At 40.1% G+C, this 87,810-nt stretch carries 80 protein-coding genes and 4 pseudogenes (1 of these 84 cut by a window edge); 53 read left to right on the top strand and 31 right to left on the bottom strand.

The genetic code is table 11. The features are described 5' to 3' along the window. Positions 1 to 89 precede the first annotated feature (89 nt). The 9 genes and pseudogenes from mutY (at position 90) to HT721_RS02690 (ending at position 11,065) form a co-directional block, all read left to right on the top strand. Positions 90 to 1,265 carry an A/G-specific adenine glycosylase gene (gene mutY, locus HT721_RS02730; RefSeq protein ID WP_173212552.1) on the top strand — a complete coding sequence of 392 codons (1,176 nt, stop codon included), beginning with the start codon at positions 90 to 92 and terminating at the stop codon, positions 1,263 to 1,265. A gap of 55 nt (positions 1,266 to 1,320) precedes the next feature. Then, on the top strand, positions 1,321 to 2,025 hold the full coding sequence (yycF, locus tag HT721_RS02725) for a response regulator YycF (protein WP_050223087.1): 705 nt from the start codon (positions 1,321 to 1,323) through the stop codon (positions 2,023 to 2,025). Beyond that, a complete protein-coding gene (gene vicK / locus HT721_RS02720) occupies positions 2,018 to 3,367 on the top strand; it encodes a cell wall metabolism sensor histidine kinase VicK (protein WP_173212554.1) in 1,350 nt (449 codons plus the stop codon). The genes yycF and vicK overlap by 8 nt, the downstream gene beginning before the upstream one ends. A gap of 1 nt (position 3,368) precedes the next feature. Next, on the top strand, positions 3,369 to 4,178 hold the full coding sequence (locus HT721_RS02715) for an MBL fold metallo-hydrolase (protein WP_054384038.1): 810 nt from the start codon (positions 3,369 to 3,371) through the stop codon (positions 4,176 to 4,178). Positions 4,179 to 4,268: 90 nt separating this feature from the next. Further along, positions 4,269 to 4,511: a DUF6290 family protein gene (locus HT721_RS02710; RefSeq protein ID WP_049521138.1), complete on the top strand. Its 243-nt coding sequence runs from the start codon at positions 4,269 to 4,271 to the stop codon at positions 4,509 to 4,511. Position 4,512: 1 nt separating this feature from the next. Next, positions 4,513 to 4,767, top strand: a complete 255-nt coding sequence (locus tag HT721_RS02705; protein ID WP_001809704.1) for a type II toxin-antitoxin system RelE/ParE family toxin — start codon at positions 4,513 to 4,515, stop codon at positions 4,765 to 4,767. Between the two features lie 75 nt (positions 4,768 to 4,842). Further along, positions 4,843 to 6,729: an Eco57I restriction-modification methylase domain-containing protein gene (locus HT721_RS02700; protein WP_173228854.1), complete on the top strand. Its 1,887-nt coding sequence runs from the start codon at positions 4,843 to 4,845 to the stop codon at positions 6,727 to 6,729. Positions 6,730 to 6,838: 109 nt separating this feature from the next. Beyond that, positions 6,839 to 7,789 (top strand): annotated as a pseudogene (locus HT721_RS02695) (Abi family protein). Between the two features lie 21 nt (positions 7,790 to 7,810). Further along, on the top strand, positions 7,811 to 11,065 hold the full coding sequence (locus tag HT721_RS02690; RefSeq protein WP_173228852.1) for a DEAD/DEAH box helicase family protein: 3,255 nt from the start codon (positions 7,811 to 7,813) through the stop codon (positions 11,063 to 11,065). Positions 11,066 to 11,317: 252 nt separating this feature from the next. Here HT721_RS02690 and HT721_RS02685 read toward each other — a convergent pair whose 3' ends face one another. Further along, complete coding sequence (locus HT721_RS02685; RefSeq protein WP_023942623.1) at positions 11,318 to 12,304, bottom strand: L-lactate dehydrogenase; 987 nt, start codon at positions 12,302 to 12,304, stop codon at positions 11,318 to 11,320. Between the two features lie 194 nt (positions 12,305 to 12,498). On the opposite strand from HT721_RS02685, the gene gyrA reads away from it, so the two are divergent. The 15 genes from gyrA to lepA all read left to right on the top strand — a co-directional run bounded on the left by gyrA (position 12,499) and on the right by lepA (position 29,150). After that, positions 12,499 to 14,967: a DNA gyrase subunit A gene (gene gyrA / locus HT721_RS02680; RefSeq protein ID WP_101781992.1), complete on the top strand. Its 2,469-nt coding sequence runs from the start codon at positions 12,499 to 12,501 to the stop codon at positions 14,965 to 14,967. Next, positions 14,967 to 15,710, top strand: a complete 744-nt coding sequence (gene srtA / locus HT721_RS02675) for a sortase SrtA (protein ID WP_164226230.1) — start codon at positions 14,967 to 14,969, stop codon at positions 15,708 to 15,710. The genes gyrA and srtA overlap by 1 nt, the downstream gene beginning before the upstream one ends. Positions 15,711 to 15,849: 139 nt before the next feature. After that, entirely contained in the window at positions 15,850 to 16,647 is a 798-nt protein-coding gene (locus HT721_RS02670; protein WP_173228850.1) for a formate/nitrite transporter family protein, read from the top strand. Positions 16,648 to 16,794: 147 nt separating this feature from the next. Next, positions 16,795 to 18,075, top strand: a complete 1,281-nt coding sequence (locus tag HT721_RS02665) for an O-acetylhomoserine aminocarboxypropyltransferase/cysteine synthase family protein (protein ID WP_173228848.1) — start codon at positions 16,795 to 16,797, stop codon at positions 18,073 to 18,075. Positions 18,076 to 18,169: 94 nt separating this feature from the next. Then, the gene (locus tag HT721_RS02660; protein WP_173228846.1) at positions 18,170 to 19,444 is read left to right on the top strand and encodes a DUF2130 domain-containing protein; all 1,275 of its coding nucleotides are present in this window, start codon (positions 18,170 to 18,172) and stop codon (positions 19,442 to 19,444) included. Positions 19,445 to 19,455: 11 nt separating this feature from the next. After that, entirely contained in the window at positions 19,456 to 20,334 is an 879-nt protein-coding gene (gene truB / locus HT721_RS02655; RefSeq protein WP_173228858.1) for a tRNA pseudouridine(55) synthase TruB, read from the top strand. A 109-nt stretch (positions 20,335 to 20,443) separates the two neighbouring features. Next, the gene (udk, locus tag HT721_RS02650) at positions 20,444 to 21,082 is read left to right on the top strand and encodes a uridine kinase (RefSeq protein ID WP_001181376.1); all 639 of its coding nucleotides are present in this window, start codon (positions 20,444 to 20,446) and stop codon (positions 21,080 to 21,082) included. 127 nt (positions 21,083 to 21,209) lie between these two features. Beyond that, positions 21,210 to 22,550, top strand: coding sequence for an exodeoxyribonuclease VII large subunit (gene xseA / locus HT721_RS02645; protein ID WP_000417481.1), 1,341 nt, complete (start codon positions 21,210 to 21,212; stop codon positions 22,548 to 22,550). Next, positions 22,528 to 22,740 (top strand): exodeoxyribonuclease VII small subunit, encoded by a 213-nt coding sequence (locus HT721_RS02640; RefSeq protein WP_000043223.1) that lies wholly within the window; start codon positions 22,528 to 22,530, stop codon positions 22,738 to 22,740. The genes xseA and HT721_RS02640 overlap by 23 nt, the downstream gene beginning before the upstream one ends. Further along, positions 22,737 to 23,612: a polyprenyl synthetase family protein gene (locus HT721_RS02635; RefSeq protein ID WP_173228844.1), complete on the top strand. Its 876-nt coding sequence runs from the start codon at positions 22,737 to 22,739 to the stop codon at positions 23,610 to 23,612. The genes HT721_RS02640 and HT721_RS02635 overlap by 4 nt, the downstream gene beginning before the upstream one ends. Beyond that, positions 23,605 to 24,420: a TlyA family RNA methyltransferase gene (locus HT721_RS02630; protein WP_173228842.1), complete on the top strand. Its 816-nt coding sequence runs from the start codon at positions 23,605 to 23,607 to the stop codon at positions 24,418 to 24,420. The genes HT721_RS02635 and HT721_RS02630 overlap by 8 nt, the downstream gene beginning before the upstream one ends. After that, the gene (locus HT721_RS02625; protein WP_173228840.1) at positions 24,413 to 24,844 is read left to right on the top strand and encodes an arginine repressor; all 432 of its coding nucleotides are present in this window, start codon (positions 24,413 to 24,415) and stop codon (positions 24,842 to 24,844) included. The genes HT721_RS02630 and HT721_RS02625 overlap by 8 nt, the downstream gene beginning before the upstream one ends. A 6-nt stretch (positions 24,845 to 24,850) precedes the next feature. Then, positions 24,851 to 26,518, top strand: a complete 1,668-nt coding sequence (recN, locus tag HT721_RS02620; protein ID WP_173228838.1) for a DNA repair protein RecN — start codon at positions 24,851 to 24,853, stop codon at positions 26,516 to 26,518. Between the two features lies 1 nt (position 26,519). Continuing rightward, positions 26,520 to 27,248 (top strand): metallophosphoesterase family protein, encoded by a 729-nt coding sequence (locus HT721_RS02615; RefSeq protein WP_173228836.1) that lies wholly within the window; start codon positions 26,520 to 26,522, stop codon positions 27,246 to 27,248. Positions 27,249 to 27,326: 78 nt separating this feature from the next. Further along, the gene (lepA, locus tag HT721_RS02610) at positions 27,327 to 29,150 is read left to right on the top strand and encodes a translation elongation factor 4 (RefSeq protein WP_001047207.1); all 1,824 of its coding nucleotides are present in this window, start codon (positions 27,327 to 27,329) and stop codon (positions 29,148 to 29,150) included. A gap of 80 nt (positions 29,151 to 29,230) precedes the next feature. Here lepA and HT721_RS11100 read toward each other — a convergent pair whose 3' ends face one another. Then, positions 29,231 to 29,428: a hypothetical protein gene (locus HT721_RS11100; RefSeq protein ID WP_240149949.1), complete on the bottom strand. Its 198-nt coding sequence runs from the start codon at positions 29,426 to 29,428 to the stop codon at positions 29,231 to 29,233. Between the two features lie 180 nt (positions 29,429 to 29,608). On the opposite strand from HT721_RS11100, the gene HT721_RS02600 reads away from it, so the two are divergent. The 14 genes from HT721_RS02600 (at position 29,609) to HT721_RS02535 (ending at position 41,425) form a co-directional block, all read left to right on the top strand. Continuing rightward, positions 29,609 to 30,085 carry a PTS sugar transporter subunit IIA gene (locus HT721_RS02600; RefSeq protein ID WP_000522067.1) on the top strand — a complete coding sequence of 159 codons (477 nt, stop codon included), beginning with the start codon at positions 29,609 to 29,611 and terminating at the stop codon, positions 30,083 to 30,085. Positions 30,086 to 30,123: 38 nt separating this feature from the next. Next, positions 30,124 to 30,429, top strand: coding sequence for a PTS sugar transporter subunit IIB (locus HT721_RS02595; protein WP_000590550.1), 306 nt, complete (start codon positions 30,124 to 30,126; stop codon positions 30,427 to 30,429). A 45-nt stretch (positions 30,430 to 30,474) separates the two neighbouring features. Next, positions 30,475 to 31,950, top strand: a complete 1,476-nt coding sequence (locus tag HT721_RS02590; RefSeq protein ID WP_173228834.1) for a PTS galactitol transporter subunit IIC — start codon at positions 30,475 to 30,477, stop codon at positions 31,948 to 31,950. Between the two features lie 25 nt (positions 31,951 to 31,975). Further along, a complete protein-coding gene (locus HT721_RS02585) occupies positions 31,976 to 32,122 on the top strand; it encodes a chlorohydrolase (protein ID WP_082242418.1) in 147 nt (48 codons plus the stop codon). A gap of 78 nt (positions 32,123 to 32,200) precedes the next feature. After that, positions 32,201 to 33,097, top strand: coding sequence for an aldose 1-epimerase family protein (locus HT721_RS02580; protein ID WP_173228832.1), 897 nt, complete (start codon positions 32,201 to 32,203; stop codon positions 33,095 to 33,097). Positions 33,098 to 33,253: 156 nt separating this feature from the next. Next, positions 33,254 to 33,679, top strand: a complete 426-nt coding sequence (gene lacA, locus HT721_RS02575; RefSeq protein WP_000029277.1) for a galactose-6-phosphate isomerase subunit LacA — start codon at positions 33,254 to 33,256, stop codon at positions 33,677 to 33,679. A gap of 148 nt (positions 33,680 to 33,827) precedes the next feature. Continuing rightward, on the top strand, positions 33,828 to 34,343 hold the full coding sequence (gene lacB, locus HT721_RS02570; protein WP_001216910.1) for a galactose-6-phosphate isomerase subunit LacB: 516 nt from the start codon (positions 33,828 to 33,830) through the stop codon (positions 34,341 to 34,343). Between the two features lie 10 nt (positions 34,344 to 34,353). Next, a complete protein-coding gene (locus HT721_RS02565) occupies positions 34,354 to 35,283 on the top strand; it encodes a tagatose-6-phosphate kinase (protein ID WP_173228830.1) in 930 nt (309 codons plus the stop codon). A gap of 1 nt (position 35,284) precedes the next feature. Beyond that, a complete protein-coding gene (gene lacD / locus HT721_RS02560; RefSeq protein WP_001229114.1) occupies positions 35,285 to 36,265 on the top strand; it encodes a tagatose-bisphosphate aldolase in 981 nt (326 codons plus the stop codon). A gap of 233 nt (positions 36,266 to 36,498) precedes the next feature. After that, complete coding sequence (locus HT721_RS02555) at positions 36,499 to 37,335, top strand: transcription antiterminator (protein ID WP_173228828.1); 837 nt, start codon at positions 36,499 to 36,501, stop codon at positions 37,333 to 37,335. A gap of 35 nt (positions 37,336 to 37,370) precedes the next feature. Further along, complete coding sequence (locus HT721_RS02550; protein ID WP_173228826.1) at positions 37,371 to 37,688, top strand: PTS lactose/cellobiose transporter subunit IIA; 318 nt, start codon at positions 37,371 to 37,373, stop codon at positions 37,686 to 37,688. After that, on the top strand, positions 37,688 to 39,379 hold the full coding sequence (locus HT721_RS02545; protein WP_173228823.1) for a lactose-specific PTS transporter subunit EIIC: 1,692 nt from the start codon (positions 37,688 to 37,690) through the stop codon (positions 39,377 to 39,379). The genes HT721_RS02550 and HT721_RS02545 overlap by 1 nt, the downstream gene beginning before the upstream one ends. Positions 39,380 to 39,718: 339 nt before the next feature. Next, complete coding sequence (gene lacG, locus HT721_RS02540) at positions 39,719 to 41,125, top strand: 6-phospho-beta-galactosidase (RefSeq protein ID WP_173228821.1); 1,407 nt, start codon at positions 39,719 to 39,721, stop codon at positions 41,123 to 41,125. Between the two features lie 42 nt (positions 41,126 to 41,167). Continuing rightward, positions 41,168 to 41,425, top strand: coding sequence for a DUF3884 family protein (locus HT721_RS02535; RefSeq protein WP_000475754.1), 258 nt, complete (start codon positions 41,168 to 41,170; stop codon positions 41,423 to 41,425). A 283-nt stretch (positions 41,426 to 41,708) separates the two neighbouring features. Here the strand turns inward: HT721_RS02535 and HT721_RS02530 are convergent, their stop codons facing one another. From HT721_RS02530 to nrdH, 4 genes are all read right to left on the bottom strand, one after another. Beyond that, on the bottom strand, positions 41,709 to 42,470 hold the full coding sequence (locus HT721_RS02530) for a DeoR/GlpR family DNA-binding transcription regulator (RefSeq protein ID WP_000917605.1): 762 nt from the start codon (positions 42,468 to 42,470) through the stop codon (positions 41,709 to 41,711). Between the two features lie 179 nt (positions 42,471 to 42,649). Then, a complete protein-coding gene (gene nrdF / locus HT721_RS02525) occupies positions 42,650 to 43,612 on the bottom strand; it encodes a class 1b ribonucleoside-diphosphate reductase subunit beta (RefSeq protein WP_023939068.1) in 963 nt (320 codons plus the stop codon). A 187-nt stretch (positions 43,613 to 43,799) separates the two neighbouring features. Then, the gene (nrdE, locus tag HT721_RS02520) at positions 43,800 to 45,959 is read right to left on the bottom strand and encodes a class 1b ribonucleoside-diphosphate reductase subunit alpha (RefSeq protein WP_173228819.1); all 2,160 of its coding nucleotides are present in this window, start codon (positions 45,957 to 45,959) and stop codon (positions 43,800 to 43,802) included. An 80-nt stretch (positions 45,960 to 46,039) separates the two neighbouring features. Further along, positions 46,040 to 46,258 (bottom strand): glutaredoxin-like protein NrdH, encoded by a 219-nt coding sequence (gene nrdH / locus HT721_RS02515; protein WP_000259242.1) that lies wholly within the window; start codon positions 46,256 to 46,258, stop codon positions 46,040 to 46,042. Positions 46,259 to 46,607: 349 nt separating this feature from the next. Between nrdH and HT721_RS02510 the strand changes: the two genes are divergently transcribed. The 4 genes and pseudogenes from HT721_RS02510 (at position 46,608) to HT721_RS02495 (ending at position 49,835) form a co-directional block, all read left to right on the top strand. Beyond that, entirely contained in the window at positions 46,608 to 46,871 is a 264-nt protein-coding gene (locus HT721_RS02510; protein WP_000146947.1) for a phosphocarrier protein HPr, read from the top strand. Between the two features lie 5 nt (positions 46,872 to 46,876). Beyond that, on the top strand, positions 46,877 to 48,610 hold the full coding sequence (ptsP, locus tag HT721_RS02505; protein ID WP_033680190.1) for a phosphoenolpyruvate--protein phosphotransferase: 1,734 nt from the start codon (positions 46,877 to 46,879) through the stop codon (positions 48,608 to 48,610). Positions 48,611 to 48,744: 134 nt separating this feature from the next. Continuing rightward, positions 48,745 to 49,239, top strand: a pseudogene (locus HT721_RS02500) (YkgJ family cysteine cluster protein). A 56-nt stretch (positions 49,240 to 49,295) separates the two neighbouring features. Beyond that, positions 49,296 to 49,835: a ClbS/DfsB family four-helix bundle protein gene (locus HT721_RS02495; protein WP_173228817.1), complete on the top strand. Its 540-nt coding sequence runs from the start codon at positions 49,296 to 49,298 to the stop codon at positions 49,833 to 49,835. A gap of 758 nt (positions 49,836 to 50,593) precedes the next feature. On the opposite strand, the gene HT721_RS02490 is transcribed toward HT721_RS02495, so the two are convergent. From HT721_RS02490 to nrdR, 19 genes are all read right to left on the bottom strand, one after another. Beyond that, a complete protein-coding gene (locus HT721_RS02490) occupies positions 50,594 to 51,493 on the bottom strand; it encodes an Rpn family recombination-promoting nuclease/putative transposase (RefSeq protein WP_173228815.1) in 900 nt (299 codons plus the stop codon). Positions 51,494 to 52,529: 1,036 nt separating this feature from the next. Continuing rightward, positions 52,530 to 55,706: a sialidase family protein gene (locus HT721_RS02485; RefSeq protein ID WP_173228813.1), complete on the bottom strand. Its 3,177-nt coding sequence runs from the start codon at positions 55,704 to 55,706 to the stop codon at positions 52,530 to 52,532. Further along, positions 55,663 to 55,851 carry a YSIRK-type signal peptide-containing protein gene (locus HT721_RS02480; RefSeq protein WP_079016435.1) on the bottom strand — a complete coding sequence of 63 codons (189 nt, stop codon included), beginning with the start codon at positions 55,849 to 55,851 and terminating at the stop codon, positions 55,663 to 55,665. Before HT721_RS02480 ends, HT721_RS02485 begins: the two co-directional genes overlap by 44 nt. A 288-nt stretch (positions 55,852 to 56,139) precedes the next feature. After that, on the bottom strand, positions 56,140 to 56,367 hold the full coding sequence (locus HT721_RS02475) for a hypothetical protein (RefSeq protein ID WP_000576348.1): 228 nt from the start codon (positions 56,365 to 56,367) through the stop codon (positions 56,140 to 56,142). Between the two features lie 556 nt (positions 56,368 to 56,923). Further along, the gene (locus HT721_RS02470) at positions 56,924 to 57,904 is read right to left on the bottom strand and encodes an acetylxylan esterase (protein WP_173228811.1); all 981 of its coding nucleotides are present in this window, start codon (positions 57,902 to 57,904) and stop codon (positions 56,924 to 56,926) included. Between the two features lie 579 nt (positions 57,905 to 58,483). Continuing rightward, the gene (gene recG, locus HT721_RS02465) at positions 58,484 to 60,499 is read right to left on the bottom strand and encodes an ATP-dependent DNA helicase RecG (RefSeq protein ID WP_173228810.1); all 2,016 of its coding nucleotides are present in this window, start codon (positions 60,497 to 60,499) and stop codon (positions 58,484 to 58,486) included. Positions 60,500 to 60,517: 18 nt separating this feature from the next. After that, the gene (gene alr, locus HT721_RS02460) at positions 60,518 to 61,621 is read right to left on the bottom strand and encodes an alanine racemase (RefSeq protein WP_173228808.1); all 1,104 of its coding nucleotides are present in this window, start codon (positions 61,619 to 61,621) and stop codon (positions 60,518 to 60,520) included. Next, positions 61,611 to 61,973 carry a holo-ACP synthase gene (gene acpS / locus HT721_RS02455; protein ID WP_240149951.1) on the bottom strand — a complete coding sequence of 121 codons (363 nt, stop codon included), beginning with the start codon at positions 61,971 to 61,973 and terminating at the stop codon, positions 61,611 to 61,613. Before acpS ends, alr begins: the two co-directional genes overlap by 11 nt. A 44-nt stretch (positions 61,974 to 62,017) precedes the next feature. Then, on the bottom strand, positions 62,018 to 63,049 hold the full coding sequence (locus tag HT721_RS02450) for a 3-deoxy-7-phosphoheptulonate synthase (RefSeq protein ID WP_050091698.1): 1,032 nt from the start codon (positions 63,047 to 63,049) through the stop codon (positions 62,018 to 62,020). Between the two features lies 1 nt (position 63,050). Further along, complete coding sequence (locus HT721_RS02445; protein ID WP_173228804.1) at positions 63,051 to 64,082, bottom strand: 3-deoxy-7-phosphoheptulonate synthase; 1,032 nt, start codon at positions 64,080 to 64,082, stop codon at positions 63,051 to 63,053. A gap of 80 nt (positions 64,083 to 64,162) precedes the next feature. Continuing rightward, the gene (gene secA, locus HT721_RS02440; protein ID WP_173228802.1) at positions 64,163 to 66,676 is read right to left on the bottom strand and encodes a preprotein translocase subunit SecA; all 2,514 of its coding nucleotides are present in this window, start codon (positions 66,674 to 66,676) and stop codon (positions 64,163 to 64,165) included. 145 nt (positions 66,677 to 66,821) lie between these two features. Further along, positions 66,822 to 67,112: a hypothetical protein gene (locus HT721_RS02435; protein ID WP_173228800.1), complete on the bottom strand. Its 291-nt coding sequence runs from the start codon at positions 67,110 to 67,112 to the stop codon at positions 66,822 to 66,824. 33 nt (positions 67,113 to 67,145) lie between these two features. Continuing rightward, entirely contained in the window at positions 67,146 to 67,490 is a 345-nt protein-coding gene (locus HT721_RS11095) for a hypothetical protein (protein WP_240149948.1), read from the bottom strand. A 68-nt stretch (positions 67,491 to 67,558) separates the two neighbouring features. Then, the gene (locus HT721_RS02430; RefSeq protein WP_173228798.1) at positions 67,559 to 67,894 is read right to left on the bottom strand and encodes a hypothetical protein; all 336 of its coding nucleotides are present in this window, start codon (positions 67,892 to 67,894) and stop codon (positions 67,559 to 67,561) included. 81 nt (positions 67,895 to 67,975) lie between these two features. Then, positions 67,976 to 69,286, bottom strand: a complete 1,311-nt coding sequence (der, locus tag HT721_RS02425; protein ID WP_001207696.1) for a ribosome biogenesis GTPase Der — start codon at positions 69,284 to 69,286, stop codon at positions 67,976 to 67,978. Between the two features lie 13 nt (positions 69,287 to 69,299). Beyond that, positions 69,300 to 70,013, bottom strand: coding sequence for an NADPH-dependent oxidoreductase (locus HT721_RS02420; RefSeq protein WP_173228797.1), 714 nt, complete (start codon positions 70,011 to 70,013; stop codon positions 69,300 to 69,302). Next, the gene (dnaI, locus tag HT721_RS02415; protein WP_173213021.1) at positions 70,010 to 70,906 is read right to left on the bottom strand and encodes a primosomal protein DnaI; all 897 of its coding nucleotides are present in this window, start codon (positions 70,904 to 70,906) and stop codon (positions 70,010 to 70,012) included. The genes HT721_RS02420 and dnaI overlap by 4 nt, the downstream gene beginning before the upstream one ends. Continuing rightward, the gene (locus tag HT721_RS02410; protein ID WP_112443881.1) at positions 70,907 to 72,076 is read right to left on the bottom strand and encodes a replication initiation and membrane attachment family protein; all 1,170 of its coding nucleotides are present in this window, start codon (positions 72,074 to 72,076) and stop codon (positions 70,907 to 70,909) included. Continuing rightward, positions 72,077 to 72,550 (bottom strand): transcriptional regulator NrdR, encoded by a 474-nt coding sequence (nrdR, locus tag HT721_RS02405; protein WP_001203672.1) that lies wholly within the window; start codon positions 72,548 to 72,550, stop codon positions 72,077 to 72,079. A gap of 140 nt (positions 72,551 to 72,690) precedes the next feature. Between nrdR and HT721_RS02400 the strand changes: the two genes are divergently transcribed. Genes HT721_RS02400 through HT721_RS02390 form a run of 3 tightly spaced genes read left to right on the top strand, consistent with a single transcriptional unit; the run spans position 72,691 to position 74,540 of the window. After that, complete coding sequence (locus HT721_RS02400) at positions 72,691 to 73,056, top strand: GntR family transcriptional regulator (RefSeq protein ID WP_000119149.1); 366 nt, start codon at positions 72,691 to 72,693, stop codon at positions 73,054 to 73,056. A 4-nt stretch (positions 73,057 to 73,060) separates the two neighbouring features. Continuing rightward, positions 73,061 to 73,756 carry an ABC transporter ATP-binding protein gene (locus HT721_RS02395; protein WP_173213023.1) on the top strand — a complete coding sequence of 232 codons (696 nt, stop codon included), beginning with the start codon at positions 73,061 to 73,063 and terminating at the stop codon, positions 73,754 to 73,756. A 16-nt stretch (positions 73,757 to 73,772) separates the two neighbouring features. Next, positions 73,773 to 74,540: a hypothetical protein gene (locus tag HT721_RS02390; protein ID WP_173213025.1), complete on the top strand. Its 768-nt coding sequence runs from the start codon at positions 73,773 to 73,775 to the stop codon at positions 74,538 to 74,540. Between the two features lie 75 nt (positions 74,541 to 74,615). Here HT721_RS02390 and HT721_RS02385 read toward each other — a convergent pair whose 3' ends face one another. Beyond that, entirely contained in the window at positions 74,616 to 75,482 is an 867-nt protein-coding gene (locus tag HT721_RS02385) for an Rgg/GadR/MutR family transcriptional regulator (protein WP_173213027.1), read from the bottom strand. Positions 75,483 to 75,808: 326 nt separating this feature from the next. Between HT721_RS02385 and HT721_RS11090 the strand changes: the two genes are divergently transcribed. The 6 genes from HT721_RS11090 to HT721_RS02360 all read left to right on the top strand — a co-directional run bounded on the left by HT721_RS11090 (position 75,809) and on the right by HT721_RS02360 (position 80,353). Beyond that, positions 75,809 to 75,976, top strand: a complete 168-nt coding sequence (locus HT721_RS11090) for a hypothetical protein (RefSeq protein ID WP_240149573.1) — start codon at positions 75,809 to 75,811, stop codon at positions 75,974 to 75,976. 58 nt (positions 75,977 to 76,034) lie between these two features. Next, a complete protein-coding gene (locus HT721_RS11085) occupies positions 76,035 to 76,187 on the top strand; it encodes a hypothetical protein (protein ID WP_240149781.1) in 153 nt (50 codons plus the stop codon). Positions 76,188 to 76,199: 12 nt separating this feature from the next. Next, positions 76,200 to 77,282, top strand: a complete 1,083-nt coding sequence (locus HT721_RS02375) for an N-acetylmuramoyl-L-alanine amidase family protein (RefSeq protein ID WP_173213029.1) — start codon at positions 76,200 to 76,202, stop codon at positions 77,280 to 77,282. Between the two features lie 273 nt (positions 77,283 to 77,555). Then, positions 77,556 to 79,103 carry an ABC transporter ATP-binding protein gene (locus tag HT721_RS02370; protein ID WP_173213031.1) on the top strand — a complete coding sequence of 516 codons (1,548 nt, stop codon included), beginning with the start codon at positions 77,556 to 77,558 and terminating at the stop codon, positions 79,101 to 79,103. A 183-nt stretch (positions 79,104 to 79,286) separates the two neighbouring features. Then, positions 79,287 to 79,661 (top strand): CidA/LrgA family protein, encoded by a 375-nt coding sequence (locus HT721_RS02365; protein WP_000781325.1) that lies wholly within the window; start codon positions 79,287 to 79,289, stop codon positions 79,659 to 79,661. Further along, positions 79,658 to 80,353 (top strand): LrgB family protein, encoded by a 696-nt coding sequence (locus HT721_RS02360; protein ID WP_173213033.1) that lies wholly within the window; start codon positions 79,658 to 79,660, stop codon positions 80,351 to 80,353. Before HT721_RS02365 ends, HT721_RS02360 begins: the two co-directional genes overlap by 4 nt. Before the next feature lie 63 nt (positions 80,354 to 80,416). Here the strand turns inward: HT721_RS02360 and HT721_RS11365 are convergent. From HT721_RS11365 to HT721_RS02350, 3 genes and pseudogenes are all read right to left on the bottom strand, one after another. After that, a pseudogene (locus tag HT721_RS11365) lies at positions 80,417 to 80,566 on the bottom strand (IS630 family transposase); the annotation flags it as partial. A 566-nt stretch (positions 80,567 to 81,132) separates the two neighbouring features. After that, positions 81,133 to 82,332 carry an ABC transporter permease gene (locus tag HT721_RS02355; RefSeq protein ID WP_173213035.1) on the bottom strand — a complete coding sequence of 400 codons (1,200 nt, stop codon included), beginning with the start codon at positions 82,330 to 82,332 and terminating at the stop codon, positions 81,133 to 81,135. Beyond that, positions 82,329 to 83,222, bottom strand: coding sequence for an ABC transporter ATP-binding protein (locus HT721_RS02350; RefSeq protein WP_000895303.1), 894 nt, complete (start codon positions 83,220 to 83,222; stop codon positions 82,329 to 82,331). The genes HT721_RS02355 and HT721_RS02350 overlap by 4 nt, the downstream gene beginning before the upstream one ends. Before the next feature lie 339 nt (positions 83,223 to 83,561). On the opposite strand from HT721_RS02350, the pseudogene HT721_RS02345 reads away from it, so the two are divergent. Beyond that, positions 83,562 to 83,794, top strand: a pseudogene (locus HT721_RS02345) (IS30 family transposase); the annotation flags it as partial. Between the two features lie 429 nt (positions 83,795 to 84,223). After that, complete coding sequence (locus HT721_RS02340) at positions 84,224 to 84,841, top strand: TVP38/TMEM64 family protein (protein WP_164226650.1); 618 nt, start codon at positions 84,224 to 84,226, stop codon at positions 84,839 to 84,841. Between the two features lie 319 nt (positions 84,842 to 85,160). Here HT721_RS02340 and scrK read toward each other — a convergent pair whose 3' ends face one another. Beyond that, a complete protein-coding gene (gene scrK, locus HT721_RS02335) occupies positions 85,161 to 86,048 on the bottom strand; it encodes a fructokinase ScrK (RefSeq protein WP_000164310.1) in 888 nt (295 codons plus the stop codon). Positions 86,049 to 86,197: 149 nt separating this feature from the next. After that, positions 86,198 to 87,810: the 3' portion of a sucrose-specific PTS transporter subunit IIBC gene (locus HT721_RS02330; RefSeq protein ID WP_173228795.1), read on the bottom strand. 274 nt of this gene lie beyond the right edge of the window; the window shows 1,613 of its 1,887 coding nt (coding positions 275-1,887); the start codon falls outside the window, past its right edge — the gene reads right to left on this strand; it ends in the stop codon at positions 86,198 to 86,200.

Genomic DNA, 87,810 nt, shown 5'->3' with positions numbered 1-87,810 from the left:
CTCTTTGATTTTCATTGAGTTTCCCTTGGGAAGAGGTTTTTTAATATTAGGAAAAGGACAGTTAGAGTCTTCTGTGTTATACTAGAGATATGTTAGATTTGAAAGAATACGGTATCGTTATGTGGTCAGAGGAGAAGATTATTTCTTTCCGTCAGAAACTTCTCGCTTGGTATGATGAAAATAAAAGAGATTTACCATGGCGTAGGAGTAAGAATCCTTATCATATCTGGGTCTCTGAAATTATGCTCCAGCAGACCAGGGTGGATACGGTTATCCCTTATTACGAACGATTCTTGGACTGGTTTCCAACAGTGGAAAGTTTGGCAGCTGCGCCTGAAGAGCGTTTGTTGAAGGCTTGGGAAGGTTTGGGTTATTATTCTAGAGTTCGTAATATGCAGGCTGCAGCCCAGCAGATTATGACTGATTTTGGTGGCCAATTTCCAAACACCTATGAAGGAATTTCCAGCTTGAAAGGGATTGGACCTTACACTGCAGGAGCCATTTCCAGTATTGCTTTTAACTTGCCTGAGCCAGCTGTAGATGGTAATGTCATGCGGGTTTTGGCGCGTCTGTTCGAAGTCAACCATGATATTGGGATTCCAAGTAATCGCAAAATTTTTCAGGCAATGATGGAAATCTTGATTGACCCAAAACGGCCAGGTGACTTTAATCAAGCTTTGATGGACTTGGGGTCTGATATTGAGGCGCCTGTAAATCCCAGACCAGAAGAAAGTCCGGTTAAGGACTTTAGTGCGGCATATCAGAATGGCACAATGGACCGTTATCCAATCAAGGCTCCCAAGAAAAAGCCAGTTCCTATTTATCTCAAAGCCTTGGTGGTAAAGAATAGTCAGGGACAATTTTTGCTTGAAAAAAATGAAAGCGAAAAGCTATTGGCAGGTTTTTGGCATTTCCCACTGGTAGAAGTTGATGATTTTTCGCAAGAAGAGCAGTTTGACCTCTTTCATCAGGTTGCGGAAGAAAGTGTAAACTTTGGCCCCAGTCCAGAGGAGAGTTTCCAGCAGGACTATGACCTAGATGTTGCTTGGTTTGATGTTTATTTTGAGACTGTCAAGCATGTCTTTAGTCATCGTAAATGGCATGTTCAAATTGTAACAGGTCAGGTGACTGACTACCATGACTTTTCCGATAGAGAAGTTCGCTGGCTTTCACCAGAAGAGTTCAAGAATTACCCACTTGCCAAACCCCAACAAAAAATCTGGCAGGCTTATGCAAAAGCCAATATAGACACTAACAAAGACTAGCTATTGTGTCTTCTTGTTATTTTTTTGGTATAATAGTAGAGAAAAAGGTGAACATATGAAAAAAATACTAATTGTAGATGATGAGAAACCAATCTCGGATATTATCAAGTTTAATATGACCAAGGAAGGTTACGAAGTTGTAACTGCTTTTAACGGTCGTGAAGCGCTAGAGCAATTTGAAGCAGAGCAACCAGATATTATTATTCTGGATTTGATGCTTCCGGAAATTGATGGTTTGGAAGTTGCTAAGACCATTCGCAAGACCAGTAGTGTACCTATTATCATGCTGTCGGCTAAAGACAGCGAATTTGATAAGGTCATCGGTTTGGAGCTTGGGGCAGATGACTATGTGACAAAACCCTTCTCCAATCGTGAGTTGCAGGCGCGTGTTAAAGCTTTGCTGCGTCGTTCTCAACCTATGCCAGTAGATGGGCAGGAAGCAGAAAGTAAACCTCAACCTATCCAAATTGGGGATTTAGAAATTGTTCCAGACGCCTACGTGGCTAAAAAATATGGCGAAGAACTAGACTTAACCCATCGTGAGTTTGAGCTTTTGTATCATTTGGCATCGCATACAGGTCAAGTCATTACGCGCGAACACTTACTTGAGACTGTCTGGGGTTATGACTATTTTGGTGATGTCCGTACAGTTGATGTGACTGTCCGACGTCTGCGTGAGAAGATTGAAGATACGCCCAGCCGACCAGAGTATATCTTGACGCGCCGTGGTGTAGGGTATTACATGAGAAATAATGCTTGATTTACTGAAACAAACGATTTTTACCAGAGATTTTATCTTTATCCTGATTTTGTTAGGTTTCATCCTTGTTGTGACCCTCTTATTACTAGAGAATAGACGTGATAATATTCGGTTGAAGCAAATCAATCAAAAGGTTAAAGATTTGATTGCAGGAGATTATTCCAAGGTTCTTGATATGCAAGGTGGGTCTGAAATCACCAATATTACCAATAATTTGAATGACTTGTCGGAGGTTATTCGTCTCACTCAGGAAAATCTAGAACAAGAGAGTAAGAGACTAAATAGTATCCTGTTTTATATGACAGATGGGGTTCTTGCGACCAATCGTCGGGGGCAGATTATCATGATTAACGATACAGCCAAGAAGCAACTGGGGCTGGTTAAAGAAGATGTTCTGAATAGAAGCATTTTGGAATTACTCAAGATAGAAGAAGACTATGAATTGCGTGATTTGATTACCCAAAGTCCAGAATTGTTGCTAGATTCCCAAGACATCAATGGGGAATATCTGAGCCTTCGAGTTCGCTTTGCCTTGATTCGTCGAGAGTCTGGCTTTATTTCAGGTTTGGTGGCTGTTTTGCATGATACGACGGAGCAGGAGAAGGAAGAGCGAGAACGGAGACTCTTCGTTTCCAACGTTAGTCATGAGTTACGGACTCCTTTAACCAGCGTGAAATCCTATCTTGAAGCCTTGGATGAGGGAGCTTTGTGTGAAACTGTAGCACCAGACTTCATCAAGGTGTCTCTGGACGAAACCAACCGTATGATGCGCATGGTGACGGATCTCCTCCATCTCTCACGGATTGATAATGCGACCAGTCACCTAGATGTAGAATTGATAAACTTCACTGCCTTTATTACCTTTATCCTCAATCGTTTTGACAAGATGAAAGGACAGGAAAAAGAAAAGAAATATGAGCTGGTGAGAGATTATCCTATCAATTCTATCTGGATGGAAATTGATACAGACAAGATGACACAGGTGATTGATAATATTTTAAATAATGCTATTAAGTATTCGCCAGATGGGGGTAAAATCACTGTCAGAATGAAGACAACTGAAGACCAGATGATTTTATCCATTTCTGACCACGGTTTGGGGATTCCTAAGCAGGATTTACCACGTATCTTTGACCGTTTCTATCGTGTGGATCGTGCTAGAAGTCGTGCCCAAGGTGGAACAGGTCTGGGACTGTCTATTGCCAAAGAAATTATCAAACAACATAATGGCTTTATTTGGGCCAAGAGTGAATACGGTAAGGGTTCAACCTTTACCATTGTGCTCCCTTATGATAAGGATGCAGTGAAAGAAGAAGTATGGGAGGACGAAGTAGAAGACTAGAATGAGTGAAATAGGCTTTAAATATAGTATTTTAGCGTCGGGTTCCAGTGGAAATTCCTTTTATCTGGAAACACCAAAAAAGAAGCTTTTAGTGGATGCTGGCTTGTCTGGTAAGAAAATTACTAGCCTACTTGCTGAAATTAACCGCAAACCAGAAGACCTGGATGCCATCTTGATTACCCATGAGCATTCAGATCATATCCATGGAGTGGGTGTGTTAGCTCGCAAGTATGGTATGGATTTGTATGCCAATGAAAAGACCTGGCAAGCTATGGAAAACAGCAAGTATCTTGGGAAAGTAGACTCGTCGCAAAAGCATATCTTTGAGATGGGAAAAACCAAAACCTTTGGAGATATTGACATCGAGAGTTTTGGTGTAAGCCATGATGCAGTCGCACCGCAGTTCTATCGCTTTATGAAAGATGATAAAAGTTTTGTCCTTTTGACAGATACAGGTTATGTCAGTGACCGCATGGCAGGGATTGTCGAAAATGCGGACGGCTATCTTATCGAGTCCAACCATGATGTAGAGATTTTGCGAGCAGGTTCTTACGCTTGGCGACTCAAACAACGAATCCTATCGGATCTGGGTCACCTTTCTAACGAAGATGGTGCTGAAGCCATGATTCGGACGCTAGGAAATCGCACTAAGAAAATCTACCTAGGACATTTGTCTAAAGAGAACAATATCAAGGAGCTGGCTCACATGACTATGGTCAATCAGCTGGCTCAAGCTGATCTGGGAGTCGGAGTAGACTTTAAGGTTTATGATACCTCACCAGATACTGCCACACCCTTGACAGATATATAGAAAGAACGCTGAGAAGGTGTTCTTTTTATATTGACTGAACACCTAAAAAGTAATACAATGGTGTTACCATTAAAAAAGGGAGTGCAAAAGATGACTACTATTACATTAAAAGTTTCTGAAGCTGATAAAACATTTATGAAAGCAATGGCTAAGTTTGAAGGAGTTTCCCTGTCGGAACTTATCCGCACCAAAACTCTTGAAGCTCTAGAAGATGAATACGATGCTCGTGTGGCAGATTTAGCCTATCAAGAGTATTTAGACGACTTGGAAAAAGGAGTTGAACCCATTACTTGGGAAGAAATGATTCATGATTTAGGCTTGGAGGATGAATAATTTGTATAAATTAGTTCCAACAAGACGTTTCATCAAGCAATTGAAAAAATTGGACCGTTATACGCAGAAGCTAATTACAAACTATTTACAAACCAATGTTTTGGAAGACCCGAGACGACACGGAAAGGCTTTGGTTGGTAATCGCGTTGGTCAATGGCGCTATAGAATTGGTAATTATCGAGTTATCGTACAAATTGTAGATGATGAATTAGTCGTTGCTACTCTAGAAGTTGGTCATCGGAGAGATATTTATTGAATTACTTTTTTCCAAGTAAATTTTCATTCTTTAAAATATGATATAATAGGGCTTACAATATAAGAGAGGTTGCTTATGACAATAGATATTAGTGAAGAGCAGTTGGATATGGAGTCTGCTGATTTATTAAAAATACTTTTAAAAGATCGAACGACCAAGAAAAATATTGTTTGGGCAACGCATTCTTATGAATTGTTAGGAAAGGGATTTGCTCCAAGTGATCGCATCAATCCAAGTAAGGTTACTGGAAACTATGCAAACTTGATTCAACCCCGATCAGAAAAGTCTAAGTATGAGCAAAAAGACCGAACCAAGATTAGAGCCGAAGTTTTTACGCCAACTTGGTTAGTTGAAAAGCAAAATGGTTACGTTGAAGTTGAACTTGAAACTCTGAATCTTGAAGATTATATCCAAGTGCGCTGGCTAGAAATTACCTGTGGTGAAGCACCTTATATGGTAACGAGATATGATACGGTAACTGGTGAGGAAATTCCATTATCTGAGCGAGTTGGTTTTGTAGATAGAAAATTGCAGCGTATTAGTCGTGAAGTTTCTGATGAAGCAACCTTCTATGAACTTGTAAAAAAAGCTTATCTAGCTTCTTATGGCTATGAGTATCAAGGAGATTCTCTCCTTTTGGCGCGTGAAAATCTTCTAGCTACCTTTGAGGACTATTATCTAGCTAAGACTGGAAATCAACCGACCTTAGAGCAAAAGAAAGAAATTGCGACTATTATATCCTACAATGTCTTTCAGATGGATGGATTGAAAAAAAACAGTCCCTACTCAGCTACACAAGGACAATCTCAACAGTTAAGCTTGTTTTCCGATGAGCTGGAAGTAGAACAAGCAGAAGAATCTAAAACCCAAATCAAAGACTGGAAAAAGAATAAAATGATAGGTTTTGAGCGCCTATCTAGTGAGGAAAGTGAAATGAAATTTGATGTCGTGATAGGAAATCCGCCATATCAGGAAACAGGAGAAGCTAGGGATGAACCAGTTTATCACTTTTTTATTGATGAAGCTATTAAAATCGCAGATAAATCGATACTAATCACTCCAGCAAGATTTTTATTTAAAGCTGGTCAAACTCCTAAAAATTGGATGGAAAAGATGCTTGAAGACAAGCATTTAAAAGTTCAATTCTATGAACTTAAAAGCGGTAAAGTATTTACAGGAACGGATATAAAGGGTGGAGTAGCAATAACTTATCGTGATGCTGATAAAGATTTGGGACCAATCGGAGTATTTACTATTTTTGAATCTTTGAATAGTATTGTAAAAAAAATCGAAAAACATCCAGACTTTAAAACTTTTTCTGATTTAGTTTATCCTCAAGGTATTTATAGATTTTCAAATCAACTTTTTTCTGATTATCCAAATGCTGAAAATCTGCAAGGAAAAGGGACAAAAAATAAAATTGTTTCGAAATCACTAACTCAGTTAGATTTTGTTTTCAAAAACAAAGAAGAAAAAGACCATGTTGCTCTACTTGGAAGAATTGGTTCCGAACGTGTTTATCGATATATTAATAAAAAATATTTAGATTTACCGGAAACATTCGAAAATTATAATGTTTTTGTACCAGAAGCTAATGGAAGTGGTGCCTTAGGTGAAGTCTTATCAACACCCCTAATCGGGGAACCCCTAATCGGGGAACCCCTAATCGGGCATACAGATACTTTTTTATCTATTGGTAATTTTAAAACAAAATTTGAAGCCGATGCTTGTATTAAATTTATTAAAACTAAATTCGCTAGAGTATTATTAGGTGTTTTGAAAGTTACTCAGCATAACTCACGCAAAACTTGGTATTACGTTCCTCTCCAAGACTTTACTAAGGATTCGGACATTGATTGGACAAAATCAGTGGCTGATATTGACCGTCAGCTCTATCAAAAATATGACCTTTCTCCTGAGGAAATTGCCTTTATTGAGACATATGTAAGGGAGATGGATTAGAAAAGTATTTTTATTTGACAAATAGCGCTCAGTGATCTATAATAGACACATAGGATTAGGTCAGGAAGCATACGATGCCCTGACCCTTTTTATTTTATAGGAGATAAGTTTGAAGGAACATAAAACATTTAATCAACAGTTAACAATCTTAAGAAATAGGGGTGTTGTAGTACCAACGAATGGGAAGCCAAAGAGATTTTTAGAAAAAGAGAACTATTACAATGTTATAAACGGTTATAAAGATTTATTTTTAGTAAAGGACAGCAATAATCGACCTGTTGAACCTGAAATTTATCAAAAAGGAACTCACTTTAACGAACTAAAGGCCTTGTTTTTATTTGATAGATAACTAAGGATATTATTATTGAAATATTTATTGATATTCGAAAATTCAATAAAGACCACAGTTGCATATGAATTCTCTAAAAAACACCCTCGTAAGAATGCCTATTTAGATATTGCAAATTTTGTAGACAATGATCCTAAAAAAGTTCTTCAACAAATCTCTATCTTAACCAAGACGATTCATGATAAGGTAGATAGAACTGGCGCTATTAAACATTACATTGAGGAACATGGGGAAGTACCACTTTGGGTTTTAGTTAATTTTCTTACAATGGGAAACATTGCTAATTTTTACAATATTTTAACGGATAGTACAAAGAATATCATTGCAAAATTTTATACAGATAAATATAGAACACAAAATAAAGACAATACATTTAGACTATCTAGTGCAGATTTAAGTGCATGTTTGAAAGTGGCAAACCTAGTTAGAAATATCTGTGCACATGATGAACGACTGTATAATGTTAATTTAAGAAATGTCAGAATATCTCAAATAGCAAATCATTTTGGGATAAGGAGATATGATAATAAACGTTTCATAGTGGTTATTCTATTTTTAAAAATTGTACTTGATAAGAAAGATTTTCAAAGATTATATAAAGCTTTAATGAATTTATTCAATCAGTATGCTGATGAATTTAAAACTGTAGTATTTGATGATATTTTAAACACGATGGGAATCGATTTAACAGAGTTAGAAAAATTATCTTAGTTTTTTAAAAAAGGAATACTTATGCCAGTAGAAATTAAAACCTCGAAAGAAATTCATCCTAAAATCTATGCTTACACCACCCCTACGGTAACTAGCAATGAGGGCTGGATTAAGATTGGTTATACGGAGCGTGATGTCACACAACGGATTAAAGAACAAACGCATACTGCTCATATAGATACAGATGTTTTATGGACTGGAGATGCAGCTTATACGGAAGAACCTGATAAGGGAAAGACTTTTAAGGACCATGATTTCCACCATTTCCTTTCTTTCCATGATGTGGAACGTCGTCCTAAGACGGAATGGTTCTATTTTAATGGAACTCCTGAAAAATCTAAAAATCTCTTCGATAAGTTTGTTCAGCATGATTTGTCAGGTTATCAGCCTGGCCAAGGACAGGACTATACTCTGCGACAAGAGCAAGAAGAAGCAGTTTCTAAGACATTAGCTTATTTCAAGAATCATCTAGGAGGTAAGTTCCTTTGGAATGCCAAGCCACGCTTTGGTAAAACCTTGTCTACCTATGATCTAGTTCGTCGAATGGAAGCTGTTAATGTCCTGATTGTAACAAACCGCCCTGCCATTGCTAACTCATGGTATGATGATTTTGAAAAATTCATAGCAGGTCAAACGACTTACAAGTTTGTTTCAGAATCAGACAGTCTTAAAAATCGTCCAACCTTGTCACGTAAAGAATTTGTTGGTATTTTAGATGACGATGTAAGACAACTTGCTTTTATCAGTCTCCAAGATTTGAAAGGATCTGCTTATCTAGGTGGAGAGCATAATAAACTCAAATGGGTTACAGATATCCATTGGGATTTATTGGTTATAGATGAGGCTCACGAAGGAGTAGATACCTTTAAGACAGACCAGGCTTTTAACAAGATTCGACGGAATTTTACTCTGCATTTGTCAGGTACACCATTTAAAGCATTGGCTAAAGGAGATTTTACAGAGGAGCAGATTTACAACTGGTCTTATGCGGATGAACAGTCTGCCAAATCTACTTGGTCTCCTGAGCAAGAAGAGGAAAACCCTTATGAAAGCTTGCCTCAGTTGAATCTCTTTACCTATCAAATGTCTCAGATGATTGGTGAGGAGTTAGAAAAAGGTGCTCAACTTGATGGAGAGAATATAGACTATGCTTTTGACTTGAGTGAATTTTTCGCTACAGATGATAAAGGGAAATTTATCCATGAGCAAGATGTCAGAAATTGGCTAAATACTCTATCAAGCAATGAAAAGTATCCATTTTCAACCAAAGAACTTCGTAATGAACTCAAGCATACTTTTTGGCTGTTAGAACGTGTAGCCTCAGCTAAAGCTTTAAAAGCTCTACTAGAAGAACATCCCTTCTATGAAAATTATGAGATTGTGTTAGCTGCTGGCGACGGGCGTATGTCTGAGGATGACGATAAAGTCAAACTCAAATCCTTGGACTTGGTTAGAAAAGCGATAGCAGAGAATGACAAAACCATTACCCTCTCCGTTGGTCAGTTGACGACAGGGGTCACCATACCTGAATGGACAGGTGTATTGATGTTATCAAATTTGAAATCACCAGCTCTTTATATGCAAGCTGCATTTCGTGCTCAGAACCCATATTCATGGACCGATAGCAAAGGAAATCATTTCCGCAAAGAAAAATCCTATGTATTTGACTTTGCGCCGGAAAGAACCTTGATTCTCTTTGATGAGTTTGCCAACAACTTATCGCTTGCAACTGCAGGAGGAGGTGGGACTTCGACAACTCGTGAAGAAAACATCAGAGAGTTACTAAATTTCTTCCCTGTCATAGCTGAAGATCGTGCTGGTAAGATGGTTGAAATTGATGCCAAGGCGGTTCTAACTATCCCTCGCCAGATTAAAGCTAGAGAAGTTCTTAAACGAGGCTTTATGTCCAATCTATTATTTGATAATATCAGCGGTATTTTCCAAGCTAGTCAAACAGTTCTAGACATTTTAAATGAACTCCCAGTTGAAAAGGAAGGCAAGTTACAAACATCTTCTGAACTATTAGACTTTTCAGATGTTACAGTAGATGATGAGGGCAATGCAGTAGTTGACCATGAAATTGTAGTTAATCAGCAAATGCGACTTTTTGGTGAAAAAGTCTATGGACTTAGTCAATCCGTTTCAGATTTGTTCACTAAGGATGAGGACAGAACTCAAAAACAGCTGGTTAATGATTTGAGTAAGACAGTTTCTCCAGTGATTGTAGAAGAATTGGAAGCAGGCTATGACCTTAAAACGAGGGAAAAAGAACAAATCAAGAAAGAAATTTCCAAAACATTTGAGAATGAAATTCGAAAAAATGAGATAGAACGTAAAATTTCTGAGGCTCATATCAAGGAAGAGTTGAAAGAACAACTCAAGGAAGCAAATGATAAGGAGCAAAAAGATAAGATTCAAGAAGATTTGGATAAACGTTTAGAAGAAAATAATCTCATTCACAAAGAAAAACTAGAGCAAACACTCAAAAAAGAAGTGGAAAAAATGCCTGAGAAGTTTATCGAACAGGTTGAGATAAAACGGGTTGAACAGTTAAAACAATCAGCTCAAGATGAGATTCGTGACCATCTTCGTGGATTTGCAAGAACCATTCCAAGTTTTATTATGGCCTATGGTAATCAATCTCTAATACTTGATAATTTTGATACCTTTGTTCCTGAGCAAGTCTTCTTTGAGGTGACTGGTATTACGATTGACCAATTTCGTTATTTGAGAGATGGTGGACAAGATTTTGCAGGGCATCTCTTTGATAAAGCAACATTTGACGAAGCTATTCAAGAATTTCTCCGCAAGAAAAAGGAGTTGGCAGATTATTTTAAAGATCAAAAAGAAGATATTTTTGATTATATTCCACCGCAGAAGACCAACCAGATTTTCACGCCTAAACGTGTGGTAAAAAGGATGGTAGATGATTTAGAAAAGGAAAATCCAGGGATATTTGAAGATTCATCTAAAACTTTTATTGATTTATATATGAAGTCAGGTCTCTATATTGCAGAATTGGTTAAACGCCTCTATAATAGTGATGGTTTGAAACAATTATTTCCAGATTCTGAAAAACGTTTGAAGCATATTTTAGAGAATCAGGTTTATGGATTTGCTCCGTCTGAGATTATCTATAATATCTCGACTAATTTTATTTTTGGAAATCTTTCTAAAGATATTAGTAGGAAGAATTTTGTTTTAGAAGATACTATTCCAGCGGCTAAAGAAGGAAGAGTTCAGGAGTTGGTTGATTCCTATTTTGAAGATAATTAAAAAGAAGGCCGAGTCAAAATTCTTTGAAATCAGAAAAAACGCATAAGATAAGGTATTGACAATCCTTGGTATTATGCGTTTTATTGTGGGAAGATGTATAATGAATTGAAATAAGATATGAACAAATTGATTAGGGATTTAAAGCATTTTATAACAACGTTTTAGAGTAATGGGGTGCTATTTCAACTTCAACCTACTATAATACAGAAAAAAACAACTCCCTGATGATTCAAGGAGTTGTCTATGGCTAAATTAGTTTTTAGAAGCTTCTTGGAATTCTGGGTTTTTCCATGCTTCGTCAATGATAGCTTGCAATTCTTTAGCAGATGCTTGCATTTTTTGAGTTTCTGCGTCGTTCAATGGGATATTTACTGGACGAACGATACCATGTGCACCAACAACAGCTGGTTGACCGATAAAGACATTCTTAACTCCGTATTGACCTTCTTGGAATACTGAAAGTGGAAGTACTGCGTTTTCGTCGTCCAGGATTGCTTTAGTGATACGAGCAAGGGCTACTGCGATACCGTAGTATGTTGCACCTTTTTTGTTGATGATTGTGTAGGCTGCATCACGAACACCTTCGAACAATTCAATCAATTCAGCTTCTTGAACATTTTGAGTGTCTTTAAGGAATTCTTCAAGGTTTACACCAGCGATGTTAGCATGTGACCAAACAGCGAACTCAGAGTCACCGTGTTCACCCATGATGTAGGCGTGAACTGAACGAGCATCTACATCCAATTTTTCAGCAAGTGCTTGACGGAAACGAGCTGAGTCAAGTGAAGTACCTGAACCGATAACGCGTTCTTTAGGGAAACCAGAGAATTTCCAAGTTGAGTAAGTCAAAACGTCAACTGGGTTAGCAGCAACAAGGAAGATACCTTTGAAACCTGATTCAACAACTTGAGTTACGATTGATTTGTTGATAGCAAGGTTTTTACCTACAAGGTCAAGACGAGTTTCACCTGGTTTTTGAGGAGCACCTGCAGTGATTACAACAAGGTCAGCGTCTGCACAGTCAGAGTATTGAGCTGCATAGATTTTTTTAGGTGAAGTGAAGGCAAGGGCGTGACTAAGGTCAAGCGCGTCACCAACAGCTTTTTCATGCAATTGTGGAATTTCGATAATTCCAAGCTCTTGTGCAATTCCTTGGTTAACAAGTGCAAAAGCGTAAGATGAACCTACAGCACCATCTCCGACAAGGATAACTTTTTTGTGTTGTTTAGTTGAAGTCATTGTTCTAAACATCTCCTTAATTTTATTCAGGGATTTCCCCAGTTATTTTAATTCTATCACTTTTAAAAAGCTTTGTCACGAATATGCCTTTCAGTTCTTGATGTAAACGTTTTAGCTGATTTGGATACCTGAAATATGGCGAACATTATGGTATAATATTATTAATTACTAATAGTGAAATGAGGCATTTATTAATGCAGGATAGAAATTTAGTGAATGTCAATCTGACAAAGGAGATGAAGACGAGTTTTATCGATTACGCCATGAGTGTTATCGTAGCGCGGGCTCTTCCTGATGTTCGAGATGGCTTGAAACCTGTTCACCGTCGGATTCTCTATGGAATGAATGAATTGGGTGTGACTCCAGACAAACCCCATAAAAAATCTGCTCGTATTACAGGGGACGTCATGGGTAAATACCACCCACACGGGGATTCCTCTATCTATGAAGCAATGGTCCGCATGGCTCAATGGTGGAGTTACCGTTACATGCTTGTAGATGGGCATGGAAACTTTGGTTCCATGGATGGAGATGGTGCTGCCGCCCAGCGTTATACTGAGGCACGCATGAGCAAGATTGCTCTGGAGATGCTTCGTGATATTAACAAAAATACGGTTGATTTCGTTGATAACTATGATGCTAATGAACGCGAACCCTTGGTCTTGCCAGCTCGTTTTCCAAATCTTTTAGTTAATGGAGCAACTGGTATTGCTGTTGGGATGGCTACCAACATTCCTCCTCATAACTTGGGTGAAACCATTGATGCAGTGAAGTTGGTCATGGACAATCCTGAAGTGACTACCAAGGACTTGATGGAAGTCTTGCCTGGTCCAGATTTTCCAACAGGTGCCCTTGTCATGGGGAAATCAGGCATTCATAAGGCTTATGAAACAGGTAAAGGTTCTATTGTCCTTCGTTCTCGTACTGAAATTGAAGAAACTAAGACTGGCCGTGAGCGCATCGTTGTAACGGAATTTCCTTACATGGTCAATAAAACCAAGGTGCATGAGCATATTGTTCGTTTGGTTCAGGAAAAACGTATTGAGGGCATCACAGCAGTTCGTGATGAATCAAACCGTGAAGGTGTTCGATTTGTTATCGAAGTTAAGCGCGATGCCTCAGCCAATGTTATCCTCAATAACCTCTTCAAGATGACCCAGATGCAAACCAACTTTGGTTTCAATATGCTTGCTATCCAAAATGGTGTACCGAAGATTTTGTCCCTTCGTCAGATTTTGGATGCTTATATCGAGCACCAAAAAGAAGTGGTCGTTCGTCGTACTCGTTTTGATAAGGAAAAAGCGGAAGCGCGTGCGCATATCTTAGAAGGTCTCTTGATTGCGCTAGACCATATCGACGAAGTGATTCGTATCATCCGTGCTAGTGAAACAGATGCGGAAGCACAAGCTGAGTTGATGAGTAAGTTTAAGCTTTCTGAACGTCAAAGTCAGGCTATTCTAGATATGCGTCTTCGTCGTTTGACAGGTTTGGAACGCGATAAGATTCAGTCTGAGTATGATGACCTCTTGGCTCTGATTGCGGATTTAGCAGATATTCTTGCTAAACCAGAACGTGTTTCTCAAATCATCAAAGAAGAATTGGATGAAGTTAAGCGTAAGTTTGGCGACCAACGTCGTACAGAGTTGATGGTCGGTGAAGTATTGAGTCTTGAAGATGAGGATTTGATTGAAGAATCGGATGTCTTGATTACGCTTTCTAATAAGGGATACATCAAACGTCTGGACCAAGCTGAATTTACTGCTCAAAAACGTGGTGGCCGCGGTGTTCAAGGTACAGGTGTTAAGGATGACGATTTTGTTCGTGAGTTAGTGTCGACTAGCACCCATGATCACCTGCTCTTCTTCACAAATAAAGGACGCGTCTATCGCCTGAAAGGATATGAAATTCCTGAGTATGGTCGGACGGCCAAAGGACTACCAGTAGTTAATCTCTTGAAATTGGATGAAGGCGAAAGTATTCAGACGATTATCAATGTTGAGTCTGAACGCAGTGATGATGCTTATCTCTTCTTTACAACCCGTCATGGTATTGTGAAGAGAACAAGCGTTAAGGAATTTGCTAACATTCGTCAGAATGGTCTCAAGGCTTTGACCCTCAAGGATGAAGATGAGTTGATTAATGTCTTGTTGACGGAAGAAGATACGGATATTATCATTGGTACCAAGTTTGGGTATGCAGTTCGCTTTAATCAATCAGCCGTTCGCGGCATGAGTCGTATCGCCACAGGTGTGAAAGGTGTTAATCTCCGTGAGGGAGACACAGTAGTTGGTGCTAGCGTAATTACTGATCAAGACGAGGTTCTTATCATCACAGAAAAAGGATATGGTAAGCGTACAGTCGCGACTGAATATCCAACAAAAGGTCGTGGTGGTAAAGGGATGAAGACGGCTAATGTGGCTGAAAAAAATGGTCCTCTATCAGGTCTCTTGACTGTGAAAGGTGATGAAGACTTGATGATTATCACTGATACTGGTGTCATGATTCGAACCAATGTTGCCAATATTTCACAAACAGGACGCTCAACTATGGGAGTTAAAGTAATGCGTCTGGATCAAGATGCTAAAATTGTGACCTTTACAACGGTTGCAGCGGCAGAAAAAGAAGAAGTTGGGACAGAAAACGAAACAGAAGGTGAAGCATAATGTCTCAAAAAAATAATAAAAAGAAAAACAAGCGAAAAAATCTGCTGACAAATATCCTAGCAGGATTTCTGATAGTACTGTCACTGGTTTTGATTTTTAATGCGCAAATTCGAAATATTTTCATGGTCTGGAATACCAATAAGTATCAAGTTAGCCAGGTATCAAAAGAAAAAATAGAAGAAAATCAGGATACAGAAGGAAATTTTGATTTTGATTCGGTCAAAGCGATCTCTTCGGAAGCTGTTCTAGCTTCTCAATGGGATGCTCAAAAATTACCAGTTATTGGGGGAATTGCAATTCCTGAATTGGAAATGAATTTGCCGATTTTTAAAGGACTTGATAATGTTAATCTCTTCTACGGCGCTGGTACAATGAAACGCGAGCAAGTAATGGGAGAAGGAAATTATAGTCTAGCTAGTCACCATATCTTTGGTGTTGATAATGCTAATAAAATGTTATTTTCTCCTTTAGATAACGCTAAAAATGGTATGAAGATTTATCTAACCGATAAAAATAAAGTTTATACCTATGAAATCCGTGAAGTCAAACGTGTGACACCGGATCGTGTTGATGAAGTTGATGATAGAGATGGGGTCAATGAAATCACATTAGTAACCTGTGAAGACCTTGCTGCTACAGAACGTATTATTGTAAAAGGTGATTTGAAAGAAACAAAAGATTATTCACAAACATCTGATGAAATCCTAACAGCTTTCAATCAACCATATAAACAATTTTATTAGTACAAATCAGTGAAATCTAGAATTTCACTGATTTTTTTTAGATTTTCATAAAAATAAACTTTTATGAAATACAGAAAACGCTTCCTAAAATCTAAAGTTTGTGATATAATTATCAAGAAAAAAGATTTAGGAGTTTATTATGGTTTCTTCAGAATTTATCTCAAAGATTGAATTTGCTTGCAAGAAGAAAGAAAGTCTTTATAGTCAAAGCAAATTTAAGTATGCGATTCGTTCTATGTTCGCAGGTGCATTTTTAACCTTCAGTACTGCTGCAGGTGCAGTTGGGGCTGACTTGATTAATAAAATCGCACCAGGTAGTGGACGCTTCCTCTTCCCATTTGTCTTTGCTTGGGGCTTGGCCTACATTGTTTTTTTGAATGCCGAGTTGGTAACATCAAACATGATGTTCTTGACTGCAGGTAGTTTCTTGAAAAAAATCTCTTGGAGAAAAACAGCTGAGATTTTACTATACTGTACCTTGTTCAACCTTATCGGAGCCTTGATAGCAGGGTGGGGCTTTGCTCATTCAGCAGCCTATGCACATCTGACTCACGATAGTTTCATCTCAGGGGTTGTTGAGATGAAGTTAGGCCGCTCAAATGAATTGATCTTGCTTGAGGCGATTTTGGCAAATATTTTCGTAAATATTGCGATTCTTTCATTTGTTTTGGTCAAAGATGGTGGTGCCAAACTTTGGCTTGTTTTGTCAGCTATTTACATGTTTGTATTCTTAACAAACGAGCACATTGCTGCAAACTTTGCTTCTTTCGCGATTGTGAAATTCAGTGTTGCTGCGGATTCAATTGCTAACTTCGGTGTTGGAAATATGCTTCGCCACTGGGGTGTAACCTTCATCGGAAACTTTATCGGAGGAGGCTTCTTGATGGGTCTTCCATATGCCTTCCTCAATAAAAATGAAGATACTTATGTAGATTAAGAAAATGAGCACGATTGATTCGTGCTTTTTTCATTTTAAAAATAGAGTAATAGCTATTTCTTATATCAAAATATAGAAAACTAATATTGGTCAACTATACCTTAAGGTGCTACAATATCTTTAATCAAACTATTGGGAGGTCGTTTTATGACTCGTGATTTTAAATTTGAAACCTTACAACTACATGCTGGGCAAGTAGTGGATCCAGCAACTAAGTCTCGTGCAGTGCCGATTTATCAAACAACATCCTTTGTTTTTGATGACACGCAGGAAGGTGCCGATTTGTTTGCCTTGAGAAAGCCAGGTAATATCTATACTCGTATTACAAATCCTACAACGGCTGCTTTTGAAGAAAGAATTGCTGCTCTTGAAGGCGGTGTTGGAGCGCTAGCAACAGCATCAGGTATGGCTGCAGTGACTTATACAATTTTGGCGCTTGCCCATGCTGGTGACCATCTAGTGGCAGCATCAACTATTTACGGTGGAACCTTCAATCTCTTGAAAGAAACCCTTCCTCGTTATGGGATCACAACAACCTTTGTAGATGTGGATAATTTGGAGGAAGTGGAAGCAGCGATCAATGACAATACCAAGCTTGTCTTGATTGAAACCCTGGGCAACCCCTTGATTAACATTCCTGACTTGGAAAAATTGGCTGAGATTGCTCATAAACACCAGATTCCACTCGTTTCGGACAACACTTTTGCTACACCATATTTGATTAACGTCTTTTCTCACGGTGTTGATATTGCCATTCACTCTGCGACTAAGTTTATCGGTGGGCATGGTACGACTATTGGTGGCGTTATTGTCGATAGTGGTCGTTTTGACTGGGCGGCTTCAGGGAAATTCCCTCAATTTGTTGAGGAAGATCCGAGCTACCACAATTTGAGCTATACTCGTGATGTGGGTGCAGCAGCCTTTATTATCGCTGTTCGTGTCCAATTGCTCCGTGATACAGGTGCAGCCTTGTCGCCATTTAATGCCTTCTTGTTACTCCAAGGACTTGAAACCCTTTCACTTCGTGTGGAACGGCATGTGCAAAATGCAGAGAAAATTGTTAATTTCCTTGTCAACCATCCTAAGGTAGAAAAAGTAAATTATCCAAAACTTGCAGACAGTCCTTATCATGCCTTGGCTGAGAAATATTTGCCTAAAGGTGTGGGTTCAATCTTTACCTTCCATGTCAAAGGTGGGGAGGCAGAAGCTCGCAAGGTAATTGATCATTTGGAAATCTTTTCTGACCTTGCAAATGTGGCAGATGCTAAATCGCTTGTGGTCCATCCAGCCACAACCACTCACGGTCAATTGTCAGAAAAAGACCTGGAAGCCGCAGGTATTACACCAAACCAAATCCGCTTGTCGATCGGACTGGAAAATGTAGAGGATTTGATTGAAGACTTGCGCTTGGCCTTGGAAAAAATTTAAAGTAAAATAGATAAACAGTGGGTTTCGACTCGCTGTTTTTGATTTTCCCTCAGGCATGATATAATGGTTACAGAAGTCTAGAAAGAGGAAGGTTATGAACGAAATCAAATGCCCCAATTGTGGGGAAGTATTTACAGTAAATGAAAGTCAGTATGCTGAACTTTTGTCCCAAGTGAGAACGGCAGAGTTTGATAAGGAATTGCACGATCGGATGAAGCAGGAACTGGCCTTGGCTGAGCAAAAGGCCATGAATGAGCAACAGACTAAACTGGCTCAAAAAGACCAAGAAATTGCGCAATTGCAGAGTCAAATTCAAAACTTTGATACAGAGAAAGAATTGGCCAAGAAAGAAGTTGAACAGACAAGCCATGAGGCTTTATTGGCTAAGGACAAGGAAGTACAAGCCTTGGAAAACCAACTGGCTACCTTGCGTTTGGAGCATGAAAATCAACTACAAAAGACTCTTTCTGACCTAGAAAAAGAACGAGATCAGGTTAAAAATCAACTTCTTTTACAAGAAAAAGAAAATGAACTTTCTCTTGCATCAGTTAAACAAAACTACGAAGCACAGCTCAAGGCAGCCAGTGAGCAGGTCGAATTTTACAAGAATTTCAAAGCCCAACAATCTACAAAAGCTATCGGGGAAAGTCTGGAACAGTATGCAGAGAGTGAGTTTAACAAGGTACGTAGTTTTGCCTTTCCAAATGCTTACTTTGAAAAGGATAACAAGGTTTCTTCGCGTGGGTCTAAGGGGGACTTTATCTTCCGTGAGTGTGATGAAAATGGGGTAGAGATTATCTCCATTATGTTTGAGATGAAGAATGAAGCTGACGGAACAGAGAAAAAGCACAAGAATGCAGATTTTTACAAGGAATTGGACAAGGATCGTCGTGAAAAGAACTGTGAATATGCCGTTTTGGTGACCATGCTTGAGGCGGATAATGATTACTTTAACACAGGGATTGTTGACGTCAGCCACGAGTATGAAAAGATGTATGTGGTCCGTCCTCAATTCTTTATCCAATTGATTGGGCTCTTGCGTAATGCGGCTCTTAGTTCACTAAAATACAAGCAAGAGTTGGCTTTGGTGCGTGAGCAAAATATTGACATCACACATTTTGAAGAAGACTTGGATGCCTTTAAACAGGCCTTTGCCAAGAACTACAACTCAGCTTCGACCAACTTTGGTAAAGCTATCGATGAAATCGACAAGGCTATCAAACGTATGGAAGAGGTTAAGAAATTCCTAACCACATCTGAAAACCAACTCCGTCTCGCAAACAATAAATTGGAAGACGTTTCAGTAAAAAAACTAACTCGAAAAAATCCAACCATGAAAGCGAAGTTTGAAGCGCTGAAGGGGGAGTGAGAAAACAAGATATGAACGGTATTATCAACTTAAAAAAAGAAGCGGGGATGACCTCGCATGATGCGGTTTTTAAACTGCGTAAGATTTTGGGAACCAAGAAAATTGGTCATGGTGGGACCTTGGATCCGGATGTAGTGGGCGTTTTGCCTATTGCGGTTGGCAAGGCGACACGCATGGTCGAGTTCATGCAGGATGAGGGCAAGGTCTATGAGGGGGAAATCACTCTTGGCTATTCAACGACGACAGAGGATGCTAGTGGGGAAGTGGTCGCAGAGACACCTGTTTTATCGCCCTTGGATGAAAAGCTTGTTGATGAAGCGATTGCGAGCTTGACTGGGCCTATTACTCAGATTCCGCCTATGTACTCTGCGGTCAAGGTCAATGGTCGCAAGCTCTATGAGTATGCGCGTGCTGGTCAGGAAGTGGAGCGCCCAGAACGTCAGGTGACCATTTATAGCTTTGAGCGGACAAGTCCGATTTCTTATGATGGCCAACTTGCAAGATTCACTTTTCGTGTGAAATGTAGCAAGGGAACTTACATCCGTACCTTATCGGTTGACTTGGGAGAAAAATTGGGCTATGCGGCTCATATGTCTCATCTGACTCGAACTAGTGCAGCTGGTTTACAGCTAGAAGATGCTCTTACCTTGGAAGAAATTGCTGCAAAAGTGGGGGCTGGCCAATTGGACTTTCTTCATCCTCTAGAGATTGGGACAGGCGACCTTGTCAAAGTTTTCCTAAGTCCAGAACAGGCTGCAGAAGTACGCTTTGGTCGTTTTATAGAGCTCGAACAAACAGAACAAGAATTGGCTGCTTTTGAAGGAGATAAATTGTTAGCCATTCTAGAAAAACGGGACAATCTCTACAAGCCAAGGAAGGTTTTTAGCTAGTCTAACTGAGGTGTAGGGAGTGTTGTTTCCCCTAGACTATCCAAATCAGACTATAAATTTTGCAAAAAATGTGATAGAATAGACGACGGATAAAAAAACGGAGGATAGCATGCAAAATAGACCAATCATTATCGGAGTGACAGGTGGTTCTGGTGGTGGTAAGACCAGTGTTTCAAGAGCCATTTTATCGCATTTTCCTGATGAAAAGATTTCCATGATTGAGCATGATTCGTACTACAAGGATCAGTCTCATTTGACCTTTGAAGAGCGTGTCAAAACCAACTACGACCATCCTTTTGCCTTTGATACAGACTTGATGATCGAGCAGATTAAGGAATTGTTGGCAGGGCGTCCGGTGGACATCCCGACTTATGACTATACAGAACATACACGGAGTAGCAAGACCTATCGTCAGGAGCCTCAAGATGTCTTTATCGTTGAGGGGATTTTGGTCTTGGAGGACAAGCGCCTGCGCGATTTGATGGATATCAAGATTTTTGTGGATACGGATGATGATGTGCGCATTATTCGTCGGATCAAGCGTGATATGGAGGAGCGTGGTCGTAGCCTTGATAGCGTTATTGACCAGTACTTAGGTGTGGTTAAACCAATGTATCACCAGTTTATCGAGCCAACCAAACGTTATGCTGATATCGTCATTCCTGAAGGGGTCAGCAATACAGTGGCTATCGACCTGTTGACAACCAAGATTGCAAAGATTTTGGAAGAAGCTCGAAACAGCAAATAATCAGATGTGGAGGCCTTGCCTCCTTTTTCTATTTTTCCCTCATAATGGTACATAAATGAAGATTTTTAGGCATATTTTTGGTATAATAATACCCATGAAAGAGCAAGAAAATGAATAGTAGGTGGAGATGGAAAAGTATTTATCGGTAACAACTTTGACCAAGTATCTGAAAATGAAATTCGATAAAGACCCTTACTTGGAACGGGTCTATTTAACTGGTCAAGTTTCCAACTTTCGTAAACGACCTACTCACCAATATTTCTCCCTAAAAGATGACCATGCAGTTATTCAAGCGACCATCTGGTCTGGGATTTATCAGAAATTAGGTTTCGACCTTGAAGAAGGGATGAAGATCAATGTAATTGGGCGTGTACAGGTCTATGAACCAAGTGGTAGCTACTCCATCATCATTGAAAAGGCTGAGCCTGATGGGGTTGGGGCGCTTGCGATTCAGTTTGAACAACTCAAGAAAAAATTGACGGAAGAAGGTCTGTTTCAAGAACGCTTCAAGCAACCTCTTCCCCAATTTTCTAAGAGAATTGGTGTAGTGACTAGCCGTAGTGGAGCCGTTATTCGAGATATTATCACGACCGTCAGCAGACGATTCCCAGGTGTCGACATTCTTCTCTATCCGACCAAGGTACAAGGTGAGGGTTCTGCGGAGGAAATTGCTCGAAATATTGCTCGTGCTAATCAACGGGACGATTTGGATTTGCTCATTATTGGTCGTGGTGGTGGTTCCATTGAGGATCTCTGGGCCTTTAACGAAGAAATTGTGGTACGGGCTATTTTTGAATCTCGCTTGCCAATCATTTCTAGTGTTGGTCATGAGACGGATGTGACCTTGGCAGATTTTGTGGCAGATCGCCGCGCTGCGACACCAACGGCGGCAGCTGAACTGGCAACACCTGTGACCAAGTTGGATTTATTAGCTCATTTACAAAATCAAGAAAAACGGATGGCAACGGCAGTTCGAAATGTGCTATCTAAGAAACAAGAAGCTTTGAAAAAATGCAGTCAGTCTGTTATCTTTAGACAACCTGAACGTTTGTATGATGGCTATTTGCAACGCTTGGATCAACTGCAACTGCGCTTAAAACAGAGTTTACGTACACGGATTTCTGATAACAAACAGATACTACAAGCAAGAATGCATCAACTGGTGCAATTATCACCTGTTACCAAAATCCAACGCTATCAAGACCGTCTAGGCCAGTTGGATAAGCTCCTCCGTAGCCAAATGGCTCTGGTTTATGATGCCAAGGTTGCTGAAGTTAAGCGACTTTCAGAAGCCTTGCTCATGTTGGATACCAGTCGAATCGTGGCGCGTGGTTATGCTATTGTCAAAAAAGAAGAGTCCGTTGTAGATTCGGTTGAGAGTTTGAAGAAAAAAGACCAAGTGACGCTTTTGATGCGAGATGGTCGAGTAGAATTAGAGGTTAAAGATGTCAAAACAAAAGAAATTTGAGGAAAATCTAGCAGAACTGGAAAGCATTGTCCAAAGTTTGGAAAATGGTGAAATTGCTCTGGAAGATGCGATTGCTGCCTTTCAAAAGGGCATGATCCTGTCAAAAGAGCTCCAAGCGACGCTGGATAAGGCTGAAAAGACCCTAGTCAAGGTCATGCAAGAAGACGGAACAGAAAGTGATTTTGAATGAAGAAGCAAGAAAAATTAGCTCTTGTTGAGTCGGTTTTGGAAGACTTTTATGGAGACCAGCAGTTTGCCTCTAGTTTGCGAGAGTCTGTTCTCTATTCTATTCATGCTGGTGGCAAGCGTATTCGGCCTTTTCTCTTGTTGGAAGTTTTGGAAGCCTTGCATATTGCGATCCAACCTGCTCATGCGCAGGTGGCTGCGGCCTTGGAAATGATTCATACAGGGAGCTTGATTCACGATGATCTTCCAGCTATGGATGATGATGATTACCGTCGGGGACGATTGACCAATCACAAGAAATTTGGTGAAGCTATGGCGATTTTGGCTGGAGATGCTTTATTCCTAGATCCTTACGCCTTGATAGCGCAGGCAGATTTGCCAAGTCAGATCAAGGTGGACTTGATTGCTAACTTATCGCTTGCGTCAGGAAGTCTGGGCATGGTAGCAGGCCAGGTTTTGGACATGGAGGGTGAACACCAGCATTTGTCTTTGGAAGAACTTCAGACCATTCATGCTAATAAGACTGGAAAACTACTAGCTTATCCCTTCCAAGCAGCTGCTATTATAGCCGAATTGGCACCTGAAATACAAGAAAAACTGAAAATTGTTGGTGAATTGATTGGTCTTGCTTTTCAAGTTCGAGATGATGTGTTAGATGTGACAGCTAGTTTTGAGGAAATCGGCAAGACACCTCAAAAGGATCTACAGGCAGAAAAGTCAACCTATCCAGCCTTGTTGGGCTTGGAAGAGGCCATTGCCTTTTGTAACCAAACTCTGGATCAAGCTAATGCCAAATTAGAAGAAATTGCCCAGCAGGTTCCCTTTGAAACAGAATCAATTGTAAGTGTAGTAGAAAGTTTGAGAATCAATGGCTAAGGAAAGAGTGGATGTACTAGCTTATAAACAGGGCTTGTTTGAAACGCGAGAACAAGCCAAGCGTGGTGTCATGGCTGGTCTAGTCGTAGCAGTTCTGAATGGAGAACGGTTTGATAAACCAGGAGAGAAAATCCCGGACGACACCGAGCTAAAACTTAAGGGTGAAAAACTCAAGTATGTCAGCCGTGGTGGCTTGAAATTAGAAAAGGCCTTGCAGGTATTTGATTTGTCAGTTGATGGAGCGACCACGATTGATATCGGTGCTTCTACTGGAGGCTTTACCGATGTCATGTTGCAGAATGGTGCTGAGTTAGTCTTTGCAGTTGATGTCGGCACCAATCAGTTGGCTTGGAAACTACGCCAAGACCCACGAGTGGTCAGCATGGAGCAGTTCAATTTTCGTTATGCAGAAAAGACTGATTTTGAAAAGGAACCGAGCTTTGCCAGTATTGACGTGAGTTTCATTTCCCTCAGTCTGATTCTTCCGGCCTTGCACCGTGTCTTGACAGATCAAGGGCAGGTCGTGACTTTAGTTAAGCCTCAGTTTGAGGCAGGTCGTGAGCAGATTGGGAAAAATGGAATCATTCGCGATGCCAAGGTGCACCAGAATGTCCTTGAATCTGTCACAGCTATGGCAGTAGAGGAAGGCTTTTCAGTCCTTGGATTGGACTTTTCTCCCATCCAAGGTGGACATGGAAATATTGAGTTTTTAGCGTATTTGAAAAAAGAAGAGTCAGCAAGCAATCAGGTTCTTGCTGAAATTGAAGAAGTAGTAGAGAGGGCGCATAGTCAATTTAAAAATGAATAAAAAAGAGAGACTTGAAAAAATTAGACGATTTGTGACAGATTATCAAATCGGTACGCAAGAAGAAATCGTAGAACATTTGAAAGAGGCGGGCATCACTGCCACTCAGGCAACGGTATCACGGGATATCAAAGAACTGGGTATTGTCAAGATTCCTTTGAGAGACAACACCTATGTCTATGAATTGCCAAAATCAATCGTAAAAAGTTTGCAACTGGCTGAAGACAATATTGAGTCAGCTGAATTGATGGACAAGATGATTAATCTCCAAGTTATTCCAGGAAATACAGCATTTGTAAAAGCTCAGTTAATCGAGACTTTTGCGGATAAGATTTTTAGCTGTTTGGCTGATGATAGTTCGATTTTAGTCATTGCCAGAACTGAAAATCTAGCTGAGGAAATCTTTGAACAAGTAAAAAATTGGTAGGTCTATATGTTACTTGAAATTTCAATAAAAAACTTTGCCATTATTGAGGCTATTTCCCTCCATTTTGAAAAGGGAATGACAGTCCTGACTGGTGAAACGGGTGCAGGGAAGTCGATTATCATTGATGCCATGAATATGATGTTGGGAGCTCGTGCGACGACAGATGTTATTCGTCATGGTGCGCCAAAGGCAGAGATAGAGGGGCTTTTCTCAGTTGAGAATAGTCGCCTTTTACAGGAAATTCTTGATGAGCAAGGTTTGGAAATGGGGGATGAAATTATCATCCGTCGAGAAATCTTGCAAAATGGTCGGAGTATCAGCCGTGTGAATGGCCAGATGGTCAATCTGTCTGTCTTGCGTGCTATTGGGCAACATCTGGTCGATATTCATGGTCAGCATGACCAAGAAGAGTTAATGCGCCCTCAACTGCATATCCAGATGTTGGATGAATTTGGTGATACGGCCTTTTGGGCCTTGAAAGAAACCTATCAAACGAGTTTTGATGCCTACCGTAAAATGCGTAAGCAGGTTCTGGAAGTCAAGAAAAACCAACAGGAACACAAGGCTCGTATTGAAATGTTGGAATTTCAAATGGCAGAGATTGAGGCAGCAAACTTGCAGGCTGGAGAAGATCTGGCTCTCAATCAAGAGCGTGATAAACTTCTCAATCATAAAAATATTGCGGATATGCTGACCAATGCCTATAGTATGTTGGACAATGAAGATTTTTCAAGTCTAGCCAATGTTCGTTCAGCCATGAATGATATGGAAAGTGTCGAAGAGTATGACCCTGAATACCGTGAAATTTCAAGCTCTTTGTCTGAGACCTACTATGTCTTAGAAGATATTAGCAAGCGTTTAGAAGCTATCATTGAGGACCTTGATTTTGATGGCAATCGTCTCATGCAGGTTGAGAATCGTTTGGACCTCCTTCATACCATTACCCGTAAGTATGGTGGGACTGTAGACGATGTCTTGCTTTATTTTGCCAAGATTACGGAAGAATACAATCTCTTGACAGGAAATAACCTTTCGTCTGAGGACACGGAAGCAGAGCTCAAGAAATTAGAAGTCAATCTTGTCGCCTTGGCAGGTCAGCTTGCATCTGCTCGTCATGACTTGGCTCAGCAGCTAGAAGCAGAGATTAAACAAGAGCTTCAAGACCTTTATATGGAAAAAGCCCAGTTTCAAGTTCGTTTTAGCAAGGGCAAATTCAGTCGTGAGGGAAATGAAATGGTTGAGTTTTACATTTCAACCAACCCTGGTGAAGACTTTAAACCTTTGGTCAAGGTTGCATCTGGCGGAGAATTGTCTCGCCTCATGCTAGCCATTAAGTCTGCCTTTTCACGTAAAGAAGGCAAGACCAGCATTGTTTTTGATGAAGTGGATACGGGAGTTTCAGGTCGTGTAGCTCAGTCCATTGCACAGAAGATTCATAAGATTGGCCAGCATGGTCAGGTTCTGGCTATTTCCCATTTGCCACAAGTGATTGCGATTGCGGATTATCAATTCTTTATTGAGAAAATTAGCAATGACCATTCAACAGTTTCGACTGTTCGTCTCTTGACGGTCGAAGAGCGAGTGGAGGAAGTTGCCAAGATGTTGGCAGGTAATGATGTGACAGAAGCAGCCCTGACGCAAGCCAGAGAATTGTTGAGAAACAGGGAGAAATAAGATGACAGACTATTATGTAATTGGAGATGTTCACGGAAAAGCTGGGATGCTGGAAGACCTTCTCAAAACATGGGACGGTCAAACCCAGTTGCTCTTTCTAGGAGATTTGATTGACCGCGGTGAGGATAGTCGCCGTGTTCTTGAAATGGTTAAGGATTTAGTGGACAATCAAGGGGCAATCTGTTTGTCAGGAAATCACGAGTATATGTTTTTGACTTGGCTTGATAACCCAGAAGAAAGCTATGACCACTATCGTCGCAATGGTGGAGATACAACCGTTAACTCTATCCTAGGTCGTCCCTTGGATGCCCCAGTTGACGGAGTAGAAGATGCCAAGCGTGTTGCCACTGAAGCAGCAGATTTGGTAGAATTTATTCGTCAAATGCCATTTGTGGTAGAGACAGACAAATATATCTTTGTTCACGCAGGTATTGATTTGACTTTGGATGATTGGCATGAAACTACAGATTACAAGAAAGTCTGGCTCAGAAAACCATTCCACGAAGCCGAAAATCATACTGGGAAAATCATTGTCTTTGGGCATACACCGGTTTATGGTTTGTTAAAGCAAGAGCGTGGTACTGCTGAGCTTTGGACTACAGAAGATGGCAAGATTGGGATGGACGGAGGAGCTGTCTATGGTGGTGTCCTTCATGGGATTGTCTTTACAGACCAAGAAATGGCAGAACACCACTTTATTGAGAATGACGGCTTTGTCGCTGAAGATTAGTACTCCTAGCAGGGTATGGTCTTGTCAAAATGTCAAAAACAATTTATAATAAATAGATACCCTGAAAGGAAGAGAATCATGAACTTAGAAGAATTGAAAAAACGACAGGAGAAGATCCGTAACTTCTCTATTATCGCCCATATTGACCACGGGAAATCGACTCTAGCAGACCGCATTTTGGAAAAGACAGAGACAGTATCCAGTCGTGAAATGCAAGCTCAACTTTTGGACAGCATGGATTTAGAGCGAGAACGTGGGATTACCATTAAACTCAATGCCATCGAGCTCAATTATACTGCAAAAGATGGGGAAACTTATATTTTCCACTTGATTGACACGCCGGGGCACGTTGACTTTACCTATGAAGTTTCGCGTTCGCTAGCTGCTTGTGAAGGAGCGATTTTGGTGGTTGATGCTGCCCAAGGGATTGAGGCTCAAACCCTTGCCAACGTTTATCTGGCTTTGGATAATGATTTGGAAATCATGCCAGTCATTAACAAGATTGACCTGCCTGCTGCAGACCCTGAGCGCGTGCGTACAGAGATTGAAGATGTCATTGGTTTGGATGCCAGTGAAGCAGTTTTGGCTTCTGCCAAGGCCGGTATTGGGATTGAAGAAATCCTTGAGCAAATCGTAGAAAAAGTACCAGCACCAACGGGTGATGTGACGGCGCCTCTTAAGGCCTTGATTTTCGACTCTGTTTATGATGCCTACCGTGGGGTTATCCTCCAAGTGCGTGTCATGGATGGAGTGGTCAAACCTGGCGATAAGATTCAGCTTATGAGCAATGGTAAGACCTTTGATGTGACAGAAGTTGGTATTTTTACTCCGAAAGCAGTTGGTCGTGATTTTCTTGCGACTGGTGACGTTGGTTATATTGCGGCTTCTATCAAGACGGTTCAGGACACTCGTGTAGGTGATACCGTTACCTTGGCAACCAATCCTGCGGCAGAGCCATTACATGGTTACAAGCAGATGAATCCTATGGTCTTTGCGGGTCTCTATCCTATCGAGTCAAACAAGTACAATGACCTTCGTGAAGCCCTTGAAAAATTGCAACTGAATGATGCTAGTCTCCAATTTGAACCAGAAACATCTCAGGCACTTGGATTTGGTTTTCGTTGTGGTTTCCTTGGACTTCTCCATATGGATGTTATCCAAGAACGTTTGGAACGTGAGTTCAACATCGACCTCATCATGACAGCTCCGTCTGTTATTTATAAGGTTAATTTGACCGACGGGGAGTCAATGGATGTGTCTAACCCATCTGAGTTCCCAGACCCAACCAAGATTGCAACCATTGAAGAGCCTTATGTCAAGGCGCAAATCATGGTACCGCAAGAGTTTGTTGGAGCAGTGATGGAGCTAGCTCAGCGTAAGCGTGGGGACTTTGTGACTATGGATTATATTGATGACAATCGTGTCAATGTTATCTATCAAATTCCGCTGGCTGAAATCGTCTTTGACTTCTTTGATAAGCTTAAGTCTTCAACTCGTGGTTATGCAAGTTTTGACTACGAATTGTCAGAGTATCGCCCTTCTAAGCTGGTCAAAATGGATATCCTTCTCAATGGAGACAAGGTGGATGCCCTTAGCTTTATCGTTCACAAGGACTTTGCTTATGAACGTGGGAAACTCATCGTTGATAAGCTCAAGAAAATTATTCCTCGCCAACAATTTGAAGTTCCAATCCAAGCAGCTATTGGACACAAGATTGTCGCTCGTACTGACATCAAGGCCCTTCGTAAAAACGTACTTGCCAAGTGTTATGGTGGTGACGTTTCTCGTAAACGTAAACTCCTTGAAAAACAAAAAGCTGGTAAGAAACGTATGAAAGCTATCGGATCGGTAGAAGTCCCACAAGAAGCCTTCCTCAGCGTCTTGAGTATGGATGAAGAATAAGTTGTCATAATTGCCTTTCCTTGTTCACAGGAAATTTATATAAGAATCAATCGTAAAGCAGGCTTAGATGGTCTGCTTTTTTAGTTTTTATACTCTTCGAAACTCTCTTCAAACCACGTCAGCGTCTCCTTGCCGTAGATATGATCACTGACTTCGTCAGTCTTATCTACAACCTCAAAACTATGTTTTGAGCTGACTTCGTCAGTTTCATCTACAACCTCAAAACAATGTTTTGAGCAACCTGCGGCTAGCTTCCTAGTTTGCTCTTTGATTTTCATTGAGTATTAGAACAGAAAAAATGCTGGTAGTATTTGTTTGTGTGTTTATTTTTATATAACAAACTATAAACACAACAAAAATATAAAAAAAGAGACAAAAATCAACAGAAAACTATTGACAACGATTTCATATAGTGTTATACTTATGGCATAAAGTTAATGGAAAGAAGGGAAAACCTTATGGGATTAGATTATTTCTTTGACAAAAACCTTGTGTTTTGCTTAGAAGCGGATAATCAAGAACATCTCTTTGATCAGGTTGCAACTTTATTGGAAGAACGAGAAATCGTGACCCCAACCTATCGTGAAGCCTTGATCACGCGTGAAAAGTCATTTCCAACTGGCTTAGATATGGAATTTTTGGGTAAGGATTTGCCGAATGTAGCTATTCCTCACACAGATATTGTTCATAATCTAGCCGAAAAAGTTGTGGTCGTTCGATTAGAGAAACCTGTGACTTTCCACAACATGATTGCGCCAGATAAGGAAGTAGAAGTATCCTTGCTCTTCTTTATCATCAATAACTCGAGTTCAAGTCAAACGAATATTCTTGCTCAGTTGATGGACTTCTTCACAGGAAATGGTCATCTTGAAGACCTATCAAAAATTTCTGAACCAGAAGCCCTCTATGCTTATATCGCTGAAGCAATCGCTTAATCTTGTCTATTAAAAATATTAAATCGGAGGAGATCCATATGATTAAAATTCTTGCTGCCTGCGGTGCAGGTGTTAACTCAAGCCACCAAATTAAAAGTGCTCTTGAAGAAGAACTTTCAAACCGCGGTTACGATGTGCACTGTGATGCAGTCATGGTCAAAGATGTTAACGAAGATCTTATCAAAGGTTATGACATCTTCACACCAATTGCTGCTACAGATCTTGGTTTTGACCCAGGTATTCCAGTTATCGAAGCTGGACCAATCTTATTCCGTATCCCAGCTATGAGTGCTCCAGTATATGATAATATTGAAGCAGCTATCAAAGAACACGGATTAAGCTAATTATCAATTTGTTAACATTCATAAATAAAAAAGGGAGGAACTGTTATGGATGCAATCTTTGACCTAATCAAAAAGGTCTTTACACCCGTCTTAGATATGGGTGGTCCTGTCATCATGTTGATCATTTTGACAATATTGGCTCTACTTTTTGGAGTGAAATTCTCCAAAGCGCTTGAAGGTGGTATCAAACTTGCCATCGCTCTTACTGGTATCGGTGCCATCATCGGTATGCTCAACACTGCTTTCTCAGCGTCGCTTGCAAAATTCGTTGAAAATACTGGTATTCAATTGAGTATTACCGACGTTGGTTGGGCACCACTTGCTACAATAACTTGGGGTTCTGCTTGGACACTATACTTCTTGCTCATCATGTTGATTGTCAACATAGTGATGCTTGCTATGAAGAAAACAGATACACTTGACGTTGATATCTTTGATATCTGGCACTTGTCTATCACAGGTCTCTTGATTAAATGGTATGCAGATAACAACGGTGTGAGCCAAGGGGTTTCACTCTTGATTGCTACAGCAGCTATCGTACTTGTTGGTGTGTTGAAAATTATCAACTCTGACTTGATGAAACCTACATTTGATGACCTTCTTAACGCACCAAGTTCATCACCAATGACATCAACTCACATGAACTACATGATGAACCCAGTTATCATGGTTTTGGATAAGATTTTTGAAAAATTCTTCCCAGGCCTTGATAAATATGACTTTGATGCTGCTAAATTGAACAAGAAAATCGGTTTCTGGGGTTCTAAATTCTTTATCGGTTTCATTCTTGGTATCGTTATCGGTATTATGGGAACTCCACATCCAATTGCAGGGGTTGCAGATGCAGATAAATGGCGTCTTGTTATCAGAGGATGGTTGTCTCTTGGTTTGACTGCCGGTGTATCTTTGGAACTCTTCTCACTTATCGGTTCATGGTTCATCGCAGCCGTAGAACCACTATCACAAGGTATTACAAACGTTGCTACTAAACGTCTTCAAGGACGTAAATTCAACATCGGTCTTGACTGGCCATTCATCGCTGGTCGTGCTGAAATCTGGGCTTGTGCTAACGTACTTGCACCAATCATGTTGATTGAAGCAGTGCTTCTTTCAAAAGTCGGAAATGGTATCTTGCCACTTGCAGGTATCATCGCTATGGGTGTTACTCCAGCTCTCTTGGTTGTAACTCGTGGTAAATTGCTCCGTATGATCATCTTCGGAACACTCTTGTTGCCACTCTTCCTTCTTTCAGGTACACTTATTGCACCATTTGCAACAGAACTTGCTAAAGGTGTAGGTGCCTTCCCAGCAGGTGTAAGCGAAACTCAATTGATCACTCACTCAACTCTTGAAGGACCAATCGAAAAACTTCTTGGTTGGACAATTGGTAACACTACAACAGGTGATATCAAAGCAATCCTTGGTGCTGTAGTCTTCCTTGTATTCTATATCGGTATCTTTGCTTGGTACAGAAAACAAATGATCAAACGTAACGAAGAGTACGCAGCAAAAGCAAAATAATGCGCTCCTATAAAATGTAAGCTCAATGAAAATCAAAGAGCAAACTAGAAAGCGAGTCGCAGGTTGCTCAAAATACAGTTTTGAGGTTGTAGATAAGACTGACGAAGTCAGTGACCATATCTACGGCAAGGCGACGCTGACGAAGTTTGAATTGGATTTTCGCAGAGTGTAAATTGTTGAAACTAGGTTGTCATACCATTAGGAGTGACAGCCTAGTTTTTTATAAACTATCAAGAAATTGGAGAAAATAATGGTAATTGAATTAAAATCAGAACAATTAAGAGTTGAATTTAACAGTTTTGGTGGGGCTCTTTCTTCTATAAAAGATGCTGAGGGACTTGAGTATTTGTGGCAAGGGGATGCTACTTATTGGAGTGGACAAGCTCCTGTTCTCTTTCCTATTTGTGGTTCATTGAGAGAGGATACAGCCGTCTATATAGATGAGAAGGGTCAGGAAAGCAAAGGAAAGATTCCTCGTCATGGTCTGGTCCGCAAGAAAGAATTTGAATTAGTTGAACAGACAGATAAGAGTGTAACTTTTGCAATTGAAGACGATGAGAATAGCTATCAAAACTATCCTTATCATTTCCGCCTAGAAATCACTTATAGCCTTACTGGCAAGACAGTACGAACTCAATACAAAATAATTAATAAAGAAACTAGCAAGGTCATGCCTTACTTTATTGGTGGACATCCAGGATTTAATTGTCCTCTGCTTGATGATGAGGTCTATGAAGATTACTATTTAGAGTTTGAGAAAGAAGAGACTTGCTCTGTTCCACGTCCTTTCCCAGAAACAGGGATGCTTGACTTTCAAGATAGAAGTCCATGGTTAGAGAATCAAAAAGAATTAGACCTAAGCCATGATCTTTTCAGCACAGATGCAGTGACTTTGGATGAATTGCAATCTCGAACAATTGCCCTTCGTTCTCGTAAACATGATAAGGGATTGAAAGTGCACTTTGCAGAGTTTCCAAACCTCATCATCTGGTCAACTTTGAACAAGGGACCTTTCATTGCCTTTGAACCATGGTCTGGCTTGTCAACATCCCTTGAAGAAGGAGATCATTTAGAAGATAAGAAGAATGTTCGTCTCTTAGAAGCCAATCAGGTTGAAGAATTAGGTTTTGAGATAGAAGTTTTATAAAAAAGTAAAAAATAAATAACAAAAACAAACACAAACTGTTGACTTTTTCAAACAATAGTAGTATATTATGTTTGTGAGGACTAATTGACTGTTTTTTAAAGACAGCCAATACACTGCTGGAATCCAGCATAGAAAAAATAAAAAGGAGTATACAATATGTCTATTGTTATCGGTGCAGATGCTGCAGGTTTGAGATTGAAAGAAGTTGTGAAAGACTTCTTAGAAAAAGAAAATTTCCACGTTGTGGATGTTACAGCTGAAGGTCAAGACTTTGTTGATGTGACTCTCGCTGTTGCTGCAGAAGTAAACAAAGAAGAACAGAACCTTGGTATCGTGATTGATGCTTACGGTGCTGGTCCATTTATGGTTGCAACTAAGATCAAAGGAATGGTTGCTGCAGAAGTATCTGACGAACGTTCAGCTTATATGACTCGTGGCCACAACAACTCACGTATGATCACTATGGGTGCACAACTTGTTGGTGATGAATTGGCTAAAAACATCGCTAAAGGATTTGTTAACGGTAAATACGACGGTGGTCGTCACCAAATTCGTGTCGACATGTTGAACAAAATGTGCTAATACTCTTCAAAAATCAAGATAATCTGTTGTCAGCTCACTTTAGCTAACCTCAGTTATGCTTGCAGCTCGCTTCCTAAGCTAATCTTGATTTTTTTTGAGTAGGGATAAATGATATTAGATTTATATAATTAATCGGAGGGAATAACTAATGAGAATTGCAATTGGATGTGACCACATCGTAACAGATGAAAAAATGGCGGTTTCAGAATTTTTGAAATCAAAAGGATATGAAGTTATTGACTTTGGTACATATGACCATACACGTACTCACTACCCAATCTTTGGTAAAAAAGTAGGTGAAGCTGTAACTAGCGGTCAAGCTGATCTTGGAGTATGTATCTGTGGTACTGGTGTTGGTATCAACAACGCTGTAAATAAAGTTCCAGGTGTTCGTTCTGCCTTGGTTCGTGATATGACAACAGCCCTTTATGCTAAAGAACAATTGAACGCCAACGTTATCGGTTTTGGTGGTAAGATTACTGGTGAATTGCTTATGTGTGATATCATCGAAGCTTTCATTCATGCTGAATACAAACCATCTGAAGAAAACAAGAAATTGATTGCGAAAATTGAACACCTTGAAAGCCACAATGCTCAACAAACAGACGCAAACTTCTTCACTGAATTCCTTGAAAAATGGGATCGCGGAGAATACCACGACTAAGAGGTGACCTATGATTTTAACAGTCACAATGAACCCATCCATTGATATTTCCTATCCCTTGGATGAGTTAAAGATTGATACTGTCAATCGTGTGGTTGATGTAACCAAAACGGCTGGTGGTAAGGGACTCAATGTTACCCGAGTACTTTCAGAATTTGGGGATTCTGTTCTTGCTACTGGTTTAGTTGGTGGTAAACTTGGTGAGTTTTTGGTTGAACATATCGATGATCAAGTAAAGAAAGATTTCTTCTCAATTCAGGGGGAAACTCGGAACTGTATCGCTATTCTTCACGGAGACAACCAAACAGAAGTTCTTGAAAAAGGTCCTGAAGTATTGGAACAGGAAGGTCAAGACTTTTTGGAACATTTCAAAAATCTTCTGGAGTCTGTTGAAGTAGTAGCTATCTCAGGTAGTTTACCCGCTGGTCTTCCAGTTGATTACTATGCGAGCTTGGTAGAACTTGCTAATCAAGCTGGCAAGCCTGTTGTCTTGGACTGCTCTGGTGCAGCACTTCAGGCGGTTCTTGAATCACCACATAAACCAACAGTCATCAAACCAAATAATGAGGAATTGTCTCAACTTCTAGGAAGAGAAGTTTCTGAGGATTTGGATGAATTAAAAGAAGTCCTTCAAGAACCTTTGTTTGCAGGGATTGAATGGATTATCGTTTCACTTGGTGCCAACGGTGCCTTTGCCAAACATGGTGACACTTTCTACAAGGTAGATATTCCTAGAATTCAGGTAGTCAACCCTGTTGGATCTGGAGATTCTACTGTAGCAGGAATTTCTTCAGGACTTCTTCACAAAGAATCGGATGCAGAATTACTCATCAAGGCAAATGTCCTTGGTATGCTCAATGCTCAAGAAAAAATGACTGGTCATGTCAACATGGCCAACTATCAAGCTCTATATGATCAATTAATAGTAAAAGAGGTATAAAATGGCTTTAACAGAACAAAAACGTGCACGCTTAGAAAAACTTTCTGATGAAAATGGTATCATCTCAGCTCTTGCATTTGACCAACGCGGTGCTTTGAAACGCCTCATGGCTCAACACCAAACAGAAGAACCAACAGTGGCTCAAATGGAAGAATTAAAAGTCTTGGTAGCAGATGAATTGACTAAATACGCTTCATCTATGCTTCTTGACCCTGAGTATGGACTTCCAGCAACTAAAGCTCTTGATGAAAAAGCTGGTCTTCTCCTTGCTTATGAAAAAACAGGTTATGACACAACAAGCACAAAACGCTTGCCAGACTGCTTGGATGTTTGGTCTGCAAAACGTATTAAAGAAGAAGGTGCAGATGCAGTTAAATTCTTGCTTTACTATGATGTAGATAGCTCAGACGAACTTAACCAAGAAAAACAAGCTTACATCGAACGTATCGGTTCTGAGTGTGTGGCTGAAGATATCCCATTCTTCCTTGAAATCCTTGCTTACGATGAAAAAATTGCTGATGCTGGTTCTGTAGAATACGCTAAAGTAAAACCACACAAAGTTATCGGTGCTATGAAAGTCTTCTCAGACCCACGTTTTAACATTGATGTCTTGAAAGTAGAAGTTCCTGTTAACATTAAATATGTTGAAGGCTTCGCTGAAGGTGAAGTAGTTTATACACGTGAAGAAGCAGCAGCCTTCTTTAAAGCCCAAGATGAAGCAACTAACTTGCCATACATCTACTTGAGTGCTGGTGTATCAGCTAAACTCTTCCAAGATACTCTTGTATTTGCCCATGAATCAGGTGCAAACTTTAACGGAGTTCTTTGTGGCCGTGCTACATGGGCTGGATCAGTTGAAGCTTACATCAAAGATGGTGAAGCAGCAGCTCGCGAATGGCTACGTACAACTGGATTTGAAAACATTGACGAACTCAACAAAGTTCTTCAAACAACAGCAACTTCATGGAAAGAACGCGTGTAAGAAAGTCCTTCTAGTTTAGGAACATGAATCTAAAAAAATTTAAAAAAAGTTGTATGTAAAGGTTTACAAAATAACTTACTTGTGCTATACTTAAATCACAAGTTAATACAAGGTGAGTGTTACTAAGTAATATTAGGCATGATCACAGGTGAATTAGAAATCGGCTGATTTTCTAGTTCATTTGTGGTCATTTTTTGTACTCATATACCTTTAAGATATAAAAGGAGGATGACATGTATCGAATTCTAAATCCAATGAATCATAATGTCTCGCTTGTCAGAAATGATAAAGGAGAAGAAGTGATTGTGATTGGTAAGGGGATTGCATTTGGAAAGAAGAAGGGAGATTTGATTGCTGAACAGCAGGTTGAGAAAATCTTTCGGATGAAGACCGAAGAGTCAAGAGAAAACTTTATGGCTCTCCTCAAAGATGTTCCGCTTGATTTTATCACAGTGACCTATGAGATCATTGATAAGCTATCAAAGAAATATCATTATCCGATTCAAGAGTATCTCTACGTAACCTTGACAGATCATATTTACTGTTCTTACCAAGCTCTAGCACAAGGAAGGTACAAGGATAGTAATCTGCCAGATATTTCTGCTAAGTATCCTGTAGCTTTTCAAATCGCAAATGAAGCTTTTGAAATTTACCGTCAGAAGCTAGCGGATCATTTTCCTAAGGACGAAATTATTCGGATTGCTTATCATTTCATTAATGCCGAAGGTGAAAATGAAGTGGAACTTGTGGAGTCGATTGATAAGAGGAAAGAAATTCTCAGGAATGTTGAAGAAGTTCTAAAGGAATATGCAATTCAACGAACTAAAGAGAATAACCATTTCTATGATCGCTTTATGATCCATTTGAATTATTTCTTGGATTATTTAGATCGCTCCAGAGATGATAACCAATCACTTCTGGACATGGAAGACCATATCAAGCAATCCTATCCAAAAGCGTTCGAGATTGGCTCCAAGATCTATGATGTGATTACGCAACATACGGGTCTTGATTTGTATAAAAGTGAACGAGTTTATCTAGTTCTACATATCCAACGTTTATTGTCATAAAAATTTATTTAAAATTATATAAGGAGAATTCTATCATGAATAGAGAAGAAGTAACATTGTTAGGTTTTGAAATCGTAGCCTATGCTGGCGACGCTCGTTCAAAACTATTGGAAGCCTTGAAGGCTGCTGAAGCTGGTGATTTTGCAAAAGCAGACGTTCTTGTAGAGGAAGCTGGTTCTTGCATTGCTGAAGCTCACCACGCTCAAACAAGTCTATTGACTAAGGAAGCTTCTGGTGAGGACTTAGCGTATAGTGTGACCATGATGCACGGTCAAGACCACTTGATGACAACTATTTTGTTAAAAGATTTGATGCACCACTTAATCGAACTCTACAAGAGAGGAGTTAAATAATGAATAAACTAATTGCATTTATCGAGAAAGGAAAACCTTTCTTTGAAAAACTATCTCGTAATATCTATCTTCGTGCTATTCGTGATGGTTTCATTGCTGGTATGCCTGTTATTCTCTTCTCAAGTATCTTTATCTTGATTGCCTTTGTACCAAACTCATGGGGCTTTAAATGGTCTGATGAAGTTGTAGCTTTTCTGATGAAACCTTATAGCTATTCTATGGGTATTCTGGCTCTCTTGGTAGCTGGTACAACAGCTAAGTCATTGACCGACTCAGTAAACCGTAGCATGGAGAAAACCAATCAAATCAACTATATGTCAACGCTGTTGGCAGCAATTGTTGGTTTGTTGATGTTGGCAGCTGATCCTATCGAAAATGGTCTAGCTACTGGATTCTTGGGGACAAAAGGTTTGCTTTCAGCATTCCTTGCTGCCTTTGTTACTGTAGCCATCTATAAGGTTTGTGTTAAGAACAACGTCACTATTCGCATGCCTGACGAAGTTCCACCAAATATCTCACAAGTCTTTAAAGATGTGATTCCATTCACTCTATCAGTGGTTTCTCTTTATGCTCTTGATTTACTAGCTCGTCATTTTGTTGGTTCTAGTGTGGCAGAATCAATCGGTAAATTCTTTGCACCATTATTCTCTGCAGCTGATGGCTATCTTGGTATTACCATTATCTTTGGTGCTTTTGCCTTCTTCTGGTTTGTTGGGATTCACGGTCCATCTATCGTTGAACCAGCAATCGCAGCGATTACTTATGCAAATGCCGAAGTCAACTTGAATCTTCTTCAACAAGGGGTGCACGCTGACAAGATTCTTACTTCTGGTACACAAATGTTTATCGTTACCATGGGTGGTACAGGTGCGACACTAGTTGTTCCATTCATGTTCATGTGGTTAACAAAATCAAAACGTAACCGTGCAATCGGACGTGCTTCAGTAGTTCCTACCTTCTTCGGTGTAAATGAACCAATCTTGTTTGGTGCACCACTTGTGTTAAACCCAATCTTCTTCATTCCATTTATCTTTGCTCCAATCGCAAACGTATGGATCTTTAAATTCTTTATCGAAACTCTTGGAATGAACTCATTTACTGCTAATCTACCTTGGACAACTCCAGCTCCACTAGGTCTAGTTCTTGGTACGAACTTCCAGGTTCTATCATTCGTTCTAGCTGCCCTCCTAATCGTGGTTGACGTAGTCATTTACTATCCATTCCTTAAAGTCTATGATGAACAAATTCTCGAAGAAGAACGTTCAGGTAAATCTAATGACGAATTGAAAGAAAAAGTTGCTGCAAACTTTAACACTGCAAAAGCAGATGCTATTCTTGAGAAAGCGGGTGTAGAAGCAGTACAAAATACAATCACTGAAGAAACAAATGTCCTCGTTCTCTGTGCAGGTGGAGGTACAAGTGGTCTCCTTGCAAATGCTTTGAATAAGGCAGCAGCAGAATACAATGTCCCTGTGAAAGCAGCAGCAGGTGGCTATGGTGCTCACCGTGAAATGTTGCCAGAGTTTGATCTTGTTATCCTTGCTCCTCAAGTTGCTTCAAACTTTGAAGACATGAAAGCAGAAACTGATAAACTCGGTATTAAACTTGCGAAAACAGAAGGCGCTCAATACATCAAATTAACCCGTGATGGAAAAGGTGCTCTTGCATTTGTACAAGCTCGATTCGATTAAGGCTAGAGACTCTGAAATAGTCTCCTATCGTTACGGAAATCGCTATGGCGAATTTCCTAATCGCCTTGTTAATTCGTCGGTAAAAAGATTATCGTTTTTACCTCCTCATGTCACAATTCGATTAATAATAGGGACTCTGAAATAATCTCCTATCGTTACGGAAATCGCTATGGCGAATTTCCTAATCGCCTTATTAATTCGTCGGTAAAAAGATATCGTTTTTACCTCCCCATGTCACAATTCGGTGACTTGCTACAAGAAGTGAGATGGAGAAGGATGGCTCACTGACTCCTCTCCTCTCACTTTTATTTTATTTAAATCAAGAAATAGGTGAAAAAAATGACAAAAACATTACCAAAAGATTTTATTTTCGGTGGCGCAACAGCTGCCTATCAAGCAGAAGGTGCTACACATACTGATGGAAAAGGACCAGTTGCGTGGGATAAGTATCTTGAAGATAACTACTGGTACACTGCCGAACCAGCCAGTGATTTTTACAATCGATATCCAGTTGACCTCAAGCTAGCAGAAGAGTATGGTGTCAATGGCATTCGAATTTCTATTGCTTGGTCACGTATTTTCCCGACTGGTTATGGTCAAGTAAATCAGAAAGGTGTTGAGTTTTATCATAATTTATTTGCAGAGTGTCACAAACGTCATGTTGAGCCTTTTGTAACTCTTCATCACTTTGACACACCAGAAGCTCTCCACTCAAATGGAGACTTCTTAAACCGTGAAAACATTGAACACTTTGTAGACTACGCGGCTTTCTGTTTTGAAGAATTCCCAGAAGTAAACTATTGGACAACCTTTAATGAAATTGGACCAATCGGTGATGGTCAATATTTGGTTGGTAAATTCCCTCCAGGTATTCAGTATGACCTTGCCAAAGTCTTTCAATCGCACCATAATATGATGGTGTCTCATGCGCGTGCAGTCAAGCTATATAAAGATAAAGGTTATAAAGGTGAAATTGGTGTTGTTCACGCTCTGCCAACTAAGTATCCTTTGGATCCTCAAAATCCTGCAGATGTTATTGCGGCAGAGTTGGAGGACATTATCCATAACAAATTTATCTTGGATGCAACTTATCTGGGTCACTACTCTGAAAAGACTCTGGCAGGGGTAGAGGCTATCTTGGCTGCCAATGGTGGTAGCTTAGATCTTCGTGAAGAAGATTTCGAAGTATTAGAAGCCGCAAAAGACTTGAACGACTTCCTTGGAATCAATTACTATATGAGTGACTGGATGGAAGCCTTTGATGGAGAAACTGAAATTATCCATAATGGTAAGGGTGAGAAAGGAAGCTCTAAATACCAAATCAAAGGTGTTGGTCGTCGTGTAGCTCCTGATTATGTACCACGTACGGATTGGGATTGGATTATCTACCCTCAAGGTTTGTATGACCAAATCATGCGCGTGAAGAAAGATTATCCTAATTATAAGAAAATCTACATCACTGAAAATGGTCTTGGATATAAAGATGAGTTCGTTGATAACACTGTTTACGATGATGGCCGTATTGATTATGTCAAACAACACTTAGAGGTTTTGTCTGATGCGATTGCAGATGGAGCGAATATAAAAGGTTACTTTATTTGGTCATTGATGGACGTCTTCTCATGGTCAAACGGTTATGAGAAACGTTATGGTCTCTTCTATGTAGACTTTGAAACGCAAGAACGTTATCCGAAGAAATCAGCTCATTGGTACAAGAAAGTAGCGGAAACTCAAGTGATTGAGTAGTAGAATGAGTCATTAGATATAGAATTTTAGTGAGGCAAAAAGATGTTCAAAAATTTTATCCAATCTATTTATGAAAAAGTTTATATTATCAACTTTGAAAAATGTTCTCAAATACCGTGTTTGACGAATGAAGAACTGAAAAGCCTTGGGAAATGGTATGTCTCGACCGGTAAAGAATGGATTTGTCATTCAGACTATGAGCTGGAAGAATTTAAAAATCTATTTTTAAATTTTATCAATCCTGAAGAATGGGATACTATCTCCTTTGATTCAGATTTTATGCCGTTTCAACAATCGTAACCAATTTCCAAAAAAGTTAAATCTTATACCTAGTACGCTGCAAAACTCTTATCTAATCACCTTGCTTATACTCAATGAAAATCAAAGAGCAACTTTAAACTAGGAAGCGAGTCGCAGGTTTCTCAATGCATAGCTTTGAGGTTGCAGATAAAGCAATTGGGCAAAAAGTCTTTGATACAGAAAAACGCATAATATCAGGTGTTGAAAACCTTGATACTATGCGTTTTATTGTGGGAAGATTTACTTCTGAAATTGAGTTGTTAACTAGAATCTTTCAGGTTTATTAAGGCTTGATGACTTTAGTAAGTTTAGATAGCTCAAAAAGGATTGAATCACTTAGTTTAGAATCTGAAACAATAGTATCAAGATTTGATACATTATAAAAAGTATAAAAATCAAACTTATTGAACTTACTATGATCTGCGAGCAAATATTTTTTATTAGAATTATTTAAAGCGATGCGTTGAGCCTCTCCCTCTTCCTCGCTAAAAGTAGCTAGAGCCCCGTTTTGAATACCATTACAGCTAACGAAAGCTTTAGAAAATTGGAGATTAGAGAGATTTTGTAGGGTCAATGTGCCAACAAAAGCACCTGTAATATCGCGATAATTTCCACCTATCAAAATCAAATCTGTTAATTTTCGTTCGCTTAAAATCAGAAAAACAGGTAGACTGTTGGTCACGACGCGGATATTGTCAATAGGCAACTCACGTGCAAAAAATTCTAATGTTGTTCCTGGTCCAATAAAAATAGTTTCTCTTTCTTCTACTAGACTGCCTGCAAAACGGGCTATTTCTTGTTTTTCTGCCGTTTGGAGGGCTTGTTTTTCAATATTTGATCGCTCATTAGTCAAAAGGGAGTTGGTTCGAAGTTTTTCAGCTCCACCATGCACACGAATCAGCAAATCTTTATCAGCTAATTCCTGTAAATAGCGCCTTGCAGTCATATCTGAAACGGCTATTTCGTCCATAATCTGTTTAACCGTTATGGTTCCTTTACTATTTACTGTCTCTAAAATTTTGGTTAATTTTTCTTGTTTGAGCATATTATCACCTCGTTTCCTACTACTATCTTACCATAAACTAGCTCATCATTCAAATACAAAAACAACAAAATAAAACAAAAACAAAAATATCGAGGTTTGTTTTCAAAACTTCGATATTTTATTAGATTATTATTTTGTTGTTTCAAGTTTACTTTTTGATGGTTAAGAGTGGTGGAGAATTAGTCCAAACCGTAGTTGTAGTCATCATCTTGCATGGCTTCAACTTCGCCAAGAAGGTAACCATTTCCGACTTGAGAGAAGAAGTCATGGTTGGAAGTTCCTGTTGAAATACCGTTCATAACGATTGGGTTGACATCTTCAGCTGAATCTGGGAAAAGTGGATCTTGTCCCATGTTCATGAGAGCTTTATTGGCATTGTAGCGAAGGAAGGTTTTAACCTCTTCAGTCCAACCAACACCGTCATAAAGACTCTCTGTGTAGCCTTCTTCATTTTCATAAAGAGTATAGAGTAGGTCGTACATCCATTCTTTGAGTTTTTCTTGCTCTTCTTCAGGCAATTCATTGAAACCAAGTTGGAATTTATAACCAATGTAAGTTCCGTGAACAGACTCATCACGAATAATCAATTTAATAATTTCTGCAACGTTGGCAAGTTTGTTGTTACCAAGGTAGTAGAGGGGAGTGAAGAAACCTGAATAGAAGAGGAAGGTTTCGAGGAAGACACTGGCAACTTTCTTTTCAAGTGGGCTACCGTTGAGGTAGATTTCGTTGACAATCTCAGCCTTCTTTTGTAGGTAAGGATTGGTATTGGTCCATTCGAAAATTTCTTCAATCTCAGCCTTAGTATTTAAGGTAGAAAAGATTGATGAGTAAGATTTAGCGTGGACAGACTCCATAAATTGGATGTTATTGAAAACAGCTTCCTCATGAGGTGTACGGATGTCTGCGCGAAGGGCTTCAACCCCCGTTTCAGATTGCATAGTATCCAAAAGTGTCAAACCACCAAAAACTTTTCCGACCAAGTCTTTCTCTTTGTTAGATAGCTTTCTCCAGTCATCCAAGTCGTTTGACAAGGGAATACGTGTATCGAGCCAGAATTGCTCTGTCAACTTTTCCCAAGTTGATTTATCGATGACATCTTCGATGGCATTCCAGTTAATGGCTTTGTAGTAAGTTTCCATTTGAAATCTCTTTCTGTGTTTAGTATTGCGAACTCACAATTATCTCTATTTTATCATAATTCTATAGGAGTATCGCACAAAAAGTCGGAAGCCCGACTTTTAAAATGTTACATAAATTATGTTATGACCTAGTAGATTTGATTTTATCAGTGCTGCTTAGGGAAAAATAGTGTTTCTATGCTAGAAACTAAATCACACAGCTTTCACATTGGTTGGCACCGACTTCTCCACCGTCATCTGTAAAGGTACGGACGTAGTAGATAGACTTGATACCCTTGTTAAAGGCATAGTTACGAAGGATAGATAAGTCACGTGTCGTTTGTTTGTTTTCTTTCTTCCATTCGTAAAGACCTTTTGGAATGTCACTACGCATGAAGAGAGTGAGTGAAAGTCCTTGGTCCACGTGCTCAGTCGCAGCAGCGTAAACATCGATGACTTTACGCATATCCATGTCGTAAGCAGAAGTGTAGTAAGGAATGGTTTCTGTTGACAAGCCAGCAGCAGGATAGTAGATTTTACCAATTTTCTTTTCTTGACGTTCCTCGATCCGTTGCGTAATCGGGTGGATAGAAGCAGAAACGTCGTTGATGTAACTGATCGAACCATTTGGAGCAACAGCTAGACGGTTTTGGTGGTAAAGACCATCTGCTTGAATCTTGTCGCGAAGTTCAGCCCAGTCAGCAGCGCTTGGAATAAAGACATCTTTGAAGAGTTCTTTAACACGGTCTGATTTTGGAACAAACTCGCCAGTTACATACTTGTCGAAGTAGCTTCCCTTAGCGTAGTCTGATTTTTCAAAGTTGTGGAAGGTGATACCACGTTCACGCGCGATATTGTTTGACTCAACTAAGGTCCAGTAGTTCATAAGCATAAAGTAGATGCTTGTAAATTCAACAGACTCAGGCGATCCATATTCAATCAATTGTTGGGCAAGGTAGCTGTGAAGTCCCATGGCGCCGAGACCAAAGGTGTGGGCTTGGCTATTTCCATGGTCGATGGTAGGAACAGCTACGATGTGTGAACTATCTGTAACGAAAGTAAGGGCACGAACCATAGCACGGATAGAACGACCAAAGTCAGGTGAAGTCATCATGTTAACCACGTTGGTTGAACCAAGGTTACATGAAACATCTGTTCCCATTTGAAGGAATTCTTGAGCATCGTTGATCAAGCTTGGTTCTTGCACTTGAAGAATCTCAGAACACAAGTTACTCATGATAATCTTACCATCAACAGGATTTGCACGGTTAGCCGTATCAATGTTGACGACATAAGGATAACCAGACTCTTGTTGCAATTTAGAGATTTCAGTTTCCAAATCACGCGCCTTGATTTTTGTCTTACGGATATTTGGATTTGCGACCAATTCATCGTATTTTTCAGTGATGTCAATGTAGTTGAATGGCACACCGTATTCTTTTTCGACAGAGTAAGGGCTGAAGAGGTACATTTCTTCATTTTTACGAGCCAATTCGTAGAATTTATCAGGTACTACAACACCAAGTGAAAGGGTCTTAACACGAACTTTTTCATCGGCGTTTTCTTTCTTAGTTGAAAGGAAGGCGATGATGTCTGGGTGGAAGACGTTGAGGTAGACAACACCAGCACCTTGACGTTGACCCAATTGGTTTGAGTAAGAGAAGCTGTCTTCGAAGAGTTTCATAACTGGAACGACTCCAGAAGCTGCTCCTTCATAGCCTTTGATAGGTGCACCAGCTTCACGAAGGTTGCTGAGGGTAATTCCCACACCACCACCAATACGTGAAAGTTGAAGGGCAGAGTTGATTGAACGTCCGATAGAGTTCATATCATCCGTTACTTGGATCAGGAAGCAAGATACCAACTCCCCACGACGAGCACGTCCAGCATTCAAGAAGGAAGGAGTAGCAGGTTGGTAGCGTTGGTGGATGATTTCATTGGCGATATCGATTGCAACAGCTTCATTCCCATCAGCAAAATAAAGGGCGTTAAAGAAGACACGGTCTTCCATGCTTTCAAGATAGTATTCACCGTCATTAGTCTTTAAGGCATATTGATTATAAAATTTATAGGCAGCCATGAAAGACTTGAATTGGAAGTTTTGGTCTTTGATAAATTGTGACAATTCTTCCAAAAATTCTGGACGGTATTTCTTGATAAAGGCTGTTTCGATGTAGTTGTGTTCAATGAGGTAGTTGATTTTATCTTTGATTGAATCAAAAACCATAGTGTTTGGAACGACATTTTCTTTAAAGAAGGCATCCAAGGCTTCCTTATCTTTATGAAGCATGATTTGTCCATTAACAGGACGGTTGATTTCGTTATTGAGACGGAAGTAAGTCACGTCCTCAAGATGTTTTAATCCCATAAAATTTCCCTTATCTAATTACAAAAGAAAGGCTTCTAAGTTAGCCCTAGAAGCAGTTTCTTCTGGATGATGTACTAAGATTATGCTAATTGTTTCAGTTTTCCTGGTTGGAAACCTGAAAAGACTTCAGTTGGTGTTTGAATAATAGGAGCTGCGCTAAAACCGAGTTCTTTGACTTGATCGATGTACTCAGGCTGCTCATCAAGATTGATTTCTTTATATTCAACGTTATTACTGTCCAAGAAACGCTTGGTCATTTTACATTGGACACAATTGTTTTTAGAATAAACGGTTACCATTGTGTAACTCCTCTTTAAAATTTAATTCTATCCTAGTATATCAGAAAATAAAATTTTGTCAATGATTTGAACTAAATATAGTGGTCTTTTTTTCTAGTCAAGCTCACAAAACACAATATGTAGTGTTTGTTTTATAAAACAGCAATGATTATCCTATAAATCGTTTTTAAAGAAACTATATCCTGTGTTTTGTTATCTAGGATAGAAGATTTTCAGCAAGTTATCTGAAAGGAAATTGAAGGAAAATCCAGAAAATGCTTGAAAAAAATCCTAGAAGATGGTATAATACCAAATTGTAAGGGTTATCACATATAACTCAAAAAAGAAAGAACAAAAGGAGAGTCAAACTATGGCTTCTAAAGATTTCCACGTAGTGGCAGAAACAGGTATTCACGCACGTCCAGCAACATTGTTGGTGCAAACTGCTAGCAAATTTGCTTCAGATATCACTCTTGAGTACAAAGGTAAATCAGTTAACCTTAAATCAATTATGGGTGTTATGAGTCTTGGTGTTGGCCAAGGTGCTGACGTAACTATCTCAGCTGAAGGTGCAGATGCAGATGACGCTATCGCTGCAATCTCAGAAACAATGGAAAAAGAAGGATTGGCATAAGGGAAATGACAGAAATGCTTAAAGGAATCGCAGCATCTGACGGTGTTGCAGTTGCAAAAGCATATCTACTCGTTCAACCGGATTTGTCATTCGAAACTGTTTCAGTCGAAGATACAAACGCAGAAGAGGCTCGTTTGGATGTTGCTCTTGAAGCTTCTCAAAACGAGCTTTCTCTTATCCGCGAGAAAGCTGTAGGTACGCTTGGTGAAGAAGCGGCTCAAGTTTTTGACGCTCATTTGATGGTTCTTTCTGACCCAGAATTGATTGGTCAGATTAAAGAAACAATTCGTGCTAAGAAAGTCAATGCAGAAGCAGGTCTTAAAGAAGTGACTGACATGTTCATCACGATCTTTGAAGGTATGGAAGACAACCCATACATGCAAGAACGTGCAGCGGATATCCGCGACGTGACAAAACGTGTCTTGGCAAACCTTCTTGGTAAGAAATTGCCAAACCCAGCTTCTATCAATGAAGAAGTAATCGTGATTGCACATGACTTAACACCATCTGATACAGCTCAATTGGACAAAAACTTTGTAAAAGCTTTTGTCACAAACATCGGTGGACGTACAAGCCACTCAGCTATCATGGCACGTACACTTGAAATTGCAGCTGTATTGGGAACAAATAACATCACTGAAATCGTCAAAGACGGTGATATCCTTGCCGTTAACGGAATTACTGGTGAAGTGATTATCAACCCAACAGATGAACAAGCGGCAGAATTTAAAGCAGCTGGTGAAGCTTATGCTAAACAAAAAGCTGAATGGGCACTTTTGAAAGATGCTCAAACAGTGACTGCTGACGGTAAACACTTTGAGTTGGCTGCTAACATCGGTACTCCAAAAGACGTTGAAGGTGTTAACAACAACGGTGCAGAAGCTGTTGGACTTTACCGTACAGAGTTCTTGTACATGGATTCTCAAGATTTCCCAACAGAAGACGAGCAGTATGAAGCATACAAGGCTGTTCTTGAGGGAATGAATGGTAAACCAGTGGTTGTTCGTACAATGGATATTGGTGGAGATAAGGAACTTCCTTACTTCGATATGCCACACGAAATGAACCCATTCCTTGGATTCCGTGCCCTTCGTATCTCTATTTCTGAAACTGGAGATGCAATGTTCCGTACACAGATCCGTGCCCTTCTTCGTGCTTCTGTTCATGGTCAATTGCGTATCATGTTCCCAATGGTTGCCCTTTTGAAAGAATTCCGTGCAGCTAAAGCAGTTTATGAAGAAGAAAAAGCAAACCTTCTTGCTGAAGGTGTTGCAGTTGCGGATGACATCCAAGTTGGTATCATGATTGAAATTCCTGCAGCAGCCATGCTTGCAGACCAATTTGCAAAAGAAGTAGACTTCATGTCAATTGGTACAAACGACTTGATCCAATACTCAATGGCGGCAGACCGTATGAACGAACAAGTTTCATACCTTTACCAACCATATAACCCATCAATCCTTCGCTTGATCAACAACGTTATCAAGGCAGCTCACGCTGAAGGTAAATGGGCTGGTATGTGTGGTGAGATGGCTGGTGACCAAAAAGCTGTTCCGCTTCTTGTCGGAATGGGCTTGGATGAGTTCTCTATGTCAGCAACATCTGTCCTTCGTACACGTAGCTTGATGAAGAAATTGGATACTGCTAAGATGGAAGAGTACGCTAACCGTGCCCTTACAGAGTGTTCAACAATGGAAGAAGTTCTTGAACTTCAAAAAGAATACGTTAACTTCGATTAATGTCATTAACCTTGTAACCTAGTTGCAAGGTTTTTTTGACGTATTTTAGAAAAGTATGATCCTATAAAGTCCACTTTTCAATGAGTCAGAGGCATGGTATAATAGGGGAAAGTGAATAGAATAAGAGAGAAACCATGTCTAAAGAAATTGATATTGAGTATTACCATCAGCTAGCCTTGCAAAAGCAGAAGGAGCACCGTAAAGTTTTAGCCAATCTAAAGAAAAAACCTCCTAAAAACCTAGACAAGATAGCCCAGTAGATTCACCAAGAAGTCTTTGCGGAGATTGATTGTACTGCATGTGCTAACTGTTGTAAGACTTTGGGGCCTGACTTTAAGGAAGCAGACATCACTCGTATTGCCAAGTACTTTAAGATGAAATTACCTGCTTTTGAAGCGGAGTTTCTGCAGGTGGATGAAGATGGAGATAAGGTTTTCAAATCCATGCCCTGTCCCTTTTTAGGAGGCGATAATCTCTGTTCCATCTATGACGTTCGTCCAAAGGCCTGTCGTGAATTCCCTCATACTGACCGCAAAAAAATCCATCAAATCAACCATCTGACGATTAAGAATACCTTAACCTGTCCAGCAGCCTATCTCTTTGTGGAGAAATTAAAGGATAAGTTATAGAGAGTTAAAGGATAAAAAATTTCTAATAATAACTAACAATATGAAGGGAGAACTCTGTGCCTAGACCGAGAACGAAAGAGGAATTAGTATTATCCTCTAAGGAAAATTATGAAAAGCTCAATCGTTTCATCTCCCAACTAAGTGAAGATGAGCTACAGACTCCATTTGATTTTTCAAGAGACCCAAAGAAAAAAGAAGCTCACTGGAAAAGGGATAAAAACCTGCGGGATGTCTTGATCCATCTTTATGAATGGCAGCAGTTACTTTTGACCTGGGTACATTCTAATCAAAAAGGTCACGAAAGATCTTTTCTTCCTGAAGCTTATAATTGGAAAACTTATGGAGAAATGAATGTCGCTTTTTGGAAGAAGCACCAGAAAACCTCCTTAGAAGAAGCGACTAGACTCCTAGAACAATCACATAGAGAGGTTTTAGAGTTGATGGAATGCTTTAGCAATGACGAACTCTTTACCAAAGGTGTCTATAAGTGGACGGGAGGGACAAGTCTAGGTTCCTACTTTATCAGTAGCACCGCCAGTCACTATGATTGGGCTATGAAAAAGCTCAAAGCACATCAGAAGAATTGTAAGGTATAGATGGACTCTTTGAAATTGCAAGAATGAGTTCTTTTAAACGTAATACTCTTCGAAAATCAAATTCAAACTGCGTCAACGTCGCCTTGCCGTACTCAAGTACAGCCTGCGGCTAGTTTCCTAGTTTGCTCTTTGATTTTCATTGAGTATTAGTTTTTCTAAAATAATTCTAATCTATTATTCTAGCACTAGTAGACTCTTTGGCTAAATCTCCTTTCTACATCTCGTTTCACCAAGAACTTTTAAGAGAGAAATACTCTAAATTAGTTTTGTTACCGTTTTCAATTAGAGTATACTTTTTTTTTTTAGCATTTCAAGTCTTTTTCTAATTTGGAATTTAGTTTCAAATCTTTTTAACTATATCAACTACATTAAAAGTACTTTCAAAAATAAGTAGGTTTCTTGCAAGATCTGTTTCGAGTGGACAAGATAAGAAACAGAAAAAAGAAGAAAGTGTAAAAAACTCAATTTTAGGAGAAAATGAAGGAAATATAGCAGATTGAAATAAAATGAGAATAAATCGATTGGGAAAGTAAAATTAAATTTATAACAAGGATTTAGAAGCTGCGGTATACTATTCTGTTTTCAATCAACTATAGTGTACTAGTATAGATTCAATGCACTATAAAACGCATAGTATCAAGCTTGTTCAACACCTGATACTATGCGTGTTTGTGATTTTTAAGATTTTGTGCCTAGAGTTTTTTAATTCCAAGAATGCCATCTTAACCAGATGGTTTTCTTGTCTATTATTGCTGATCTTACAACAACGCCTCAAACTCAGATACTGACATACCCAACTGCTGACTGGCAACCTCGGAAGTCAGAAGTCCTTGGCGAACCATATCCAGAAAGGCAAAAAGTTTTCCACGTTCAAGTCCTTCTGCCCGACCTCTCTCCAACCCTTTTTCTTCAGCTTGTTCCAAGGCATAGTCCTGTGCTAACAAAGCTTGTTCTTCTCGCATACGTAGTTGACTAAACATTTTCCTGTCCTCCTCGGACCAGCTCTTGTAGTCCAGCAGTTGATCTGCTTGGCTGATGGCTCGCTCGGGTTGTTGAGTAAAGGGTTTATTACCGAAAAACTCTAACCATGGTTTGCGAATACTATCTTTGCTGGTTTCTCTATATTTTTTTAATTCCAAGAACGCCATCTTAACCAGATGATTTTCTTGTCCATTGTTTGTAATTGTTAAAGCCTCTCCCGTCGTATCCTCTCGCATGCTAAAACTATGAAAAGCCAAGTCATCTGAGAAGTAGTTACTATCCACGATTGCGATAGCGTATACTGGTGCGATATGTTTGTAACTCTGGTGAGTATTTCCTTCTTGCTGGCGGATTTTTTCAAGATTTTGATTGACCTGACTACACAGATATGCCCACAGGCGATTGATGAAAAAATTCTGATGGTGGACTTGGATTTCAATAATAACCTGGGTTCCATTATCTAGTTCAGCCAAGACATCTATGCTAGTATAGAAATCTTGGGCTGAATAAGGCAGAGAAGGTAGTACATGAATATTGCTTCCCTCCAAAATGGTTACATTTTTTGCTGGCAAGTCCAACATATCACGAATAAATTGACAAGTGATTTCTGGATTGCTAAAGATTTTCTTAGCAACCAAGTCATTGGTCGGGCTAATGCCCGGATGTCTGAGAATCATCCTTTTCCTCCTTCTATTATAGCACATTTTTAATCTAGGTTTGCTAGATTCAATGCTTCTATCTATTTATTCGTAAAAGAAAGACAAAAGAAGCGAGAAACTTCAAAACTATTACCCCTAATCACTTTCAAAGAGATGAATTTTACTCATATTATTTATTAAAGACTATATTTTACAAAAAAGATTACAAAATCAACCATTTTAGAAAATCCTTACCACTTTCTAGACTATGAATTCTAGTGTTTTTATACTCCTAGCTTTCTCGTCAATATGCCATAAAGCAAGTTCAGTTGATCCATTCCCCGTACTCGTTCACTCTATAGCCGTCTGGTGTTAGCGATACGAAATTTTCCTAAACCTTTTAAATATAAAAAACATCTTTTTCCTCACTTTAGTTTCTAATACTTATTTATCCAGATATAATAGCTTACAATCTTTTAAAATCTTCAAATAAGTTATGATTGTTCCATACTCTTCAAACAATGTCATCTTCGTCTTGCCGTATGTATATGTTACTGACTTCGTCAGTTCTATCTGCAACCTCAAAACGGTATTTTGAGCTGACTTCGTCAGTCTCATCTACAACCTCAAAACGGTGTTTTGAGCAGGCTACGGCTAACTTCCTAATTTTCTCTTTGATTTTTTGAGTATAAGGACATGTTGGATTCTATGTGCTGTATTGTCAACAATACACTCTTCTTGTATATCTACCAACATGATCTACAGAATTTTATTTTACTATAATTTTACCTATATTCCAAGACAAGAAATAAAATAATCAAGAACAAAAACGCATATAACCAATAACTAGCTATATGCATTTTAACACTTAAAGCGAACTGTTAAGTTGCGACCATTAGTATCCAGTCAGAAATATACAGTTTATTTACGACTAGCAAGTCATTTACTCGGCAATAAGAGCTCATCTAAATTGATTTTTTCTTAGAGTAGAAATTTCTACTAAAACTATCTAAATAAACTTTTAATCTCTATGACGGACAAAACGTGTCTCAGTTATTCATCAACATCCAAGGTTCTAGTAGTTGACCCACTCCCCATTGGAGTTAACTTTATAACCATCCACTATGGTATTAACAGCTAATCTTCCGCTTTCATTGACATAGTACCATTTGTCTCCAACTTGGAACCATTGATTTACCTTCATTGCACCAGATGATTCCTGATAGTACCAATGGTCTCCATCTTTTATCCAACCAGTCGCCATTGAACCGTTAGAATGGAGATAGTACCACACACCACTGGATTCAACCCAGCCAGTAGACATTGCTCCACTCTCACTCAAACAATACCATTGGTTACCATCTTTCACCCAACCAGTTGCCATCGCACCAGTAGAACTCAAGTAGTACCATTTACCCGCTTCCTGATGCCAGCCTTTCACCACTTCACCAGCAGATGTATAAAAATACCACGCACCATTTTCTTGCTTCCAACCAGTCGTTACTGGAACTTTAGTCTCAGTTTTAAGAGGAGTTAAAGTAACATCTCCTACATAAGATTGGAGGTAACGAGGAGCAAAATAAGTAAGAGGAGAGTTTGCTACCATTCTGCCTGAAGGCTCCATAGACACTTGATTCTTCTCTGACTTCCTTTCTGTCATCTCCTCAGATACATCTTCTCTTACTGTATTCATGGTATCGACAGGATTTTCTTTCGCATCTTCAGGAATTCTACTACCAGCTAGTGTAACTGGTAAATCATGCATACTGTCAATTCTACCGACCAGTAGACCTGTAATTTCTTGACCTGCATCTTCTTTATTGAAGGTAAAAAGTAGAGTTTTTTGATCTGCCTGGGTCAAGAAGGTAGCTTTGTGTCCATTCGCTAAAGTCAAAGTCGGAATAGAATTCACTAGTACCTCAGAATCAAATTGTATCGCTAAGATACCTTGTTCTGCATCCTCTTCTTCTGTTTCCAATTTACGAACTTCCCTGATAGTTACACTTGTTGGATATACCGGATCTTTTGTTAAAAATTCCCAGTTAAATTTTCTAAATGATAGGGTATAGGCATTTTGTCCTTTTTCAGTATGTTCATACAAGATACCATACTCACCGTTTCCTAATTCTTGAAGCGAATTATAGGCAAACTCTCCTTTTTGAATTGATCTATGATGTAACCAAGTCAAGTCTCCGTTGTCCTCTACACGAGCCAAATGAGCCATTCCATTCGTCCGTTTAGGTCCTCCTGAATTGGTTAAAATGATGTATTCTTTTCCTTCGTGCATGGTGTGAATAGCAGCCATTTGGACATAAACATCTTTAACCTGATTGTATCTCTTGATTTCCTTGTCCCAAGTTTGCCCACCATCTTTACTTGTGACAACCTGTAAATCACCCGTTAATCCTCTCATAAAGAGTTTCACATCACCATTATTTAACTGTACAGCAACTGACTCTGTATTTTGGGCAGGACTATTATTCATAGTTGAGGAATGAATTTTCCTTCTGCCTACTGTCCTATCATCATTAACAGCAGCTCCAGCCTGCCATGTTTCTCCATGGTCATCTGAATAAATCAAACGAGAAGACTGAGATCCGCTTAGATGGGAGATAGCGTTGGTGGTATAAGTAGGAACTAGGATACGACCCTTGTGCTCTCCTGTTCTAAGCACAATTCCTGTACCTGGACCTGTTCCTAAAAATTTCATCCAATCTTGGCGAATTGATGGTGTAATATCTCTTGGTTTCGACCAAGTTTTCCCATCATCATCACTATAGGAAAGCCACAAATAGCTCGTATAGGCTACACGAAATGGATTTTTAGCAGATTGAGCAAAGTAGATATTCCCAAGAAGCTCTTCTCCTTTATAGAGGTCACCCTTATCTCTGTAGGCTTCTTCTTTTGGATCCACTACAACGCGATAATCTGTTTTTTGATTATTTGCATCATATACTTCTCCGTTTTCTCGAACAGTATATGCTTGATTTTCCCCTTGTTTATATAGTAATTGATAGTGCTTGTCTCCAACTTGTTGATAAGCTTTTTGAGGTTTGTTTGGCATTCCAAAGACAGCTCGACCCTCTGGAAACATATCGTAGATTGAAAAAATTCTCTTTGTGGTATGATCTTGAACCAAGACCATATCGATATTAAGTGGAGATGGTGCCTGCGGATCTTTTGCTTCTGGATTGTCTCGCAGGTTGGTCAAGGTTAAGGTTGGCTGCCAAGTAGTTCCCCCATCCTCACTTCTCCTAACGACCATAGCAATATCTCCCCAATCAGAATGGTGGAGACGACGCTGATCTGCTCCTGCTAGTAATGTTCCTTTATCCGTACGTAGCAAAGCTGGAATCCGATAACTCTTAATTCCTTCACTATTTGGCTTATCATTGACACCACTCATAAACAACTCTTGCTTTTCTGTCAAGACAGCTCCTTCAGGAAGTGATGGTTCAATATCTGTTACATCAAATAACTGGCTACGTTTTTTGACTTCCTCTGGAGTTAGAGCACGATTGTATACAGTCAGATTACGAATAGAAAGATCTGAGCCCCACTTCAGTTCTCCTGCTCTATTAGTTGCACCTAACTGGAGTTTATCCACATCTGGCATGTCTGCCAGGAATTTCCCTGACTTTTTATTCGTACGAGATAATACACCATTCACATAAAGACGAACTTGACCATTTGGACTATCCTTTCTTGGTCTTTCAACAGTAAAAGTAACCGAATTATACTTGCCTGGTCTAATCTTCAAAGGCGCATCTGTATAACTTCCATAAAATTGACTACCATCAGCTCCACGTCCCTCTATCAAAGCTGTCCCATTATTGATTGCCATTGTAAAGTACTCATTTACTTTAGTTGTACTAGAAGCAGAAAAGAGATTGTAAAAACTAGGACCATCAGCAGCCGGTTTGAACTCCACATGAACAGTTGCATTTTGGAGTCCCTTTACTTTCTCCAACTCATCAGACAAGTCTACTCTTTTTTCGTTTGAATCATTCGTCTCTAAGTCATCTTTTTCTATCACTGTTTCGACATTTTCTAAATCTCGTGCATAGTAATCTCTTGGAATTTTTTCTTCTTGCTTGTCTTCATGTTCTTGCTCATTGCCAGAAAGTTCAGTCTCTGAAACAGACTCTACATGCTCTGCAGGAAGAGTTATATTTTCTCCTTCCTCAGAAGGCTGGCTCTTTTCTGTATCAGTTAGGGTTGAGCTCCCCCCCCCCCGAAAGTTGAGTTTCATTTGCCAGAGGTTGCTCACTTGCCCCTTCTTGAGCTAAAACAGGAGACGTTCCAAATACCACTGCTCCTACAATCATAGAAACCGCTCCTACCGATAGTTTCCTAATGCTATAACGACACTTACGTTCTTGAACACTCCGATTCATACTGATCCTCTCTATATCTATATCCCGATTTCTGAAATAAGACATTTACTCCAGAAAATACACTTAGTTTGTCTTTTCTTAACTTTCTTTTACTACAGTTCATTTAAATGACAAAAATGAACTAAACAAACTATCTCAAATCGGTGTCAATTTTCCCCTCTCCTTTCTCCAATCAGACTCCTGCCAATCTAGTTTATCTACCAGGACACCGCTGCAATTAAACTAAAATATCTCTTTATAAGCAAATTATTGGACATCAGCTTATGCTATTTACACCATACTTCCTGCTCAATCCTTATCGAACACTTTTTCAAATAGCTTTTCATAAGCATAAATACTTGTAGAAATAATGGGAAATATAATCAAGCTCACAATCAGAATCTTATCCAGCTTAAAGGGGACAATCCCAAATAAGTGAAGAAATAAATCAATCAGAAAACTGTCGAAAAAAACTGTCAAAAGTAGTTCAATTTGTCTTTTTCTCTGCTTTTTTGTCTTGAATGCCTTAAATATCATATTATTCCCCTTTTCTAAGCTTCAATCCCTTCTCTCTATCTGTCATTTCGCATAGCTGCTACTATTTTTACAGCAATCTATCTTTAAATATACATAAAGATAAGATTCTATCACTTTTTATAAGTGTTAGCAAATTTATTATACCTCATTTCTAAAACGCTTTCAATGCAGTGTGGTATAATAGATTTTAGTTTCAAGAAACTCTTTTATATAATAATCTCCTTGAAAGTAGTTTCAGCTGAACATTTATAGTTCATAAAAAGAAAACAGAGACTCATCTGTTTTTTATACTCAATGAAGATCAAAGACCAAGCTAGCCGCAGGCCGCTCAAAACACTGTTTTGAGGTTGTAGATAAGACTGACAAAGTCAGCTCAAAACACCGTTTTGAGGTGGCAGATAGAACTGACGAAGTCAGTAACATATATATACGACAAGGCGAAGCTGACGTGGTTTGAAGAGATTTTCTAAGAGTATGAATTTCAAAGTATATATGAACTAGAATATTTGCTGACTAGACTCTATACAAAAAGAGAGCTACTAGGCTCTCTCATTCATCACTTCACATACTTAAAAGGAATTTCACTACCACAAAGCCAGTTGTAGACTTGGTCATTGACAAATACATTCATGGCTTCGTGGGCATACTCAGGCATGATGCGATAGGCTTTATCGCAGGTCAGACGGTTGTAAATCGCAAACTGGGTAATAGGATAGCAAACATCATCGTCCAAGCCCGTAATCATCTTAACCTCACCCTTGATACGATGGGCAAGATTTTTCACATCGATATAGGCCAGGGTCGCCATGATTTCCTCCTCTGTTTCATGGAAGGGGTCGTGAAACTTGAAATAACGGAAAAGTTCGTCGTAAGCTTCGCTAGTATTACCAATCTCAAGCACTCGTCTGAAGTCTGACAAGAAGGGATAGATGGCAACTGTTTTCTGAATTCGAGGATTGAGCGCTGCTGCAACCAAGGCCAAAGCCCCTCCTTGCGAGGCACCATAGCTGGAAAGTCGCTTCTCATCTACCTGAGGCAGACTAGCAATAATTTCAACCAACTGGTAAATATCCAGATAAACATCCTTATAAAAGAGGTGATCCCGACTCTCCACAGCACCACGGATGATATGCCCCTTAACCGTATTTCCTAGAGGAGAACACAAGCCGTCTTGCGAGTAACCTGACTGGCCCCGCACATCCATGGAGACAACACCGTAACCAGCCACGGTGAAGGCTAGCATGTCGGCCCAGTCCCAGCCACGTCCCATATAACCATGGAAATGGAAGATTAGCGGAACCTTCTCCTCACTCTTTGGAAGAACGACGCGTGCATAGACCTTGCCTCCATTGGTTCCTTCAAAGGTTAATTCATAGCACTTGACTTGAGGAATGTGGAAATCTCTTTCCTCCAACTGATAGGTTGGAAGCGTGGAAACTTTTTTCACTTCCTCATCCCAGAAAGCATCAAAGTCTTCTGGAACCTCGTCCCTTCCTAAATAGGTCTTGATTTCTTCTAATAAAGCTGGATTTTTCATAGCATACTCCTTTTGTTTTGTAATCGTTACCACAACTGTAGCATATCTAGGGAAGCAATGCAAGAAAGAAGGGTAAATAGAAAGTGAATTTAGCTTCTTTACTTTTAGGATGATGGGTTGAAAGTAGTTTTAGAAACGAAAAAAGAGCATTTCCGCCCTTTTTCTCCTGTTCAATCTTATTTTGTTGCTTCTTTCTTTTGGAAAGTGGTTTGGTAATTTACTTTAATCGTTACTGTCATATGAGAGTCCTCGTTTCTTTTTGATGACTCTAGTATAAGGGGCAAACCTGAAAGCTAGCTTAAGTTTTCCTTAGAGAAAGCTTAATCCAGATGTTCTTGCTTTTCCAGATGAAGGGCAATCATGCGCCACTCTGGATCTTCTTGCCAAGCTTCTGTGTAGCGAAAAAAGAGCATTTCGCTCTCTCTTCTGTTTATACTAGTTTTTTGCTTCCTTCTTCTGGAAAGTGGTTTGGTAATTTACTTTAATCGTTACGGTCATGTGAGAGTCCTCGTTTCTTTTTGATGACTCTAGTATAAGGGGCAAACCTGAAAGCTAGCTTAAGTTTTCCTTAGAGAAAGCTTAATCTAAATGTTCTTTCTTTTCCAGATGAAGGGCAATCATGCGCCACTCTGGATCTTCTTGCCAAGCTTCTATCGAACTAATGTAGCTAGCAACTTTTCTGGCTTCTTCTAAAATCGGAAAATCTTCGATAATATCAGCTACTTGAAACTCTGGGAGTCCTGACTGTCTGGTTCCAAAAATCTCACCAGAACCACGCATTTTCAAATCTTCCTCCGCAAGGACAAATCCATTGGTCGTTTCTGTCATGATGCGCATGCGATCTTTCCCAGAATCCGTCTTGGGATTGGCAACGAGAACTGCATAAGACTGCTTATCTCCCCGACCCACACGACCTCTAAGCTGGTGAAGCTGGCTGAGACCGAAACGATCGGCATCCATGATGATCATGACAGTCGCATTTGGAACATTAACCCCGACCTCGATAACTGTCGTCGAAACCAGAATATCCGTTTTTCGCTCCTTGAACTCCTGCATAATCTGGTCTTTTTCGTCACTCTTCATCTTACCATGTAAAAGAGCCACCTCTGCCTCGCCTGCAAAATGAGCCGTCAGCTCTTCTGATAAGGCAATGGCATTTTTCAAATCCAGAGCTTCTGATTCTTCAATCAAGGGAGAGATGACATAGGCTTGAGAACCTTTTTGGATTTCCCCCTCTAACCAAGTCAAGACCTGAGGTAGTTGCTCATGTTTGATCCAGCGCGTCACAATAGGCTTCCGACCCGCAGGCATCTGGTCGATAATGGAAACATCCATATCGCCAAAGGCTGTGATAGCCAAGGTCCGTGGAATGGGAGTCGCCGTCATCATGAGGACATCAGGATTGTCCCCTTTTTCCCGGAAAATACGCCTTTGTCCCACACCAAAACGGTGCTGCTCATCGATGATAATCAATCCAAGGCGAGCATAATCCACCCCATCCTGAATCAGAGCGTGAGTCCCGATAATCAAATCAGCCTCACCCTTGGCAATGGTCTCTAAAACTTCTCTCTTTTCTGCAGCTTTTAAGGAACCTGTCAAGAGAGCCAGTTTCAAGTCGGGAAAAAGGTTCTGTAAACTCTCAAAATGTTGCTCTGCAAGGATTTCAGTTGGTACCATGAGGGCTGATTGGTAGCAAGCTGTCACCGCCGCATACATAGCCAAGCCAGCGACTACCGTTTTCCCGCTCCCCACATCCCCTTGCAGGAGACGATTCATGTGATGGTCGGACTTCATGTCTGTCAAAATTTCCTGCAAACTCTTTTCCTGAGCTTGAGTCAAGGCAAAAGGCAAGCTTTCTTTGACAGCTGTCACCTTTTCCTGAGACCAATCCAGAACCAGACCGCTTCCCTGGACTCTATTTTCAGACTTGAGCGTCTGCAACTGCATCTGAAAATAAAAGAGTTCCTCAAATTTGATACGGCGAAGGGCCTGCTTGTATTCTGCCAAATCCTTTGGGAAATGCATAGCTCGGACAGCCTGACAACGGGACATGAGTTTATATTTATCCAGTAAAGACTGAGGAAGATTTTCTTCTATCAAGAGGTCCAGTCCCTGATCAAAGGCTGTCTTGATGACCTTGACTAGACTGGCTTGACTGATTCCCTGAGCCAGACGATAGACAGGTTGGAGGTCATCTTCCACCTGAGCCAAAACCTTCATCCCTGTCAGACTAGCCTTGGCGCGGTCCCATTTTCCAAAGACAGCAAGGGTTGCTCCCAACTCTATCTTGTCAGCCAGATAGGGCTGATTAAAGAAATTCACCGCAAAAACGACTTCTCCCTGCTTGAGACTAAAGCGCAGGCGATTACGCTTGAAACCATAATACTGGACACTGGCAGGTGTCACGACTTGACCAGAAAGAACTGCCTTCTCGCCGTCTTCTAGTTCCAATACCTGCTTGGTTTTGAAGTCTTCATAACGGAAAGGAAAGTAGAGCAAGAGGTCTTGCAAATTTTCAATTCCTAGTTTGGCGTATTTTTCTGCTGACTTTGGTCCCACACCAGGTAAGACATGCAAGGGTTGATGTAGATTCATGCTCCACTCCTTTCTTTTCTAATAATATTCTCTCGGAATGCGGTCGCTGAGAAGACAAACCACCTCGTAGTTAATGGTTCCACGGTAGGTCGCTACCTGAGTAGCTGTAATTTCCTTGCTTCCGTCGGAGCCAATCAAGATTACCTTGGTTCCAAGTGGATAAAGCTTAGGCAGACGAATAGTGATTTGGTCCATCGAAACCCTGCCGACAATTGGGCAAGCTTGGCCATCTACCAAGACAGAGAAATTTTGCATGTCTCGTGTCCAACCATCCGCATAGCCGATTGGAACAGTCGCGATGACTTGCTCGCTAGCCGCCTGATAGGTCGCTCCATAGCCCATGCAAGTTCCAGCTGGAACTGTCTTGACATGGACCAGAGCAGACTCCAAGGTCAAGGCTGGTGTCAAGTCATAGGGTAAATCCAAGGCCTCTCCACTAGGATTAAGACCATACATGGCATCTCCCATACGGACCGCATTAAAAATAGTCTCTGCATGCCAAAGAGTCGTTGCAGAGTTACTAGCATGAACTAGCTCTGGCACTTCCTTCATACTAGCCAAAATAGTTTTAAACCGTTCTAACTGGGCATTAAAGTAGTCATCTGATTCTTCATCTGCAGTAGCAAAGTGGGTAAAAATCCCTTCAACACGAGCACCGTGTTGTTGGAGTAAGTCTTGAGCCTGCTCAGCCTCACCAGCCTCTCTAAAACCAATCCGTCCCATCCCTGAGTCAATCTTGAGGTGGACTGTCAAACCTGATAAATCTGCTTCCTTATCTAAGAGTGCTTGAATCCACTCCAGTCCAGCCACCGTCAAGGTGATGTCGTATTCTTTAGCTAGAGCAACAGCTTCTAGTTCAGAAACTCCTAAAATAAGGATTTTCTTGCTGAGTCCAGCCTGTCTGAGTTCAAGGGCCTCATCAATATTGGAAACGCAAAAACCATCAACATCATCTTGAATTGCCTTGGCAACAGCAATAGCTCCATGCCCGTAAGCATTGGCCTTGACCACTGCCCACTTGAGCGTTCCCTCAGGGATATGAGCCCCCATTTGCTGAATATTGTGTCGAATAGCTCCCAGATGAATCAGAGCCTTGGTTGGTCTATGCGGACTAGCTTTCATGATTTTCCTCCAAAATGACACTGGCTGTCACAAACTGATCGGTATGGCTGATAGACAGCCAAATCTTTCCTGAAAATGGTGCCTGACTAAAATAAGGTGCTCCGCGTTCATTGTTTAAGACTTCCAAATCCTGAAAACCGAGCTTGCCAATGCCCGTTCCCATAGCCTTGGAAAAGGCCTCCTTAGCCGACCAGCGACCTGCCAAATATTCGATTTGCCTGCGCCCTTTGAGACTGGTGAAGCGCTCCATTTCCTTAGCGGTCAGCACGCGCTTAGCAAAGCCTTCATGTCGTGTAACTGCGTTTTCTATCGAAGCCAATTCTTCGATGTCAATTCCGTGTCCAACTATCATTCTCATCAAAAGGAGTTGAGATTCCCCAACTCCATCCTTTTCACTTATTTTGTCAAGGTAGCATAAATCTCTTCTACCAAGGCTTCTGTATTTTCCCAACCTAGGCAAGGGTCAGTAATAGAGCAGCCAAAGACCTCTGGTTGGTTTTGACGACCATCTGCTAGGTAAGATTCAATCATAAAGCCTCGAACCGTCTTTTTGATTTTCTCATTCCAATCACGATTTTGCAAGGTCTGGCGAACAATTCGAATCTGCTCCATATATTGCTTGCCTGAGTTATCATGGTTGGTGTCAATGAGGATAAAAGGATTTTCAAGTCCCATAGTTTCATAGCGTTCAATGGCTTGGAGTAGGTTTTCATAGTAGTAATTCGGCATATAATTGCCATATTCGTTGACTGCTCCACGGAGGATAACATGGGACAAAGGATTTCCTGAAGTCTCAACTTCCTGCCCATGATAAAGGAAGGTTTGCTTGTTTTGAGCAGCATAGATGGCGTTAAACATAACACCCAAATTTCCAGAAGTTGGATTTTTCATCCCCACTGGTGCATCAATCCCAGAAGCCACAAAGCGGTGCTCTTGGTCTTCCACAGAACGAGCTCCAACGGCATGATAGCTGACCAAGTCATCCACCAAGATTAGATTTGACGGATAAAGCATCTCATCTGCCGTCGTCAAACCAGTCTCTGTAATCACGCGGTAGTGCAACTGGCGCACAGCCTGCAAACCGTTAATCAGGCTTGGAGCCTTAGAAGTATCTGGCTGGTGCACCAAGCCCTTATAGCCGTCTCCATTGGTACGAGGCTTAGCAGTATACACGCGCATAACCATGAAAATCTTGTCCGCTACCTTCTTTTGCAAGGCGGATAAACGGCGAGCATATTCCAAGACCGCCTCTTCATTATCAGAAGAGCAAGGACCAATCACCAAGAGGATACGGTCATCTTCCCCTGAAATAATGTCTGCCAATTCCCTGTCACGGCTTTCCTTGAGTCTCAAGGCTTCCGCAGACAATTGGGTTTCAGCCTTGATGACTTCCATATCGATTTCTTGACCTTTTTCAATAAATGCCATCTTATTCTCCTAACGTTTTGTAAATTTCTCTGACAAGAGCTTCTGTGTTATCCCAACCTAGGCAAGGGTCTGTGATAGACTTGCCAAATACTTCTGGCTCATTTTGTCGACCATCTTCCAGATAAGACTCAATCATAAAACCACGAACGAACTGCTTAATTTTTTCATTCCAAGCACGGTTAATCAAGGTCTGGCGGACAATTCGGATCTGTTCCATATACTGCTTACCAGAATTGTCATGATTGGTATCAATGATGATAAAGGGATTTTCCAAGCCCATTTTCTCATACTGGGCAATGGTGTCAATTAAATTGTCATAATAGTAGTTGGGAATATTTTTTCCATACTCATTAAGAGCACCACGAAGAATGGCGTGCGAAAGCGGGTTCCCAGTTGTTTCCACTTCTTTTCCTAGGAAAAGGAAACTTTGTTTGTTTTGAGCAGCATAAATCCCATTAAACATAACATTGAGATTTCCAGATGTTGGATTTTTAAACCCTGTTGAAAACCCTGCCCCACTTGCCACAAAGCGGTGTTGCTGGTCTTCAACTGAACGGGCACCAACTGCCATGTAAGAAATCAAATCATCTACAAGCGGAAGGTTTTCAGGATAAAGCATTTCATCAGCAGTTGTCATCCCTGTTTCCGTGATGACACGATAGTGAAGATGGCGAACTGCTTTGATTCCGTTGATGAGGCTTGGCGCTTCTGTCGCGTTAGGCTGGTGAATCAAGCCCTTATAGCCATCTCCGTTGGTACGAGGTTTGGCAGTATAAACACGCATAACCATAAAGATACGGTCTGCCACTTCTTCTTGTAAGACTGCCAAACGCTTAGCGTACTCAAGAACAGCTTCTTCATTGTCAGATGAGCATGGCCCGATTACCAAGAGAATTCGTTGGTCTTCTCCACGTATAATGGCTTCTAGCTCTTGATCACGCTGAGATTTTCTCCCCAAAGCTTGGCCTTCTAATTTTGACAAGGCACGAACTTCTTCAATATTGATTTTAGGACTTTTTGCTGTAAATACCATAACTCATCTCCTTATAAAGCAAACGGATACCAAGTAAAAATTTACTTTTCACAAGGTATCCGCATCTAAACTATCTCATTTTATTGTCTTTTACCGTGACAGTTTTTAAACTTCTTACCAGAACCACATGGGCAAAGTTCATTGCGTCCAATCTGGCTCAAATCCAAATCTTCTGGCATACTTGCTTGGTGAGCAGCAATATTACGAGTCGCTGTTGTACTGATATGGCGTTCTGCCTGTGGTCTTTCTTGTTCATGAATTTGTGCTTTCATCATCAAACGTGTCACATCAAACTCAATCGAACCAATCATGTCATTAAACATACGGAAACCTTCTGCCTGATACTCAACAACAGGATTGTTCTGAGCATAGCCACGAAGTCCAACCGCGTTACGCAATTGATCAAGGGCATCGATATGATCTGTCCACTTGTTATCTACCACTCGTAGAATCAAGACTTTTTGGAATTCTTTAACTGCTTCTTCATCACGTAGTTTTGAAACCTGACTATCGTAAACCTTCAAGGCACGTTGGAAGAGTTCTTCCTTAATAGCCTTATCAGACAAGCCTGACAAGTCGTCCATCGTAATTGAATCTTCTGGAAGCAAGTTGTACTTAGCAAAGTTCAAAATCGCCTCTAGTTTTTCATCTTGCTTGGCACGCGCATGACCATCAACGACACGTTCAATCGTGCGTTTGATCATAGACTGAATTTCAGGTGCCAAGTCACGATCTGCAGTGATGACATCGTAACGTTGAGCGTAGATAATCTCACGTTGTTCACGCATGACATCATCGTATTGAAGGACTTGTTTACGAGTATCGTAGTTATTTCCTTCGACACGTTTTTGCGCTGCCTCAACCTGACGTGTCAACATACGAGACTCAATCGCCTCTTCAGACATGTTGAGACGTTCAAAGATTCCCTTCAAGCGTTCAGAACCAAAACGTTTCATCAAATCATCTTCAAGAGATAGGTAAAATTGTGACTCACCTGGGTCTCCTTGACGACCTGAACGTCCACGAAGCTGGTTATCGATACGACGGCTTTCGTGGCGTTCTGTACCAATCACACAAAGTCCACCCAATTCGCGAACCCCTTCACCAAGCTTGATGTCGGTACCACGACCGGCCATGTTGGTTGCGATGGTAACGGCACCACGTTGCCCAGCATTCATGATGATTTGGGCTTCTCTATAGTGGTTTTTGGCATTCAAGACTTCGTGAGGAACGCCAGCTGCAACCAATTTCTTAGAAATGTAGTCACTTGTTTCAACCGCTACTGTACCAACCAAGACAGGCTGACCTTTTTGGTAACGAGCCTTAACGTCTTCGACAACCGCCTTAAACTTAGCCTCGATACTTGAATAAAGAAGGTCTGAGTGGTCAATACGTTGAACAGGACGGTTGGTTGGGATTGGAATAACACGAATGTTGTAGATTTCACGGAATTCTTCTTCCTCCGTCTTACCTGTACCCGTCATACCAGACAATTTCTTGTACATACGGAAAAGGTTTTGGTAAGTGATTGAGGCAGATGTCTTGGTTTCATCCTGAATTGGCACACCTTCTTTGGCTTCAATAGCTTGGTGCAAGCCATCAGAATAACGACGACCTTCCATGGTACGACCTGTAAATTGGTCGACAATCAAGATTTCTTGTTCTTCGCTCACCACGTAGTCAATATCGAGAAGCATAATGTAGTTGGCACGAAGGGCGTTATCGATAAAGTGAGTCAGAGCTACGTTTTCGATGTCATAGAGGTTTTCAAGTTTGAAGTAGCTTTCAGCCTTGTCAATCCCTGAATCAGACAAACCAATAGTCTTAGACTGCACATCGATGATGTAGTCGTCTTTGTCCAAAGATTTCACATAGTGGTCTGCCATATGGTAGAGCTGACTGGTTTCAACTGCATTAGCACCTGATACAATCAATGGTGTACGGGCCTCGTCAATCAAAATTGAGTCAACCTCATCGACCAAGGCATAGTTGAGCGGACGTTGTACCATGTTTTCAGCACGAACGACCATGTTGTCACGAAGGTAGTCAAATCCGATTTCTGAGTTGGTTGAGTAGGTAATATCACACTCATAGGCTTCTTTTTTCTCCATTGGAGATTTGGCAGCCAAGTTAATCCCTACTGACAAACCAAGCCATGAGTACAATTCACCCATCTCAGTCGCATCACGTTCTGACAAGTACTCATTGACCGTAACTACGTGAACCCCTTTACCTGAAAGGGCATTGAGGTATACCGGCATAGTCGCAGTCAAGGTTTTCCCTTCCCCTGTACGCATCTCTGGCACGTCACCATGGTGAAGAACGATCCCCCCCATAACCTGAACCTTATATGGGAAGAGACCTAGGACACGTTTGGCACCTTCACGGACAACCGCAAATGCTTCATAAAGTAATGAATCCAGTGATTCTCCATTTTGATAACGTTCTTTAAATTCAACTGTTTTTGCTTTTAGTTGGTCGTCAGTCAAAGCAGCCATTTGGTCTTCGTATTTGAAAACCTTGTCAGCCATCTTTTCCAGACGACGGATTTCTCCTTTATCATTTTCGATAATTGTTTTTAAAATATTAGCCATGTTTTTCCTTACTTTAAATTCCGAATATTTTAGAATGTTCTTTTAATTTTAGCACAATTACTGATTATTTTCAAGGAAGAATCCCCATTTTGAAAAGGAAAAAGAGGCTAGTTTCCAAGCTAACCTCTCTGACTTTTATGATGCTTTAATTGCCAACAAAAATCGGCAAAATCGCAAATAGGATAAATAGATTTATCCAAAGAGAAAAACAGCAGATCAATCCAAAAACAAAGAGACTGACTTTCTTGGACAGCAAGGCCATCAAAATAGACAGAATACCAAAAACTAGCAAGACTTTCTGTATGCTGAAGAGGTCAATCTTTCCCCCCAGAATCGGACTGCCCCAAGGAAGAAAGAAGAAAGCAATCCAGATCAACAGAACTAAACCAATATAGACCTTAGAATAGCGTGTAATAAATGATTTTAGATGTTCCATAAGCCACCTCCTATAAATAAAAACCGATATAAATCAATGCCTTTCGCCTTTAGATTGTCCTAGTTCCCGTCTCAAGCGAAACATGTTTTTGAAAAAGATATAGTCTAACCAGTCACTGCCTAGAGATAAGACTATCAAAAGCAACCAAACACCCCAAGCACTAGCATCTGATTCATGATTTAGAACAAAAGGGAAAAATAAGAATGAAAAAATTGTCATATCCAAGCTAAACAGAGCTAAAAGGGAAATATAAATCCAGTAAAAATAGTAGAAGATGGAGAAAATTTTACTGTTTCTGTCAGCATTGTCTATCCAATAGAAAAAATAAAAACAAGGAAATAAGAGTATCAAATTAAACCAATTAAACGACAGTTTCATCAGCGACACCTCCTCTTTAAAATTGTTTTCTTTAGTTTCGTTCTATTAAATGTTATTACCAATATAAATCAATGCCTTCCACCTTTAGACTTCCCTAACTCCTTTCTTAGTCTAAGCATTTTTTTGAAACAGGAATAAGTTAACCTATTCAGACCAATAGCTAGCAGAATAAAAAGAAACCAAATGCCCCATAACTTGATATCTGTCAAATTTCTCAAGACGATATTGAAAAACAGAACTGAAACAACTGTCCAAGCAAGGCTAAAAAGAGCATAGAGGGGAATGTAAAACCAGTAAAAATAGTAAAAAATTGGGAAAAATTTACTTTCTCTATTATCCTTTTCAATCCAGCTGAAAAAGTAAAACCAGGGAAATAAGATTATCAATTTAAATAAATGTTTCATCGACACCTCCTTTTTGATAGCGTTTTCTATTATTTTATTATATCAAAAAAATCTGGAAATGTCATTCCAGATTCTACTTTTTTATTTACGTTTTCTTGCGATGAGATGGATTGGTGTTCCTTCAAAGACAAAAGCCTTGCGGATTTGATTTTCCAAGAAACGCAGGTAAGAAAAGTGCATGAGTTCTTCTTCGTTAACAAAGATGACAAAGGTTGGTGGTTTGGTTGCCACTTGGGTCGCATAGAAAATCTTGAGGCGTTTTCCCTTGTCTGTCGGTGTTGGGTTGATGGCAATGGCATCCATAATCACATCGTTCAAGACAGCTGATGGAATACGTGTGTTTTGACTTTCACTGATTTGCTTGATCATCTCAGGAAGTTTGTGGAGACGTTGCTTGGTCAAAGCTGATACAAAGATAATCGGTGCGTAAGGCAAGTATTGGAACTGCTCACGAATATCTTCTTCCCAGTTTTTCATAGTGTGGTTGTCTTTTTCAAGTGTATCCCACTTATTGACCACGATAATCATCCCTTTACCAGCTTCATGGGCAAATCCTGCGATACGCTTGTCGTATTCACGAATCCCCTCTTCCGCATTGATGACCATTAAGACCACATCTGAGCGGTCAATAGCACGCATGGCACGCATGACAGAGTATTTCTCAGTATTTTCATAAACCTTACCAGATTTACGCATACCAGCTGTATCAATCATAGTAAACTCTTGACCATCTGTATCTGTAAAGTGGGTATCAATGGCGTCACGAGTTGTTCCAGCAACTGGACTGGCAATAACACGGTCTTCTCCCAAGATGGCATTGATCAAGCTTGATTTTCCAACGTTGGGACGACCAATCAAGCTAAACTTAATCACATCTGGGTTTTCTTCTTCATATTCATTTGGAAGATTTTCTACGATGGCATCTAGCACATCCCCTGTACCGATACCATGGACAGATGAGATAGGCAATGGTTCACCCAAACCAAGAGCATAGAAATCATAGATATCATTTCGCATCTCAGGGTTGTCCACCTTGTTAACCGCGAGGATAACTGGTTTGTGGGTCTTATAAAGCTTACGGGCTACGTATTCGTCTGCATCGGTAATTCCTTCCTTACCAGACACCACAAAGACGATAACATCGGCTTCTTCCATGGCAATTTCTGCCTGGTGCTTGATTTGTTCCATGAAAGGAGCATCGACGTCATCGATTCCTCCTGTATCAATCATGCTAAACGAACGATTGAGCCACTCACCCGTTGCATAGATACGGTCACGTGTCACTCCTTCGACATCCTCTACAATGGAGATTCGCTCACCAGCGATCCGATTAAATAGGGTTGATTTCCCAACATTGGGACGTCCTACAATGGCAATAGTTGGTAGGGCCATAATTTCTCACTTTCTACAATAACTTCTTCTGTTCAAGATTTTTTCTAGTTGAGCTTGGTTCAGCTTGACCAAACTGTTCTGCTAGGCGTTGACTCCAGCTTGTTGTCGCACGCGCCCCAGCATAGTCCGCCTGTACACGGTCATAAGCCTCAATCACATCAACTGTTTGTTCCTGGTATTCTTCCTCAAAGACCACTTGATTCAATGGCAAGCGAGGTTTGACTTCATGCTCTTCATTTGGTAAACCTAGTGCCATCCCAAAAACAGGATAGGTGTAGTCAGGCAGGTTAAAAAGCTCTGCCACTTCTTCTGACTTGTACCGTACCAAACCAATGATGACACCTCCATAGCCCAAACTTTCAGCTGCCAGCAGGGCATTTTGACCAGCAAGGGCCGCATCGACCGAACTAATCAAAAGACCTTCTACACCTTGAGGTTGGAAGATGTCGGTATGAAGTCGTGCTCCCTTTTCTGCTCGGTTCAAATCTCCGACAAAAAGAAGAAAAACAGCTGACTGGCGAATGGCTTCTTGAGGTACCAATTCATACAAGGCATCTTTCTTTTCCTGACTTCGTACCACAACAACAGAGTAGGATTGAAAATTCTTCCAAGACGAGGCCATCTGGGCTGCAGTCAGGATTTCAGTCAAGTCTTCCTGAGGAAGGGCTTGCTCCTTAAATCTACGCACTGAAGTATGAGCTTTCATCAGTTTAATCGTTTCTGTCATCGACGGTTCACTCCTTCTAAACGAGTCTCCTCAGCCAAATAACGGATGCGTTCCATGACGCGTCTGGCTTCCCAGGTTTCGTCATTTCCATGCTTCCCTTTAGCGAAATGCTGCTCCAATTCTTCAAAGTTGAAGTTGGAGGTGAAAAAAGTCGGTAAATTTTCCTGCATCCGATATTGGAGAATGACCTGCAGGATTTCGTCACGCACCCAAGCTGTTGATTGTTCGGCACCAATGTCATCTAAAATCAGGACTTCAGAAAGCTTAAGCTCATCCACCAAGGTCTTGACATTACCATCACCGATAGCATTTTTGACATCGATGACAAAGCTAGGATAGTGGAGAAGAGTGGATGAAACACCACGTTTTTCTGATAAATCATGGGCTAAGGCAGCCACCATGAAACTTTTACCCACACCAAAGTCTCCATATAGGTAAAGACCTTTTCGAATAGCTGGATATTGCTCCACGAATGCTAATAACTTTTCAAAAACTGGTAAGCGCCCCAAATCATCCAAGTCTACTTGAGCCAAACTAGCTTTCCTGAGACTGGCTGGCAGATTGATTAACTTGAGACGGTTCTTAATAGCCGCTTCTTTTTCCGCCGCAATTAGTTCAGGAGTTTCTTCATAAGAAACGTCCGCATAGCCATGATTCATGACTAGTATAGGCTTGTAGCCTTTGGCAATATAATCCGTATCACCACGAAGAAACTTATCACGCTCGGTGATGTACTGATTAAACTTGGAGATACTGCGTTTCAATTCCTCTGGAGTCAAGGATTCTTGCTGGATAAAGGCCGCAACATCAGGGTCCTTCATGATTTTCTGAACCAAATCTTGATAATGAAAACGGCTAGGTTGACGTTTGAGTACGTCTCCGACACTTTCCATCTAATCTCCTCCTTTTTCTAATCGAGCTAATAGTTCTTGTTTCTTACGTTCTAGTTCCAGACGAGTTTCCTCGCTGGTTTCATTCTTATAATCTGGATTGCTCCACTTGGGTACATTGGACTTGGTAGGACTCGGTTTACTAGCCTTTTGAGCCTGATTCTTCTGCCCTCTCTCACGGATGCGCAAGACTGCCTCTTCTGCCGAATGTATCTTTTGATAGGCATAGTCATTGGCCACTTTCATGGCATATTTCTCATTGATGTTTGCTGAATCCACCTTATTAAAGGTCAATAAGAGAATGATATTGATGACTTCGTCCAGCAAGCCCAAGCCAGCCATCTGTTGCAAGAGTTCTCTTTCTGTTTGGGTAATGGTTCCCTTACGTGTTTGCTTGATTTCTGCCAAGAACTGCAGGGCAGTTTTACTTTTTGCTTCCTTGATAATGGTTGCTTCCTTAGGACTAAAATCAGAAGAAATCGGTTTTTGAGCGATTTTTTCCCGCATGCGTTTGGTTGAAATGACCTGGGAAACAGCTGTTGACTTAGCCAATTGATAGGTCTCAAACCAAGTCCATTTCTTCTCCTCGGCAATGGCAAAGAGGTTTAAGACATCGGACTGCTCATCCGCAAAGCGAAGGCCATCTCTAGCCATAAGCTGACGAAAATGGTCCAAGTCAAAATCGTTGGCCACTTTCTTCTTGAGACTAAGGTCTTCTTGACTTCCCAGTTCTTCCAAATCTGGAAAGACTTGATTGAGCGAGATAGGTATTTCTTCTCCCTCAGCACTCTCAACTTTCAAATCCTCCACAGCTGCATCGCCAATCTTTTTTTCCAAGAGTCTACGATAAACAGGGTGTTCCAAAAAATCCTGACTCGAAAGAGGAGCATGGAGGGCTAGCTGATAAACTTCCCCCTTTTGATAGAGGGTCAAGAGATTGAAAGCAGATAGGATTTTCAGGGCTTTTATCAATCTATCCATTCCAAAATTGAGATGGTTGAGAATACTTGAAAAGAGGTATTCCTTTCTGCCATTATCCCAAAAACTGATTGTATAAAGATAAAGGCTCAGTGCCTCCTGACCGATAATCGGGAGGTAGCACTGTACCAGAGATGAGGTATCTTGCGACACCCGATTATTCTTTAGATAAGAAAAACGGTCAATTGGCTTCATTTATCTTTCCTTTTTCTTTTTAGAGGACTGGGTGATTTGTTGGAGTAAGCTCTCTAACTCACTGACATCCTTAAAACTACGATAGACACTGGCAAAACGTACATAGGTAATCTCATCCAATTCAGCCAACTCCTCCATGACGAGTGAACCAATGTCCTCACTTTGAATTTCGTTTTCATTTCGACCACGGAGTTTCTGTTCGATACGATTGACTACCATGTTGATTTCATCACTTGACACAGGACGTTTCTGGGCTGAGCGGATAATCCCATTAAAGATTTTATCTCTGGAGAATTGTTCCCGTGTGCCATCTTTTTTAACAACCACTAAGGTTCTTTCTTCTACTCGTTCGTAGGTTGTAAAACGGTGCTGGCATTCATCGCACTCACGTCTTCTACGAATAGTGTTCCCTTCTTCTGCTTGGCGACTATCGATAACACTTGACTTGGTAGCCCCACATTTTGGACAACGCATCCTTTCCCTCCTTATCGTTTTCTTTTCATTATACCATTTTTTAAACGATTCCCAAAACAATTCTTCTTTTTGCTTGACAAGTTTTTTGTTTTGTTGTATTATTTAATTAAGACAAATAGATAAAAAGAAAGGAGACCAAGATGTCCTGGACATTTGACAACAAAAAACCCATCTATTTACAGATTATGGAGAAAATCAAGCTTCAGATTGTTTCCCATACACTGGAACCCAATCAACAACTTCCAACCGTGCGAGAGCTAGCTAGCGAGGCTGGTGTCAATCCCAACACCATCCAAAGAGCCTTGTCAGATCTCGAACGAGAAGGATTTGTCTACAGTAAGCGAACAACTGGACGATTTGTGACTGAGGATAAGGAGCTAATCGCCCAATCACGCAAACAATTATCGGAAGAAGAATTGGAACACTTCGTTTCCTCCATGACCCATTTTGGCTATGAAAAAGAAGAACTACCAGGCGTAGTCGGCGATTATATTAAAGGAGTTTAAGCCTATGTCATTACTAGCATTTGAAAATGTATCCAAATCTTATGGATCAACACCAGCCCTTGAAAATGTTTCCCTTGACATCCCAGCTGGAAAAATTGTTGGTCTCCTTGGGCCAAACGGCTCAGGGAAAACAACATTGATTAAACTAATCAATGGCCTCTTACAACCAGACCAAGGACGCGTCCTTATCAACGACATGGACCCAAGCCCAGCAACCAAGGCCATCGTAGCTTATTTGCCAGATACGACCTATCTCAATGAGCAAATGAAGGTCAAAGAAGCCCTAACCTACTTCAAGACCTTCTATAAAGATTTCAATCTTGAACGCGCCCATCATCTGCTTGCAGACCTAGGCATTGATGAAAATAGTCGTCTCAAGAAATTATCAAAAGGGAACAAGGAAAAGGTCCAACTAATTTTGGTTATGAGCCGTGATGCTCGTCTCTACGTTTTGGACGAACCCATTGGTGGGGTGGACCCAGCAGCCCGTGATTATATCCTCAATACCATTATCAACAACTACTCACCGACTTCTACCGTTTTGATTTCAACCCACTTGATTTCAGATATCGAGCCAATCTTGGATGAAATTGTCTTCCTCAAAGATGGAAAAGTCGTCCGTCAAGGCAATGTAGATGATATTCGCTATGAGTCAGGTGAATCCATTGACCAACTCTTCCGTCAGGAATTTAAGGCCTAAGCAAAGGAGATTATTTATGTTTTGGAATTTAATTCGCTACGAATTTAAAAATGTTAACAAGTGGTATTTAGCCCTCTACGCTGCTGTGCTAGTCCTTTCTGCCCTTATCGGGATACAAGCACAGACCTATAACAATCTGCCTGTCAAAGAAAGCCAACCTGTTTTACTTACTTTTCTAGCCCTCGTCTTTGGTGGCTTGATGATTACACTTGGAATTTCAACTCTTTTCTTAATCATTAAACGCTTTAAAGGCAGTGTCTATGACCGACAAGGCTATCTGACTTTGACCCTTCCAGTATCTGAACACCATATCATCACAGCCAAACTAGTCGGTGCCTTTATCTGGTCGATGATTAGCACTGCTATCCTAGCTCTAAGTGCTGTTATTATTGTGACCATAACGGTTCCAGAATGGATCCCTCTTTCTTATGTGATTACATTTGTAGAAACACATCTCCCTCAGATCCTTCTTACAGGTATATCCTTCCTACTAAATACCATTTCCAGTATCCTCTGCATCTACTTGGCTATTTCCATTGGACAGCTTTTCAATGAATACCGTACAGCACTCGCTGTTGCAGCCTACATTGGGATCCAAATCGTCATTGGATTTATTGAACTTTTCTTCAATCTTAGTTCTAATTTCTATGTCAATTCACTTGTAGGACTTAATGACCATTTCTATATGGGAGCAAGTATAAGTATTGTTGAAGAACTCATTTTCATAGCTATCTTTTACCTCGGAACCTACTACATCTTGAGAAACAAGGTTAATTTGCAATAATTTTAAAATCAAAAAGGATAACATCTCATCGCAGAGAGGCTATCCTTTTTCTTTTATTTCATTTTCTGTCTAACTTTATTTAAAAACAAATCCTTTTAAATCTGATTTAAAGGTCTTGTTTAATTTCTCTATTGTGACACTATCATTATATTCCTTACATATTCTCATAGCTTTGGAACATTCTTTTTTACCTAACTCTACTTGATTCGTTTTTATGAGATAAATACCTTTTAAAAAAAGCAAATAATTCTTTTCAAAATAATATCCTTGTCTGGTCAGTAAATTTTCTAAATCATCTATAAAAAATTGAGCGCTATCTAACAAATTATTTTTTAATAGTAATTCTAAATTAAATAAATATAAAGGAATTACTCTATGTGTTCCCATATCTGTTTTTAAAAAATGTCGTGTTTTCTTGATTACCACTCTATATAGTAAACTTATGATCCTAGTATTCATAAAAAACACCGAATTATAGAAAATTTTAAGTTCATACTCCATCCAATTATCTACAGAAAGCAAATACTTGATTAGCTCATTACATTTAGAGGCATTGTAAGGAAGGTTTGCAAGCCGGTTGATCTGTTGTTCAGCAATCAACTTTATGTGACAATTGCATAAACTTTTTTCCTGCTTTTGTTTTAGTTCTATTTTATTTATTAGTTCTTGTAACAAAATGATATCTGAAGAGTTTACAGCATGCTCTAATTCTTCAAAAAAGCATTCTTTTTTGGAATAATAGCAATGAACTAATTCTTCAAATTCCGAAAATGATATCCCCAGGCGATTTAACAACATGTAAAAATGATCAATAGATAATTTTGTAATCCCATTTTCGAAACGAGAAATAGTTGACTCACTAATCTTATCACAAGCCAAATCTTTAAGACGAAAATTTTTTGAAATACGAATATCCTTTAAAACTGCTCCAAAATTTTCCATACTATTCCTCTTCCATTTCTGCAAAAAATAAAACCTGTTTTTTTATTTGTGATATGATTATGATTATACAAAAATAAAACAGAAAGGACAATATGATTATGAAAAAAATTTTATTGTCATCAGTTGCTTTACTGAGCCTAGTGGCAACATTACCAGTAAATAATCCAGTTTCTGCTCAAGAATCTATCTCTCCCTAGGATTATAGCCACTCCAATGGCAGTTGGATTCAATCGAATAGCCGTTGGTGGTATAAACACTCTGACGGTTCTTACACTAAAACAGGTGAAACATCAACGAGAGCAGTACCTATCGAAGATGTTAATGCTATGGAAAAGGTTTTTAGTAATCAAAACTTTAGTAAAGTTGTTCGTTTCCCAGATAAAACAAAAGCTGAGATTATTGCAAATATGCAAGAACTATTTAAATCTTCTATCGAAAACGATGTGAACCACCTTTACTTGTCATGGAGAAAAAAACTGTACGATATCTATTAGTAGCTATAAAACGGTATTTACAGGCTGGGATTCACTTCAAAATGGAATTATTTCGTCTATGGCAAACACCAATACTAACGGAAAAATCACTTTAGAGGAACTGTATCAATACTCTTATCCTCTAGTCCTTGAAGCTGCATCCAGCAGTAACAAGGAGCAACATGTATCAATTTATCCAGAAAACAGTCAATTTGTTTTATTTCAAAAATAAGGAGTTAAGAAAATGAAAGTATCAAAAAAAATCACATTATTTGGTTTGTCTTTAGCTGGTCTAGCCTTACTGGCTTTCCCTCATTCAGGAAAGGCCTTCGAGTTGGAAGAAGAATGGGTTATCAAGGGTGGGATTAAGTATCAAGATGGCAAAATTCTTCGATTTGACAATGGACATGAAGTAGATATCAAAGTCTTGAATTTGCCAAAAACCGAGAAAATCGAGTGGACGGTCAGTCTCAATGGTCAAGATCAAACTGTCAATTTCCTAGGTCAAGAAAAGGACAAGTCTATGATGGGGGTAGAGGGGCGTTACCTGAATTTCTATGTACCTTATGGCTATAGAGGAGATATCAAGGTAGAAGCCAAGAGCGGAAACGAAGTAAAGACCTGGTCCACTAAAGTAGTAGATGATGTGTATCATGATGGCGGAAAGAGTGGTTACTTCCGTATTGACGAATCAAATGATCAACACACCTACCTTGATGCAAAATGGGACTATCAAACTAAGACCTACACTGCTACCTTACCAGAGACTGTCAATGGTCAAAAAGTATTTGCTTGGGCAGACGACTATGTAGAATTGAAACTTCAAAAACCAGGAGTTATCAGTCATTCCTACAGAGGGGGAGGAGCCTTCAAAATACTTTATCCGATTGTAAAAGCAGAAAGCTGGCTAAAAAAGAATTACAGTGAAAGCTGGTACTATCAAAAACAAGGTCAACTAGTGCAGAACGATTGGGTTAAGGACAAGGGAACTTGGTACTTTATGAATGATAACGGAGTCATGTTCAATCAAACTTGGCTCTATCAGGGTGGCAACTGGTATGCCTTTAAATCATCAGGAGCCATGATTGCTAGTGACTGGCTATATGATAATCACTCTTGGTATTACCTAAAAGACTCAGGTTCTATGGCGACAGGTTGGATCAAAGATAGTGGATCTTGGTATTATCTAAACAACTCAGGTTCTATGGCAACAGGCTGGGTAAAAGATAGCGGATCTTGGTACTACCTTGCTTCATCAGGTAAGATGCTTCACAATACCTACACACCAGATGGTTACTATGTAGATGCCAGTGGCGCTTGGAAATAATCTAAAGTACACATTTTATTCCATCAGCTATTAGTGTACATGCTCAGACTAATTGTTATCAGAGCTACAAAAAAATCTAGATAATAATACAAAAAGCGAATCGAAACAACGAATTTTGTTTTGTTCGCTTTTTGTTTTAATCTGTGTCAGTACGATATTTTCATTTAATTGTATATCCCCAAAAATTACATTTTTATATGAAGTATTTGAGATAAAGGAGTATAATAACTTTAAAACTGATTACATGTATATCGATAAGGAGGGCAACTCTTTATGCTGAGAAGATTTGTTACTAAGAAACACCTCGTACTTTACTTCTTTTCTATTGCCATTACTTGGCTGGAAGCAATTATCACGCCAGCCCTTGTTCAGAATATTGTTGCCAGTTTTACCAATCAAGAACTAGGCCTTCTTTGGAAAGTATTGATTCTAGGAATCCTTGGAAACCTCATCCTCTTACTAGGCTTGGCTGGGAAACGCTATTACTACGCTCGTTTGATTACTGACTTCAAATATGGAATCAAGAGTGCTATTTTCAAGCGATTTTTAAATAGTTATGAGATTGATGAAAAGGATATTTTGTCTGACCTAGAAAACGACGTCAAGCAACTAGAAGAAAGCTATATTGAGCCAACGGTCATCATCATTTCTTCTCTTGGCTTCACAACTGTGTCCATTCTCTATGCCCTGTGGACCAATTTTCACCTGGGCTTGATTTTCATCCTCTTCTACTCCTTTCCTGTACTCTGCAGTGCTATCGGATCCAAGCGTTTGGATTCACTTTCTGAAAAGCGGTCCACTGTTAACCAGAGCTACTTAGCAAGCTTGACAAATTTTATTGGTGGTAGCCAACAAATTCGCCATTATCAGGGGCAAGACTACTTTTTTGCTCACTATCAAAAGCAATTACAAACCAGTCTGGATGTCGAAATCAACTATGAAAAGCAACGAACTTTAAACAGTCTCTTGATCAATAGCATCGATGCCTTTTGCTCCGTCACACCTATTGTCATCGGTGGCTTTATGACCTACTATAATTATTTAGATGCGGCTAGTTTTGTGGCCATCTATCTGGTTTCCCATAATATCGGCTATCAATTCCAAGAGTTGGCTTACTTTACCAACACCCGAAAAGCGAATCGAACTCTTCTCAACAAATACCAAAAACTTTTGGGGCAGTCTGACTCCATCTCGCTTAGAAGTATAGAAAATATTTTCCCTATTCAGCTTAACAGCATCTCCCTAGAAAAAGATGGGAATGTCCTCTTATCTCCGATTTCCATACACATCAAGCAAGGAGAAAAAATCGCCATTATCGGGGAAAGTGGCTCTGGTAAAACGACCCTGCTCAATATCATTCATGGAGAAGAGACACCGACAAGTGGACAGATTAGCTTTGCTGGTCAGAACCTGTCACGTCAAGAAATCACAAGTATTAGTTCCTATATTCTCCAAGATAGCCATTGCTTTGACACGCTATCTCTGGAAGACAATATCCTTCTAGGACTGGATAAAAATCCAGAGACTTTAAATCATATCCTCAAAAAAACAGGATTAGAACATTTGAAAAATCGACCCCTCAGCAATGATAGTCTATCTGGTGGCGAGAAACAACGCCTAGAAATCGCTCGCGCCCTCTACCATGATAGCCAACTCATCTTAGCAGATGAGATTAAGGCCAATCTTGACTCGGAAAATAGCAGAAAAATTAGCGACTTGCTCTTCTCCCTACCTCAAACAGTCATTGAAGTCATTCACCACTACACGGAAGAAGACTTAAAACACTACGACCAAGTCATTCACTTAAGCAAAGAAAAGTAATATTCTTCGAAAATCGCTTCAAACTATGTCAGTTTGACCTACAACCCCAATACTTTGTTTTGAGCAACATGCAGCTGACTTCCTAGTTTGTTCTTTAATTTTCATTATCCCTTATGCATTTGCTTGAAATTTTCTGAAAAAAGAGTAAACTGGTATGCAGAAATCTATTTCGTGGAGTTTAGGATGAAATTATATGTTCAATTAATGATTCTCTTTGTGATTTCTCTAATCGGAGAGGGGATTTCCAGTTTCTTTCATTTGCCTATCCCAGGCAGTATTATCGGTTTGATTATTCTCTTTCTAGCCCTACAATTCAAGTGGCTGAGAACCAGGCATGTCAACATGGTGGGGAATTTCTTGCTGGCCAATATGACCATTCTCTTTTTGCCACCAGCAGTGGGAATCATGGAAAAGTTTGATGTGATTGCTCCCTATCTTTTGCCCATTGTTTTGATTGTCTTTTTTGCAGCTGTTATCAATATTATCCTTATTGCCTTGGTCGTTCAGTTTATCAAGAGACGATTTGAGGGAGATTATGAGAAAGGAGATGCCAAATGAGTGAATTTGTTTCCAATCCCCTATTTGGGCTTGCCCTATCTATCCTAGCTTATCTAGTGGGAATGTTGATTTACAGACGTTTTCCCCATCCTTTGACAACGCCCTTGCTTTTGTCAGCTGTTTTCATTATCATCTTTCTAAAGGTGACAGGTATTTCTTACCAAGATTACTACCAAGGTGGGGTTTATTTGAACAACTTGATTGTCCCATCGACTGTTGCTCTAGGGATTCCGCTTTACAGGAGTTTTCACTTGATGAAGCACCACGCTCGGAGTATTCTCTTTGGTAGTCTGCTAGCGGTAGTTGTCAATACCTCTTTCACAGCTCTTGTAGCGAAAATATTTGGCATGGACTTTTTCCTAGCTATTTCTCTCTTTCCCAAGTCAGTGACAACCGCCATGGCAGTGGGAATCACAGAAAAATTGCAAGGTCTGACCACTGTGACCTTGGTGGTAGTAGTGGCAACTGGGATTTTAACCAGTGTCGTCGGCCCAACCCTTTTGAAGTGGTTGAAAATTGACGACCCAGTAGCTGTTGGTCTTTCCCTTGGAGGAACAGGCCATGCAGTTGGAACAGGAACAGCCTTCCGATACGGCTCTGTAGCAGGAGCCATGGGTGGTTTGGCTATCGGTGTCACCGGTATTCTCTATGTCTTTGTCAGCCCTATCGTAGCCAGTTTGATATTGAGTTAAAAAGCAAGGAATTCGAGCAATCTCATTATGGTAGTGACATGGGGGTCTAACTTCTCATATTTATACGTTTCTCCAATCAGTTAGTTGATTACAATCGAGATTTTCTATACTCTCCTTATAAGATTTTCGCATAAGATGAGACAGCACACGCTGAAGACGTCTATGTTATTTAGATTTAATGCAATCTTTTCAAAAAGTTTTGATAATCTATATTTCTTATTTATTTTAGTTGATTTCATATCACTATACTATAATGCTTATCCAAATGATGACACTATCAAAACACCCTATTATTGGATGCTTACGAAACAGATTTTTATACTCTTCAAACCACATCAGCTTGTCCTTAGTGTGTATATGTTACTGACTTGGTCAGTTCCTCAACCTCAAAACTATGTTTCGAGGAGCCTTCCGCTAACTTCCCAGTCTGATTTTCATTGACTATTAACGATACTTTATCACATAAAGAGGCTGGATGAAAAGTCTTCACAATCAAAAAATGCATACTATCAGGTCTTAAAAAATCCTGGTAGTATGCGTTTTTTATGAGCTGACTTATTTCCTTTCACTATATCGCAAAATGAAATAAGAACGGAACGATGAGATTTTGGAATTCAAATCAATTCATAAGAATGTTTTAGAAGCAATATTATCCTAGTCCAGATTCAGTTCACTATACAATTGAGTTTTCAAGCAACCTGTTTACATAATGTGTGCATAATTAGGTTCGTGATTCCACTCTTTTTATCTCTAAAAAACCTCGCTTTCGCGAGGCTCTTCTATTTATAAGCTAAGGCACGTTTAAAGGTTTTCCATATCCCTAAATCATCTGTTTGAAGGACTAGACTAGCATACATGCGTCCGATAAATCCGGTTGCTAGCACCGCAAAAATCACTGTAATAGCAAGTGAAATCCATGCTTCTACTCCCCCTGCATAGCCATTAATGGTTCTAAATGGCATAAAGAAGGTCGAAATAAAGGGAATATAAGAACCAATCTTCAAAATGAGATTGTCACCAGCTGCACCTAGAGCTGTCACTCCAAAAAAACCACCCATAATCAAAATCATCAAAGGCGACAGGGCTTTCCCTGCGTCCTCAGGACGAGAAACCATAGAACCTAGGAAGGCTGCTAAAACAACGTACATAAAGAGGCTAACCAAGACAAACAATAAGGTGTTGAGCGAGAAAGCCTCTCCTATATGGTTTAAAATACCAGATTGTGCCAAGATTGGTAGGTCTTTAAAGAGAAGAATGGCAGCAAGTCCACCCACGACGTAAATGCCAATATGGGTCAAAATCACAAGAAGCAGAGCCAGCATGCGAGCGTAGAAATAATGACTAGCTCGGATACTAGAGAAGACCACCTCCATAATTTTGGTTCCTTTCTCGCTAGCCACTTCCTGAGCAGTGACACTAGCATAGGTAATCAAAATCATATAAAGGATGAGACCAAGCCCTGCGGCCGCAAAGGTTTGAATCATTTTTTTATTTTCCTTGGCTTCATCAATCTTTTCTGTGAATTGAACTGTCTGCGCTAAGCGTTTTTCCTGCTCTTGAGACAAGGAGGCCGTTGAACGATTAAGCTGATTTTGTAGTTCATTGAGTGTACCTGTAACCTCAAATTTAATTCCATTTTCAAGCGATGTTTCGCCATGATAAACTGCCTTTAGAACACTATCTTCTTGATCAATAGTCAGATAGCCTTTTAATTTTTCATCTTTAATCGCTTCTTTGGCACTTGCTTCGTCTTTATAGTCAAAGTTAACACCATTTACATTCTTCAGTCCTTCTGCTACAGACGGCACTGTTGTCACTACTGCCACTTTATCATTTTTAGCCATTGAAGAGCCTTGGAGATAGCCAATTCCTCCAGAGAGACCGATAAACAAGAACGGCGAAATCACCATAAAGAAGAAACTCCACGATTTGACATGTCGAAGATAGGTTTCCTTGATTACAACCCACATATTTCTCATACTTCCACCCCTGATTCTAGTTTAAAGATTTCATCGATTGTTGGCGCTTGCTGGTCAAAGGTTGCGATATATTGCCCCTGAGTCAAGATTGGGAAGAGTTCCCTTCCAGCGCTCTCATCCTCCAAGATCAATTTCCAACTGCCTTGTTTGGTCAAACTCACCTGTTTGACATGAGGAAGATTTTCCAATTCTTCCTTGCTTCGTTCACTTGAAACAAAGAGACGCGTTTTCCCGTATTGATTGCGAACATCCTGGACTGGTCCATGCAAGACCACACGGCCATCTCTAATCATCAGAATATCATCACAAAGCTCCTCGACGTTGGTCATGACATGGTCAGAAAAGATAATGGTTGCTCCGCGCTCTTTTTCCTGAAAAATGACTTGCTTGAGTAATTCTGTATTGACCGGGTCTAATCCACTGAAAGGCTCATCCAAGATAATCAAGTCTGGTTCATGAATCAGAGTAATGATGAGCTGAATCTTCTGTTGATTTCCTTTTGACAGACTCTTAATTTTATCAGTCAGCTTCCCTTTCACTTCCAACCTCTTCATCCATTGAGGGAGTTTTTCCTTGACCTCCTTGGCATCCATGCCTTTTAGAGTCGCCAAGTAGCGAACTTGTTCAAGGACTGTCAATTTAGGCATGAGACTGCGTTCTTCAGGCAGATAGCCAATCCGAGCGTAGGTTTCCTGACGAATATCCTGACCATCCAGACTGATTTCTCCTTGATATTCTAAAAACTTCAAAATACTGTGGAAAATTGTTGTCTTCCCAGCACCGTTTTTCCCGACTAATCCCAAAATACGACCTGGTCGCGCTTGAAAGTCAATACCAAACAAAACTTGCTTGGATCCAAAACTTTTCTCTAGACTTCTTACTTCTAGCATCTTTAACCTCCGAAATTTCTTTCACTCATTATACTCTTTTTTGATAGCCTTTACAATGATTTCTGTCCATTTTTAGAAGACTAATGCTATGTAAAATATGGCATGGAGCGTTTTTAGTGATAAATCCATTATACAGTAGTAAACTTAATTTATCCACTCTGCTCCTCAACTGTCTATTTTTGATCCTGAATTGTTATTTGAGTAGCTCCTTTTTCCTCATAAAATTTTCTTCCTCTAAAACTTCTGGAAAAAAACGGATAATTTCTTGACAACATTTTTTATAAGAAACAAGTTCATCTGTCATTTCAAGAAGGAGTAATCCTTTATCCACTAATGGACGGAGCGGAATTCAATCGCTTGTCTAATGTGTTTTCTAAGGAACATATCTACTATGCACATCCCTATGCCTCTTGGAAAAGGGGAACTAATGAGAATCATAGCAGGCTCATTCGTAGATGGTTACCTAAGGGAACTAAAAAACGACTCCCAAAGAAGTCGCCTTCATCGAAAAGTGGATGAACAACTATCCTAAAAAATGCTTGAACTACAAGTCCCCCAGAGAAGACTTCTGAATGGCTAACTTGAACTTGAAATTTAGCAATAATTCATTCACCATCTAACTATATTTAGTAATTATTTCAGAACTGATTAATATTAAAATTAACTAACGATTCAAAGGATTCATACTAAACATAAATTATATCCATCAGATAGAGACTCTTATTATTTTTAGATTTTAGCTTTTCTAGCTTCAGAATACATCTAAACTTTAGAGAAGATGACTATTCGAAAGCTCGAATGCATCAAAATTATCTCAGATAAGCTATTCGAAACGTAGAATACTTGTAAATTTATGGAATTACGATTATTCTAAACTTAGAATACATGTAAACTTTAGGAAGTATACCTATTTACTTTCTATTCCTCATCAAAAAGACTCATTCCCCCTTTCTCCTCCAAAATATGGTATAGTAGAGTTATACTATCTATGAGGAGTTTACATGTCACAGGATAAACAAATGAAAGCTGTTTCTCCCCTTTTACAGCAAGTTATCAACATCTCATCGATTGTCGGTGGTGTTGGGAGTTTGATTTTCTGTATTTGGGCTTATCAGGCTGGGATTTTACAATCCAAGGAAACCCTCTCTGCCTTTATCCAGCAGGCAGGCATCTGGGGTCCACCTTTCTTTATCTTTTTACAGATTTTACAGACTGTCGTCCCTATCATTCCAGGGGCCTTGACCTCGGTGGCTGGGGTCTTTATCTACGGCCACATCATCGGGACTATCTACAACTATATCGGCATCGTGATTGGCTGTGCCATTATCTTTTATCTGGTGCGCCTCTATGGGGCTGCCTTTGTCCAGTCTGTCGTCAGCAAGCGCACCTATGACAAGTATATCGGCTGGTTGGACAAGGGCAATCGTTTTGACCGTTTCTTTATCTTTATGATGATTTGGCCCATTAGTCCAGCTGACTTTCTCTGTATGCTGGCTGCCTTGACCAAGATGAGTTTCAAGCGCTATATGATCATCATCATTCTGACCAAGCCCTTTACCCTCGTGGTTTATACCTACGGTCTGACCTATATTATTGACTTTTTCTGGCAAATGCTTTGACACGTAAAAAATCCGTTTGGTTTCCCAAGCGGATTTTTAAAGCGTAGATTAACTATAGCTTAATACTAAATATACTTTGGTATGGAAATCATGCATATTTTTCGATAGTAAGGCGAGGACTTACCTAGCCTTTCCGCCGTGATAGAAACACCTGAAATCTAATGGTTTCAGGTATTCGGAAACTTTGAGACATTAGGCTCAAAGTTTAGGTATGGAATTTCGAAGAAAGTCGCTACCGTCCGTAATCACTTAAGGAAAGGCTCAAAAATATTATTTGCAACCACAAAATCCGTTTGGTTTCCCAAGCGGATTTTGTGCTTTATTTTGAAACTTCTTTTGCAAGGACAAAGTTTCCAAGAGTAGCAGAACCATTTCCTGCGACTGCTGGCGTCACGATGTAATCACGCACATCAGGTACTGGTAGGTAGCCATTGAGAAGAGATGTAAATTTCTCACGGACACGGTCCAGCATGTGTTGTTGAGCCATGACCCCTCCACCAAAGACAATCACGTCTGGGCGGAAAGTCACTGTCGCATTAACCGCAGCTTGAGCGATATAGTAGGCTTGAACATCCCAAACAGGGTTGTTGAGTTCAATGTTTTCCCCACGAACACCTGTACGAGCTTCCAAACTTGGACCAGCTGCATAGCCTTCCAGACATCCCTTATGGAAAGGACAAACACCCTTAAACTCTTTTTCAATATCCATTGGGTGTCTAGCAACATAATAATGACCCATTTCAGGGTGACCCACACCACCGATAAACTCACCACGTTGGATAACACCTGCACCGATACCTGTACCGATTGTGTAGTAAACCAAGTTTTCGATACGACCACCCGCATTGTTACGGGCAACCACTTCACCATAGGCAGAGCTGTTTACGTCGGTTGTGAAGTACATTGGCACGTTGAGGGCGCGACGAAGGGCACCAAGCAAGTCCACATTTGCCCAGTTTGGTTTTGGAGTCGTCGTGATAAAGCCATAAGTTTTTGAGTTTTTATCAATATCAATCGGACCAAATGAACCAACTGCAAGACCAGCAAGGTTGTCGAATTTTGAGAAGAACTCAATGGTTTTATCGATTGTTTCGATTGGAGTTGTTGTTGGAAATTGTGTTTTTTCTACAACGTTAAAGTTTTCATCACCGACAGCACAGACAAACTTTGTACCGCCCGCTTCCAAGCTTCCATATAATTTTGTCATGATAAACCTCTTGTTTTTATTTTCTTTATTATAGCATATTTCGAAAGTCTAAATTTCTCTATTTTTTAGATTTTCCTCTGTAAATCTTACCATTCAAGCAAAAACGAACAAACATGTCATTTGTTCGTTTTCACATTAGAGAGGATTGATTAGATTTTCACTTCGATCACAGCATCCCCCTTAGCAACTGAACCTGTTGCTACTGGAGCTACTGAAGCGTAGTCAGCTGTATTTGTAACGATAACCATTGTTGTATCATCAAGACCAGCTGCAGCAATTTTGTTTGAGTCAAATGTTCCAAGAACATCGCCAGCTTTAACCTTGTCACCTTGAGCAACTTTTGCTTCAAAACCGTCACCGTTCATAGACACAGTGTCAATACCAACGTGGATCAAAACTTCAGCACCATCAGTTGTTTTCAAACCAAAAGCGTGTCCTGTTGGAAAGGCAATTGAAACTTCAGCATCAGCTGGTGCATAGACCACACCTTGACTTGGTTTCACAGCGATACCTTGTCCCATAGCTCCGCTTGAGAAAACAGGGTCATTAACATCAGCAAGAGCGACAACATCACCGACGATAGGAGTTACAAGTGTTTCATTTTGAAGAGTTGCTGGAATGTTACCAGTTGTTTCTTCTTGGACCAAACGTTCTGTCTCTACTTCAGTAGCAACTTCTTTTTCATCCTCATAACCAAACATGTAAGTGAGGGCAAAACCAAGTGCAAATGATACAGCTACCATAAGAAGGTATTGGGCAAGTTGTCCGTTACCGATGTAAAGCATTGTACCAGGGATGATGGTGATACCATTACCAGTACCAGCAAGTCCAAGGATTGAAGCCAATCCACCACCGATTGCACCAGCAATCAATGAAAGGAAGAATGGTTTACGGAAGCGCAAGTTCACCCCGAAGATAGCAGGCTCTGTAATACCGAGGAAGGCAGAAAGAGCAGCTGGGAAAGCAAGTGTTTTGAGTTTTGGATTTTTAGTTTTAACACCAACCGCAACAGTTGCAGCACCTTGAGCTGTCATAGCAGCTGTGATAATAGCATTGAATGGGTTAGCATGGTCAGCAGCAAGCAATTGAACTTCAAGTAAGTTGAAGATATGGTGCACACCTGACACGACGATCAATTGGTGAACCCCACCAATCAAGAAACCACCAAGGCCAAATGGTAAGCTAAGGATCGCTTTTGTAGCGATAAGGATGTAGTTTTCAACGACGTGGAAGACTGGTCCAATGACAAAGAGTCCAAGGATAGACATGACCAAAAGTGTCACGAATGGCGTTACCAAAAGGTCAATCACATCTGGAACAACCTTGCGGACAGCTTTTTCAAATTTAGCTCCGACAACCCCGATGATGAAAGCTGGAAGAACGGAACCTTGCAAACCAACAACAGGGATGAAACCAAAGAAGTTCATAGCTGTTACTTCACCACCTGAAGCAACTGCCCAAGCATTTGGAAGTGAGCCAGAAACAAGCATCATACCAAGAACGATACCAACGGCTGGATTTCCACCGAATACACGGAAGGTTGACCACACAACCAAACCTGGCAAGATAATGAAGGCTGTATCTGTCAAGATTTGAGTGTAAGTTGTCACATCAGCTGGAAGTGTCACTCCAAGAGCAGTCAAGAGACCACGCACACCCATGAAGAGACCTGTCGCTACGATAACTGGGATGATTGGAACGAAAACGTCACCGAAAGTACGGATAGCACGTTGGAACCAGTTCCCTTGTTTAGCAGCTTCTG

It is taken from the genome of Streptococcus sp. 4094, assembly GCF_013277125.1.
GTDB lineage: Bacteria > Bacillota > Bacilli > Lactobacillales > Streptococcaceae > Streptococcus.
The sequence above is the reverse complement of the archived record's forward strand: the minus strand, read 5'-3'. Positions and strand labels throughout refer to the sequence as shown.

Excerpts from the sequence above, each read along its gene's own strand:
- mutY (WP_173212552.1), top strand. The coding sequence starts at position 90 with ATGTTAGATTTGAAAGAATACGGTATCGTTATGTGGTCAGAGGAGAAG.
- yycF (WP_050223087.1), top strand. The coding sequence starts at position 1,321 with ATGAAAAAAATACTAATTGTAGATGATGAGAAACCAATCTCGGATATT.
- vicK (WP_173212554.1), top strand. The coding sequence starts at position 2,018 with ATGCTTGATTTACTGAAACAAACGATTTTTACCAGAGATTTTATCTTT.
- HT721_RS02715 (WP_054384038.1), top strand. The coding sequence starts at position 3,369 with ATGAGTGAAATAGGCTTTAAATATAGTATTTTAGCGTCGGGTTCCAGT.
- HT721_RS02710 (WP_049521138.1), top strand. The coding sequence starts at position 4,269 with ATGACTACTATTACATTAAAAGTTTCTGAAGCTGATAAAACATTTATG.
- HT721_RS02700 (WP_173228854.1), top strand. The coding sequence starts at position 4,843 with ATGACAATAGATATTAGTGAAGAGCAGTTGGATATGGAGTCTGCTGAT.
- HT721_RS02690 (WP_173228852.1), top strand. The coding sequence starts at position 7,811 with ATGCCAGTAGAAATTAAAACCTCGAAAGAAATTCATCCTAAAATCTAT.
- HT721_RS02685 (WP_023942623.1), bottom strand. The coding sequence starts at position 12,304 with ATGACTTCAACTAAACAACACAAAAAAGTTATCCTTGTCGGAGATGGT.
- gyrA (WP_101781992.1), top strand. The coding sequence starts at position 12,499 with ATGCAGGATAGAAATTTAGTGAATGTCAATCTGACAAAGGAGATGAAG.
- srtA (WP_164226230.1), top strand. The coding sequence starts at position 14,967 with ATGTCTCAAAAAAATAATAAAAAGAAAAACAAGCGAAAAAATCTGCTG.
- HT721_RS02670 (WP_173228850.1), top strand. The coding sequence starts at position 15,850 with ATGGTTTCTTCAGAATTTATCTCAAAGATTGAATTTGCTTGCAAGAAG.
- HT721_RS02665 (WP_173228848.1), top strand. The coding sequence starts at position 16,795 with ATGACTCGTGATTTTAAATTTGAAACCTTACAACTACATGCTGGGCAA.
- HT721_RS02660 (WP_173228846.1), top strand. The coding sequence starts at position 18,170 with ATGAACGAAATCAAATGCCCCAATTGTGGGGAAGTATTTACAGTAAAT.
- truB (WP_173228858.1), top strand. The coding sequence starts at position 19,456 with ATGAACGGTATTATCAACTTAAAAAAAGAAGCGGGGATGACCTCGCAT.
- udk (WP_001181376.1), top strand. The coding sequence starts at position 20,444 with ATGCAAAATAGACCAATCATTATCGGAGTGACAGGTGGTTCTGGTGGT.
- xseA (WP_000417481.1), top strand. The coding sequence starts at position 21,210 with ATGGAAAAGTATTTATCGGTAACAACTTTGACCAAGTATCTGAAAATG.
- HT721_RS02640 (WP_000043223.1), top strand. The coding sequence starts at position 22,528 with ATGTCAAAACAAAAGAAATTTGAGGAAAATCTAGCAGAACTGGAAAGC.
- HT721_RS02635 (WP_173228844.1), top strand. The coding sequence starts at position 22,737 with ATGAAGAAGCAAGAAAAATTAGCTCTTGTTGAGTCGGTTTTGGAAGAC.
- HT721_RS02630 (WP_173228842.1), top strand. The coding sequence starts at position 23,605 with ATGGCTAAGGAAAGAGTGGATGTACTAGCTTATAAACAGGGCTTGTTT.
- HT721_RS02625 (WP_173228840.1), top strand. The coding sequence starts at position 24,413 with ATGAATAAAAAAGAGAGACTTGAAAAAATTAGACGATTTGTGACAGAT.
- recN (WP_173228838.1), top strand. The coding sequence starts at position 24,851 with ATGTTACTTGAAATTTCAATAAAAAACTTTGCCATTATTGAGGCTATT.
- HT721_RS02615 (WP_173228836.1), top strand. The coding sequence starts at position 26,520 with ATGACAGACTATTATGTAATTGGAGATGTTCACGGAAAAGCTGGGATG.
- lepA (WP_001047207.1), top strand. The coding sequence starts at position 27,327 with ATGAACTTAGAAGAATTGAAAAAACGACAGGAGAAGATCCGTAACTTC.
- HT721_RS11100 (WP_240149949.1), bottom strand. The coding sequence starts at position 29,428 with ATGAAAATCAAAGAGCAAACTAGGAAGCTAGCCGCAGGTTGCTCAAAA.
- HT721_RS02600 (WP_000522067.1), top strand. The coding sequence starts at position 29,609 with ATGGGATTAGATTATTTCTTTGACAAAAACCTTGTGTTTTGCTTAGAA.
- HT721_RS02595 (WP_000590550.1), top strand. The coding sequence starts at position 30,124 with ATGATTAAAATTCTTGCTGCCTGCGGTGCAGGTGTTAACTCAAGCCAC.
- HT721_RS02590 (WP_173228834.1), top strand. The coding sequence starts at position 30,475 with ATGGATGCAATCTTTGACCTAATCAAAAAGGTCTTTACACCCGTCTTA.
- HT721_RS02585 (WP_082242418.1), top strand. The coding sequence starts at position 31,976 with ATGAAAATCAAAGAGCAAACTAGAAAGCGAGTCGCAGGTTGCTCAAAA.
- HT721_RS02580 (WP_173228832.1), top strand. The coding sequence starts at position 32,201 with ATGGTAATTGAATTAAAATCAGAACAATTAAGAGTTGAATTTAACAGT.
- lacA (WP_000029277.1), top strand. The coding sequence starts at position 33,254 with ATGTCTATTGTTATCGGTGCAGATGCTGCAGGTTTGAGATTGAAAGAA.
- lacB (WP_001216910.1), top strand. The coding sequence starts at position 33,828 with ATGAGAATTGCAATTGGATGTGACCACATCGTAACAGATGAAAAAATG.
- HT721_RS02565 (WP_173228830.1), top strand. The coding sequence starts at position 34,354 with ATGATTTTAACAGTCACAATGAACCCATCCATTGATATTTCCTATCCC.
- lacD (WP_001229114.1), top strand. The coding sequence starts at position 35,285 with ATGGCTTTAACAGAACAAAAACGTGCACGCTTAGAAAAACTTTCTGAT.
- HT721_RS02555 (WP_173228828.1), top strand. The coding sequence starts at position 36,499 with ATGTATCGAATTCTAAATCCAATGAATCATAATGTCTCGCTTGTCAGA.
- HT721_RS02550 (WP_173228826.1), top strand. The coding sequence starts at position 37,371 with ATGAATAGAGAAGAAGTAACATTGTTAGGTTTTGAAATCGTAGCCTAT.
- HT721_RS02545 (WP_173228823.1), top strand. The coding sequence starts at position 37,688 with ATGAATAAACTAATTGCATTTATCGAGAAAGGAAAACCTTTCTTTGAA.
- lacG (WP_173228821.1), top strand. The coding sequence starts at position 39,719 with ATGACAAAAACATTACCAAAAGATTTTATTTTCGGTGGCGCAACAGCT.
- HT721_RS02535 (WP_000475754.1), top strand. The coding sequence starts at position 41,168 with ATGTTCAAAAATTTTATCCAATCTATTTATGAAAAAGTTTATATTATC.
- HT721_RS02530 (WP_000917605.1), bottom strand. The coding sequence starts at position 42,470 with ATGCTCAAACAAGAAAAATTAACCAAAATTTTAGAGACAGTAAATAGT.
- nrdF (WP_023939068.1), bottom strand. The coding sequence starts at position 43,612 with ATGGAAACTTACTACAAAGCCATTAACTGGAATGCCATCGAAGATGTC.
- nrdE (WP_173228819.1), bottom strand. The coding sequence starts at position 45,959 with ATGGGATTAAAACATCTTGAGGACGTGACTTACTTCCGTCTCAATAAC.
- nrdH (WP_000259242.1), bottom strand. The coding sequence starts at position 46,258 with ATGGTAACCGTTTATTCTAAAAACAATTGTGTCCAATGTAAAATGACC.
- HT721_RS02510 (WP_000146947.1), top strand. The coding sequence starts at position 46,608 with ATGGCTTCTAAAGATTTCCACGTAGTGGCAGAAACAGGTATTCACGCA.
- ptsP (WP_033680190.1), top strand. The coding sequence starts at position 46,877 with ATGACAGAAATGCTTAAAGGAATCGCAGCATCTGACGGTGTTGCAGTT.
- HT721_RS02490 (WP_173228815.1), bottom strand. The coding sequence starts at position 51,493 with ATGATTCTCAGACATCCGGGCATTAGCCCGACCAATGACTTGGTTGCT.
- HT721_RS02485 (WP_173228813.1), bottom strand. The coding sequence starts at position 55,706 with ATGAAACTCAACTTTCGGGGGGGGGGGAGCTCAACCCTAACTGATACA.
- HT721_RS02480 (WP_079016435.1), bottom strand. The coding sequence starts at position 55,851 with ATGAATCGGAGTGTTCAAGAACGTAAGTGTCGTTATAGCATTAGGAAA.
- HT721_RS02475 (WP_000576348.1), bottom strand. The coding sequence starts at position 56,367 with ATGATATTTAAGGCATTCAAGACAAAAAAGCAGAGAAAAAGACAAATT.
- HT721_RS02470 (WP_173228811.1), bottom strand. The coding sequence starts at position 57,904 with ATGAAAAATCCAGCTTTATTAGAAGAAATCAAGACCTATTTAGGAAGG.
- recG (WP_173228810.1), bottom strand. The coding sequence starts at position 60,499 with ATGAATCTACATCAACCCTTGCATGTCTTACCTGGTGTGGGACCAAAG.
- alr (WP_173228808.1), bottom strand. The coding sequence starts at position 61,621 with ATGAAAGCTAGTCCGCATAGACCAACCAAGGCTCTGATTCATCTGGGA.
- acpS (WP_240149951.1), bottom strand. The coding sequence starts at position 61,973 with ATGATAGTTGGACACGGAATTGACATCGAAGAATTGGCTTCGATAGAA.
- HT721_RS02450 (WP_050091698.1), bottom strand. The coding sequence starts at position 63,049 with ATGGCATTTATTGAAAAAGGTCAAGAAATCGATATGGAAGTCATCAAG.
- HT721_RS02445 (WP_173228804.1), bottom strand. The coding sequence starts at position 64,082 with ATGGTATTTACAGCAAAAAGTCCTAAAATCAATATTGAAGAAGTTCGT.
- secA (WP_173228802.1), bottom strand. The coding sequence starts at position 66,676 with ATGGCTAATATTTTAAAAACAATTATCGAAAATGATAAAGGAGAAATC.
- HT721_RS02435 (WP_173228800.1), bottom strand. The coding sequence starts at position 67,112 with ATGGAACATCTAAAATCATTTATTACACGCTATTCTAAGGTCTATATT.
- HT721_RS11095 (WP_240149948.1), bottom strand. The coding sequence starts at position 67,490 with ATGAAACTGTCGTTTAATTGGTTTAATTTGATACTCTTATTTCCTTGT.
- HT721_RS02430 (WP_173228798.1), bottom strand. The coding sequence starts at position 67,894 with ATGAAACATTTATTTAAATTGATAATCTTATTTCCCTGGTTTTACTTT.
- der (WP_001207696.1), bottom strand. The coding sequence starts at position 69,286 with ATGGCCCTACCAACTATTGCCATTGTAGGACGTCCCAATGTTGGGAAA.
- HT721_RS02420 (WP_173228797.1), bottom strand. The coding sequence starts at position 70,013 with ATGACAGAAACGATTAAACTGATGAAAGCTCATACTTCAGTGCGTAGA.
- dnaI (WP_173213021.1), bottom strand. The coding sequence starts at position 70,906 with ATGGAAAGTGTCGGAGACGTACTCAAACGTCAACCTAGCCGTTTTCAT.
- HT721_RS02410 (WP_112443881.1), bottom strand. The coding sequence starts at position 72,076 with ATGAAGCCAATTGACCGTTTTTCTTATCTAAAGAATAATCGGGTGTCG.
- nrdR (WP_001203672.1), bottom strand. The coding sequence starts at position 72,550 with ATGCGTTGTCCAAAATGTGGGGCTACCAAGTCAAGTGTTATCGATAGT.
- HT721_RS02400 (WP_000119149.1), top strand. The coding sequence starts at position 72,691 with ATGTCCTGGACATTTGACAACAAAAAACCCATCTATTTACAGATTATG.
- HT721_RS02395 (WP_173213023.1), top strand. The coding sequence starts at position 73,061 with ATGTCATTACTAGCATTTGAAAATGTATCCAAATCTTATGGATCAACA.
- HT721_RS02390 (WP_173213025.1), top strand. The coding sequence starts at position 73,773 with ATGTTTTGGAATTTAATTCGCTACGAATTTAAAAATGTTAACAAGTGG.
- HT721_RS02385 (WP_173213027.1), bottom strand. The coding sequence starts at position 75,482 with ATGGAAAATTTTGGAGCAGTTTTAAAGGATATTCGTATTTCAAAAAAT.
- HT721_RS11090 (WP_240149573.1), top strand. The coding sequence starts at position 75,809 with ATGGAAAAGGTTTTTAGTAATCAAAACTTTAGTAAAGTTGTTCGTTTC.
- HT721_RS11085 (WP_240149781.1), top strand. The coding sequence starts at position 76,035 with ATGGCAAACACCAATACTAACGGAAAAATCACTTTAGAGGAACTGTAT.
- HT721_RS02375 (WP_173213029.1), top strand. The coding sequence starts at position 76,200 with ATGAAAGTATCAAAAAAAATCACATTATTTGGTTTGTCTTTAGCTGGT.
- HT721_RS02370 (WP_173213031.1), top strand. The coding sequence starts at position 77,556 with ATGCTGAGAAGATTTGTTACTAAGAAACACCTCGTACTTTACTTCTTT.
- HT721_RS02365 (WP_000781325.1), top strand. The coding sequence starts at position 79,287 with ATGAAATTATATGTTCAATTAATGATTCTCTTTGTGATTTCTCTAATC.
- HT721_RS02360 (WP_173213033.1), top strand. The coding sequence starts at position 79,658 with ATGAGTGAATTTGTTTCCAATCCCCTATTTGGGCTTGCCCTATCTATC.
- HT721_RS02355 (WP_173213035.1), bottom strand. The coding sequence starts at position 82,332 with ATGAGAAATATGTGGGTTGTAATCAAGGAAACCTATCTTCGACATGTC.
- HT721_RS02350 (WP_000895303.1), bottom strand. The coding sequence starts at position 83,222 with ATGCTAGAAGTAAGAAGTCTAGAGAAAAGTTTTGGATCCAAGCAAGTT.
- HT721_RS02340 (WP_164226650.1), top strand. The coding sequence starts at position 84,224 with ATGTCACAGGATAAACAAATGAAAGCTGTTTCTCCCCTTTTACAGCAA.
- scrK (WP_000164310.1), bottom strand. The coding sequence starts at position 86,048 with ATGACAAAATTATATGGAAGCTTGGAAGCGGGCGGTACAAAGTTTGTC.